Raw genomic sequence first — 108,691 nt, 5'->3', positions numbered from 1 at the left:
CCGCATCGTGCGCGACCGGATGGAGCGCGCCGGCGGCGAAGGGGCGGAGGACCGCTTTCTCGTCGCCCCCTTCGAGATCGCCATGAAGCGGCCGGACGGGCGCTGGTCGGTGGTGCGCCCGGAGCCCGGCTTCGGCCTCAACGTCTGGCAGCAGAGGGTGCTGCTCTGGTTCCTTCTCTCCTCGCTGGTCATGGCGCCCATCGCCTATCTGTTCGCCAAACGCCTGTCGCAGCCCTTCCGCCTGTTCGCCGAGGCGGCCGAACGGCTCGGCCGCGATCCTGACGCTCCGCCCCTGGCCATCCGCGGCTCGGCGGAGATCTCCGTGGCGGTGAAGGCGTTCAACGGCATGCAGGAGCGGCTGCGCCGCTATGTTCAGGACCGCACGGCCATGGTGGGGGCCATCGCCCACGATCTGCGGACTCCCCTCACCCGCCTGCGCTTCCGGATCGAGAGCGCGCCGGAGGACCAGCGCGCCAAGATGGCCGCCGACATCGACCAGATGGAGGCCATGGTCGCCGCCACCCTCGGCTTCGTCCGCGACGCCACGCGGCCCGGCAAACGGACACGCCTCGAACTCGCCTCCCTGGTGGAGAGCGTCTGCGACGAGATGGCCGAGACGGGCGCGGCGATCGAGGTGCAGGACGCCCAGAAGGTGGTGGTGTTCGGCGACCCGGTCGCCCTGCGGCGGCTGGTCACCAATCTGGCGGAGAACGCCATCAAGTTCGGCGGCTCGGCGCGGGCGCGGGTGTTCACCGAGGACCGGTCGGCCATCGTCGAGATCGCCGACGAGGGGCCCGGCATCCCCGAGGCCGAGATCGAACGCGTCTTCGAACCCTTCTATCGCCGAGAACCCTCGCGCAGCCGGGAGACCGGCGGCATCGGCCTTGGCCTGGCCGTCGTCCGCTCCATCGCCCGCGCTCACGGGGGGGACGTGGTCATGGCCAACCGCCTGGGCGGCGGCCTTACCGCGCGGGTCATCCTGCCGATCTGACGGAGCGTCCCTGAGCGGTCCGGCGGCCCGCGCCGGCGCCCCGCTTTGGGCAGCGGCGCAGTGGCGGGGCGGAGCCGCCGGCCGTATCCTTCGGGCGACCGTCCGCCGGCCCGGATTAGGCCGGAGACACCGGTGATCCACCTGAAAAAATTCTGAGATTCGACAACGCAACCTCAGATGCGCCTCGCGGGTTTGCTTGAGCGGAGCCTTGGCAGGACTCCTCCGGCGCCGGAGGAACGAACGCCGGGGCTCCCGCCGCCTGACAAGGAGTGACCCATGAGCATTGCCGATCCCAACCAGCCCCGCGCGCGCCGCGGCTTCGCCGCCATGAACCCCGAACGGCGCCGCGAAATCGCGCGCAAAGGCGGCGCGAGCGTTCCGGGCGAGAAGCGCAGCTTCGCCAAAGACCGCGACCTGGCCGCCTCGGCCGGCCGCAAGGGCGGAGAAGCCTCTCGCGGCGGCGGCCGGACCCGCGAAGACGAAGCCTAGGCCGCCAGCAGAAACAGCCCGAAGGCTGGCGCGGCGCTGATCCAGCGCCGCTCCAGCCGCCAGCCCCCTTTTCGCGCCAGAGCCTCGAAGGCCTCGGGCGCGAACTTGTGCGAGTTCTCCGTGTGGACCGTCTCGCCCGGGGCGAAGCGGAAGGCCCGTCCGGCGACGCGGACCGTCTGGTCGCGCAGACTCTCCAGATGCATCTCCACGCGGGAGGCCTCCAAATTCCACCGCGCCCGGTGAGCGAAGCCATCGGGGTCGAAGTCGCCGTCCAGCTCCCGGTTGATGCGGGTCAGCAGGTTCAGGTTGAAGGCCGCCGTCACGCCCTGGGCGTCGTCATAGGCGGCGATCAGCACATCTTCCGGTTTCACAAGATCGACGCCGACGAGGAAGCGTGATCCCTCGCCGAGCAGCCGCCTGGCGTTGGCCAGGAACTCGACCGCCTCGCGGGGGTCGAGATTGCCGATGGTCGAGCCCGGGAAGAAGCCGACATGGGGCCGTCCCTGGGTGGCCGCCGGCAGGGTCAAGGCCGTCGTGAAGTCGTCTTCCAGGGGCGCGACCGCCAGGGCCGGATAGTCGGCCTGGAGCCTCTCCGTGGCTTCGGCGAGGGCGCTCCCGCTGATGTCGATGGGCGTGTAGAGGCCGATCTGCGGGGCCTGATCGAGCAGGGCGCGGGTCTTCACGCTGGCGCCGCTGCCGAACTCCACGAGGGCCGCCCCGTCGGGAATGTAGGCGGCGATTTCGCCCGCGGCGTCCTTGAGCAGCGCGATCTCCGTCCGTGTCGGATAGTACTCCGGGAGCTTGCAGATCTCCTCGAACAGCCGCGAGCCCTCGGCGTCGTAGAAGTACTTGGGGGGCACGGCCTTCTGGGGCTTCGCCAGCCCGCTCAGCACGTCGCGCTCGAACTCGCTGGCGGGACGGACCGCGTCATCGCCCTTGCCGTCCTTGGCCAGGCGGACCCCGGAGAACATCCAGCGCTGATGGGGGTGGAAGAAGTTGCGATAGGTGGCCCGGACATGGCCGGGCGGCGTGACGCAGGCGCCGCCGCGCAGCACCATCTGTCCGCTCATGAACTTGCCGTTGTACTCGCCCACGGCGCCGCCGGCCGGGGCGAAGCCGGGATAGGGGCCATAGGCGCTGCGCGTCCATTCCCAGAGATCGCCGAACATCTGGCGCAGGCCCCCGCCCTCGGCGCTTCGCACCTGCGGCGTGGCCCGGCCGATGAAGTTGCCCTCGGGCGCGCGCCCCTGGACCGCCGCCTCCCACTCCGCCTCGGTCGGAAGGCGCGCCCCGGCCCAGGCGGCGTAGGCGTCGGCCTCGTAGTAGCTGACATGGGCGACCGGCGCGTGCGGATCGAGGGGATGAAGCCCGTGCAGGCTCATCTCGCGCCAGGCGCCGTCCGGGCCCGGCTCCCAGTAGGCGGGCGCGCGCCAGCCTTCGGCCTGGACCAGGGCCCAACCGTCGGAAAGCCAGAATTCGGGCCGCCCATAGCCGCCCTCCGCCATGAAGCTCAGCCACTCTGCGTTGGTGACCAGCCGGTCGGCCAGGCGGTACGGCTCCAGATAGACCTTGTGGCGCGGCCCCTCGTTGTCGAAGGCGAAGTCCGCTCCCTCATGGCCGATCTCCACCAGCCCGCCGTCGAAGCCGACGAAACCCATCGCCCCGGGATCGGCGGCCGGCGCCGGCGAGCCATGGCCATAGGCCGGTTTCAGCGGCGACTGGGCGAACAGGTGGAGGATGTCCATCAGGATCAGTTCCTGATGCTGCTCCTCATGCGCCAGCCCCAGATCGACCAGAGGATCGAGCCCGGCGACCTCGCTCAGCAGCAGGCGCGTCATGGCCTCGTCCACATGCGCCCGGTAGGCCATCACCCGCTCGTGCCGCGGGCGCGTCAGCAGGCCCCTTTGCGGCCGGGGCTGACGCGGGCCGAGCGCCTCGTAGTAGGAATTGAAGACATAGCCGAACCGCTCGTCGAACGGGCGATAGCCCGGCAGGTGCGGCTTGAGCAGGAAGGTCTCGAAGAACCAGGTGACGTGGCCGAGGTGCCACTTGGTCGGGCTCGCATCGGGCATCGACTGCGCGCACTGGTCTTCGGGCGTCAGCTCGCGCGCCAGCCACTCGGTCCGCGCGCGGGTCTCCAGGAACCGGGCCAGTCGTGCATCGACCGCCCTCGACGGCCTGTCGATGGCCGGTGCGTCATCCGATGGCGCCAAGGCTCCCCTCCCCGTGGTCGATGGAGCGGCGCGTGCGCAGGACCGCAGACGCCTCCCCAGGATGGTGACGAACGCACAGAGGCGAACGGCGTTCCCCAAAAATGGGCCCTGGCGTCGCGCTTGCAACCCGGAACGGAAGGTCGGCCGCCACGTTGCAGCTTATCCGGGGCGACCTTCGTGACGGGGCGAGCCAGTATGTATTCGAGGGTTCGATGACCACGCGCAGCGAGTGGCGAGACGATGTGGTCGCCATGATTCCGGCGCTTCGGGCGTTCGCCTGGTCCTTGTGCCACAACGGCTCGGACGCCGACGACCTGGTGCAGGACACGCTGATCAAGGCCTGGGCCAACAAGGATAAGTTCGAGCCCGGCTCGAACCTGCGCGCCTGGCTCTTCACCATCCTGCGCAACACCTACTACACGAATGTCGTGCGCCGCCGCCGCGAGGTGCGCGACGAGGACGGCGACTACGCGCGCATGCTGAAGTCGCCGCCCACCCAGGACTGGAGCGTGGCGCTGCACGCGCTGCAGATCGGCCTGGCGCAATTGCCCGACGAGCATCGCGAGGCGCTGATCCTGGTCGGCGCCGCGGGTCTTTCCTATGAGGAGGCGGCCGAAATCTGCGGCTGCGCTCTCGGGACCATCAAGAGCCGCGTGAACCGCGCCCGCGCCCGGCTCCTGAAAATCATGGACGCCGGCGACGCCACCGACGTGATGGCCGACGGCGCGCCGGCCTCCGACGCGGTCAATTCAGCCTAGAACGCAGGGGGGGCCCGTCCGAAGCGGCCTGAGGCTCCCCGCCCTCGAGCTGATCGACGACAGAGGCGATCCGGTCCGGCATGGGGCGGGCGCTGAGATCGCGGAACATGGCCTGGAGGTTCTCGCCCAGCGCCTGCACGCGCCGCTTACGGTCTTTTCTGTTAGCCATGATGTCCTCGCGAACCGCGTGCGGTTTACCAGGAATATGGTCAAGGCGAAGGGTTAATGTCGTCTGGCGCACGGAACGACAGAAGGTCGCAAGCCATTTCCCTCAGACCACCGACTTCAGCCGAAAGCGAGGCGCTTCCATGGCCGACACCCCGCCCCCGAAGGCCGACCCCCAGGACCCGAACATCGAGGCCGGCTACCGTGGCCAGGAGTACGGGATCGACGCCGACGAGCCGCATCCCCAGCCGTCCGAGCTGGTCAAGGAACACGAGGCCTATGTGAAGAAGCTGGGCCACAGGACCGCGCCGGAGACGGACCTGGGCGAGCCCGCCGAGGAAACGCCGGACCCGCCCGAACGCGTCTGAGACCGGCGACCTAGTCCTCGTCGGGATAGATGACCGGCAGCACGAGAGCCGACGGGTGGGCCGCGTCGTGGAAGACGCTGTTCACCGCCACCCGCGGCTTCATCGTCTGGCGGCCCGGCGCCTCACCGGTGTTGGGGTTCACCTCGAACCGCGGACTGTTGGACGAGGTGACATGCAGGGCGATGCGATGGCCCTTTTCGAAGGTCAGGGCGGTCGACCAGAGGTCGATCTCCAGACGTTCCGGCGCGCCCGGCGTCATCATCCGCACCTCGTCCGGCATGCGGCCGCCGCGATAGCGGGCGCGGATCGGCGCATCGAGGACGATGGCCTCGTAGCCGTCGGGATAGACGTCGACCAGCTTGGCGACGAAGTCCGTGTCCAGCCCGTCGGTGGCGCCGTAGAGCTCCACCTTGATGGGGCCGGCGATCACCACATCCCCGTCCAGAACCGGCGTCTGGAACCGAAGATAGTCCTGCCGCTGCGGGATGGCCCGCTGGTCCATGGGACCACGCTCGAAGGTCAGGTTGGCCCCGCCCACCGTGGGAACCGGATTGGCCGGATCGAAGCGGTAGCTGGTCTTCGAGGCCTGGGCCGTCGGCTCGTCCCGCGTCAGCCCCCTGTCCGGCGTCAGATAATAGCGGACCTCTCGATAAGCGGGCGGCCAGTTGGCGGCGCGCACCATGCGGTTCTTGTCCGACAGAGCCCCCTTCCGCGCGCTGGCCATCATGAAATAGCTGACCGGCGGCTCCTCCATGATCCCGTTGGCTTCACCCTTCAGCCAGTGGTCGAACCAGCGGATCTCCTCCTCCCCGCCCAGGTTCAGGCGGTCGAAGCCCGGATATTCCAGGTCGCCGGAGAGGTCTCCGTGGCCGAACGGGCCCATCAGCAGCTTCTGATTGCCCCGGGCGCCCTTCGCCCCCTCGTTCTGCAACCAGGTGAAGTTGTCGAGATTGCCGTTGGCGAAGATGTCGTACCAGCCGCCGACATTGTACATCGGGATCTGGATGTACTTGCGGTTCGTGCTCATGGCCGCACGGTTCCAGAAGACGTCGTCGGTGACGCGGGCCCGGGTCATGTCGATGACCTCGTCGGCGACGCCCTGGCGCTGCAGCCAGCCCACCGTGTCCTTCTCCTTCAGAACCCCGCCCATGTAGGAATTGCGGTTCCGGTCGGTGGGGGCGACCACGACATAGGCCGCCGCCAGGTGCGGCGGAGCGGCCATGGCCGCGGCGTTGGCCGTGATGCCGAGCGCCGAGCCGCCCGTGATGCCGATCCTGCCGTTGCTCCAGGGCTGGCGGGCCGCCCATTCGACAGTGTCGTAGCCGTCCTCGATGTCGTCCTCGAAGGCGGCGTAGAAGCCTTCGGAACGCCCCTTGCCGCGGACGTCCTGCAGCACGAAGACATAGCCGGCGTCGGTGTAGCGCCTGGCCTGGGCGGCGAGCCGCTCGGCGGTGTTGTCGCCGCGCGGATCCTTGATGTAGGGCGTGCGCGACAGGATGACCGGCCAAGGCCCCTGGCCCGCGGGCTTGTAGACATTGGCCGCCAGCTTCACGCCGTCCCGCATCTCGGCGAATTCCTCGACGGCGCCGGGCGGGACCTGATGGGCCGCCACAGCCGCCGCTTCCTGAGCGCGGGCCACGCCGCCGGAGGCGGTCGTCGCAAGCAGAACCGCGGCCAGGGCCGCCAAAGCCTGTTGTCTCATCCCTATCGTTTCCCCGTGCGGCGGGTCGTTGCGCCCGCCTTTCAATCCGTTCAAAGAACCGCCCGCCCCTGCCGCGGGCCGAGGCCATCCTAGGCGGCTTCGCCACCGGGCGGGAAGGGAACCTCAACCGTTGGAGGGGCTTTCAGTCGGATGCTTCAAAACGCCGAGCCGGCCAGCGCCGCCGAGAGCGGAATCGGCGCCTGGATCGCCGCCCATCCGGAGCAGGCCGGACTCGCCGTCGGCGTGCTCGTCTTCGCCGAGAGCCTGGCCTTCGTCGGCTTCTTCGTACCGTCCACGGCCATGCTGCTGGCCATCGGCGCGCTGCTCGGATCGGGCGTCCTGTCCCCCGGGCCCCTGCTCTTCTGGGCGATCCTGGGCGCCATCCTGGGCGACGCCGTCTCCTACGAGCTTGGACGCTGGATGGGCCCCTCGGCCCTGCGCCACCGCTGGCTTCGCAGCCGGCGTCGCTCGGTCGCCCGCGCACGGCTGTTCATTCGTCGCGCCGGCGTGCTGACCATGATCGTGGGACGCTTCACCGGCCCGATCCGCTCGCTCGTGCCGCTGGCCGCCGGCATGCTGACCATGCGCCGCCTGCCCTTCCAGGCCGCCAATGTCGCCGGCGCCGTGCTCTGGATCCCGGTCATGCTCGCGCCGGGCTATCTGGCGGGCCGGGGCCTGAGCCTGCTGCCGCCGGGCGCGCTCGAACCGGCCCTGGCCGGCCTCGCCCTCATGGTGATCGCCGTTCTGGTCTGGCGCTGGCGGCGCAGCGACTAGCACCGCCTTGCGGACCGGGCGGGGCCTGTCGCCTCGGGGGCTTCCCCGACGATTCTCAGCCGATGTCCGTGTCGGAAGCGCGCGATCTGGGGAAGGCGATCTGGGGAAGGTGGCGGTGACGGAGGGATTCGAACCCTCGATACCCTTTCAGGTATGACGATTTAGCAAACCGTTGCCTTCAGCCACTCGGCCACGTCACCAGCTCGATTTTTCAACGGGTTGGCTCCCGCCCTTCGGCGGCCGCGCGAGCGTGGGAATCCCCTGCCGACCGAAGGAGGGTCTCCATAGCCGAAACAACGGGCCGGGGGCAACGCCCCTCGACCGCGTGGGCGAGAAAGTCCCCCGCCGCCGGGCCGCGGCGCCGGATCCGCGGCGCCGAATCGGCGGGAAGCGGCGGCGGTTAACCTGTCGATCAGGGGCTGCGCTCATATTGGGCGGCGAAACCCAGCTCCTGCGCGCAGAATGTCCAACCTCGTCCGCCTCAACACCGGCTCCGCCGGCTCGCATCGACCCGGCGCCTCCGCCGGCCGCGGGCCTGCGCCGGAGTCGGAGGCGCCGCTGGCGGACTTCGCCTTCGAGGATGCGGACGGCCTGCCCCCGCCGGAGGCGCCGCCCCCGTCGGACCGCCGCGGCCCCATGCGGCCGGCCCAGCTCAGCCCCACCCGCCGGCGTCTGCAGGGCGAGGTCTATGCGCGCACCTTTCAGGCTCTGGACGGCCTGTTCCTCGCAGCCGTCAGTCTCACGGCCTTCCTGAGCCTCGGCGGCCAGGCGGGAGTCCACGTCGCCCCCGCCCTGGCGGTGATGATCGCGCTCAGCCTGTCCGGTCGCTACGCTTTCGGCAGCCGCGAGGGACTGGCCTACCACCTCGCAGCGACCGGCCTCGCCGTCCTCGCCGGCGTCGCCGCCGCCGCCGCCATCCTGGCGAGCTTCCTGCCGCCCGCCGCCGTCTTCGCCGCCCTGGGCGCCTGGACCCTGGCCGCATTCCTGGGCCTCTACGCCCTGCACACCACCTGGTGGCTGCTCGTGCGGCGCTGGCGCGGCGACGGGCGGCTGACGCCCAATGTCGTCGTCGTCGGGGCCACGCCCGCCGCCGAACGCCTGATCGCCCACGCCATGCGCTCGCGGGAGCTCAATGTGCTCGGCGTGTTCGACGATCGGCTGGCGCGCGCGCCGCAGGCCATGCGGGGGGTCCCCGTGCTCGGCGACACCCGGGCCCTGCTCGAGCATCGCATCATGCCCTACGTGGATCGGGTGATCGTGGCCGTGCCGGCCGGCGCCCGCCACCGGGTGCGCGAGGTGATCCAGGCGCTTCGGCCGCTGCCGAACGAGATCGCCCTTCTGCTGGAGGACGAGGACCTGGAGACGACGGGGCGCGAGGCGCGCCGCTCCAGCCGGGTGCGCGACATTCCGCTGGCCCGCATCGCCGGGCCGCCCCGCCATCTCGGCCGGGCCGTCGTCAAACGCACGCTCGATCTGACGGCCGGCGGCCTGGCCCTGATCCTCGCCCTGCCTCTGATGGCCCTGCTGGCCCTGGCCATCCGGCTGGACAGCCCCGGTCCGATCTTCTTCCGCCAGCGGCGGCAGGGGTTCAACAATGAAGAGATCGTGGTCTGGAAGTTCCGCTCCATGCGCCACGAGGCCGCCGACGCCCACGCCACCCGCCAGGTGCAGGCCGACGACGACCGCGTCACCCGGGTGGGCCGCTTCATCCGCGCCACCAGCCTGGACGAGCTGCCGCAACTGCTGAACGTCCTGAAGGGCGAGATGTCCCTGGTGGGGCCGCGCCCCCACGCCATCGGCATGATGACCGGCGATGTGGAATCGGCTCGCCTCGTGGCCGAGTACGCCCACCGCCACCGCATGAAGCCGGGCATGACCGGCTGGGCCGCCATCAACGGCTCGCGCGGTCCCGTCGACACGCCCGAAGAGGTCCGCCGCCGCGTCGAGCTGGACGTGGAGTACATCGAGCGCCAGTCCCTCTGGCTCGACCTCTACATCATGGCCATGACCCTCCCCTGCCTGCTGGGCGACCGGCAGGCGGTGCGTTAGGGGCTGCGGCGATGTTCTGGCGCGGCGTCCTCGGCTACCTGCCGGTCAACATCGTCCAGGGCCTGGTGGGCCTGGCGACGATCGTCACCTTCACGCGCCTGCTGCAGCCGTCGCAGTTCGGGGACTACGCCCTCGGCTTCTCGGTGATGAGCCTGCTCCACACGGCGGTCTTCACCTGGAACGAGGCGGCCATGGCCCGCTTCTGGGTGGGCGAGGCCGACCGGGGCAAGGGCGGCGACCACGCCGCCACCGTCTATCGCACCTGGATGGCGATGCTCGTCGTGCTGCCGCTCGCGCTCGCCGCGGCCCTGCTGGTTCCGATGACGCCGAGCCTGAAGCTCGCCGTGGTCTGCGGCGTGCTCGCCGTCCTGCCGCGCACCTTCGCCAAGCTGGCCCAGGAGCGCCGCCGGGCCGCCGGCGAGGTGGCCGGCGCGGCCATGATCGACATCGTCCAGACCCTGGGCGCCTTCCTGGTGGGCGCGGTCCTGGCCTTTGCCGGCCTCGGCGGCGCCGCCCCGCTGATCGGTTTCGGCGTGGCCGCCGCCATCTGCATGACCTGGACCTTCGGCTCCGAAATCAGGCTGTCGCGCACCGGACGTTTCGAGGCGCCGCGCGCGCGGTCCTATGTGGGCTACGGCCTGCCGGTCGCCCTGTCGCTGATCCTCGCCCTGGCGCTTTCGACCACCGACCGGTTCCTGCTGGCGGCCTTCCTGGACGAGGCGGCGGTCGGCCTCTATCACGCCGGCTACAGCCTGGCGAACCGCACCCTCGATGTGCTCTTCATCTGGCTGGGCGCGGCCGGCGGACCGGCCCTGATCGCAGCCCTGGAGCGTGGCGGCGAGCGGGACCTGATCCCCGCGGCGCGCGAACAGGCCAGCGTCATGCTCCTGCTCTGCGTGCCCGCCGCGGCAGGCCTCGCCCTGGTGGCGCAGCCGCTGTCGGCGGTGATGGTCGGCCCCGAACTCGCCGCCGGCGCGGCCCACGTGACGCCCTGGATCGCCGCCAGCGGCCTGTTGGCGGGTCTGACCACCTACTATTTCCATCAGGCCTTCACCCTGGGCCAGCGGACGCGGATGCTGCTGGCGGCCATGGCCATTCCGGCGGTCGCCAACCTCGCCCTGAACCTCGTGCTCATTCCGCGCTTCGGCCTGGATGGCGCGCTGTGGGCCACCCTGGCCAGCTACGCCCTGGGGCTCGCCGCCTCCATGGGCCTGGGCGCCCGCACCCTGAAGCTGCCGGTTCCATGGCGCGCCCTGGCCGAGACGGTCGCCGCCACGGCCCTGATGGCGCTCGCCGTCGTCCAGGTTCCGGCCTTCGGCGGCTGGCTGGAGCTGTTCGCCAAGGCCGCTCTGGGGGCGGCGGTGTTCGGGGCCGTCGCCTTCGGCCTGGATGCGGGCGGCCTGCGCAGCCGCGGCCTCGACGCCTTGCGGACCCTGCGGGCGAGGGCGGCATGAGCGAGACCCTGTTCGACAACGGCGCCTGGGCCGGCGCCGCCCCGCGCCTGTCGGTGCTGGTCCCCTTCAAGGGGGACGACCCCTGCCTGCTCCTCGACCTTCTGGCGCGTGAGCCGATGGCGGCCGAGGTCGTCGTGCTCGACGACGGCACCGCCGATCCGGACCTCACCGCCCGCGTCCGCTCGGCCCTCGACCGTTCGCCCCTGCCCGCCCGCCTCGTCACCCTGGCGAAGAACGAGGGCCGCGCGCGCGGGCGCAACCGTCTGGTCTCCCATGCCCGCGCCGGCCACTTCCTGTTCCTCGACAGCGACATGGCGCCGGACAGTTCAAGCTTCCTCTCAACCTGGCTTGCCCTGATCGACCAGGAGAATCCGGCCGTCGCCTTCGGCGGCTTCTCCCTCGACCAGGCGCCGCCGCGCCGCGATCACGCCCTGCACCGCGCCATGGCCGGCCACAGCGACTGCCTGCCGGCCGAGGTCCGCGCGCTGAACCCCGAGAAGCACGTCTTCACCTCCAACCTTCTCGTGCGGCGCGACGTCTTCGCCGCCGAAGCCTTCGACGAGGGCTTCGCCGGCTGGGGCTGGGAGGATGTGGAGTGGGGCATGCGCGTCGCCCGCCGCTGGCCGATCCGGCATATCGACAACACCGCCACCCACCTTGGCCTCGATCCCGCTCCGGTGATCGCGGCCAAGTACGAGCAGTCGGCGGCCAACTTCGCCCGGGTGGTGGCGGCCCATCGCGAGGTGGTCAGCGCCTATCCCAGCTATCGCGCCGCCAAGCTCCTGAAGCGCGCGCCCCTGCGCCGCCTGTGGCGGCCGCTCATCAAGGCCTATGCGCTCGCCGAGCTGGCGCCGGTGCGGAGCCGCGCCTTCGCCATGCGCCTCTATCGCGCCGCCCTCTATGCGGAGGCCGTCTGATGGACCAGCCCTACCAGCCCGACCGCAGCCTCAAGGGGAAGGTGCGCCGCCGCGCCGTGCGGCTCATGCACCGGCGCCCGCTGGCCGTGGCGCCGGACCGGCCGATGGTCACCTTCAGCTTCGACGACGCGCCCCGCAGCGCGGCGGAGACCGGCGCCCGCCTGCTCGAGGCCTGCGGCGCGCGCGGCGTCTTCTACGTCTCGGCGGGCCTGGCGGGCGACGAGGGTCATATGGGTCCGTTCGCCGAGGCGGCCGACTACCGGCGGCTGGCCGAAGCCGGACACGAGATCGCCTGCCACACCTATTCCCACCTCGACTGCGGACGGGCGGACGGGCGGACCGCCAGCCTCGACGCGGCGCGCAATGTCGAGACGCTTTCCAGTTGGCGCGCCGGCCCCATCCGCAACTTCGCCTATCCCTACGGCGACGTCGCGCCCGCCCCCAAGGCGGCCCTGGGCGGCCGCTACGCCACCCTGCGCGCCCTGCACCACGGCGTGATCACGGCGGGAACGGACCTGAACCAGACCCCGGCCGTCGGCATAGAGGGGCCGGACGGCCAGGCCGTGGCCGAGCGCTGGCTGGCCGAGGCCCTGGCGCGCAAGGCCTGGCTCATCCTCTACACCCACGACGTGCGGCCCGAGCCGTCGCCCTATGGCTGCACGCCGGAGGTGCTGGCCCGCCTGATCGACCGCGCCCAGGCGGACGGCTTCGATATCGTCACCGCCGCCGAGGCCTCGCGACGGCTGCAGATCGCGCCGGCGGCCTAGTCCTCGTCCTCCGCGCGCTTGCGCCGCCGGTTCGCCTTGGCGCGGCTGGCCCAAAGCTTGCGGTGCGCGATCGCCGCCATCGGGTCGTCCTTGCGCTCGAAATAGGCGCTCTCCCGCTCCAGCTTGCGGTAGCTCTCCAGTCGCTCGGGCGTGAGGTCGCCGGCCGCGATGGCCGCCTGGACCGCACAGCCCGGTTCGCCGGCATGGGCGCAGTTGCGGAAGCGGCACTGCAGCGCCAGCGCCTCGATGTCCTCGAAGGTCTGGCTCGCGGCCTCCTCGCCCGGATCCCACAGGCCGAGTTCCCGCATGCCCGGCGTATCGAGGATCAGGCCTCCGCCCGGCAGGAGGATGAGTTCGCGATGGGTCGTGGTGTGGCGGCCGCGGCCGTCGGCGGCCCGCACCTCGCCCACCGTCTGACGCGCCTCGCCGGCCAGGGCGTTGACCAGGGTGGACTTGCCGACGCCGGACATGCCCAGCAGGACCGCGGTGCGGCCGGGCGCGAGATAGCCCGCCACCGCCTCCACCCCCTCGCCCGTCAGCGACGACAGGGCGTGGACCGGCGCGCCGGCGGCGATCTTCTCGACCTCGGCGACCTGTTCCGACGGATCGTCGACGAGATCGGCCTTGGTCAGCACGACCACCGGCTGGGCGCCGGTGCGCCAGGCTGCGGTGAGATAGCGCTCGATGCGGCGCAGGTTGAAGTCGGCGTCCAGGCCGGTGGTCAGGAAGACGACGTCGAAATTGGCCGCCACAACCTGCGGCTTGTCCTGCGTCCCGGCGGCCCGGCGGACGAACTGGCTGCGGCGGGGCAGGACGGCCTGGACGATGGCGACCCCGTCGCCCTGCGGCGGCGTGACGGCCACCCAGTCGCCGACCACCGGCAGGTCTGTGGCGCTGGCGTTGTGCAGGAAGCGGCCCGACGCCTCGGCGGAGAATTCCCCGGCCGCCCCGATCAGGACGTAGCGGGCGCGATGCTGGACGGCGACGCGGGCGGGGATCAGCCCCTGGTCGGCATAGGGGGCGAAATCGTGCTGGAGCTCATCGGTCCAGCCATAGGAGGACAGCAAATCGAAAGTCCTTCGAACGGATTGGCCAGGCGGCGCCGCCGAAGGTCTCAGCCCTGCTGGCGCGCGCGACGAAGGGGGGCGGCGTGAAGCACAGTCATGAACGCACCCTCCTTTCCGTCGCGGGCCGATGTTCGAGAGGCGGAGGTTCGCCCCGCCCGCGGCCGCCGTCAAGCGCGACGGCGCTCGACCTCGTGATCGGGCCAGGCCAGCTTGACCGCGATGGTCACGAACAGCACCCAGCGGAAGTCGTTGTAGGTGACCGCCACGCTCTCGGTGATACTCATCAGGCTGTAGACGATGAGGAAGGGGACGGCGAGATAGGCGCCCCTGTCGCGGAAGAGGGCCAGCAGGGCGAGGAACAGCGTCTGCGCATAGAACAGGGCGAAGGCGGCCAGGCCCAGCAGGCCCATTCCGATCCACTGCTCCACCCAGGCGTTGTGGGCGTGCTGGGGCGTGAAGCCGGCCTCCTTGACCATGCTGGCGAGCGGCGCCCAGGGACCGAGATCGTCCCACACCACGCCGTAGCCGTAGCCGGTCCAGGGCCGCTGCTCGATCTGGGTCATGGCCGCAGCCCAGATCTTGGTCCGGCCGGTGAGCGTGGCGTCCTTGCCCAGCACCTCGAAGAACAGATCGGCGGCCAGCAGCATCACGCCGGCCACCATCCCCACCCCGAGCACGGCCAGCCAGACGACGGCGATCCGGGTGGCCGGTCCCCGGCGCATGATGGCCACGAGGACGAGGCCGCCCAGGCCCATGACCAGGGCGACGAGGGATGTCTTAGAGGTGGAAAGGAGCGTGAGCAGCAGGGCCAGCGCCATGAATCCCCACCAGAGGAGGCGTCGGCGGGGGTTGAGCGCGGCCGCCGCCCCCATGGCGGCGAAGCCCAGCGCCATGTTGCCGCCAAGGGCGTTCTTCTCCGGCCAGACCCCGCGCCAGGCGCCGGGGAAGATCTCCTGCATGATCCCGATCGACGGCATGACGATGGGCACGACGAAGGCGATGACGGCGAGCGCTGCGAAACTGCCGGCGATCACCTCGGCCAGCTCCGGCCACCGGAAGCGCGAGGCGAGCACGACCCCGCCAAGGGCCGAGCAATAGGCGGCGAAGACGCGGCGCAGGGTCTGGTCGGGCGCGATGGACCACAGGGTCGAGGCCGCGACGATCAACATCAGGGCGATCAGGAAGGGCTGCCGCAGCAGGGCCTGCAGGGTCGCGCCCGGGGCGGCGGCGAAGAGCAGGAAGGCGGCGGCGTAGGCCGGCAGATAGAGGACGCGGATCAGGCCGCCCTCGGCCGCGCTCGCCTGCTCGCCCATCAGGGGGAAGACCCAGGCCTGGCTGAAGACCAGCAGCAGAAAGACCGCCGCGCCGACGAGGAGCAGGCGCCAGGCGGTCAGGGGCGCGGGGGGAGAACCATACGCGTAGCCGGCCGGGGTCACGGCATCAGGCCGCGCACGATGGGCGGCGGCTCCACCGTGGCGCGGTTGAAGAACAGGCCCGCCACGTCCGCGCCAGCTCCGACCAGGGAATCGCGCAGGAGGGCCGGCGCACGGACGTCGGGCTCGTCGGCGGCGACGACCAGCACGGTCTGGTCCATGAAGGGCGCCACGGTCATCGCCGCCTGCGAGCGGTCGGCGGACGGGCAGTCGACGATGATCAGGTCGGCGAACCGGCGCAGGCCGTTCCAGTAGTCGCCCTCGCCGACGATATGGACCGCCTGGCGGCCGCGCAGGGCCTCGCGGCGGAACCGCGTCACCCACCAGCGCGCCGCGCCGACCCGATGGGCGGCCAGGAACCGGGCGTCGGGCCAGGGCTTGCCGTCGGGCCCCTTGGCCGGCGGATTGACGGCGAAGAAGATCGAGCCATCGGGGCTGGCGGCCGCCGGCTGGCCCAGCAGGCCGTAGCGCTCGCTCTCCTCGGCGATGGCGGCGTGCTGGGGCGAGGACAGTAGATCCAGATCGACCAGCCAGACCGATCGTCCGGCGCGCCGGGCGGCGAAGAAGGCGAGTTCGCGCGCGACCGTCGAGGTCCCCTCCCCGCGCCGGGCCGAGACGAACTGGATGACGCGCGCGCGGCCGGCCGCCGGCGCTCCCAGGGACGCCCACAGCTCGGCCATTTCGGCGTTGAGGTTCACCATTGCTCGAATCGCCGCGCACTCACCTGGGCGACGTTAGCCCAAACCGAGGTTGTAGCGACGGCCCACAGAGTCAGGCGGCCTTCAGGCGCGCCGAACCGAGCACCGGCAGGTCAAGCGTGCGCGAGGCCGACTGCGGCGTCGGCAGGCCCGGACGCAGGAACATGCGCAGCAGTCCCGCGCAGAGGGCCGTGAAGCCGGCGAAGAGGAAGGCCAGGACGAACACCGGCTTCTTCAGGCTCTTGCCCTTGGTCGGCGGCACCGCGCGCTGGACGATGCGGATATTGTCGTTCGAGGCCGCGGCGATCTCGCGGGCGGCGCGGTTCTGCTCTTCCTTGACGGCGAAGTCGCGCACATTGGCCTGCAGCACGTCGCGGTCGAGGCTGAGCGCCTGGAAGCGGGGCTCCAGTTCGGCCAGCCTGAGCCGGCGATCGAGAAGCTGGCGAAGCTGATCGGCCAGGGCCTCCTGGCTCTGGCGCAGGGCGGCCACCTCGGCCTGCAGCTGGATCTTCTCGGTCTGCAGGGTCTGCCAGACCGGATTGATGCCGATACGCTTGGCGCCGTCGCCGGCGGCGCGGCCCTCAGCGATCCCCTGTTCCAGCCGGGCGATCTGGTTGTCGAGCTCTCGCACGGGCTGGGCGTCGGACCGGTAGCGCGAGAGCAGGTCCTCGCGCTGCAGCTTCAGCTGCATGAGCTTGTCGTTGGCGGCGTTGTTGACGTCGCGATAGAGGCCGACCTCCTGCGAGACCTGCCCCATCTGGTTCTCCAGCACGGTCAGCCGCCCGATGCGGTCCTGCAGCTGGGCTTCCGTCTGGTACTTCTGCTGCTCGATCTGGGCCTGCAGTTGGGCGAGCGCGGCCTTCTCGGCCACGAAATCCCCGATGCGGTTGCTGGTCAGGAAGTCCTCATAGGCCTGATCGGCCTGGGCCAGGCGCGTCTCGAAAGCCTCGCGCTGCTCCTCCAGCGCCGGCGTGGTCGACCCCACCAGGACGTTGCGCCGGAAGACCAGGTACTCCTCCAGCAGCGTATTCAGCACCAGGGCCGCGGTCTGCGGATCCTCGTGCTCGAAGCTCAGGCGCACGATCGGCGTGTCCGGCGCCGTGCCGATCTTCAGGCCCGCCTCCATGGCCCGGATCGCCTGGCTCAGGATCACCCGCTTCTCGGCGGCGTCGGCCACCACGTACTTCTTGGCGAGCTTCGGATAGATGCGCGTCAGGCCCAGCCGGTCGATGACGCGCTGCTTGAGCTCCGCCGAGCCGAGGATCTCGGTCTCGGCCTGAATGACCTGATCGGAGTCGGGCACGGCGCCGCGCCCCGCGTCGCCCGCCCGCGGCTCGTAGACGTATTCCTGGCCGAGGCGGACGAGAATGCTCGACTGGGCCGGATAGCTGGTCTTGAGCGAGAAGGCCGCCGCCGCGCCGAGCACGAAGAGCACCAGGAAGACGGCCAGCATCAGGAACCGCTCGCGCCACAGCAGGGTCACGAAGTCCGAGGGCGCATAGCGCGGTCGCGCCGCCCAATCGCCGCTGTGCGGGGCTGGATCGTGCGGTCTCTGTGTCCAGGCGCCCGGCGTGGCCATCACGAATCCAACTGCCCCCAACGTGCTCAGCCGGACCCTTGCGGGCGTGCGCTTAAGACTTCGTTACCCATTCCTGTTAACCCTGGCGACATGCTGATGCGCCGCCGCTCGACCGCCGTCTACAGCCTCGTCCTGGCCCTTTGCGTCGCCGGTTGCGGGGCGCCTCGCGCCCTGCCCGGGGCGAGCCTCGTCGGCCTGGGCGAACCTCCGCCCCGCGGCCCGGGTTTCGCCGACATTCCCTACGCGCAATGGACGGACTTCGAGCCGCCCTACCGCTTCTATCCGGGCGACGAACTCGAGGTGACGGTGCCCTCGGCGCCGGAGCTGAACAAGACCGTGACGGTTCAGCCGGACGGGCGCATCACGGTTCCGCTGATTCCGCCGATCATGGCCGCCGACCGGACGACCCTGGAGCTCGAGGCGGCCCTGTCGCAGGCCTATGGCGCACACCTGCTGCGGCCGGACGCCTTCGTCACCCCCAAGGCCGCGCCGCTCAAGGTGTTCGTGGGCGGGGAAGTCGGCCAGCCCGGAATCTACGACATGGCCGGCGACGCCGACGCCCTGCGCGCCGTGATCCAGGCGGGGGGCTTCCGCACGACGGCCGACCGCAGCAAGGTGATCATCCTGCGGCGAGGCGCCGAAGGCCGCGGCATGATGCGCTCGGTGGACCTGTTGCGGGGATTGCGCGATCCGACGACGGACCTGGTGCCCCTGCGCCGATTCGACATCGTCTATGTGCCACGCAGCGGCGTGGCCAACGCCGGGCTGTTCGTCCAGCAGTACTTCCGCGACCTCTCGCCGATCCAGTTCGGCTTCAGCTATGCGCTGAACGAACAGCAGGCGAACTGAGACGCCAAGGCGCGCCCGCAGCCCCCGGGCCGCAGGCGGGAAGCGCCGTCGTCAGGCCCGGGGGCTCAGCCCTGGGCGAGCCACTCGCGGGCCGCGCGCTGAGCTTCGGCCACTTCTTCGGAAGCCATCTCCTGCGAGAGCTCCTTGCGGTAGATCTTGGCCTCCACCGAACCGCGCATGGCGGCCAGGTTGAACAGCATGTGCGCCGAAACATAGTCCAGCGGCGCGCCGCCCTGACCGGTGGAGTACAGCATGCCCAGGCGGAACAGCTCGTCGCCGCTCGCGTCCGGACCAGGCAGAGGAAGGCCTTCCGCGCTTCCGATCGCCAGATTGCCAATCATGACTCTTCGTCCCCTTCGCCAGCGGCTCCCCCTTCTGGGGCTCGCGCCGCTATCCATGAGGCAAGAAAAGTCGTGATCAACTGAACATATGGTTAAACCGCAAAACAACCGCAGTTCATGCGACATCCTGGCAGTCGTCGCGCTTGTTACTGGCGCGAAACCTTTGTGTTGGTTCCGTTAATCGCGCCCGCACTTCCGGGGCGCGGCCTTCGGCGCCGTCGGCGGAGCCGCACGGGCCATCGGGCGTTATCCAGGCCGAGGGACAAGGTCGAGGAGCCGACAAATGAAGACCGCTGTCATGACCGCTGCGCTCGCCGTCGCCATCGCCGCGCCGGGCGCCGCCCTGGCCAAGCCGCACCATCACGACCACGACGGCTGGCGCGGAAAGGGCCACCCGCACGGCATGCCCCCGGGCCAGGCCAAGAAGCACTGGAGCCGCGGCGAATACATGCCGCGCGGCTATGTCGTGGAGCGCACCTACTACATCGCCGAACCGGCCCGCTACCGCCTGCGCACTCCGCCGCCGGGCTATCGCTGGGTCCGTGTGGGGAACGACGTCTACCTGGCCCAGACGGAGACGGGGCTGATCGCCGAGGTGATCCGCAGCCTGATCGACTGATCCGTCGATCCTGACTTGACCGTTCAGCCGGGGTTCAGGGCGGGTCTCTCATCCTTGCCGTGATCGGGGGACGAGGAGGCCCGCCCGCCGGGCCGTGGAATAGGAGACGTGAAATGAAACGTCTGATGCTCTGCCTGGCGGCGGCCGCCGCCGTCGCGGGGCCGATCGCTGCCTCGGCGACAGCCGCGCAGGCGCAGTCCTGGGACCGCCGGGACAACAACTGGGACCGTCGCGACGACCGCTGGGATCGCCGGGATGATCGGCGTGACGACCGCTGGGACCGGCGCGACCACCGCTGGGACGATCGCCACGATCGCTGGGACAACCGTCACGACCGCTGGGACAATCGGTGGGATAGCCGCCGCTACAACGGCTATTACTACCAGAACCGCTGGTACTACGGTCCCCCACCGTCGAGCTATTACAACAACCGCTACTATCGCCCGGGCTACGCCGCCTGGCGCCGCGGGGCGGTGCTGCCGCCCTACTACCGCAGCTACGTGGTCAACGACTACTACCGCTACCGCCTGCGTCCGCCTCCGCGCGGATACGCCTGGTACCGCGTGGGCGACGACTATCTGATGGCGGCGATCGCGACGGGCATCATCTTCGAGATCATCAACAACTGATCCCGAGACCGCCCGGGAAAGGCTCCGGACCCGCGTCCGGGGCCTTTTTCATGCCTGGTAGGCGACCTCTCCGGCGAGGGCGATCTTGCGGCCGTGAGCTTCCCGGAATCGGTAGCGGTCCGGCGGCGCGCCCGGACCGGCATGGGTGAAGAAGCGGTCGTGCTGATGCACCTGCACGCCCTCGGGCGCACAGTGGACCACGACGCTCCAGCGGGTGCGGGTCGGATCCTGCGCCGGCGATCCGCCGTGAGGCAGTTGGGGATGCCAGATGGCCACGTCGCCGCGGCGGATCGGGGCCACCACCAGCTCGCCGTGATCTGGCGCCTGCTGGATGATCAGCCCGTTCCAGCGGTCGAGCGCCAGGTTGAGCTGATCCTCGCGGGTCCAGTCGGGGTGTTCGGCCTGGACGGCCTCGAACACCGGCCGCGGTTCGACCGGAAAGCGGTGTCCGCCGCGGACATACATCAGCGGCCCGGCCTCCGGCGGCGTGTCCTCCAGGGCGGTCCAGACGCCGAAGAACCGGCTGCCGGGCCAGGTGGCGAAGTGCGGCGTGTCGCGATGGATCGGCTGCTGGGTGCCGTACTTGAAGGTGAGCGAGGTGTAGACGCAGGCGCGTTCGCCGAACAGGAAGTCGAGCACCGACATCACGCCGGCGTCGGTGGCGATGGCCTCCTCGGCCTTGGACCAGTGGTGGAAGTTCACCAGCCGCTTCTCGCGCGCCAGCTCGTCTAGATTGGCGGCCACATAGTCGGCGTTCTCCGCGCCGTAGCGGGCGTAGTCGTCGATCACCTGCTGGCAGAGTTCGCCGGGGATGGCGCCGCGCAGCACGGTGAAACCGTCGACGATCAGGTCGCGGGCCGCCTGTTTCGCGGCCTCGGAGACGGGCGCACGCTCCACGCGCGCAAGCGCGTCCGGCTCGTCCAGCCAGAGGGCTTCGGGGCGAGCCGGCGGCCGGCGGAGCAGAGACTTCAGTCCGAACACGCGCCTCTCCCCGACTGCGCGGCTACTCGACCCCGAGCTTGGACTTCAGCAGCTGGTTGACCGCGCCGGGATTGGCCTTGCCGCCGGTGGCCTTCATCACCTGACCGACGAACCAGCCGATGGCCTGCGGCTTTTCCTTCACCTGCTCGGCCTGGCCCGGGTTCTTGGCGATCAGGTCGTCGATGATGGCTTCCAGAGCCCCGGTGTCGGAGACCTGCTTCAGCCCCTGCTTCTCGACGATCTCGCGCGGCGCGCCCTCGCCGGCCCACATGCGCTCGAAGACGTCCTTGGCGATCTTGGAGGAGATGACGCCCTCCTCGATCAGGGCCACCAGCTCGGCGATCTCGCCGGCCTTGATCGGGCTCTCCTCGATGTCGAGCCCCGCGGCCGTCAGCTTGGCGGCCAGATCGTTGGTCACCCAGTTGGCGATGAGCTTGGCGTCGCGGCCCTGGGCGGCGGCCTCGAAGTAGTCGGCGCGCGCGGCCTCGCTGACCAGCACGCCGGCGTCATAGGCCGACAGGCCATACTGCGCCTGCAGACGCGCCTTCTTGGCGTCCGGCAATTCCGGCAGCGACTCTTCGATCGCCTTCACCCAGGCCGCGTCCAGCACGAGCGGCAGGAGGTCGGGGTCGGGGAAGTAGCGGTAGTCGTGCGCCTCTTCCTTCGAGCGCATGGAGCGCGTCTCGCCCTTGTTCGGGTCGAACAGGCGCGTCTCCTGGTCGATGGAGCCGCCGTCCTCGAGAATCTCGATCTGGCGGCGCGCCTCGTACTCGATGGCCTGCTGGATGAAGCGGTACGAGTTGACGTTCTTGATCTCGCAGCGCGTGCCCAGCGGCCCGCCAGGCTTGCGCACGGAGACGTTCACGTCGGCGCGCAGGTTGCCCTTTTCCATGTCGCCGTCGCAGGTGCCCAGATAGACGAGGATGGTGCGCAGCTTCTTCACATAGGCCGCGGCCTCGGCCGAGGAGCGCATGTCCGGGCGCGAGACGATCTCCATCAGCGCCGTGCCGGCCCGGTTGAGGTCGACATAGGTGAAGTTCGGGTCCTGGTCGTGCAGCGACTTGCCGGCGTCCTGCTCCAGGTGCAGGCGCTCGATGCCGACGGTGATGGTCGAACCGTCGTCCAGCTCGACGAGCACCTCGCCCTCGCCGACGACGGGCTCCTTGTACTGGCTGATCTGATAGCCCTGCGGCAGGTCCGGATAGAAGTAGTTCTTCCGGTCGAAGGTGGACTTCAGATTGATCTTCGCCTTCAGGCCCAGGCCGGTGCGCACCGCCTGCTCCACGCAGCGGCGGTTGATGACCGGCAGCATGCCAGGCATGGCCGCATCCACCAGGCTGACCTGGGCGTTGGGGCCCGCGCCGAAGCCGACGGCGGCGCCGGAAAAGAGCTTGGCGTTCGAGGCCACCTGGGCGTGGACCTCCAGCCCCAGGACCACTTCCCACGGGCCGGTGCGGCCCTGGATCAGCTTGGAATTCTCAGTCATGCGCCCTTCCTAGAGCCAGCCGCTTTCCGGCGGAAGCGGCCTTGTGAATCTGCTTGCGCGAAGCGGCCCCTTCACGCTCACTTCGGCCCGCCATTCCAGCCGTTCCGGGGAGGAACAACCCATGCGCAAGACCTATCTGACGGGCGGCCTCGCCCTCACCCTCTCGCTCGCCGCCGCCAGCGCCGTGGTGGCCCAGGGCCCCCTCAGCGTCGAATCGAGTTCGGTCGCCGAGCTGATGGCGAACGCCAAGGCCAAGGCCGTGCTGGAGAAGCACCTGCCGGGCATCAGCGAGCACCCGTCCTACAACATGTTCAAGGGCATGACGCTGGTTCAGCTCAAGCCCATGTCCGGCGGTCAGATCACCGACGACACCCTGAAGGCCATCAAGGCGGAGCTCTCCGCCCTCTGACCCGGACGCCTCAGCCTGGGATCGCCCGGGCTGAGGCTTTCGGCCTCACCACCAGGGCTGCGGCTTGGCCTTGAAGTCGGCCGCCTTCTCAAGGGCGCCGCCGAGCGAGAACAGCGTGCCCTCGTCCAGCGCCTTGCCGATCAGCTGCAGCCCGAGCGGCAGACCGTTGGCGTCGACCCCCGCCGGGATGCTCATCCCCGGCAGGCCCGCCAGGTTCACCGTCACGGTGAAGATGTCGTTCAGGTACATGGCCACCGGGTCGTCGGACTTCTCGCCGAGCGCGAAGGCCGCCGAGGGCGCGGTCGGCGTCAGCAGGGCGTCCACCTTCTCGAAGGCCTGATCGAAGTCGTCGGCGATGCGCCGGCGGACCTTCTGGGCCTTGAGGTAGTAGGCGTCGTAATAGCCCGCCGACAGCACGTAGGTGCCGATCAGGATGCGGCGCTTGACCTCGTCCCCGAAGCCCTCGGCGCGGGTCTGCTCATAGGTCTCGGTCAGGTTGGCGCCGTCGACCCTCAGGCCGTAGCGCATGCCGTCATAGCGGGCGAGGTTGGACGAGGCCTCCGCCGGGGCGACGATGTAATAGGCCGGCAGGGCGTACTTGGTGTGCGGCAGGGAGACCTCGACGATCTCGCAGCCGGCCTCCTTCAGCCAGGCGATCCCCTGCTCCCAGAGCTTCTCGATCTCCGGGGGCATGTTGTCGACGCGGTACTCCTTGGGCACGCCGATGCGCAGACCCTTGACCGACTTGCCGACGAAGCTCGGGAAGTCCGGCACCTCGACGTCCAGGCTGGTGGAGTCCTTCACGTCGTGGCCCGACATGGACTTCAGGAGGATGGCCGCGTCCTCGACCGTGCGGGCGATGGGACCGGCCTGGTCCAGGGACGAGGCGAAGGCCACGATCCCCCAGCGCGAGCAGCGCCCGTAGGTCGGCTTGATGCCCACCGTGCCCGTGAAGGCCGCCGGCTGGCGGATGGAGCCGCCGGTGTCGGTGGCCGTCGCCCCCAGGCAGAGCTCGGCCGCGACCGCCGCAGCCGAGCCGCCCGACGAGCCGCCGGGCGTGAGCTTCGCATTGCCGCCGTTGGCGCGCCACGGATTGACCACCGGTCCGAAGGCGCTGGTCTCGTTGGACGAGCCCATGGCGAACTCGTCCAGGTTCAGCTTGCCCAGCATCACCGCGCCGTCGCGCCAGAGGTTGGCGGTGACGGTGGATTCGTAGGTCGGCTGGAAGTTCCCGAGGATCTTCGAACAGGCCGTGGAGCGCACGCCTTCGGTGCAGAACAGGTCCTTGATACCCAGGGGCGCGCCGTCCAGCGGCCCGGCCTCGCCCCGCGCACGGCGGGCGTCGGAGGCTTTCGCCATGTCGAGCGCCTTCTCCGGCGTCTCCAGGATGAAGGCGTTCAGCGGCCGCGCCGCCTCCACCGCGGCCATGTGGGCCTGGGTCAGCTCGGCGGCGGAAAAGCTCTTGGCCGCAAGGCCTTCGAGCGCGGCCTTGAGGGTCAGCTTGGTCAGCTCGGACATCTATTCCACCACCTTCGGCACAACGAAGAAGCCGCCGGCCGACTTCGGGGCGTTGGACAGCACCTTGTCCGGGTCGCCGCCGTCGGTGACCACGTCCTCGCGCATCGGCAGGCCCTGGTGGACCACCGAGGTCATGGGCTCCACCCCGTCGGTGTCGACCTCGTTCAGCTGTTCGATCCAGTTGAGGATGCCGCTCAGCTCCCGGGCGAGCGGCTCCAGGCGGTCTTCCGGTTCGGCGATGCGCGCCAGCTTGGCGACCTTGCGCACGGTCGCCGCGTCGATGGCCATGGGGGCCTCCTTGCAATCTGCCCGTGGGTTAGCCGTGCAAGGCGGCCTTTTGCAAGCGGCGGGCGGAGAAAGGAGGCCCCAAGGGCTCAGGCGGGCGCCAGTTCGGCCGCCGCGCCCTGTCCTTCCGCCAGCCAGCGGGCGCAGTCGGGGCCGAGCTCGGCCAGCGCACGCTGCTCGTAGGCGGCGATGTCCTCAGGCGTCAGCATGTCCTTCCAGCGGCCGTTGACGCCCTTGTTGATGAAGGTGGTCGCGCCGCCCTCGAAGATGGCGCCGCCGAGGGGCGACATGTTCTCCGCATGGGCCTTCATCCAGTCGAAGGTGCAGTGCTCCAGGATCTGCGACCAGCGGTCCTCGGGGATGTCGCAGTCGAGGAAGGCGGCGATCTTGCGCATCTCGCCCTCCAGGTCCCGCTTCAGATCGTTGAAGTGGACGAGCATGACGTTGGGCAGGTCGCGGATCGCCCACCAGGTGGCGATGTTCTCCCAGTAGGGCCAGAAGGGCGCGCCATCCTGGTCGAGCCAGGTGCGGAAATAGCGGCGGATGTCCGGGTCCGCCCGCTCGATCGGCGGACCGACGCGGCCGGGCGTGTCATTGATGGCGTCGTACCAGAGCTGGTTGGCGTTGGCGTGGTGGTTGTAGAGGCTCCACAGCACGTCCCGCCCGTCCCGGCCGATATAGATGTACTTGGCCTTGGGCGAGAAGTTCAGCGCATCCACCGGCAGGTGGGTCTTCAGGATGCGCCGGTGCTGCTGCGCCTCCAGGATGTCGAGCAGGTCCGGCGGCATGATGCGCAGGTCCACCCAGGGCGAGATTTCGGCGATCTTCACGTCGGGATCGCCGGCGAAGACCAGCTGTCCGACGATGTGCTGGGTCCAGGTCGTGCCGGACTTGGCGTAGGTCGCCACGACCACGTCGTCGTCGCGGAAGGCGAAGCGGTCCCAGACGGTGGAATCCATGTGGTGATTGTGGATGTCGCGCGTCTTGCGCGGCCAGGCGGCGGTTGTCTGCGCCATCGGAATGCCCCCAGGGTTGTCTTGGCGGCGCTCTTAACCGCAACACGCCGAGTCACCAATATCGCCGTTCGATGAAGCCGCGACCCAGGCGCCCGAAATCGTGCGGCCGATGCAGGCGCCGTGGTAATGAGCAGCCATGCCCGTGATGGACCTCATCGAACTGCCCTCCGCCCTGCCCCGCCTGGCCGCCGTCGTGGGCCTCGACCTGGGCGAGAAGACCATCGGGGTGGCGGTCTCCGACGTCAGTCGCACGGTGGCCTCGCCGCTGGCCCTGATCCGCAAGGCCAAGTTCACCCAGGACGCCGAACAGCTCTTCAAGCTGATGGCCGAACGCGAGGCCAAGGCGATCGTCATCGGATTGCCGGTCAATATGGACGGGACCGAGGGACCGCGCTGCCAGTCCAGCCGCGCCTTCGCCCGTAACCTGCTGCGCTTGCGCGATGACCTGCCCATCGCCTTCTGGGACGAGCGGATGTCGTCCATGGCCGTCAACCGCATGCTGGTGGACGAGATGGACATGACCCGCGCCCGCCGGGGCGAGGTGGTGGACAAGGCCGCCGCCGCCTGGATCCTGCAGGGCGCGCTGGACCGGCTGCGCAACCTGCCTGATGCCTGACGGGCGCCCGAACATGTGGACGGCGGACGCCCCCGGCTTGGCGACTCCGTCCCGCCCCCTTAAGAGGGCCCTTTAATGAGCGCGCCCGCACCCGGTCTGAACGAGGTCCTCGGCCGGACCTTCCCGTTTCCCAAACGCCATTTCCTGTCGGTGATGGACCTGAACCCGGTGGAGGTGGGCGATCTGCTCGACCTGGCCGACGGCTTCGTGGCCCTCAACCGCCAGACCTCGAAGAAGCTCGACCTGCTCAAAGGTCGGACGCTGATGAACCTGTTCTTCGAGAACTCGACCCGCACCCAGAGCTCCTTCGAGCTGGCCGGCAAGCGGCTGGGCGCCGACGTGGTCAATATGAGCCCGCGCTCCTCGTCCATCTCCAAGGGCGAGACGCTGATCGACACCGCCGTGACGCTGAACGCCATGCAGCCGGATCTGCTGGTGGTGCGGCACGCCTCCTCCGGCGCGGCCTCCCTGCTGGCGCAGAAGGTGTCGTGCTCGGTGATCAACGCCGGCGACGGCCAGCACGAGCACCCGACCCAGGCCCTGCTGGACGCTCTGTCCATGCGCCGCGCCTTCGGCCGCATCGCGGGCCTGCGCGTGGCTATCTGCGGCGACGTGCTGCACAGCCGCGTGGCGCGCTCCAACGTCGCCCTGCTGCAGATGCTGGGCGCCGAGGTCCGCCTCGTCGGCCCGCCGACCCTGATGCCGGCCGAGGCCGACCGCTGGGGCTCGGCGGTCTTCCACGACCTGCGAAAGGGAATCGAAGGCTGCGACGTGGTCATGATGCTGCGCCTGCAGCTGGAGCGCATGGACGGCGTGCTGGCGCCGTCGCAGCGCGAGTACTTCCGTTTCTTCGGCCTGGACCGCGAGAAGCTCGCCTGCGCCGCGCCGCACGTGAAGGTCATGCATCCGGGCCCGATGAACCGCGGCGTGGAGATCGACTCCGACGTGGCCGACGACCTGTCGGTCAGCCTGATCCAGGACCAGGTGGAGATGGGCGTCGCCGCCCGTATGGCCGTGCTCGCCGCCCTGTCGGCCCGCCTGGACAACGACTGATGACCGCCCGCCCCACCGCCTTCGTGAACGCCCGCCTCGTCGACCCCGCCTCCGGCTGGGACGGCCCCGGCGCCCTGCTGGTGAAGAACGGCAAGATCGCCGACGTCGTCCAGGGCGCCGCGCCGGAGGGCCTCTCCGACGACGTCGAGACGATCGACGCCGCCGGGGCCATGCTGGCCCCCGGCCTGATCGACCTGCGGGTCAAGACGGGCGAGCCGGGCGCCGAGCCCAAGGAGACGCTGAAGTCCGCCGCCCTGGCCGCCGCGGCCGGCGGCGTCACCTCCATCGTCGTCCAACCCGACACCGATCCGGCCGTCGATGATCCCGCCACGGTCGACTTCATCCTGCGCCGGGCCCGCGACATCGAGCTCGTCCATGTCTATCCCGCCGGCGCCGCCACCAAGGGGCTGAAGGGCGAACGGATGGCTGAGATCGGCCTGATGCGGGACGCCGGCTGCCTCTATGTGACCGACGCCGACCGGCCGATCGTCAATTCCAAGGTCTTCCGGCGGCTGCTCTCCTACGCCAAGGGCTTCGGCGTGCTGGTGGCCCACCGCCCGGCCGACCCGTGGCTGTCCGCCGGCGCCGCGGCCACGGAGGGGGAGTTCGCCGGCCGCATGGGCCTGGCGAGCGTCCCGCCGGCGGCCGAGAAGATCATGCTGGAGCGCGACCTGGCGCTCGCCGAGCTGACCGGCGCGCGGCTGCTGGTGGACCAGGTGACGACGGCCTGCGCCCTGGAGAGCCTGGAGCGCGGCAAGGCCCGCGGCGTGGCCGCGACCGCCACCACCTCGATCAACCACCTGTCCTTCAACGAGGTGGACATCGGCGACTACCGGACCTTCCTGAAGTTCGACCCGCCGGTGCGCGGCGAGGACGACCGCCAGGCCACCATCGAGGCTCTGGCGACGGGCCTGATCGACATCGTCGTCTCGGCCCATGCGCCGGCCCCGGCCGAAGACAAGCGCCTGCCCTATGACGAGGCGGCCCCCGGCGCGGTGGGGCTGCAGACCCTGCTGCCCGCCCTTCTGGCCTTCCACCACGAGGGCCGCATCCCGCTCATCGACCTGATGCGCACCGTCACCAGCCGCCCGGCGGAGCTTCTCGGCCTGTCGGCCGGGCGCCTGGCCAAGGGCGCCCCGGCCGACCTCGTGCTCTGCGACCTCGCCGCGCCGATGGTCGTCGATCTCGCGGACCTGAAGTCGAAGTCTAAGAACTCGCCCTTCGACGGGCGGCGCCTGCAAGGCGTCGTGCGGCTGACCCTGGTGGACGGCCGGGTCGTCTATCGCGCCGACTGAGCCCTCCGCCGCGAGGCTCTTGAACAAGGGGCCGACCGGCGCTAGGAACAAACAACGAACATCGCAACGGGCGATGACGGGGCGCGCCAGCGCGGCTAGGAGTCGGAAAACCCCGGGGGGAATCCATGCCGACCGACACCTTGAGCCCGCTCCTCATCGCCGCCGCGCTCATGGGCGGCTATCTGCTGGGATCCATTCCGTTCGGCGTCATCGCCACGCGCCTGGGCGGCGCCGGCGACGTGCGCAGCATTGGCTCCGGCAACATCGGGGCGACCAACGTCCTGCGCACGGGCCGCAAGGACCTGGCCCTGATCACCCTGCTGGGCGACGGCGGCAAGGGCGCCCTGGCCGTGCTGATCGCCTGGCTGATGACCCGCGACGGGCCGCAGGAGGTTCAGGCGACCGTGATCGCCCTGGCGGCCGGCGCCGCCTTCATCGGCCATCTCTTCCCCGTCTGGCTCGGCTTCAAGGGCGGCAAGGGGGTGGCCACCTTCTTCGGCACCCTGCTCGCGGCCGCCTGGCCCGTGGGCCTGCTGGCCGGCGCGACCTGGATCCTGATGGCGCTGGTCTTCCGGATCTCCTCGCTGGCGGCCCTGACCGCCGCGGCGCTGGCGCCTGTCTACGTCTTCGTGACAGACCGGCCCTATCCCTATGCCGTCCTGGCCCTGGTGATGGCGGTGCTGATCTACGTCCGGCACAGGGCGAACATCGGCCGCCTGATCAAGGGCGAGGAGCCGAAGATCGGCGGCGGCAAGACGCCTCCGTCCCCTGAGGCCGAGGCGTGATCCGAGGCCTGACGGACGCCGCCCGGCGCGACTGGCTGCGCCTGGCCCGGACCGAATCCGTCGGGCCCGTCACCTTCGACGAACTGATCCGCCGGTTCGGCGAACCGTCCCTGGCGCTCGCCGCCCTGCCCGATCTGGCCCGCCGGGGCGGCCGAGCGCAGGCGCCGCGCATCCCCACGGAACGGGAAGCCCTGAGCGAACTCGCCGCCGGCGAGGCCCTGGGCGCCCGGCTCATCTGCGCCTGCGAGCCCGATTTCCCCCAGGCGCTCGCCGCCCTCGACCCGCCGCCGCCGCTGCTTTGGGCGCGGGGCCGTATCGAGCTGCTCGACCGCCCGGCCGTGGCTCTGGTCGGCGCCCGCGTCGCCTCGGCGGCCGGCCAGCGTTTCGCCCGCGGACTGGCCGCCGAACTGGGCGCAGCCGGCCTCGTCGTGGTGTCCGGCATGGCCCGCGGCATCGACGGCGCCGCGCACCAGGGAGCCCTGCCCACCGGAACGGTGGCGGTCCTCGGGGGCGGCGTGGACGACGTCTATCCGCCCGAACATGGCGGACTGTACGCACAGATCGCCGATCAAGGCTGCGTCGTGGCCGAGCACCCGCCAGGCCGCCAGGCCCAGGCCCGCGACTTTCCCCGCCGAAACCGCATCATCTCGGGCCTCTCCCAGGCGGTCGTCGTGGTCGAGGCGGAGCTCCGCTCCGGCTCCCTGATCACGGCGAGGCTTGCGGGCGAACAGGGGCGCGAGGTGCTGGCCGTCCCCGGCTCGCCCCTGGATCCGCGGGCCCGCGGCGCCAACGACCTGATTCGGCAGGGCGCAGCCATCTGCGAGGGCGTGGACGACGTCCTGCGCGCCCTGGAGGGGTTCCGCGGCTTCGGCGAACCGGCCTCCGGCTATGCGCCCCCGCCTTCGGCGACGCAGTCGGACCCTCGGCTTGTGGAGGCGCTCGCCCGGCAGCTCTCCCCCACCCCGATCGGACGGGACGAGCTTGTGCGCGCCACCGGCGCCTCGGCCGGCGAGGTCGCCGCTGCGCTGATCGAGCTGGCGCTGGCGGGCCGCGCGGAACTGATGCCGGGCGGGCTGGTGGCGAGCGGATGAGAGGCCTGGACGCCAGAGCCTGGACGTCAGAAGGTGTCGGCCCTGGGGGGCGGCGGGTCGGGCTCCCCGGCCGCAGCCCTTGCGGCGTCGAGCGCGGCGACCAGCAGGGTGGCGGAGAGACCCCGATACCCCTTCACCGCGGCCAGTTCCGACAAGTCCCGCAGCATCGCCTCGATGAAGGCGGCGACGTGCTGAGGTGATGCGTCCGGCGGCAGCGGTTGGATCATGAGATCGAGTATCGATGGTATGCCAATGGGCTAGCTCTACCGTGAGACGTTATCAACAAACTATAGGTTGAGTCGGTTCCCGTCCCAGGGGTCAGGTTGACATCGCCCCGGACGCGAGCCCACCTTTCGCGCCTTTGGTTTTCGGGACCTCCCCCCGCAGACCGCCCAGTCGAAGTCCCAAGAAAAATGAACGTCGTCGTCGTCGAGAGCCCGGCCAAGGCCAAGACCATCAACAAGTATCTGGGCGGCGACTATGTCGTCCTCGCCTCCTACGGCCATGTGCGGGATCTGCCCCCCAAGGACGGATCGGTGCGTCCGGACGAAGACTTCGCCATGAGCTGGGACGTCGACGCGAAGTCGTCCAAGCGGCTGTCCGACATCGCCGAGGCGGTGAAGAAGGCCGACCGCCTGATCCTCGCCACCGACCCCGACCGCGAGGGCGAAGCCATCTCCTGGCACGTGCTGGAGGTGCTGCAGAAGAAGCGTGTCCTGAAGGACGCCCAGGTCCAGCGCGTCGTCTTCAACGCCATCACCAAGTCGGCTGTCACCGAGGCGATGAAGTCGCCGCGCGACCTCGACATGGAACTGGTCGAGGCCTACCTGGCCCGCCGCGCGCTCGACTATCTGGTGGGCTTCACGCTCTCACCGGTGCTTTGGCGCAAGCTGCCCGGCTCGCGATCGGCCGGCCGGGTGCAGTCGGTGGCCCTGCGCCTGATCGTCGACCGGGAACTGGAGATCGAGCGGTTCCAGACCCAGGAGTACTGGACGGTCGAGGCGGACATGGCCTCCGGCGGCGAAAGCTTCGTCGCGCGCATGGTCAAGCATCAGGGCAAGCGCCTGACCAAGTTCGACCTGGCGGACGAAACCTCGGCCATGGCCGCCAAGGCCGCCGTCGAGGGGGCGAGCTTCAAGGTCGCCTCGGTCGAGAAGAAGCCCGGCAAGCGCGCCCCCGCCCCGCCCTTCACCACCTCGACCCTGCAGCAGGAGGCCGCCCGCAAGCTCGGCTTCTCCGCCCAACGCACCATGCAGGCCGCCCAGAAGCTCTATGAGGGCGTGGACATCGGCGGGGAGACGGTGGGTCTGATCACCTATATGCGGACCGACGGCGTTCAGGCCGCCCCGGAAGCCATCGACGAGGCCCGCCAGGTGATCGGCGGCATCTATGGCCGCGAGTATGTGCCCGAACAGGCCCGCCTGTACCGGACCAAGGCCAAGAACGCGCAGGAGGCCCACGAGGCGATCCGCCCCACCAGCCTGGCCCGCAACCCCGGCTCCCTTCGCCTGGACGGCGATCTGGGCCGCCTCTACGAGCTGATCTGGAAGCGGATGATCGCCTCCCAGATGGAGAGCGCCCGCATCGAGCGGACCACCATCGAGCTGGAGAGCGCCGACGGCCAGACCGGCCTGCGCGCCACCGGTCAGGTGATCCTCTTCGACGGCTATCTGGCGGTCTACGAGGAAGGCCGCGACGACCCGGACGACGAGGAGTCCGGCCGCCTGCCGCTGGTCAAGGAGGGCGCCGAGGCCCGCGTGGCCGCCGCCCGCGCCGCCCAGCACTTCACCGAACCGCCGCCGCGCTATTCCGAAGCCAGCCTCGTGAAGAAGATGGAGGAGCTGGGCATCGGCCGCCCCTCCACCTACGCCTCGATCCTGACCGTGCTGCGCGACCGCGCCTATGTGCGGATGGAGAAGAACCGCTTCATCCCCGAGGACAAGGGCCGGCTGGTCACCGCCTTCCTGGAGCAGTTCTTCCGCCGCTATGTGGAGTACGACTTCACCGCCGCGCTGGAGGAGAAGCTCGACCAGGTCTCGGCCGGCGACCTCGACTGGAAGGTGCTGCTGCGCGACTTCTGGCAGGACTTCCAGGCCGCGGTCGGCGAGATTTCCGAGCTGCGCGTCACCAATGTGCTCGACGCCCTGAACGACGCCCTTGGGCCCCACATCTTCCCCGAACGGGCCGACGGGACCGATCCCCGCGCCTGCCCCACCTGCGGGACCGGCCGGCTGTCGCTGAAGACCGGCAAGTTCGGCGCCTTCATCGGCTGCTCCAACTATCCGGAGTGCCGCTATACCCGCCCGATCGCCCAGCCCGACGGCGAAGAGGCCGATGCGGCGAACGGCGACCGGGAGCTGGGAACCGATCCCGAGACCGGCCTCGTCGTCTTCCTGAAGAGCGGCCGCTTCGGCCCCTATGTGCAGCTCGGCGAGGGCGACAAGCCCAAGCGCTCCAGCCTGCCCAAGACCTGGTCGCCCGCGGCCATGGACCTGGAGAAGGGCCTGCGTCTGCTGCGTCTGCCGCGCGAGGTCGGCGACCATCCCGAGGACGGCAAGCCGATCCTGGCCGGCATCGGCCGCTACGGGCCCTTCGTCCAGCACGACGGGACCTATGCGAACCTCGAGAACGTCGACGAGGTCTTCGAGGTCGGCCTGAACCGGGCCGTGGCCCTGCTGGCCGAGAAGAAGGCCGGCGGCAAGGGCCGGCGCGGCGAGGCCGCGGCGCTGAAGGAACTGGGCGCCCACCCGGCCGACGGCGCGCCGGTGCGGGTGCTGTCGGGCCGCTACGGCCCCTACATCAAGCACGGCTCGACCAACGCCAACATCCCGCGCGGCGGCGACCCGCAGGCGATCACCCTGGAACAGGCCGTCGCCCTGCTGGCCGAGCGCGAGGCCAAGGGCGGGGGCAAGAAGCCGGCGAAGAAGGCCGCCAAGCCGAAGGCCGAGAAGCCCGCCAAGGCCGCGGCGGAGAAGAAGGCGCCCGCCAAGAAGGCCGCGGCCAAGAAGCCGGCGGCGAAGAAGCCGGCCGCCAAGAAGGCGGCGGCCAGCTAGCCCGCCATGGACCTGCCCGTCCGCGACTTCTCCGCCTCGGGCTACCGGTCGCTGCAGCGGATCACCTATCCGATGTCGCGGCTCGACGTCTTCGTCGGCGCCAACGGCGTCGGCAAGTCGAACCTCTATCGGGGGCTGGAGCTGCTCCAGGCCGCCGCCCAGAACCGGCTGGGCGAACGCCTCGCCGAGGAGGGCCTGTCGCAGGCCATGTGGGCCGGGCCCCGCCGGGCGCGGGAGCCGGCGCGCATCGCCCTTTCCGTCACCCTGGCCGCGCCGGGCCAGCGCAGCGGCGCCTATCGCTACGAAGTGGAGGTCGGCTTCCCGCAGCTCGTCACCGCGGCGGCCTTCGGGCTGGAGCCGCAGATCAAGCTGGAAGCCCTGACCTACGAGACCGGCTCCCGCCGCGTGAAGCTGGTGGAGCGGCGCAACAACGCCGTCATGGCCCGCGACGCCGAGGGGCGGCCCGCCGAGATCGACCTCGACCTGCTGGCCTCGGAGACCCTGCTGGGGCGGCTGGAGGATCCGTCGCGGTATCCGGAGCTCGATCAGGTGCGCCGCACGCTGCTGGAGTGGCGCTTCTATCATCAGATGCGCACGGACGCGGACTCGCCCCTGCGCCGGCCCTGCACGGCGGTGGCCACGCCGACGCTCGCCTCCGACGGCGCCAACCTGGCCGCGGTGTTCGCGACCCTGGCCCACATCCGCGGCGACGCCGCCGATCTGGCCGCCGCCGTCGCCGAAGCCTTTCCGGGCGCGCGGCTGTCGATCCCCATGCCCGAGCGCCAGGCGAGCTTCGGCCTCAGCCTGCCGGAGTTCCCCCAGCGCGTGTTCGAACCCGCCGAGCTGTCGGACGGCACCCTGCGCTTCCTGGCGCTGGCCGGCGCGCTGCTGGCCTACCGCCTGCCGCCCTTCATCGCGCTCAACGAGCCGGAGGCCAGCCTGCATCCGGACCTGACCGCGCCGCTGGCCGGCCTGATCGGCAAGGCGGCCGAGCGCTCGCAGGTCTGGCTCGTCACCCACTCCGAGCGCCTGGCCCAGGCGCTGGAGGCCCACGGCTCGGTGCGCACGGTGCGCAAGGTCGACGGCGCCACCCAGATCGCGGGCCTGACCCTGTTCGGCGCCTTCCGGGACGAGGACGACTGAAGCGCCCGGGCGATTCCCGCGTTACAAGGCGCAATGGCCAAGACCCGCACGCCGAAATCCCAGCGCTTCCAGGCCCCGAAGGCCCAAGGATTGCCCGACCGCGAAACCCTGCTGCGTCACATCCGCGAGACGGGCGAGACCGACCGCGGCGAACTGGCCCGCACCTTCGGCCTGAAGGGCGCCGACCGCCGGGCGCTTCGCCAGATGCTGCAGGAAATGCAGGACGAGGGCACCCTCGCCAAGCGCGGGCGCAAGGGCGTGGCCCAGCCGGGCGCCCTGCCCCCGGTCGGCGTGGTCGACGTGGTGGAGCGCGATCCCGACGGCGAACTGCTGGTGCGCCTGACCAAGGGGGCGGAGGACACCCCGCTCGTCCGGCTGGCGCCGGAGCGCGGCGAGGCGGTGACGGGCGCGCCGGGCCTGGGCGACCGCCTGCTGGTCCGCTTCGTCGAACTGGAGAACGGCGAGACCGAGGCCCGCCTGATCAAGCGCCTGGGCCAGAGCGCCCACCGGGTGCTGGGCGTGGTGCGCAAGGCGCGCCGCGAGACCCGCATCGAGCCGGTGGACCGCAAGTCCAAGGAGAGCCTGATCGTCTTCGACGACGGCCAGCTGAAGGACGGCGACCTGGTGCTGGCCCAGGTCGGCACGGCCGAGCGGCGGCACGGCCCCAAGCGCGGCAAGGTGCTGGAGGTGGTCGGCCGCGAGGACCAGCCCCGCGCCGCCAGCCTCATCGCCATCCACACCCACGGCATCCCCACCGGCTTCTCCGACGAGGCGGAAGCCGAGGCCGAAGCGGCCAAGGCGCCGGAGCTGGCCGGCCGCGAAGACCTGCGCGACGTGCCGCTCATCACCATCGACCCGGCCGACGCCCGCGACCACGACGACGCCGTCTACGCCCACCCCGACGATGATCCGAAGAATCCCGGCGGCCACGTGGTCTGGGTCGCCATCGCCGATGTCGCCGCCTACGTCCGCCCCAACAGCGCGCTGGACCGCGAGGCGCGCGAGAAGGGCAACAGCGTCTACTTCCCCGACCGGGTCGAGCCCATGCTGCCCGAGCGGCTGTCCAACGGCCTCTGCTCCCTTCGCGAGGGCGAGAACCGCGCCTGCATGGCCGTGCGCATGGTCTTCGACAAGACGGGCAGGAAGCGCAGCCACCGCTTCGTCCGCGGCCTGATGCGCTCGGCCGCCAAGCTCTCCTACGAACAGGCCCAGGCCGCCATCGACGGGCAGCCCGACGACAAGACCGGTCCCCTGCTGGAGCCGATCCTGAAGCCCCTGTGGGCCGCCTATCACACCATGCTCAAGGGCCGGCTCGCCCGCTCGCCGCTCGCCATCGAGAGCCTGGAGCGCAAGATCGTCATCGATGAGAAGGGCGAGGTCGCCTCCATCACGCCGCGGGCCTCGCTGGAGGCCCACCGGCTGATCGAGGAGATGATGATCCAGGCCAATGTCTCGGCGGCCGAGAGCCTGGAGGCCAAGCGCACGCCGCTGGTCTACCGCGTCCACGATGCGCCGAGCCCGGAGAAGCTGGACAGCCTGGCCGAATTCCTGGGCTCCATCGGCGTCAGCTGGTCCAAGGGCGAGGCCGTCCGCACCGACCGCTTCAACCGCCTGCTGGAGCTGACCCGCGAGGGGCCGCACGCCGAGATCGTCAACGAGGTGGTCCTGCGCACCCAGATGCAGGCCCACTACAACACCGACAATATCGGCCACTTCGGCCTGAACCTGGACCGCTACGCCCACTTCACCTCGCCGATCCGGCGCTATGCCGACCTGATCGTCCACCGCGCCCTGATCACGGCGCTGGGCCTCAACCTGCCCGGCGCGCCGGACGGCCTGTCGGACTGGGACATCTCGCACATGAAGGCGACGGCCGAGGAGATCACCGCCGCCGAGCGCCGCGCCATGGCCGCCGAGCGCGACGCCACCGACCGCTACATCGCCGCCTTCCTGTCCGACCGGGTCGGCGCGACCTTCGAGGGACGGATCACCGGCGTCACCCGCTTCGGCCTCTTCGTGCGCCTGGCCGAGACCGGCGCCGACGGCCTCGTCCCCGTCTCCAGCCTGGGCGGGGAATTCTTCGTCCACGACGAGCGCATGCACGCCCTGGTGGGCGAGCGCACCGGCGAGCGCTGGCCGCTCGGCATGAGCGTCGAGGTCCGCCTGCGCGAAGCCACCCCCATCACCGGCGGCCTCCTCTTCGAAATGCTCAGCGACGCCGCCCCGCCCGACCCCACGACCCCGCGGCCGAGGCTGGGCGTGCGCCGCAAGGTGGGCAGGCCCCCGCCGGCGGGGCGGAGTGGCAGGGGGAAGCGGCGGTAGGGGGCTGTGTCAAGGCCGCGCAGGTTCCGCTGAGCGCCAGTTGCGGAACTTGGCTTCGAACCGTCAACCGGACATTGGACCGGTAACGCGAGCCCCATTCGTGCTGCCGAACTGACGGAAGCATGCAACAACTGTCCAACTTCAAATGGCCGAGGGCGGGCAATGGCCGAGTTTGTCTTCTCAAGAGGGTATTCGGAGGCGTTGGCGCGGCAGAACCCGCCACCACGGCTCTACAAATATCGAAGCCTTGAGGGTACCGCTGGGGACTACACTAAGGCCATTATCCTCCGGTCAGAGGTGTATTTTGCCAAACCGGACGAACTGAACGACCCTTACGATTGCCGGCCGCACAACACTATTGAGTCTTCCGCGGCCGAACGTAGGGCATTCTGGACCTGGGTGACCAAGGGACGCGAACCCAACTTGTCCCGCGCGGCGCGTCGAGCCCGCGTTGCGGCGATCAGCATTGAGATGAGGAAGCGGATCCAGCAGGAGGGCTTCGATGGCGTGGCCCAAGCCGCGTACGACCACAACTTGCGGGACACGGGCGTGTTGTCTCTCAGCGCCGAGCCCGCTTCCAACCTGATGTGGTCTCACTACGGCGATGCCCACCGCGGCGTCTGCATAGAGTTCGATTTTGAAGCCTTGAAGCCGCTGTGTCCCTTGCCGGTCGTCTATTCGCCTGAACGAGCGAGCTACAACATGGTGAGGGACGTCACTGCCCTTGAGGAACTGGCTTTTCTGAGAAAGTCCTCGGAATGGGACTATGAGCAGGAGTGGCGGGCAGTGGGAATGTGGTGGTCCGGCCCGTTTCGCTTACCTGCGGAGGCCGTTCGCGGTGTAATCCTCGGAGCGCGAGTATCGGCAGACGATCGACAACGCGTCCAAGAGTGGGTGGCGGCGTCAGGTCGACCACTTGAGATGAGGCTGGCGCGGTTCCAGTCCAAGAGCTACGCTGTGACCTTCGAGGCAGTCTAAGCCGGCCCAGCGGCGGCCCGCGCCGCACGATCGCCGCCCCCTTCGCTGCCAACCTAACCGCCGGCGCGGGGCTCTTCGACCGCAGCCATCGCCTCGGCGAGCTTCTCAATGGAGTCGCGATACTCAGCCGCCATTTCAGTGAGGAAATTAGACTTTTCTGGGTCACCCTCGGCCCAGGCCATGCGCTTGGCGCGCCACTCGGCCATAGGAATCATGTCGAAACCAGAATCCGCGAGCCGGCTCCGATGGAACCCCCTCAGCTGCGTTTCGAAGTAAGCGCTGTTGCGCGACGCCTGCAGCCGGGTCTGCCCCCCCTGGCGCAGGACATGGCGGATGTGCCGCTTGCCCGCAGCACTCATCTCCAAGATCGTTAGGCCTGCAAAGTGATCGAAGTCAGTGTAGACCTTTGGGCCGTCGGGACTCCAGGACGTGGACGGCTGTGGGTAGAAGAGCCCGTCAGGCATCTCAAAGAACACAATCGGCTTGATGAAGAAATAATCGGGTGACGAGCGAATCTCCACTTCGAAGTAGATCACGTGTGAATCGATCCAGGAGACGGTCAGAGCCTGCACCTGAGTATCATCGATGATGATGCCATTGGGGCCTTTGATCGCATCCAGAATGGCTTTGGCGTAGTTGTCGACGTCGGCTGTATCAGAGCTCTCGAGGACCGTCTGCACGTCGAGGTACAGGGTGATTGTGACCCGCACCTCCCCCCAGAAGGCGAACTTGTTGGTCAACTCGGCGCGGATCGCGTCCTGGAACGAGCGACGAATGGCGCCACCGGTTCCCCGATGGGGTACGGGCGCGAAATCGAACCTTTGGCTCCACCCGCCGAACATCGGATTGATGCCCGCCTTGGCTCCGGCCGCTTCGATCTCGAACGCCTCATCTCCATGGAATTCCCGCTGACTGATCAACGTGTTCATATCCTTGCGCAGGGCGAACCAAAGACTATTAGTCTGCCCGAAAGCTGACGTCCCGAAAGTTCCTACGGGCGGGAAGCGGATATTCCCGACGCCACCATCCCCCCTTCCCCAACGTCACGCTTCCTCTCCGTCGCGGCGGTCTCATACAATTGTTTCATGAGCGAACCAGAAGCGACTCCCCGCCGGCCCGAAGGGGGCCGGATGCGTGCGCCGGGGACACGGGCCGTCAAGCCGCGCGATGCGGCCACGATCATCCTCGTGCGGCGTGACGCCAAGAAGCCCCAGGTCCTGATGGGCCGGCGCAACAGCGGCCACGACTTCATGCCCAACCTGTGGGTCTTTCCCGGCGGGCGCATCGACCGGGCCGACTTCCGCGCGCCCTACGCCACCGACCTGCGGCCCGAGGTGGAGGCCAAGTTCGACCGCCACCTGAAGCCCGGCCGCGGGCGGGCCCTGGCGCTGGCCGCCATCCGCGAGACCTGGGAGGAGGCCGGCCTGCTGCTGGCCAAGGCCGCGCCCGCGCGGCCCGGCGTCGGCCCCTGGCGGGAGTTCCTGGCCCAGGGCGCCCTGCCCGACCTGGACGCCGTGGAGATCATCGCCCGCGCCGTCACCCCGCCCATGCTGGCCAAGCGGTTCGACACCTGGTTCCTGATGGCCGACGCCGAGCGGCTGATCAGCCTGGACCGCCAGCCCGACTGCGGCGAGCTGGAGGAGATCGCCTGGGTCGATTTCGACGAGGCGCTGGGCCTGCAGCTGCCCATGGTGACGCGCACCATGATCGAGGAGGCGGTCCGGCGGCTGGAAGATCCGGAACGCCCCTCCCCCTTCATGCGCTTCGGCGTGAAGGGCCATAAGATGGCGCATCTCTAGCCGCCCTCAGCCCACCGGAGCCGCCATGTCAGAACGCCCCAAGGTCGCCGTCATCGTCGGCAGCCTGCGCAAGGACTCCGCCAATCGCAGGCTGGCCCAGGCCATCGCCCTGATGGCCGCCCCGCGGCTCGACCTGCAGATCGTCGGCATCGAGGCCGTGCCGCTCTACAACCAGGACCTGGAGGCGGATTTCCCGCAGGGCGTCGCCGACTTCAAGGCGGCGGTGGCGGGCGCCGATGCGGTGCTGTTCGTCACGCCGGAGTACAATCGCGGCGTGCCCGGCGTGCTGAAGAACGCCATCGACTGGGGCACGCGGCCGGCCGGCCAGTCGGTCTGGCGCGGCAAGCCCGCGGCCGTCGTCGGCGCCAGCCCCGGCCCGCTGGGCACGGCGGCGGCCCAGGTGGAGCTGCGCAATGTGCTGCTCTCCATCGACATGGCCGTCATGGGGGCGCCGCAACTCTATTTCATCCATCGGGACGAGCACTTCTCGCCGGAGGGCGAGGTCGCCGACCCGAAGTTCCGCCAGATCATCGGCGCGTGGGTGGAGAAGTTCGCCGCCTGGATCGCCCGCATCAACGCCTGAGGTCGCCCATGGCCCTGTCCGTCGACCGCATCGAAGCCGCCGGTCCCCGCCAGATGGTCGGGCCGCGCCACCAGAACCGGCTGGTGATCGCGCCGCGCGAGCACGCGCCCTACTGCCCCTTCCTGTTCCTGGCCGAGGACTGGTTCGCCCCGCCGGCCGGCTTCCCCACCCATCCGCACCGCGGCATGGAGACGGTGACCTTCGTACTCGAAGGCCAGATGATCCACGAGGACCACACCGGCGCCCACGGCGAGCTGGAGGCCGGCGACATCCAGTTCATGACCGCCGGCGGCGGGGTGCTGCATTCGGAGATGCCGGGGCCGCAGGGCGTCCACTCCCTTCAGCTGTGGCTCAACCTGCCGGCGGCCAAGAAGATGAGCCCGGCCCGCTACAGCGACCAGCGGGCGGCCGATGCGGCGCTCGTCTCCGGCGAGGGTTTCGAGGTCCGCCTCTATGCCGGCCGCTTCGGCGCGGCCGAGCGGGCGCACGGCAGCCTCTGGCCGCTGGCCCTGATGGATCTGCGCCTGGAGGCCGGCGCGCGGCTGGAGTTGCCGCTCGCCAACGGCTGGCGCGGCTTCCTGCTGGTGCTGGAGGGCGAGGCCGAGGTCGGCGCGGGCGGCGCCGTCGTCAAGGCCGACCAGCACGCCTGGGCGCACGCGCAAGACGCCGACGACGTGCTGCCGCTCACCGCCCGCGCCCCCTTGCGCGCCCTCTTCTACGCCGCGCCGGTGATCGACGAGCCCGTGGTCGCCCACGGCCCCTTCGTGATGAACACGGTCGACGAGATCCGCCAGGCGTTTTCGGACTACCAGACGGGCCGGCTGACGCAGGCGCGCTAAGTCCCGGCCCTGCATTGACTTTGGTCTGCGGATTCGTATTGTCCGCGGCTCTTTACGAACGACCGCCGGCGCAAGCGCGCTTGCCCGGCCCCGCGAGGACCGACTATGGCGAAGCCCGCTTCCATCAAGATCCGCCTGAACTCCTCGGCGGACACCGGCTTTTTCTACGTGACGAAGAAGAACGCCCGCACCAAGACCGAAAAGCTGGTCATGAAGAAGTACGACCCGATCGTGCGCAAGCACGTCGAGTTCCGCGAAGGCAAGATCAAGTAGGATCGCCTCGCACACGCGAGATTTAAAAAGGCCCGGCTGGATCAGCCGGGCCTTTTGCGTTGGCTTACGGCCCCCGACGGGACCGACCGAGCAGGGTCAGGACGAGCCCGACGGCGGTCACGGCGAACATGACGCCGATGATGAAGGTCAGTCTCTGCTCACGCGCGGAAGCCTCCACGGCTTCGCGGAGGCCGCTGAGATGGCCGAAGAAGGACATCCAGAACATGGCGCAGGCGAAGGCCCATCCGGCGGCGAGAACGCGCTCGCCACGCCGGCGTAACGCGAGCGCCCCGCCCACAATCAATAGGCCTGCGGCGACATAGTCTACGACCCAGAATGGCCACCATTGCCAGTCCGGCCAGTTTCGGAGCACCTCGAGCACCGCGCCCAACACCCCGAATCCGATCGCCAGCCATGCCGAGATCAGGATCATCATCGCCGCCTCCCCAGGTAGTTTCCTTAGGGGGACGCTACCTGGTGAAGCATAGCTTGGCTATGCGCCTCAGGCCGCCCGGGCGATGACCTTGTTGCGGCCGGACTGCTTGGCCTCATAGAGCCCCTCGTCGGCGCGCTTGAGGAGGGCGTCGGGCGTGTCCTCCGGCCCCTGGGTCGCCGCGACGCCGACGGAGATGGTGGCCGTCAGCAGTTCGCTCCCCTGGGCCACGCGGAAGGGCGAGCCGGCCACGTGGAGACGGATGCGCTCGGCGATCCGCTCGGCGTCCTCCAGCCTGGTGCCCGGCATGACCACGACGAACTCCTCCCCGCCATAGCGGCAAGGCAGGTCCACCGCCCGGACGTTGGAGGCCAGGCGCACCGCAAACTCGCGCAGCACCTCGTCGCCGACGTCGTGGCCGTAGCCGTCATTGATCTTCTTGAAGTGATCGATGTCGATCAGCAGGGCCGCGACCGGATCACCGCCATGGGCGGCGCGCTTCACCAGCGCTTCGAGCTGGCCGGTCATGTAGCGGCGGTTGTGCAGGCCGGTCAGCTGGTCGGTGACGGCCAGCTCCAGCGAATGATCCAGATTGTCCCGCAGATAGTCGGTGTAGCGCTTGCGGCGGATCTGGGTCCGGGCGCGGGCCGACAGCTCCTGCGGATCGATCGGCTTGGCCAGCAGGTCGTTGACCCCGATCTCCAGCGCCTTCATCAGGCGCGGCCGCTCGTCGAAATCCACGATGGCCAGGATCGGCAGGTGGCGGGTGGCCTCGTCGGAGCGGAGCTGGGCCGAGAAGCGCAGGCCGTCGAAGCTCCGCGCCGTGGCGTTGACGATGACCAGGTCCACCGGGCCGCGGGCGGTCAGCAGGGCCTTGTCCGGTTCGGTTTCGATGACCGGGCGGTGCTCGATGGACAGCTCCGAGGCGATCCGCTGGGCCTGGCGCTCGTGATCGTCGACGATCAGAACACGCCCGCCCGTGCCGCCCAGGCGCGAACTGGCGCCGGCGATGACGCCGATCCGCCGGCCCGAGGCCTCGCGCACGCGCAGTTCGTCGATGACGGCCTTCAGGCGGGTCAGGCTGCGCACCCGGGCGAACAGCATGACGTCGTCGATGGGCTTGGTCAGAAATTCGTCGGCGCCGGCTTCCAGCCCCGCGATGCGGTCGGACCGGCCGTCGAGCGCGGTGACCAGCACCACCGGCACATGGCGCGTTTCCGGATCGTCCTTCAGCCGGCGACAGACCTGGAAGCCGTCCATGCCCGGCATCATGACGTCCAGCAAGACGATGTCCGGCTTCTCGGAGGCCGCAATGGCGAGCGCCGTGGGCCCGTCCGACGCGGTCAGCACCTCGTAGTACTCGGCCGTCAGCTTCGCCTCGAGAAGGCGGACATTGGCCTCGATGTCGTCCACCACCAGGATGCGTGCGGACATGGCGCTACCCCAGGAGCCGTCGGATGGTGTCGAGGAAGTGCGACACCGAGATGGGCTTGGAAATATAGGCCTCGCAGCCGCCCTCGCGAATACGCTCCTCGTCGCCCTTCATGGCGAAGGCCGTGACGGCGACGACGGGGATGCCCGCCAGTTCGTCGTCCTCCTTCAGCCACTTGGTGACTTCCAGGCCGGAGATCTCGGGCAGCTGGATATCCATCAGAATGAGGTCGGGACGGTGCTCGCGGGCGAGAGACAGGGCTTGCAGACCCTCGCGGGTCTGCAGGGTCTCGTACCCTTGCGCGTCGAGCAGATCATGAAAAAGCTTCATGTTCAGCTCGTTATCCTCGACGATGAGGACCTTCTTGGCCATGCCCGTCTCGACGATGCTCTTATTCGGAACGGCGATTCCCCCGCCGGCCCCACCTTCGATACAAGTGATCCCACGGATATCCTTAAACTGGCGTTAGCCGCACGAGAGAGCCAGTGGTCGCCACGCCGCAGCCAGAACAGATGAAGACCGACACCGTCGCCGCCGTCCGCCGCGAGCCGGCCGAGCCCGTGCGCGCACCCGACCTGGAAGCGCTGGGCCTGGCCCTGGACCGGCCGCTGGTGATCGTGGACGTGGACGAGGTGCTCGGCCTCTTCATGGAGGGCTTCGGACGCTTCCTGGAGGGGCGCGGGCTCGAGCTGCGGGTCGACCGCTTCGCCCTTTTCCAGAACATCTTCCGTCCCGGCGAGGACGAGCACCTCGCCCTGGAGGAAGGCCGCGCTCACTATGAGGACTTCTTCCGCTACGGCTGCGGCGAGATGGCCGTGACCGAGGGGGCGGTCGAAGCGCTCCGTCAGATCGCCCAGGACGCCGGCGTGGTGATCCTGACCAATGCGCCGGGTCAGGCGCGGCTGGCCCGCGCCCGCTGGCTCGGCCGTCACGGCCTCGACTATCCGCTTATCCTGAACACCGGGCCGAAGGGTCCGCTGGCCGGGGCCATGGCCGCCCAGGTGCGCGGTCCGGCCGCCTTCGTGGACGACCTGCTGCCGAACCTCGACTCCGTCGCCGAGACGGCGCCGCACGTGGCGCGCTTCCAGCACGTGGCCGACCCCCGGCTTCGTCCGCTGGCCCCCGCCGCGCCCGAACGGCACACCCGCATCGACGACTGGGACGCCCTGCGCGTGGCCATCGCCGACGCCATCGCCTGAACCGCCGCCGCATGATGCGCATCGGCGTCGACTATGGCGGCACCAAGATCGAGGCCGCGGCCCTGGACGCCGAGGGGCGCTTCCTGGCGCGCGTGCGGGCGCCCAATCCTCGCGGCTATGAGAGCTCGATCGAATCCATCGCCCGCCTGGTGGCGCAGGCCGAGGCCGAGGCGGGCGGCCGGGCCCCGCGGGTGGGGATCGGGATTCCGGGCTCGGTCTCGCCCCGCACGGGGCTGATCCGCAACGCCAACTCCACCTGGCTGAACGGAAAGACGTTCGGCGCGGACCTGGAGGCGCGGCTCGGCCGGCCGGTGCGCCTGGCCAACGACGCCAACTGCCTGGCCGTGTCGGAGGCGACCGACGGCGCCGGCGCGGGCGAAGCGGTCGTCTTCGCCGCCATCCTGGGCACGGGCTGCGGCGCCGGCCTGGCGGTCGACGGGCGGCCCGTGGCGGGACGGAACGGCGTGGCCGGCGAGTGGGGGCACATGCCCCTCCCCTGGGCCTCTGCGCAGGAGCACCCCGGTCCCGCCTGCTGGTGCGGCCGCCGCGGCTGTCTGGAGCAGTGGGTGTCCGGCCCCGCCTTCGAGCGCGATCATGGGGAAGGCCTTTCGGCGGCGGCGATCGTCGATCGCGCCCGCGCGGGAGACGCCGCCGCGACGGCCGCCCTGGACCGCTATGTCGACCGTCTGGCCCGCGCCCTCGCCGTGGTGGTGGACATCATCGATCCGGACATCATCGTCCTGGGCGGCGGCATGTCGAACGTAAGCGAGCTCTACGCCCGGCTGCCCGCGGCCATTTCGCCCCATGTCTTCGGCGACGGGATCGACACGCCGGTGCGGCCGGCGCGGCACGGAGATTCCTCCGGCGTCCGCGGCGCGGCCTGGCTGTGGCCGTCCGAACAGCCATGAACGCCCTCTGCCGCGACTGCCTCTGGAGCGGGCCGGCGCCCGCCGCCCGGCGCTGCCCGGCCTGCGGCTCGCCGCGGATGGTCGCGCACGCCGAACTCTTCGACCTGGCCATGGCGCACATGGACTGCGACGCCTTCTACGCCTCGGTGGAGAAGCGCGACCGGCCCGAACTGCGCGACCGGCCGGTCATCGTCGGCGGCGGCAAGCGCGGCGTCGTCACCACCTGCTGCTACATGGCCCGCGTCTACGGCGTGCGCTCGGCCATGCCGATGTTCAAGGCGCTGAAGGCCTGTCCGCAGGCCGTGGTCATCAAGCCGGACTTCACCAAGTATCGGGCCGAGAGCCGGCGGATCATGGCCATGATGGCCGACCTGACCCCGCTCGTTCAGCCCCTGTCGCTGGACGAGGCCTGGATGGACCTCTCCGGGACCCAGCGTCTGCACGGCGCGCCGCCGGCCCTGACGCTCGCCCGCCTGCAGGCGCGGATCGAGTCGGAGACGGGCCTGACCGTCTCCATCGGCCTCGCGCCCAACAAGTTCCTGGCCAAGATCGCCTCGGACCTGGACAAGCCCCGCGGCTTTTCGGTGATCGGCGCGGCCGAAGCGCAGGCCTTTCTCGCGCCCCGGCCGGTCGGCATCCTGCCGGGCGTGGGGCCGGCCATGGTCCGCAGCCTCGACGACGCGGGTTTCCGGCTGGTCGGCGATCTGGCGCGGGCCGAGCCGAAGGACCTCGCGCGCCGCTTCGGGGCCCATGGGCTTCGCCTGCACGACCTGGCCCATGGCCGCGACAGCCGCGCGGTCGATCCCGATCAGGCGCGCAAGGGAATCAGCGCCGAAACGACCTTCGACGACGACTATTCCGACTATGGCGTGCTGGAGGACCGTCTGGCGCCCCTGTGCGAGAAGGTCGCACGCCAGGCCCGTGCGGGCGGCGTGGCCGGCCGCGTGGTGACGCTGAAGCTGAAGACCGCCGACTTCAGGATTCTCACCCGCCGCCGCGCCCTGCCGGCCGCGACCCAGACGGCTCGGACCCTCTTTTCGGTGGGCCGCGAACTCCTGAAGAAGGAGACCGACGGCCGGCGCTACCGACTGATCGGCATCGGCCTGGCCGAGCTTTCGCCCCTGGAATCGCTGGAGGCGGACTTCTTCGGCAATGACGAGAGCCGCGCCCTGGCCGAGGAGAAGACGGCCGATTCGATCCGCGCCCGCTTCGGTCCGCAGGCGATCACCTCAGCCCGCGCCCTGCGCAGCCGGCGGCCCGTTCAAGATTGAGTGAAGACGGAAAGCCCTGTAGGGCGGGCGACAAAAAGATGGGCGACCTTCGCGTGGGGACCTCGCGCGACGATTTCAACCCTTCCAAACGCGACCACTTTCCATATCTAATCCCCCAGAGGCGGGTCACCACGCCCGCCAGGAGACGTTTTCGATGGCCGAGCGCAAGCAAGGTGATGTGTCGACGGGCGTCAAATCGGCGGTCATCACCCAGACCAAGCCGAAGACGCAGAAGCCGTCCATGTACCGGGTCCTGCTGCTGAACGACGACTACACGCCGATGGAGTTCGTCGTCTACGTTCTGGAGCAGTTCTTCAACAAGTCGCGCGAAGACGCGACACGCATCATGCTGCACGTTCACCAGCACGGCGTGGGGGTGTGCGGCGTGTTCACCTACGAGGTGGCGGAAACGAAAGTCGCGCAGGTCGTTGATACCGCCAGGCGGCATCAACACCCGCTTCAATGCACCATGGAAAAGGATTGAGAGGCCAAGATTGCCCTCGTTTTCGCGCCAACTCGAAGAATCCCTGCATCGCGCCGTCGCTTACGCCAATGAGCGAAAGCACGAGTATGCGACGCTGGAACACCTCCTATTGGCGCTGGTTGACGACGAGGAAGCCGCCGCGGTGATGCGCGCGTGCGACGTGGACCTGGGCGCCCTTCGGGCGACCCTCACGAGTTATGTGGACAACGAGCTCCGCTCGCTGGTGGTCGACGACGGCGAGGACGCCAAGCCCACCGCGGGCTTCCAACGCGTGATCCAGCGCGCGGTCATCCACGTCCAGTCTTCCGGACGTGAGGATGTCACCGGAGCCAACGTGCTCGTGGCCATCTTCTCCGAACGGGAGAGCCACGCCGCCTACTTCCTGCAAGAGCAGGACATGACCCGCTACGACGCGGTCAACTACATCGCCCATGGCATCGCCAAGAAGGCCGGCGCCAGCGTGGAAGGCAAGCCGGTGAAGGGCGCCGAGGACGAGGAGAAGGCGGCGGTGAAGACCGGCGGCGAAGCCCTCGAGGCCTACTGCGTCAACCTCAACGAGAAGGCCAAGGAAGGTAAGGTCGATCCCCTGATCGGCCGTGCGCTCGAAGTCGAACGCGCCATCCAGATCCTGTGCCGCCGGACCAAGAACAACCCGCTGCTGGTGGGCGACCCCGGCGTGGGCAAGACGGCCATCGCCGAAGGCCTGGCGCGCAAGATCGTCAACAAGCAGGTCCCCGACGTTCTCGCCGGGGCGACCATCTTCTCGCTCGACATGGGCGCGCTGCTGGCCGGCACCCGCTATCGCGGCGACTTCGAGGAACGCGTCAAGCAGGTGGTCAAGGAGCTGGAGAACCACCCCGACGCCATCCTGTTCATCGACGAGATCCACACGGTGATCGGCGCCGGCGCCACCAGCGGCGGGGCCATGGACGCCTCCAACCTGCTGAAGCCCGCCCTGGCCTCGGGCGCCCTGCGCTGCATGGGCTCGACGACCTACAAGGAGTTCCGCCAGCACTTCGAGAAGGACCGGGCGCTCGTCCGGCGCTTCCAGAAGATCGATGTGAACGAGCCGACGATCGACGACACGATCAAGATCCTCAAGGGCCTCAAGACCTACTACGAGGAGTTCCACAAGCTCCGCTACACCAACGACGCGCTCAAATCGGCGGTGGAGCTGTCGGCCAAGTACATCACCGACCGCAAGCTGCCCGACAAGGCCATCGACATCATCGACGAGGCCGGGGCCAGCCAGATGCTGCTGCCGGAGAGCAAACGGAAGAAGACCATCGGCGTGAAGGAGATCGAGGCCGTCGTGGCCAAGATCGCCCGCATCCCGCCGAAGTCGGTCTCCAAGTCCGACACCGAGGCGCTGAAGCAGCTGGAGGCCGACCTGAAGCGGGCGGTCTATGGCCAGGACGAGGCGATCGAGCAGCTCTCGGCGGCCATGAAGATGGCCCGGGCCGGTCTGCGCGATCCGAACAAGCCGATCGGCTGCTACCTCTTCTCGGGGCCCACCGGCACCGGCAAGACCGAGACCGCGCGTCAGCTCGCCTCGACGCTCGGCATCGAACTCCTGCGCTTCGACATGTCGGAGTACATGGAGCGGCACACGGTCAGCCGCCTGATCGGGGCGCCTCCCGGCTATGTCGGCTTCGACCAGGGCGGTCTGCTGACCGATGCGGTCGACCAGCATCCGCACGCGGTCGTCCTGCTCGACGAGATCGAGAAGGCGCACCCGGACGTCTACAACATCCTGCTCCAGGTCATGGACCACGGCGTCCTGACCGACGCCAACGGCAAGAAGATCGACTTCCGCAACGTGGTCCTGATCATGACCACCAACGCCGGCGCCTCCGACGCCCAGCGGAACTCGATCGGCTTCGGCCGCGGCAAGGCGGAGGATGAGGTGGACGAGGCGCTGAAGCGGCTGTTCACGCCGGAATTCCGCAACCGTCTGGACGCCACCGTCCAGTTCCGTCCGCTGACCGCCGACATCATCCGGCAGGTGGTGCAGAAGTTCGTCATGCAGCTGGAAGCCCAGCTGGCGGACCGTCACGTCACCATCGAGACCTCGGACGAGGCGGCGGGCTGGCTCGCCGACAACGGCTTCGACGAACTCTATGGCGCCCGGCCGCTGGCCCGGGTCATCCAGGAGAACATCAAGAAGCCGCTGGCCGACGAGATCCTGTTCGGACGCCTCACCAAGGGCGGCCACGTCCGCGTGGTGCTCAAGGACGGCAAGCTGGACTTCGAGATCGAGGGCGAAGGGCGCGAGCCCGGCGCGCCGCGGATCGAGGACCCGTCCAAGGACGCCGCCGCCGAACTGGCCGACTAGAGCCGGCCGTCACGTCAACGAAGGAGCCCCGGACCGTCGGTCCGGGGCTTTTTTCGTGGACCGGCGTCTCAGGCGATCTTGGCCGAAATCTTCCCGGCCAGGTCCTTCAGCTCGTTCAGGTCGGCCATGCCGCCCGCGGCGTGCCGGCCCACCGCCACGCCCTCCCACCGCGGCAGGATGTGGAAGTGCGGGTGGAAGACCGTCTGACCGGCGACGGCGCCGTTGAACTGGGTGATCACGACGCCGTCCGGCTCGAGCGCCGCGCGCACCGCGCGGGCGACCCGCTGCACGCCCAGGATCAGGGGCGACAGAATCTGCGGATCCTCCTCCAGCAGGTTGCGGGCCGTGGAGTGCTTGGGGATCACCAGGGTGTGACCCTTGGTCTGCGGGAAGACGTCCATGAAGGACAGCACATGGTCGTCCTCGAACACCCGGGCGCAGGGCGCCTCGCCCCGCAGGATCTTGGCGAAGATGTTGTCGGGGTCGTAGGTCCCATCCAGGCTCATGGCGCGCTCCCTCTTGGCTTACGGCCTGATTAGCAAGCGACGGAGGCCAGGCGAAGGCCCCTACCCGCCCCCGTCGTGCCGGAAGGGCGAGTATTCCTCGGCCAGCCACTCCATTTCGCCGTCCACGGCCTGGCGTTCGCGTTCGACGAAGTCCTCCACCGGGCCCCTCAGGGCGGGGTCGGCGATGTAGTGGGCGGAGAAGACCGGGCTCGGCAGATAGCCGCGGGCGATCTTGTGCTGGCCTTGCGCGCCCGCCTCCACCCGCGCGAGCCCGCGGCCGATCGCCCACTCGATGGCCTGGTAGTAGCAGAGCTCGAAGTGCAGGAAGGGCACGTCCTCGATGCAGCCCCAGTTGCGGCCATAGAGGGCGTCGCCGCCGATCAGGTTCAGCGCGCCGGCGATCCAGCGGCCGTTCCGGCGCGCCATGACCAGCAGCACGCGGTCGGCCATCCGCTCGCCCAGCAGGGAGAAGAAGAGGCGGTTCAGATAGGGCCGGCCCCACTTGCGCGAGCCGGTGTCCATGTAGAAGGCGAAGAAGGCGTCCCAGGCGTCTTCGGTCAGATCGGCGCCGGTCAGGCAGACGATCTCCAGCCCCGCCTGCGCGTCGCGCCGTTCCCGACGGATGGTCTTGCGCCGGCCCGACGACAGGTCGGCCAGGAAGTCGTCGAAGGTCGCATAGCCCTTGTTGGCCCAGTGGTACTGCTGGCCCTGGCGCTGGGCGAGGCCCTGGTCGCCCATCCACTCCCACTCGGCGCGGGTGGGGAAGTTCACGTGCAGGGATGAGACGCCCATGCGTTCGCACAGCGTCAGGCCGCCGCCGAGCAGCAGGCGACGCCCCTCGTCCGCGTCGATGTCCGGCCGCACCAGCAACCGCGGCCCGGTGGCCGGCGTGAAGGGCGCCGCCGACAGGAGCTTGGGATAGTACTGGCCGCCGGCCCGCTCATAGGCGTCGGCCCAGGCGTGGTCGAAGATGTATTCGCCCTGGCTGTGGGACTTCAGATAGAGCGGCATGACCGCGCCGACGCCGCCGGTCTCGTCTTCGACGCTCAGATGCTGCGGGCCCCAGCCGGTGCGTTCGGCGACGCAGCCGGACTCTTCCAGCACATTGAGGAAATCGTAGCTGACGAAGGGATTGCCGCGGTGTTCCGGGGCGGTCGCGCACGCCTCCCAAGCCTCGCGGCCGATCTCTGCGATGCGGCGGCTGATCCGGACCGCCGGCTTGAGGCTCACGCGGCGAACCCCTCGAAGATCAGGTTGTCGCAATGGTCCTTGACCGCCTCCCACTGGGCGGGCTCGCGCACCGTCCAGGCGACGACCGGCATACCCTGGGCGCGATAGGCGTCAGCCTCGGCGCTGGGCAGCATGTCGAGGCCGAGCGCCAGGAAATGCGGCCGGGCGATGGAGACGTGCTCCAGCCGGGCGAAGGCCTGGCGCTGTTCTTCGCCCAGATGCGGGGCCTTGCGGTAGCTGTAGGAGTCCAGGCCGCGCAGCACGCCCGGATAGTGGTCGGCGTACCAGGCGTGGCTGTAGGGATTGAAACCGATCACGCAGAGCGGCCCGGCATGATCTGCGATGATCTCGTGCACCCGCCGCTCCAGCGGCCCCACCTCGCCCCATGGCGTCTTCAGCTCCACATGGACCATGGCCTTGTGGCCGATGAGGGCCAGGGTCTCGGTCAGGGTGGGGATGGTCTCGTCGGTGTCCTTCAGCCGGAGCTGCTGCAGGTCGGCGGCGGTGCGGTCGCGCAGGCGTCCCGTCTGCCCCGTCATGCGTTCGAGGCTGTCGTCGTGGAAGACCATGGCCTCGCCGTCGGCCGAGATCTGGACGTCCAGCTCGATGCCGTAGCCGGCCGCGCAGGCGGCGTGGAAGGCCCCCAGCGAATTCTCCGGCGGGCCGTCCGGCCGCCACAGGCCGCGGTGGGCCACCGGCGGATGGAAGAGAAGGTCCCAGGCCTCGCCGAAGCGGTCCCTCACGAGACCTCCACCACCGCGTCCACCTCGACGGCGAAGTTCATCGGCAGGCGATAGACGCCGACCGCCGAGCGGGCGTGACGGCCGATGTCGCCGAAGGCGTCGACCATCAGGTCCGAGGCGCCGTTCACCACCTGGGGGATATCGAAGAAGTCGGGTCCGGCCTGGACGAAGCCGCCGAGCTTCACCACCCGCACCACCCGGCCGAGGTCGCCGTTACAGGCGGCCTTCATCTGGGCGATCAGATTGATGGCGCAGAGGCGGGCGGCGTAGCGCCCGGTCTCCAGATCGACATCCTGGCCCAGCGTTCCCTTCACCCCGCCGGAGGCGTCGACGGACACCTGGCCCGAGATGTGGAGCAGCGCGCCGGCCCGCACGAAGGGCACATAGTTGGCGACGGGGGCGACGGGTTCGGGCAGCCGGACGCCGACGGCGGCCAGACGTTCTTCGACGGTGGACATGGTCCCAGTCTGTACCGCCGGCTTTCGAAACAGAAAAGGCCCGGTCCGCGATGGACCGGGCCTTCGGCATTCTGCGTGCTTCGGCGCTTGCGCGCCGGGCGCCTCAGCGGGCGGCCTGGAAGCGCTCGACCGCGGCGGTCACGCGTTCGTTGAGCGGCTTCATGGAGTCCTTCATCGAGGCGGTCACGATCTCGGACATCTTGCTCATCTCGGCCATGTAGGTCTCGAGCGCGCTCTTGGTGTAGGCGGTCTGCAGCTCCATGGCTTCCTGCAGGCTCTTGGCCGAGGAGAGCGACTTGGCCGCAGCCATCTGGTCTTCGATGTTCTTCTTCGAGAAGGCCATGGCCTGGGCGCCCAGCGCCTCGGCGCCCTTGGCGGCGGCGGTGGCCGAGGCGACCATCGCTTCCAGGTTCTTCTTCGAATAGGTGTTGGTCTCGGCCAGGGCGGCGAGCGACTTCTCGATCGCGTCCTTGAAGGCCTGGTTGCCGGCCAGAGTGAACTGTTCGGCGGCGTTCTTGGCGGTTTCAGCGGCGGCGGCCATGGCTGAACTCCTTCGTACGGCGGGGCGCGGGCGGCGCGGGATGTGGGGGCGGTAAGCTTTACGCAGGCGCAACATCTCATGTTGCACCGCAACAGTCAACGCTCGATTGTGCAGCGCACAATGCCCTGTCATTCGCCTCTCACGCGCTCGATGCGACAATTTCGTTCCTCAACAGGTGTTTACCGTCACGCAACGGCCGGCATGGCATGCTAGGTTTTCCTCATCGGCGGCCTCGGGGGGTCGTCGGCAACCCAAGACATGACGGACGAAGCGATGTTCCAACGCGCCCGCCGCCAGATTCTCGCCGGCTTCTTCGCCATCGCGGCGACCCTCGGCCTCGCCGCGGCACCCGCCGCCCAGGCCCAGATCCCCTACCTCCAGCTGCCTGCGCAGCAGCCGAAGTACGCCTCCATCGTGGTGGACGCGGAATCGGGCGAGGTGCTCTACGCCAAGCGCGCCGACAGTCCGCGCTACCCGGCCTCCATCACCAAGGTGATGACCCTCTATCTGCTGTTCGAGGAACTGGCCGCCGGCCGGATGGACCTCGACGACCGCATCCCCTTCTCCACCCGGGCGGCCGCCGCCTCTCCGACCAAGCTCTATGTGAAGGCCGGCGACTCCATCACGGTGGAAGAGGCCATGAACGCGCTGGCCATCAAGTCGGCCAACGACGTGGCCGTGGCCGTGGCCGAGCGTCTGGGCGGCAGCGAGGCGCGCTTCGCCGCGCTCATGACCCTGCGGGCCCGCGAGCTCGGCATGGATTCGACGACCTTCGTGAACGCCTCGGGCCTGCCCGACAGCCGCCAGGTCTCCTCGGCGCGCGATCTGGCCGTGCTGTCGCGGGCGATCATGCGCGACTTCCCGCAGTACTACAGCCTGTTCGCCCGCACCCAGTTCAGCTTCCGCGGCACGACCATCCGTGGGCACAACAATCTGCTGGGCCGCGTGGCCGGCGTCGACGGGCTGAAGACCGGCTACACCAATGCGTCCGGCTACAACATCGCCATCTCCGGCGTGCGCGACAACCGCCGCCTGATCGTGGTGGTCCTGGGCGGCGCCTCGACGGCGGCGCGGGACAACCACGCCGAAGACCTGCTGCTGACCGGCTTCAACGTCGCCGGCCGCCGCGCCCGCGGCGAACGGATCACCGTCGCCCAGAACCTGTTCGAGCCCGCCCCCGACGGCGAGATCCTGCGCCCCTCGCGCGAGCAGGGCGACGCCGACCAGGACGGACTGAAGATCGTTCTGGCCTCGGCCCCGCCGCCGCCCGCCGCCACGGCCCCGGCCCGCAAGGCCGAGCCGGGCGGCAAGTGGCAGGTGCAGGTCGGCGCCTTCAAGTCCAAGGGCCTGGCCCAGGACCAGCTGAAGCTGACCCGCCGCCGCTTCGGCGACGCCTTCGCCGGCGCCGAGACCATGATCACCGATCCCAGCAGCGGCTTCTACCGGGCCCGTTTCACCGGCATGAGCGAGGACAAGGCCCGCGCCGCCTGCGAGGTCCTGAAGGCCAAGCGCCAGGCCTGCATGGTGATCGATCCGGCCTGAGGCCGCTCAGTCCTTGAGCAGGCGGTCGCGCGCGGCGTTGAGCTGGGCGGCCAGTCCCGCCGAACCGCCCGCATCGGGGTGGGTTCGGCGCATCAGGCGCGTATAGGCCGCCTGGATCTCGTCGGGCCCGGCCTCGGCCCCCACCCCCAGTATGGCGCGCGCGTCGTCCAGGCTCATGCCGCTTCTCGGCGGCGCCGGGCTTGCGCCGCCGCGCCCCTGCCCGCGCGTGCTCATGGCGAGCCACAGGCCGATGACGATCAGGACGGGCGCGAAGGCCCAGCCGCCACGCACGGCCAGGAAGGCCGCCGCCGCGAAGGCGGCGATCGCTCCGACGCCAGCGGCCACGCGCCACTCCCGGCGTCCGAAGAGCCGCCTGCCGCGCCCCAGCCAGACGAAGAAGGCCAGGGCCGCGGCGCCCAGGGCCAGATAGAGCATGGGCCTATTCGGCCGCCATCAGGGTCTGGCCGGTCACCTCGGACAGGCCCAGAGCGCCGATCAGGGCGCGCAGTTCCTGGCGGGCAGCCACGTGCTGCAGCGAGATGGCCACGGGCCGGATCGCCGGCGACAGGTCGGCGATGGTCAGACCGAAGGGGAAGAGTTCGCGATAGATGACGCGGTCGCGCAGGCCCGGTCCGACGCGGAAGCCGACGCGGCGCGACAGGGCCTTCACGCGCTCGTCCAGGCGGCGGCGGTTGCGCGCCTCGGTGGGCGCCAGGCGGTTGCGCAGCACCACCCAGTCGATGGACCGGCCGTCGGCCGCGGCGCGCGCCTTGCGGCTGTCCCACACCGTCACCGAGTAGAGGCCCGGCCGCTTCAGGTCGAGGCTGACGGGATCGACCACGCCCAGCATGTCGAAGTCGACGAAGCTGTCGTTCATCGGCGTCACGATCAGGTCGGCCAGGCCGTGGGCGGCGCGCGAGATCGCCGTGTCGCCGCCGGGCGTGTCGATCAGGACGAAGTCGGCGGCCTCCCGCGCAGCCTCGAAGGCCGCGTTGAAGGCGGCCAGCGCCTCGCCGTCCGTCGCCGTGGCCAGCTCGACGCCCAGCGGGAACTCCAGCGGCGTCGGCGCCTCGGCCTCGTTGGCGGCCAGCCAGGCGCGGCGGTTGGCGAAGAAGTGGCCCATCGACTGCTGGCGCAGGTCAAGATCGAGCACCGCCACCTTGGCGCCGCCATACATGAGGGCCACCGCCAGATGCAGGGCGATGGTCGATTTGCCGGCGCCGCCCTTTTCGTTTCCGACGACGATCACGCGGGGTTGGGACATGTGTCCGTGCTCCATCGATTCGGCCGGAGCCGATTCCTTTAGGTTAACGAGACGCTTACGAAGCCGCCGCGTCAACGCGCTAGCTCCGGAGGCTTGTGGACGGATGGACGCACCCGGCCCGCTCGGCCATAAGCGCGCCCTGTTCCTCCGGATGGGATTTCGCCGTCATGACCGCCCCGCCCCTGCCGATCGTGCGCACCGTGGCCGACCTGCGCGCCCAGGTCCGCGCCTGGAAGGCCGAAGGACTGCGGGTGGCGATGGCGCCCACCATGGGCGCTCTGCACGAGGGGCACCTGTCGCTGGTTCGGCTCGGCAAGGCGAAGGCCGACAAGGTCCTGGCCAGCGTCTTCGTCAATCCGACCCAGTTCGGCCCCAATGAGGACTTCGACCGCTATCCCCGCGACGAGGCGGGCGACGCCGCCCTGCTGGCCTCGGCCGGCTGCGACCTCCTCTACGCTCCGACGGTGTCGGAGATGTACCCGCAGGGTTTCGCCACGCGGGTGACCGTTTCGGGCGTGTCCGAACCCCTGGACGGCGCGGCGCGTCCCGGCCACTTCGAGGGCGTCGCCACGGTCGTCTCCAAGCTCCTCAACCAGGCTCAGCCCGACGTCGCCGTCTTCGGCGAGAAGGACTACCAGCAGCTCCAGGTCATCCGCCGCCTGGCCCTCGACCTCGACCTGCCCGTGGAGATCGTCGGCGCGCCGACGGCGCGGGCGCAGGATGGCCTCGCGCTGTCCTCCCGCAACGCCTATCTGACGCCCGAGCAGCGGCAGATCGCCGGCCGGCTGAACGTCGCCCTGAAGGATGCGGGCGAGCGCCTGCGCGGCGGCGCGACGGTGGAGCAGGTGGAGGCCACGGGCCGCGCGGCCCTGGAGCGCTACGGCTTCGAAAAGATCGACTATTTCGAGGTGCGCCACGCCGAGGACCTGTCGCATCCGGGCCCCGGACCGTTCGCCGGCCCGGCCCGCATCCTGGCGGCGGCCTTCCTGGGCAAGACCCGCCTGATCGACAACATGGCGGCCTGAACCGGGCCTACCAGACGCCCGCCTCTCGAAGCTGGCGCGCCAGTTCCGGCGGCACGGAGTCGGCGACCTCGCCCTCGAGATCCGGCGGCGCATCCTTCGCCTCCAGATAGCGCCAGCCCTGGAAGGCGCGCCTCGGCGTCGGCGCCACACGGACCAGGGTCTCGTCCAGCCGCATCTCGCAGCGGGCGTTCTGCCCCTCGCCCACCGTCGTCACGTCCAGGATCAGCTGTCGCGACAGGATCACGCCCTTATAGACGCGGTAGAGGGAGCCGCCCTCCAGCACCTCGGGCGCGCGCTTGGGCGTCTGGCGCGTGCGCAGGATCCAGGGGTGTCCGGCCGCCGCCTGGGGGCTTCTCCAGTCGAGCAGTTCCTCGACCGTGTCGCAGCCGACGCAAAGCTTGATGATGTGCAGGGGCATGGCGCCTATCTAGGCCGCCGGCGCGAGCCGCACCATCACGAGCCCCTCCGACACCTGGTCGCCGGCCGCCACCGACAGCGTCTCCACCACGCCGTCGAAGGGGGCCGCCAGCGCATGCTCCATCTTCATGGCCTCCAGCGTCACCAGGGTCTGGCCGCGGCTGACGCTCTGGCCCGCCTCGACGCTGACGGCCACGACCTTGCCCGGCATGGGCGAAGTGATCGCGCCGTCGCCGGACGCGCCCTCCCCGCCCAACGCCTGCGGCGCGACCGCCTCGAAGGCGTAGGCCTCGCCGGCCTCGAAGACGACGATCTGTCCGTCCTGGGCCAGCAGGACATCGGCGCCGAGGCCGTCCTGCGGGATCGGCGCCTCGACCGCCTCGCCGTCGCGATAAAGCCGCACGGTCTGCGCCGGCGCGGCGTTCAGGCGGAAGCCGGTCAGGGCCCGCCAGGGCGAGTTCGGGTCGGAAGGACTCGGCTCCTCGCCGGCCAGCCGTCCCAGCGCCGCGGCGGCCAGGGCCGTCTGGCTGGGCGCCGGCGGCGTCGCCAGCGCCTCCAGACGCTCGCCGATGAAGCTGGTGTCCACCTCGCCGGCCAGAAAGTCCGGTTCGGCCAGGCAGCGGGCCAGGAAACCGGCATTGGTCCGCACGGGCCAGACCTCCACCTGGGCGCAGGCCGCGGCGAGCGCCGCGGCGGCGGCCTCGCGGCTCTCGCCGCGAGCGATCAGCTTGGCGATCATGGGGTCGTAGTGCGGGCTGACGACGCCGCCCGCCTCGACGCCGGAATCGATCCGCACGCCGCCCGGCAGGACGAAGTGCTCCAGCTCGCCGGTGGAGGGCAGGAAGCCGGTGGCCGGGTTCTCGGCATAGAGGCGCGCCTCCATGGCCCAGCCGGACAGGGTGATCTCGTCCTGGGTGAGCGGCAGGGGCTCGCCGGCGGCGACGCGAAGCTGCCATTCCACCAGGTCCTGGCCCGTGACGGCCTCGGTCACCGGATGCTCCACCTGAAGACGGGTGTTCATCTCCATGAACCAGATGCGGTCGGCGCGCAGGCCTTCGCTGGCGTCGGCGATGAACTCCACCGTGCCGGCGCCGACATAGTCCACAGCCTGGGCGGCGCGGACCGCGGCGGCGCACACGGCCTGGCGGACCGCTTCGGTCATGCCCGGCGCGGGGGCCTCCTCGATCACCTTCTGATGGCGGCGCTGAAGCGAACAGTCCCGCTCGAACAGATGGACCACCTGGCCGTGGGAATCGCCGAAGACCTGCACCTCGATATGGCGCGGGCGGGTGACATAGGTCTCCAGCAGCACCCGGTCGTCGCCGAAGGCGGCCTTGGCCTCGCGCTGGGCGGCGCCGAGCGCCTCGGCGAAGTCGGCCGCGCGGTCGACCTTGCGCATGCCCTTGCCGCCGCCGCCGGCCACGGCCTTGATCAGGACCGGGAAGCCGATGCGCTCGGCCTCGGCGGCCAGGCGCGCGGCGCTCTGGTCCTCGCCCAGATAGCCGGGCGTGACGGGGACGCCCGCCTCGGCCATCAGGGCCTTGGCCGCGTCCTTCAGGCCCATGGCTCGGATGGCGGCCGGCGGGGGCCCGACCCAGACGAGCCCGGCCGCCGTCACCGCCTCGGCGAAGGCGGCGTTCTCCGACAGGAAGCCATAGCCGGGATGGATCGCCTCGGCGCCGGCCTCGCGCGCGGCGGCCAGCACAGCCTCCATGTTCAGGTAGCTTTCCGCGGCCGCGGCCGGTCCGACGCGGACCGCCCGGTCGGCCTCGCGCGCATGCGGCGCCTGGGCGTCGGCGTCGGAATAGATGGCGATCGTCGAGACGCCCATCCGCCGCGCGGTTCGGAAGATGCGGCGGGCGATCTCGCCCCGGTTGGCGACCAGCAGGCTGCGGATCATTCGGCCCAACGCGGCTCACGCTTTTCAAGGAAGGCGCGGACGCCCTCCTGGCCTTCCTCGCTCACCCGCACGCGGGCGATGGTGCGGGCGGTCTCTTCCATCACGCCGCGGTCGATCCGCTCGTGCGTCACGCGGTCGACGATGCGCTTGGATTCGGCCACGGCCACCGGCCCGCAGGCCAGCATGCCGTCGATCAGCTGCTCCATGGCCGCCTCCAGCGCCGCCTCGTCGGCGACGACCTCGGTGACCAGGCCGATCTTCTCGGCATGGGCGGCGTCGAACACCCGACCCGTGGCGAACAGCCCCCGCGCCGTCCGCGGACCGACGGCGGCGACCACATAGGGGCTGATGGTGGCGGCCACGATGCCGAGCTTCACCTCCGAGAAGGCGAACTTCGCATCGGCCTTGGCGATGGCCATGTCGCAGGCCGCCACGAGACCCGCCCCGCCGCCGAAGGCCCCGCCTTCCACGAGGGCGACGGTCAGGGCCGGCACGTCCCAGAGATTCTTCAGCATCTGGGCCATGGCCATGGCGTCGTCGCGGTTATCGCTCTCGCTGTAGTCGATGGCGTCGCGCATCCAGGCGAGATCCGCCCCGGCGCTGAAGGTCCCGCCGGCCCCGCGGACGAAGACCACGCGCACGTGCTCGGCGCCCTGCAGGGTCTCGAAGGTCTCCGAGAGGGCCCGGATGAGGGCCGCGTCGAAGGCGTTCTTCTTGTCCGGGCGATTGATGGTCACCACGGCCACGCCCTCACCCGAAGCCTCCAGGCGGACCAGCTTGGAGGCGGCGTCGGTGTCGACGCCCTCGACCAGCGGATCGACGATCGGATTGGTCATCAGCCTTGCTCCATCACATGCGGAAGACGCCGAACCGCGTCTCCGGTACGGGCGCGTTCAGCGCCGCAGAAATCGATAGTCCCAGCACGTCGCGCGTCTGGGCCGGGTCGATGATACCGTCATCCCACAGGCGTGCGGTGGCGAAATAGGGGTCGCCCTCCTCTTCGTAGCGGGCCCGCACCGGGGCCTTGAAGGCCGCCTCGTCCTGCGCCGACCACGCCTCGCCGCGCGCCTCCAGCCCGTCGCGGCGAATGGTGGCGAGCACGCTGGCCGCCTGCTCGCCGCCCATGACGCTGATCCGGCTGTTCGGCCAGGTCCACAGGAATCGGGGGGAATAGGCCCGCCCGCACATGCCGTAGTTGCCGGCGCCGAAGGAGCCGCCGATCAGCACGGTGAACTTCGGGACCTCGGCGCAGGCCACCGCCGTCACCAGCTTGGCGCCGTCCTTGGCGATGCCCCCGGCCTCGTACTTTCCGCCCACCATGAAGCCTGAGATGTTCTGCAGGAAGACGAGCGGAATCCGCCGCTTGCAGGCCAGTTCTATGAAGTGGGCGCCCTTGAGCGCGCTCTCGGAGAAGAGCACGCCGTTATTGGCCAGGATGGCCACCGGATAGCCCCAGATGCGCGCGAAGCCGCAGACCAGCGTCGCGCCGTAGAGGGCCTTAAACTCGTCGAATTCCGAGCCGTCGACGATGCGGGCGATCACTTCGCGGACGTCATAGGGCGCCCGCACGTCCGACGGGATCAGGCCGTAGAGCTCCTCGGGGTCGAAGGCCGGCGGCCTGGGCTCGGCGAGCGCGATGTCCACCGCCTTGGTCGTGTTCAGGTTGGCGACGATCGAGCGGACGATGGAGAGCGCATGCTCGTCGTTCTCCGCCACATGGTCGACGACGCCGGACCGGCGGCCGTGGGTGTCGGCGCCGCCCAGTTCCTCGGCGCTGATCACCTCGCCGGTGGCCGCCTTCACCAGCGGCGGACCGCCCAGGAAGATGGTGCCCTGGTTGCGGACGATGACCGTCTCGTCGGACATGGCCGGCACATAGGCCCCGCCGGCCGTGCAGGAGCCCATGACGCAGGCGATCTGGGCGATGCCCGCCGCGCTCATCTGGGCCTGGTTGAAGAAGATGCGGCCGAAGTGCTCGCGGTCGGGAAAGACCTCGGCCTGATGCGGCAGGTTGGCGCCGCCGGAGTCCACCAGATAGACGCAGGGCAGACGGTTCTGCAGGGCGATCTCCTGGGCCCGCAGGTGCTTCTTCACCGTCATCGGAAAGTAGGCGCCGCCCTTCACCGTGGCGTCGTTGGCCACGATCATGACTTCGCGGCCGGAGACGCGGCCGACGCCGGCGATCACGCCCGCGCCCGGCGCCTCGTCGTCATAGAGGCCGAAGGCGGCCAGGGCGCCGATCTCCAGGAAGGGCGCACCGGGATCGAGCAGGCGCATGACGCGATCGCGCGGCAAAAGCTTGCCCCGCGACTCATGCCGCTGACGCGAGGCCTCCGGGCCGCCGAGCGCGGCTTGCGCCGTTCGCCTTCGAAGCTGCTCGACCAGGTCGCGATTTTGCGCCGCCTGGGTCTGAAATGCCTCGGATCGCCGGTCGATGGAGGAAGAAAGCCTCGTCATGGTCCTGGCATAGCGGTCCCTGCGCCCCCGCGCTAGGCTCCGTCGCCGTGGCCAGCCTGCCTGACATTCCGATCGACTCCGCGCTCGCCAAGCTGTTCACCCACGAACAGCTGGAGGGCGACGCCGCATGGTTCTCCCTGCCCGGCGGCAGCGTCCTGTTCGAACCGGGCGACCCGGCCGACCAGCTCTTCTTCCTTCGGGCGGGCCGCCTGGGCGTCTTTCGCCGGGAAGAGGGCCACGAGCCGGAGTTCCTGGGCGTCATCCGGCCCGGCGAGCCGGCCGGAGAGATGTCGCTGCTTTCGGGCGGTCCGCACACGGCTCGCGTGGTCGCCCTGCGCGACTCGGAGATCTTCGGCCTCCCCCGCGACCTCTTCCTCGACGCCGCCGAGGACGACCCGGCCGTCATGCTGGAGATCGCCCAGCTGATCATCCAGCGCACGCGGCGCACGCCCCTGCGCACCTCGGGCGCGGAGCCCTCGGTCTACGGCTTCGTCACGGTCGGCGAGCCCGTGGCCGTGCGGCCGGTGGTCGAGCGGATCGCCCGCCACATCATGCGCCAGGGCTATACGGTCACGGTCGTCGGCGCCGAGGCGGCCATGGCGCCGACCGAATGGTATTCAGAGGTCGAGCGGGCCCATGACTTCGTCCTCTACGCCGCCGAGGGCGAAGACCACGGCTGGCGGGCGGTGGTGGCGCGCCAGGTGGACCGGCTGTTCCGCATCGGCAAGGTCTCGGCGCCGCCGCCCGACAACATCGTGCTGCACCCGGCCCAGCCGTTGCAGGCCCACCAGCTCGTCGACCTGATCCTGATGCACCCGCGGCAGAGCGTGGCGCCGCGCAACTCCGAAGCCTGGGTCGCCTCGGCCCAACCGGCGCGGCTCTTCCACATGCGCCGCGACGACGAGGAGGACGCCGCCCGGCTGGCGCGCGTGCTGACGGGGCGTTCCGTCGGCCTGGTCCTCTCGGGCGGCGGCGCGCGCGCCTACGCCCATGTGGGCGCCATTCGCGCCCTGAGGGAGCGGGGCGTGCCGATCGACTTCGTGGGCGGGTCGTCCATGGGGGCGATCGTGGCCGCCGGCCTGGGCATGGGCTGGTCCGACACGGAGGCCGACCGGCGCATCCGCGAGGCCTTCGTCGCCTCCAGCCCCCTGGACGACATCGCCTTCCCCCTGCTGGCCATGACGCGCGGGGAGAAGGTCCGCGAACGCCTCTACGAGCACTTCGGCGACACGCGCATCTCCGATCTCTGGCTCCCCTTCTTCGCCGTCTCGTCGAACCTCACCACCGGCGCCTATCAGGTCCACCGCAGCGGCCGGCTGGTGGACGCCCTGCGCGCCACCATCGCCCTGCCCGGCGTGATGCCGCCGGCGACGCAGGGCGAGGAGGTGCTGGTCGACGGAGCGGTGCTGAACAACTTCCCCGCCGATGTGATGAGCGCCCTGCACCTGGGGCCGGTCGTGGGCGTCGACGTCACCCGCGGGCGGAGCATCACCGCACGGGACGTGGCGCGGCCCGAATCGGTCTGGCGGTGGATCTTCTCCGGGGCGTGGCGCCAGGGGCCGCCGATCGTCTCCCTGCTGATGCGCGCGGCCACGGTGCCGACGGGGCGGGACCTGCAGGCGGCGCGCGAGTCGGTCGATCTGCTGGTGACGCCCGACGTGACCGGGGTCGAGATCCGCGACTGGGAAGCCTACGACCCCGCCGTGGCGGCGGGTTATGCGGCGATGATCGCCGCGCTCGACCGTCTGAGCGAACCCGTCACCGAGCTGCGCCGCCGCCCGACCCAGGCGGAGAAGTCGGCCCGTCGTCTGCGCTGAGCCGGCGCCTGGCGGATGGGCAGGACGCCGCAGGCGCCATGGCGACGTTTGCACGCCGCGGATTCCCGACCCATATTGGCTCTGTCGTTCAACAACTGAAAGGAGGTGATCCAGTGTCTCATTGTCATTCGTCGCAGTCGGTGACCGTGGCCTGGGCCTCCCTCGAGGCTCGCGCTTAAGCGCTCGAAAGGTTGCGGGCCGCCGCGCTGCGGTCCGACAATGGAGGGGCCGGTCCCGCGAGGGACCGGCCCCTTTTCGTTGTCGCGTCCGGAAGGCGGGCGCGCAGGCCCGCCTCGGCCTTAGCGCGGCGTGGTCGCCGCGCCGGCGACGCCGCCGATGGCCGCGCCGGCCAGGGCGCCTTCGGCGTCGCCGCTGACGGCGCCGCCGACGGCCGCGCCGCCGAGCGCGCCCGTGGCCGCACGTTGGGTGGTGGTGGTGCCGCAGGCCGCCAGGGCCAGGGCGGTCACGGCGAGCGGAATGACGATCAGCGTCTTATGCATGGGGGAGGTCTCCTCTGGGGTCACCCAAAGGAAACCGCCCGCCCGAAGTCGGGTTCCCGACGATGGGCGGGTCAGAAGGCCATGCAGACGGGGGTTGTAAGCTGCAGGACCGCCTCCTGCGAGAACCGCCGCCGGTAGGCGTCCCGCACCTCGCCGAGCGCGCGGCGGTCCAGGGCGCCGTCCGAGGCCAGCACGACGAGGAAGGACGGCTCGCGCCGAACCTGGCCGTCGCCTCCGCGCCAGCGCCCGGCGGCCGGGACCTGGGTCAGGCCCTCGGGAAACCGCGGCGTCACCTCGGCGTCCAGGAAGGCCTCGAAGTCCGCCTCGCTGACGCCGACCTCATCGCCGATGTTGCGCCCGAAGAAGAGCTGGGCGACCTCGCCGCTCGTCTCCCCGGGCGCGCAGGCGACGGGCGGCGCCCCGGCGCAGCCGGCCAGCACGAGGGCGATCGCGGCGGCCGCGGCCCTCACGCCCCGATCAGCTCCCGGCCGATCAGGAAGCGGCGGATCTCGTTCGTCCCGGCGCCGATGTCGTAGAGCTTGGCGTCGCGCAGAAGCCGCTCCACGGGATAGTCGCGGGTATAGCCCGCCCCGCCCAGGGCCTGGATCGCCTCGAGGGCGCACTTCACGGCGTTCTCCGACGCCATCAGGATGGCGCCGGCGGCGTCGAAGCGGGTCGTCATGCCCGCATCGCAGGCCTTGGCCACCGCATAGACATAGGCGCGCGCGGAGTTCAGCGCGACGTACATGTCCGCCACCTTGGCCTGCATCAGCTGGAAGGAGCCGATCGGGGCGCCGAACTGCTTGCGCTCGCGCACATAGGGCAGGACCACGTCCAGGCAGGCCTGCATGATGCCCAGCGGCCCGCCGGAGAGGACGGCGCGTTCATAGTCCAGGCCGCTCATCAGCACGCCGACCCCGCCATTGGCCGGGCCGAGCACGTTCTCCTCCGGCACCTCGCAGTCCTCGAAGACGAGTTCGCCCGTGTCGGAGCCGCGCATGCCCATCTTGTCGAGCTTCTGGGCGCAGCGGAAACCCTTGAAGTCCTTCTCGATCAGGAAGGCGCTGATGCCGCGGCTGGCGGCTTCCGGCTCGGTCTTGGCGTAGACCACCAGCACATCGGCGTGGGGGCCGTTGGTGATCCAGAACTTGGTCCCGTTGAGCACATAGCGGTCGCCGCGCCGCTCGGCGCGCAGCCGCATGGAGACGACGTCCGAGCCGGACCCCGCCTCGCTCATGGCCAGCGCGCCCACGTGCTCGCCGCTGATCAGGCGCGGCAGGTAGCGGCGCTTCTGCTCGTCGGAGCCCCAGCGGCGGATCTGGTTTACGCAGAGGTTGGAGTGGGCGCCGTAGGACAGGCCGATGGAGGCCGAGGCGCGGCTCACCTCCTCCATGGCGACCACGTGCTCCAGATAGCCCAGGCCGAGCCCGCCGAACTCTTCCTCGACGGTCAGGCCGTGGAGGCCGAGCGCGCCCATGGCCGGCCAGAGTTCGCGCGGGAAGCTGTTCGACTCGTCGATCTCGGCGGCCCGGGGGGCGATCTCGTCGGCGGCGAACCGGGCGGTGGTTTCGCGGATGGCGTCGGCGGTTTCGCCGAGCCCGAATTCGAGGGTGGGACCATGGTTCGGGATCATTCCCGGCAAATAGCATGCACGCAAAAGGGCAGCGAGGGCGGAATCCACCCTCGCCGCCCTGGCTCTGGCGAAGTCCTGCCCCGCGCGTCGCGGCGGCAGGTTCGCTGTCTTCAGTTGTAGCCCTCGTCCTCATCGCCGGGCTCGCCGCTCAGCCGCTGCAGGACGAGGTAGGCGGCCAGGCCGAACAGGGCGACGCCCAGAATGCCGGCGACCCAGCCGACCGTCAGCGGGCTGACGAGGCCGTCCTCGGTCACACGGGCGTTGAACGCCCAGAAGAGGCCGCCGGCGAACAGGGCCAGGCCGAGGCCCGCCAGGGTCAGCAGGCTGGCGAGCCCCGCCTTCTGATCGGAGGGCGGCAGCGGTTCGAAGGTCATGATCGAGGCGTGCCGCTCGTCCTCCTGCACCAGGCGGACGATGTCGGCCTCGCTCGCGCCGCCGCCGATCGCGGGCGGTTCGGGCGTGTCGAGGGCGTCGTTGGCCGGTTGCGGGCGGTCGAACAGGCTCGGGCCGGAGGGATTCTCGGCCGAAGCGTCGGTCGCCTGGCGGGCCGGCGCGGGCGCAGGCTCGATTTCGGGCGCCTCCTCGGGCGGCGTCAGGACGAAGGCGCGGCCGCCGGCGCCCATGGCCATCGGCGCGGGCGCAGGCGGCGGCGGCGCGCTCAGATCCTCCTGCGGGCGCGCCTCCAGGTCCGGGGCCGTCTGCGCCTCCGGCCCGGCGGGCGCGTGATCCTGGGCCTCGGCGGGAGCCTCGACCATGGCCTCGACGGCGGCCACCTCGGCCGGGACCTCGACATCCGCGACGGTGGGCTCCTCCCTCGGGGTCGCCGCGGCTTCGGCCTCGACGGCGGCCGGCGGATCCTCGCGGAAGATGGCCTGCAGGCGATAGCTGATGGCCGCGGCCGCGGCCTGGGCCGGACTCGGCTCGGCCTCCTCCTCGTCGGGCGGAGACGGCAGCGGCGGCGTCGCCTGGGGATCGCGCACGGCGATGGCCTCGACGCCTTCCATGGCCGCGCGAACCGCCACCGGCGTCTGGCGCGGCACGACGCCGGCGATGTCGGCGTCGACATTGGGCCGCAGCACCGGCGAGGGCGCCGGCACCCAGCCGTCCATCGGCGTCAGGAAGAGGGTCTTCTCGGCCGCGCGGCGGCGCACGAGGGCGTCGATCACGATCCGCTCGCCCTCGAAGTCCGCCTTGCGCCAGAGCTCCATGCCGCAGGCGGCCTGCAGGAGCTGGCCCTCGTTGAGGCGACGCAGCACGGCCGAGCGGCGGAAATTGTCCAGCCCGATGTTGAAGGCGAAGCAGCAGAGCGCGTCGAACTGATTCTGATTGAGCGGCGTGTAGGTCAGGTCGTTGACCGTATGGGCCACCGAAATCAGGTCGTAGAGCAGCAGGGCCTCGGCGTCCTTTTCCGAGACTTCGGCGCCCTCGCGGGCGGTCAGCGTGTGGCCGTAGCCGATCGTCCAGCGGCCGTCCGGCAGCCGGGCGGCCTTGGCGCGGTAGCCCTCGAACCGCTTGATCAGGTCGATCGCGGCGCGGGAGATCTGGTGACGCGGTTTCATGGCCGTCCTGATCCAAGTTGGGACACGAACGCAAGGTCCGCCCTCCCAATCGCAAGATAGGGGCCGGCTACAACAGGATGAGCGCCGCCAGGCCCAGGAAGGCGAAAAACCCCGTGAAGTCGGTCACGAAGGTGACGAAGACGGCGGAGGAAACGGCGGGGTCCCGTCCCATGCGGTCCAGGGCCAGGGGGACCAGGGCGCCGGCCACCGAAGCCATGAACATGTTGATGACCAGGGCCGCGGCGAAGGCGACGCACAGTCCCACGTCCCGGAAGAGGGCATAGACCGCCGCCCCCGTCACCACGGCGAGGATCGAGCCGTTGAGCAGCCCCACCAGCATCTCGCGGCCCACCGTGCGCAGGGCGTTGAAGGCCGACAGCTCGCGGCTGGCCAGGGCGCGGACGGCGACGGTGAGGGTCTGGGTGGCGCCATTGCCCCCCAGGGAGGCGACGATCGGCATCAGGACCGCCAGCGTGACGATCTGGGCGATCTCGTCCTCGAAGGCCTGGATGACGCTGACCGCGAGCGCGGCGGTCAGGGTGTTGAGCAGCAGCCAGGGCAGGCGCGAGCGGACGATGTCCATCACGTCGGCGTTCCGGCCCGCATCGGACACGCCGGCCAGGGCGAGAATGTCCTCCTGGCTCTCCTCGTGGATGACGCCGACGATGTCGTCGACGGTGATCTGGCCGACCAGCCGCCCGCCGGGTTCGACCACCGGCGCGGAGATCAGGTGGTACTTGTCGAAGATGTAGGCCACCTCCTCCTGGTCCATGTCGACCGGGATGTCCGACACGGACTCCATGATCTGGGCCAGGGGCGTGTCGCGCTTGGAGCGCAGCAGGGTGCTGATCGGCACGGCGCCGACCGGGTGGTAGGACGGGTCGACCACATAGACGTCGAAGAACAGCTCCGGCAGATCGTCGGCCTCACGCCGGAAATGGTCGATGGCCTGACCGACGCTCCAGAACTGGGGGGCGGCGACGACCTCGCGCTGCATCAGGCGCCCGGCCGTCTCCTCGCCGTAGGACAGGGCGCTCTCGATGGCGGCGCGCTCGGTCTCGGGCATGGCGGCCAGGACCTGGGCGCGCTTGTCGGCCTCCAGGTCGTCGACCACATCGGCGGCGTCGTCGGAGTCGAGTTCGCCCAGGGCCCGGGCCAGGGTCTCCGGCGCCACGGCCTCGAGGACCTCTTCGCGGATCTCGTGATCCATTTCGGAGAGGATTTCGGCCAGCGCCTCGGGATCGAGGTGCGGCAGCACCTCTTCGCGATAGTCGGCCGAAAGGAAGCCCATCAGGTCGGCGACATCGGCCGGATGCAGCGCGCTCAGCAGGTCGCGCAGGCGCTCCGAATCGCCCCGGTCGGCGGCGTCGACGACCATGGAGACGAACTGCGGATTGAGCGCATAGTCCTCGCCGAGCGCGAGGTCTTCCAGGTCTTCTTCAGACTCGGTGTCGATGTCGAGTTCGTCTTCGGGGTCGGCCAAGTCGCGGCTCATGCTGACCTCCTATTCGGACTTCGACGATCTACCGTTGCTGATGATCCTGATTCACTGGTGCGGTCGAGAAGACTCGAACTTCCACGGGTTGCCCCACAGCGACCTCAACGCTGCGCGTCTACCAATTCCGCCACGACCGCTCGTGGTGAGGCGCGGGGGGTAGCAAACCGCCGCGCGTTTGTGAAGCGGTGTTTCGCCTCAGGCGCCGCCGGCCATGAAGTCGAAGACATTGGCCTCGCGCGTGACGGCGATGGCGATCTTCTCGTCGCTGATCTGAATCTCGCCCCGGGCCACCGGATGGTTGTTGGCCAGGATCCAGACCTCTTCGTTCACGGTGGCGTCGAGCGGAATCACCGCCCCACGACCCATGCGCAGCAGCTGCTGCATCGGCAGCGACGCCCGGCCGAGCACAACGGAGATCTCGACATTGACCGAGTGGACCTGACTGGACACACCAACACCCCTGGACACACCACCGCCGCGCCGGCTTTGCGCCGGGCGGCCTGGGTTCCCACATTGAGGCATCATGCTTGACCGCTCGTTAAACGCCGCGCCCCCCGCACCGCTCTTTGGGCGTGAAGACGGCGCGCCGGCCGGCTGGGCGGTCTCGTCGGGTCAGGTCGGCTACGAAGCGGCGGTGACGGCCATGGAAGCCCGCGCCGCCGCCATCGCCGAAGGCCGCGCGGGAGAGCTCGTCTGGCTCCTGGAGCATCCGCCGCTCTATACCGCCGGCGTTTCGGCCCGCCCGGGCGACCTGCTGGAGCCCGAGCGGTTTCCCGTCTTCCAGAGCGGCCGCGGCGGCCAGTTCACCTATCACGGCCCGGGTCAGCGGGTGGCCTATGTCATGCTCGACCTGACGCGCCGCCGCCGGGACGTGCGGGCATTCGTCGCAGCGCTGGAGGCCTGGGTGATCGGGGCGCTCGCCCGCTTCAACGTGGAGGGACAGATCCGCGAAGGCCGGGTGGGCGTCTGGGTCGAGCGGCGCTCGCCGGGCGTCCCGCCGCAGGAGGACAAGATCGCCGCCATCGGCGTGAAGCTGCGGCGGTGGGTGTCCTTCCACGGCGTCTCGCTCAACGTCGAGCCGGACCTCTCCCACTTCGGCGGCATCGTGCCCTGCGGGGTCACCGAACATGGCGTCACGAGCCTGGTCGACCTCGGCCTGCCGGTCACCATGGACGAGGCCGACGCGGCCCTGCGCGGCAGCTTCGAGGACGTGTTCGGCCCGGTCGCCCAGGCCGAACCGCCTGCATCCTAGATCGAGGCGCCGTAGTAGCCGCTGACCTCTTCGCGCCAGCCATAGTCCGGCTCGTTCAGCCGGGCCTCGTCATAGCCGGGGGCGTTCTTCAGGGTTTCCTTGTCCAGGTCGACCACGAAGCCGTCCTGGGCGGTGTCGTAGGTCAGGACCGACCAGGGCAGCGGATAGTGCTTCTCGCCCATGCCGAGCATGCCGCCGAAGGCGAGCGTGGCGAACTCGGCCTGACCCGAGATCTTGTCGATGAAGATGTTCTCGACGGCGCCGAGCTTTTCCCCCTCGGGGTTGTAGACGCTGACGCCCTCCACCTTGTCGGCGGCGATCAGGCGCATGTCGGTGCGGTCGGCGGGATCCTTGGCCATCGGGGTCTCTCCAGATTGTTGTCGCGCCCTGGAGAACCGGGCCGAAGGACTTCCGTTCCCAAGGCCAAGGCGTCCCGCCGCCGCCTGCCCCGCCTCAGGCGAACTCCACCAGGACCTCGTCGGCGGCGACGGAGTCGCCCTCCTTGGGCCCCACGGACTTCACCACCCCGTCCCGCTCGGCGCGGATGATGTTCTGCATCTTCATGGCCTCGATGACGGCGACGGTCTCGCCGCTCTTGACCTCCTGCCCTTCGACGACGGACAGGCTCACCACCAGGCCCGGCATGGGGGAGAGGACGAGCTTGGCCGTGTCGGCCGCCTTCTTCGGCGGCAGGCGCTTGTGCAGGGCGGCCGAGACGGGCGTGAGGACCAGCACGCGGGCCTCCGCGGCCCGGTGGCGGATGACGAAGCCTTCCGCGGCCGGACGCACCTGGGCGGTGAAGGGCCGGCCCTCCAGGACGGCCGAGAAGGTCGGCCGCCCCGGCTTCCAGTCCACGTCCGACAGCGTCAGGGCGCGGCCCTCATCGGTCAGTTCCAGCGCCCAGGAACGGCCGTCGCCGCTGAGCCGGACGGGATGGTCCGCGCCGCCCAGATTGACGATCCAGTCGCCCCGGCCCCGGCCCGGCCAGGCCCGGTCGCTCAGCGTCTGGTGCATGGCGCAGGCTGCGGCGATGAAGAGGTCCGTCTGGAAGGAATCCGGCTCAACGCCCCGGAAACCCTCCGGATACTGGTCCTTGATGTAGCTGGTGGCGAGCTTGCCCGAGCGGAAGCGGGGTTCGTCCATGACGGCCGACAGGAAGGGCACGTTGTGGCCCAGACCCTCGATATGGAAGCGCTCCAGCGCCTCTCCCATGGCGTCGATGGCGGCCTCCCGCGTCCGCCCCCAGGTGGACAGCTTGGAGATCATCGGGTCGTAGAACATCGAGATCTCGTCGCCCTCGCGCACGCCCGCGTCGTTGCGCACCACCGCGCCTTCGACCCGGCCTTCCGGCGGCGGGCTGTACCGGACGAGGCGGCCGATCGAGGGCAGGAAGCCGCGATAGGGGTCCTCGGCATAGATGCGGCTCTCGACAGCCCAGCCGTCGATCTTCAGGTCGGCTTGCGCGAACGGCAGCGGCTCGCCGGCGGCGACGCGGATCATCTGCTCCACCAGGTCGACCCCGGTGATCAGTTCGGTGACCGGGTGCTCGACCTGCAGGCGCGTGTTCATTTCCAGGAAGAAGAAGCTGCGGTCCTGGCCGGCGACGAACTCCACGGTGCCGGCGGAATCGTAGCCGACCGCCTTGGCCAGCGCGACGGCCTGATCGCCCATGGCCTTGCGCGTGGCCTCGTCCAGGAGCGGGCTCGGGGCCTCCTCGATGACCTTCTGGTTGCGCCGCTGGATCGAGCATTCGCGCTCGAACAGGTGGACCACATGACCGTGCTTGTCGCCCAGCACCTGGATCTCGATGTGGCGGGGGCTCTCGATGAACTTCTCGATGAAGATGCGGTCGTCGCCGAAGCTCGCCTTGGCCTCGGCGCGGACGGCGGGAAAGCCCTCCTCCACGTCCTTGCGGTTCCAGGCGACCCGGATGCCCTTGCCGCCGCCGCCGGCGGAGGCCTTGATCATCACCGGGTAGCCGATCTCTTCGGAGATCGTCACGGCGTGGGCGGTGTCCTCGATCTCGCCCACATGGCCAGGCACGGTCGAGACGCCGGCCCTGGCCGCGAACTTCTTGCTCTCGATCTTGTCGCCCATGGCGGCGATGGCGTCGGGGTTCGGGCCGATGAAGACGATGCCTTCCTGGGCGAGACGCCGCGCAAAGCCGGCGTTCTCCGACAGGAATCCGAAGCCGGGATGGACCGCCTGGGCGCCCGTCTCGCGGCAGGCGGCGACGATCTTGTCGGCCACGAGGTAGCTCTCGGCCGCCGGGGCCGGGCCGATGAAGACCGCCTCGTCGGCCATCTCCACGGCCAGGGAGTCGGCGTCGGCCTCCGAATAGACGACCACCGTGGCGATCCCCAGGCGGCGGCAGGTCTTGATGATGCGGACGGCGATCTCGCCGCGGTTGGCGATCAGAATCTTGGAAAACATGGACACCTGGCTCAACGCAGCTTCACCGCCGTGCCGGAGGCGCTGACCATCAGCATCCCGTTCTCCACGCCCAGGGTCTCGTAGTCGAGGTCGACGCCGATCACGGCGTCGGCGCCGAGGCTGCGGGCCTCGTCCGCCATCTCCTTCAGCGCGATGTCGCGGGCCTCGCGCAGCGCCTTCTCATAGCCGCCGGCCCGGCCGCCGATGATGTTGGTGATGCCGGCGAAGAAGTCGCGGAAGATATGGGCCCCGATGATGGCTTCGCCGGTGACGACGCCCAGCGTGCGCTCGACCTCGCGCTCGGCGAGCGTGGGGGTGGTGGCGGTGATCATTTCCTGGCTCTCCCGACTTGGCCCCGCTTGCGGGGGTCCTTCCGAACGGTCGGGGCGAACCTTAGATTGGAGGACATGACCAAGCCAGCCGACTCCCCGACCACCTTCGATCTCACCCCGCCCGACCCTGCGGAACGCAAGGCCCTGGAAGCGGATCTGACGCCCGAGGAGGCCGAGGTCCTGCTGCGCCATGGCACGGAGGCGCCGTTCTGCGGCGGCCTGCTCGATAACAAGGAGGACGGGGTCTATTGCTGCCGCCTCTGCGGCCTGCCCCTCTTCCAGGCCCACACCAAGTTCGAGAGCGGCACGGGCTGGCCGTCCTTCTTCGCGCCGTACAACGAGGCCCACGTGGTCGGCGTGCGGGACGTGAGCTACGGCATGATCCGCATCGAGACCCGCTGCGCCCGCTGCGACAGCCATCAGGGCCACGTCTTCCCCGACGGTCCGCGGCCGACGGGCCTGCGCTACTGCATCAATTCGGTGTCGCTGGAGTTCGTGGCGCACGGCGAGCCCCTGCGCGATCCCCTGCACCGCGGGGACAACACTCACCTGGCCGAAACGGCCTAGAGCATCGGCTCGACGATCCGCAGGACGGCCCAGGATCGCTCGGCCTCCTCGCCGTCCGCCTCGTCCCATGCCGCCGACAGCCCGGCGTGGGCGTAGATCCACTCGAGCAGACGCTCGCGGCGGAGACCGGCGAGGCTCGACACCTGATCGAGGCGGGCGGCCGTCCGTTCCGGCGTCAGGCTGGCCGCGTCCGGATTGCGGAAGAGGTTGGCGTAGTCGTAGGCGCGTTCGCCCACATAGCCCCACGGATCGATGGCCCGCCAGCCGAGGGAGCCGAAGTCCAGCACGTTGTCGTGGTGGAGATCGCCGTGGAGCACGACCAGGTCACGCTGGTCCGCCAGGAGTCGCGCCGCGGTCCGCCGCGGCCCGGCCAGCCGGGGATCGACGGACTCCTCCAGGGCCCGGAAGAGGCGGCTGAGCGGCGGCAGCGCCGGAGGCGGCGCCTGCCGCGGCCCATGCAGCCTGTCGATCGCTTCGCAGAGGATGCCCATGGCGGCCGCGTCGCCGCCGCTTTTCACCAGATCGACGAGCGATCCTTTCCCTTCCGCCCGCGCCATCAGCAGCGCCTCCTCGGCATGGGCGAGGACCGGTGCGGCGCCCTCCCCGGCCCACCAGGCCATGACCTCGGCCCCGCGGCGCTCGTCGGCGGAAGCGGCGAGCTTCAGCATGGCCGGCCGGCCGCCGGCGGAGACCGGCAGGAGGCGCGAGCCGGTGAGCGGCATCGACACGACTTCGCCCTCCGGAACCAGGTCCCAGAGGGCGAGCCAGGGTGCGAAGGGCGCCAGATCCAGCCTCATCGGCCGAGCCTAGGCCCCTTCAGGCGCGCCGTCATCGGCGCGTCGGCGCGGACTACTCCTTGCCGTCGGTGGTCTTGGCCAGGGTGGAGTTGGTGGCCATCCGGCCCTGCTGGCCGGTGATCGCCGAGGACTCGTTCACCCGTTCCTGGACGCGGAGATTGTTCTGCACGTGCTTCACGCCCAGGACGTCCTCGACGCAGTGCTCGGCGCGGTGCTTGGCGCGGCGGTCGTCGACGCGGCCCGTCAGGGTGACTTCCCCATCCTTCACCTCGACATCGATGTCGCTGGCGTCGAGCCAGGCGTCCTCGGTCAGGCGGTGGTGGACTTCATCGCTGATCCGCTCGTCCGACCGCTGGTACCCCTTGGGCCCACGGCCGCGATGGCTGCGCGTCTCGTCGTAGCGGCGACGGCGCTCGGCGTCGCGATCGCCGAACCAGGAGGCGACCTCGTCGCTGGCGCGATCCCAGAAGCCGCGATCCTCGTCGTAGCGGCCGCGCCGCTCCCCGCTGCGCTCACCGCCATAGGCGCGGCGATAGGCCTCGTCCGGCGACGAACCCCGCCACGTCGGGCTGTCATAGCCCTCGTAGCCGCGGCCGCCGAAACCCCCACGCTGCATGGCGTAGCCTTCCTGGCCGAAATAGCCCTCGCCATAGAGGCGGTCGCGGTCTTCGCCGCCGGCCGAATAGCCGCTCGAGGCGTTGCCGAAATCGCCGTACTCCCGATAGTCGCGGTAATCGCCGCGCTGGCGGCCGTACTCGCCCTGGTCGCCGGAATAGCCGCCGCCGTAGCTGCCGGCCCCATAGGCTTCGCCGCCATAGGCGCCGCGGCCGAGATCCTGGCCGCCGCGGCCGCTGCGGCCATAGTCCCTGCGACCCTGGTCGCGGCCGGAGCCCCTGCCGGCGCTCTCGGTGGTGGCGGCGGGATGGCGATAGCTCGACCCGGTTTCGCTCTCGCCGAACACCGGACCCGGCTCGAACCGGGCCCCGCTATCCTGATTGTAGCGCGCGCCGGCCTCCGTGTAGTCGCCATAGCGTTCGGACTGGTAGCCGCCGCTGGGCGAGAAGCTGCGGTCTTCCCACGTCTGGAAACCGCGTCCGCCGCCGCCGCCGCGCCGGCCGTAGCGCTCGGAGCGCCCCCAGTCGCGGTCCCGCATGCGGCGATCCTGTTCGTCGGTCCACCTGTCGGCCATAGCTCGTTCTCCCGTTCGGTTTCGTGGTCGCGGGCTTGCGTACCCTTGAGTTGAGAAACCGGAGACCGGGTCGGCGGTTCCGAGCTGAAGCGGACCTTAAGGCGACGATTTCAAAGCGGAATGTTGTCGTGCTTCTTCCACGGGTTCTGCAGGCTCTTGCCCTGCAGGCTCCTCAGACCGCGCACCAGACGACGGCGGGTGCCATGCGGCATGATCACGTCGTCGATGTAGCCGCGGCTGGCGGCGACGAAGGGGTTGGCGAAGCGCTCCTTGTACTCCGCCTCCCGGGCGACCAGTTCGTCGGCCGTCTGGTTGCGGAAGATGATCTCGACGGCCCCCTTCGACCCCATCACGGCGATCTCGGCCGTGGGCCAGGCGTAGTTGAGGTCGCCGCGGATGTGCTTGGAGCTCATCACGTCATAGGCGCCGCCATAGGCCTTGCGGGTGATCACCGTCAGCTTCGGCACCGTGGCTTCCGCATAGGCGAAGAGCAGCTTCGCCCCGTGGCGGATCAGGCCGCCCTGCTCCTGCCGGGTTCCGGGCATGAAGCCCGGGACGTCGACGAAGGTGATGAGCGGGATGGAAAAGGCGTCGCAGAAGCGCACGAAACGCGCGGCCTTGCGGCTGGCGTCGATGTCGAGCACGCCGGCCAGCACCTGGGGCTGATTGGCCACCACGCCGACGGTGCGGCCCTCCATGCGCGCAAAGCCGCAGACGATGTTCTTGGCGAAGTCCGGCGAGATCTCGAAGAAGTCGGCTTCGTCGACGACCTTCGAGATCAGCTCCTTCATGTCGTAGGGCTTGTTCGGATTGGCCGGCACCAGGGTGTCGAGGCTCGGCTCCTCCCGCTCGGGCTCGTCGAAGCTCTCGCGCTCGGGCGGCTTTTCGCGGTTGGAGAGCGGCAGGAAGTCGATCAGACGGCGCACCTGGGTCAGGGCCTCGAGATCGTTCTCGAAGGCGCCGTCGGCGACGCCGGACTTGAGCGCATGGACGCGGTAGCCGCCCAGGTCCTCGTGGCTGACGTCCTCGTGGGTGACCGTCTTCACCACGTCCGGGCCGGTCACATACATGTAGCTCGTGTCCTTCACCATGAAGATGAAGTCCATGATGGCCGGGGAATAGACGTCGCCGCCGGCGCAGGGGCCCATGATGACGGCGATCTGCGGGATGACGCCCGAGGCCAGGGTGTTCTCGAGGAAGATGTCGGCATAGCCGGCGAGCGAGTCGACGCCTTCCTGGATGCGAGCGCCGCCGGCGTCGAAGAGGCCGATGATCGGCGCGCCCATCTTCAGGGCCTGGCGCTGCACCTTCAGGATCTTCTGCGCATGCGCGCTCGAAAGAGATCCGCCGAAGACCGTGAAATCCTTGGAGAAGACAAAGACGGTGCGGCCGTTGATCGTGCCCCAGCCGGTGACCACGCCGTCGCCCGGCACCTTCTGATCGGCCATGCCGAAGTCGGTGGCGCGATGCTCGACGAACATGTCGAACTCCTCGAAGGAGCCCTCGTCGAGCAAGAGGTCGATCCGCTCGCGCGCCGTCAGCTTGCCCTTGGCGTGCTGGGCGTCGATGCGCTTTTGGCCGCCGCCGGCGCGCGCCGTCTGACGCTTCGCCTCAAGCTGCTCCAGGATCTCTTTCAAAGGCGCGTCTCCCTCTGTCTGTTCTTGGTCGCCGACCGTTCAGCCGTAATGGGGCGCGCGAGGGGTGGCAAGTTCACGCCGGGGCAGGCGCCGCAAGGGCCTCAGCGCCGGTCCAGCGCCTTGAACCACCGTTCCAGCATCTGCGCCTCGACCAGCAGTCTGGCGGTTCGCTCGGCGGCCTCGGCGTCGATCCCCCACTTCTCTTCCTGGTAGGCCTCGTCGAGCCTGGAGAGCTCCAGCGCCTGGCGCCCGTCGATCCAGCCCCGCTGGAGCGCGAGGGCGAGAATGGCCGAACCGAACAGGGCCGATCCATAGGCCAGGCCGGTCAGGCGGAAATCGTCAAGCTCGAGCGCCAGGGCCTTGATCTTCTCCAGCGTCTCCTCCGGCTGAGACCGGTGGACGATGCCGGCGGCGCGGGCGAAGACCAGGGCGATCTCCCGCTCGGCGCGGTCGATCATCGGCCCCCAGTGGGCGTTCTGGCGCTCCACCAGGGCCTGAGGCTCCTCGGCGAAATAGCAGAGCAGGTCGGAGCCGGCATAGTCGGCCACGGACCGGGCTGTCGCCTCGCGCGCCTTGGGAACCGACTCGATGGCGGTGTTGGCCAGGCGCGTGGCGTGCATCTCCGCCACTTCCAGCGTCTCGCCCTGGTCGGCCCACTCCTGCGCGACCATGTCGGCCAGGGCCCGCGTCGGCAGCACGAGCTGGCGCCCGCCCGGCGCCCGCACCTGGCGCTGGTCGAGCAGGACGGCGAAGCCGGACTCAGCCTCCGTCACGCTCACCGTCTTGTAAAACCGCCGCGGCTTCTCCACGGGCTCTTGAAATCCGCGTCTCAAAATCGACTCCTTTTCCAGCGACGGAATCCATCGCGGAGGTCTGTGGAATGGGGGTTCCGGCTCTCACGCGCAAGGAGGCGCCCGATGGCCCTGCCCGACCGTGATCTCCAGGCCGCCATCGCGGCCACGCGTTTCGGCCTCGGCGCCCGCCCCGGCGAAATCGCCGCCGCCCGCAGTGATCCCCAGGGTTTTCTGGCCGACCAGATCTCAACCTCGGCTTCCGATCGGCCGCAGACCTTTGCGCTGCCCGAACGCCGGCTCGAGGCCATTCGCGCCTTCGGCGCCGCCCGCAAGGACGCCCTCGAAGCCAGCCGCGCGCGGGCCAACGAGGCCGAGGAGCTTCGGCTAATCACGAACGAGCGGCGCCGCAAGTTGCAGGACGACGTGACGAACGACGTTCTGGTGCGGACCGCGAATGCGGCGAACACGCCACAGGCTTTCGCCGAGCGATGGGTCCTCTTCTGGTCAAATCATTTCACCGTCGGCCAAGGAAACATCATCAGCGCGGCCACGATCGGCCCCTATGAGGACCTCGCCCTGAGGCCCTACGTCTTCGGCGCCTTCCGGGACCTCCTGCTGTCGGCCGAGACCCACCCGGCCATGCTGATCTATCTGAACCAGGACCGCTCGGTGGGGCCCAATAGCCTCTTCGCACAACGGCGCGCCAAAGCCCCGAACGGACGCCTGCCCGGCCTGAATGAGAACCTCGCCCGAGAGATCCTGGAGCTGCACACAGTGGGCGTGAACGGCGGATACAGCCAGGCCGACGTCACGGAGTTCGCGCGGGCGCTGACGGGGATCAGCTTCGAGCGTCTGACGGCCTCCGAATCGGCGGGTCAGCCGCGCTTTCGCCCGGCCGCCCACGAACCTGGCGAGCGAGAGGTCATGGGCGTGCGCTACGCGCAGTCGGGCGAGAACCAGGCCGTCGCCATCCTGAGCGACCTGGCGTCAAAGCCCCAGACGGCGCGGTTCGTCTCGTGGAGAATCGCTCGCCACTTCGTCGCCGACGATCCGCCGGAGGCCCTCGTCCGTCGCCTGGAGCGGACGTGGATGGACACCGACGGCGCCCTTGATCAGGTGGCGCGCGCCCTGGTCGGGGCGCCCGAGGCGTGGGACCCGACGCCCCGGAAGTTCAAGACGCCCTACGAATTCATGGTCTCTTCCTGGCGCGCAGCCGGGGCCGCGCCGAGGGACATCAAGCAACTCGCCCTTCTGACCGCCATGGGTCAGAAGCCCTTCTCCGCTCCCTCACCCGAGGGCTGGCCCGAGGAGGAAGCCGCCTGGGCCACGCCCGACGGCATGATCAAGCGCCTGGTCTGGACCGAGGCCTTCGCCCCACGGGCCGTCGGCGACCGCGATCCGAGCCTTCTGGCCCTAGAGGCGCTCGGAGCGCGCCTCTCCGGCTCGACGGCCACCGCCATCCGCCGCGCCGAATCTCGCGGCGAAGCCTTCGCCCTTCTGCTGATGAGCCCGGAGTTCCAACGGCGATGAGATCAGGTCCCACAGCCGCGCCCGCGCCCTCTCGCCGCACCGTCCTCGCCGCAGCCGGCCTGGGCCTTGGCCTGCAGTTCATCGGCGCCAACGCCTTCGCCGCCGGCACGCGGAACAGGTTCGTTCTCATCATCTGCCGCGGGGCGGCCGACGGGCTCTCCGTCACCCCGCCGATCGGTGATGCGAACTACGTGCCCCTGCGGGGCGACCTCGCGATCACCGGCGACGCCCTACGGCTCGACGGGGATTTCGGCCTCCATCCCCAGCTGAGCGCCATCCACCGGATGGCTCAGACGGGACAGGCCCGCATCGCGCCGGCGGTGGCCATGCCCGACCGGATACGGTCGCACTTCGAAGCGCAGGACAAGCTGGAGAACGGCGCCGGTCACGACGCCGCGGTCGGCTGGATGAACCGCGCCCTGGCGAGTCTGGCTAAGGGTGACAAGGCCGAGGGCCTGTCTGTGGGGCCCGTGGCGCCGCTCGTGCTCCGGGGCCCGGTCCCCACCGCCTCCTGGTCGCCCGGCCGCGTGGTCGAGACCGAGGCGCGGCTGCCGACCCTGATCCAGGACCTCTACAAGGACGACCCTGTGCTCAGCGTGGCCTTTGGAACGGGCCTGCAGACTGAGGCCGCCGTCCAGGCTGCCATGAGCCGGCTCGCCTCGCCCGATCCGGAGATGCAGACAGCGGCCGACGCCTCGGCCGTGGAATCCGCCATGGCGCGCGGCGTTTCGGCGCGGGACTCCGCGCGTCTGGCGCGCTCGATGAGCGGCAGCGACCGCAAGGCCGCCCGTACGCTGGGACAGACGATCGCGGGTCTCATGCTCCAGGACGCAGGCGCCGACATGGTCGCCATTTCGCTGGACGGCTTCGACACCCACGCCAACCAGGCGGGACAGCTCGCGACCCGGCTCACCTATCTGGACGCCCTTGTGGACGGCCTTCACTCGGGGCTGGGGCAGACGTGGGCCGATACGGCGGTTCTGGTGGTCACCGAGTTCGGCCGCACGGCCCGGACCAATGGCACCGCGGGCACCGATCACGGCACCGCCTCGACCGCCCTTCTGCTGGGCGGCGGGCTGAAGCGCGGCGGGATCATCGGCGACTGGCCGACCCTGCAGGAGAACAAGCTCTACGAGAACCGCGATCTCGCGCCGACCCTGGACCTGCGCAGCCTGTTCAAGGGCGTGCTGGCCGACCACATGGGCGTCGACCGCCGCGCATTGGACACCACCGTCTTTCCCGACAGCGCGAACGCGCCCCCTCTTCAGAACCTCGTCTAGCGGCGCTTGCGGCCGAAGGGCTCGGGGTCGGCCTCGTGCTCGTCGAAGCCGAAGCGGGCGAAGCCGGCCTTCATCTCCGGGCTGAGCGGCGCCTCCAGGATCAGCATGCCGCTGGAGGGATGCGGCAGGGCCAGCCGCCGGGCGTGCAACTGCAGCTTCAGGTCGCCGGAGAGCTCGGCCGAGGCCTCGGTGCGGTACTTGGGGTCGCCCAGGATCGGATGGCCCATGGCCAGCATGTGGGCCCGCAGCTGGTGGGTCCGGCCCGTATGGGGCCGCAGGGCCATCCAGGCCGCCCGCGGTCCGGCGCGCGAGATGGTGACGAACTCCGTCTCCGCCGGATCGGCCCTGGGATCGCCCTTCTCGGCCGGCACAACCATCTCGCGGTCGCCGACTCCCTTCTTCACCAGCGGCAGCTCCAGCACGCCTTCTGTGGGCCTGGGATTGCCGGCGACGAGGGCCCAGTACGTCTTCTGCGCCTTGCGTCGGGCGAAGGCGCCGGAGAGGCGTGCGGCCGCCTGAGGCGTCTTGCCCAGCACCAGGACGCCGGAGGTGTCGCGGTCCAGGCGGTGGACGAGGCGCGGTCGCTCCATCCCCTCGCCCCAGGCCCCGAGCAGGCGGTCGATGTGGTTCTTGGTCTTGGTGCCGCCCTGGACGGCGAGCCCGGAAGGCTTGTTCAGCGCCAACACCTCCTCGTCCTCGTAGATGACGAGGCCGCGGACGAAGGCGGCGTCCCGGGGGTGCAGGCCGGGCTTGCGGCCCTCCCCCTTCTCCGGCGCATCCGGCAGGGGCGGCACGCGGACGGTCTCGCCGCCGTCGAGGCGCGTATCGGGCTTGGCGCGGGCGCCGTCCACGCGCACCTGGCCCGAACGGATGAGCTTGTGCAGCTGGCCCTGGGTCAGGTGCGGCCAGCGGCGGCGGAACCAGCGGTCCAGGCGCACCCCGCCCTCGCCGGGATCGACGACGATGTTGCGGACCTCGCGCATCAGGCGAACCTCCGGGCCAGATAGAGGCCGGCGAACAGGGCGCCGACCGACAGGACCACCGAGAGCGCGGCATAGACGCCGGCCGCCGCCAGCGCCCGGCGCTCGATCATCAGCGCGGTCTCCAGCGAGAAGGCCGAGAAGGTGGTGAAGCCGCCCAGCAGGCCGACGCCGAGCAGCAGGCGCAGCCGCTCCTGCTCCAGCCCGCCGCGCAGGGCGAGCCAGCCGGCCAGCAACCCCATCAGCAGCCCGCCGAGGATGTTGACGGCGAAGGTTCCATAGGGCCAGGCCGGGCCGAACTGGCGCAGGGTGACGACGCCCAGGCCGTAGCGAGCCGCCGCGCCCAGGCCGCCGCCCAGGGCGACGAGGAGAAGCTTTTCCATGGCCCCTTATGCCGCCGACCGGGACGCCCGCCTAGAGGCGGCCGGTCAGGTGCGCGGCCGCAGGGATTCGTGGACGGCGCGGGCGTCGTAGGCGTTCGGATCGCGCGGCCGCTCGCCGCGCCCCATGACGACCTCGATGCTCTGGACCACCGCCGGGCCTCCGCCGAGCGAGAAGGTCGTCCCGACCCCGATGCCCACGGCGGTCCGCCCGCCATAGGAGCCGCCGCCGGTGCCGAGCGACAGCCGCGGTCCGCGGTCGGGCCGGCCGTCCGTGGCGCGGTCGGTGATGCGGAACCAGTCGTAACCCTGTTCCAGGGTCAGGTCGGCGGCGCGAAGCAGCGCGTAGTCGGCCACCTGTTGCGGCGGCGCGCCGGGGCCGCCCTGATAGATCACGCGATAGCGCCCCGGCTCGATGCGGTACTCGGAGTAGCCGGCGCTGCGTGGTCCGTAGGCGGGACCGTAGGCGCTCGGCGCGGTGGCGCAGGCCGAGAGGGCCAGGACGAGGACGATCGGGGCGAGAAGCCGGCGCATGGGCTTCAAACGCCGGCTTGCGCCCCCTGTTCCCCCCAGCCGGCGGCAGGCGCGAGAGCCAGGGCCTCGGCCAGGCCCTGAAAGTCCGCCGGAGGCGGCGCGCGCAAGGTCATTCGGCCGCCACCCGGATGGGGAAAGGTCAGCGCCGTCGCGTGCAGCATCAGGCGCGACACCGCCTGCCCCCCCAGCATCAGGGCGCCGCCATAGCGGACGTCGCCGGCGATCGGGCGCGCGAGGCTGGCCATGTGGACCCGCAGCTGATGCATGCGGCCCGTCTCCGGCCGCAGCTCGACGAGCGCCGCCGTCTCGTTCGCCGACAGGGTGCGATAACGGCTGAGCGCCGCCTCTGCATCCGGATGATCGGCCTCGCAGACGCGCATATAGGCCTCCCGGCCGGCCTCCTCGCGGCGCAGGGGAAGCTCGATCTTCCCCTCCTTCGGGTTCGGCGCGCCGGGCGCGACGAGGGCGAGATAGGTCTTGGCGACCTTCCGCCCCATCATCGCCTTGCCGAGCGCGCTGGCCGCCGGCTGCGTCTTGGCGGTGAGGATCACGCCCGAGGTGTCGCGGTCGAGGCGGTGGATCAGCCGCGGCCGCGCCTTGCCGGGCTTGGCGAAGGCGTAGAGCAGCTCGTCCAGCGTGTGCACCTGTCCCCGGCCGCCCTGGCTCGACAGGCCCGCGGGCTTGTTGAGCGCCAGGATATGCGCATCCTCGAAGAGGACGAGATCGCGGACGAAGGCGATCTCCTCGGGCGAAAGCTGGATGGTGCGCTGCGGCTTCACGGCGAAGCGTCTAGCGCAGAACCCCCGCGCGGGACATGGCCCAGGCATACCAGATGAAGAAGAGGCAGCCGCCGGCGATCACCAGCGACATGACGGGGCTTATGACCGCCGCCCCGCCCGGGGTGGCGAGCGCGTAGGCCGAGCTGGCGAGGAAGCCGACGAGGGACAGCACGAAGGCCGAGAGCGCCCAGCGGGAGCGCAGAAGCAGGAGCACGCTGCCGGCGACGGCGGACCAGACGCCGACGGCCCACACGGCGTCCATCCAGACGGGATAGCCCGCCATGAAGGCGATCTGAGCCTCTGTCATGCCAAGTCGCCTGTAGTAGGCCGCCCCCTGAAGCTGGCTCATCACATAGTCGTAGCCGCCATAACCGTTCCAGAGGATGGCGATGGCCGCCACCAGCCAGAGATGCCAGGGCGCGCCGCGCGCCAGGGGCGCAGTTTCGGTAGACATGGACGTTCCTCCCCAACGACCTTGGGGACAGGCTACGCTCGCCACCTTGAAAGAACAATGGTTTGTCAGTTCAGCCGCGCTGCTCGCGCGCCGCACGCCAGCGTTCCAGGCGCGCCTTGATCTCCCGTTCCGCCCCGTCGCCCTTGGGGGCGTAGAAGGTCCGGCGCTCCATCTCGTCGGGGAAGTAATTCTGGCCTGAGAAGCCGCCCTCGACGTCGTGGTCGTAGGCATAGCCCTTGCCGTAGCCGAGGTCCTTCATGAGCTTGGTGGGCGCATTGCGGATATGGGCCGGGGGCATGAGGGAGCCGGTCTCCCGCGCCGCGCGCTGGGCCGCCTTGAAGGCCATATAGACGGCGTTGGACTTGGGCGCGGTGGCCAGATGGACCACGAGCTGGGCGAGCGCGATCTCGCCCTCGGGACTGCCCAGGAAGTCGTAGGTGTCCTTGGCGGCGTTGGCGAGAACCAGCGCCATGGGATCGGCCGCCCCGATATCCTCGGCCGCCGCCCGGACCAGGCGCCGGGCGATGTAGAGCGGGTCCTCGCCGCCGCCGAGCATGCGCGCCAGCCAGTAGAGGGCTGCGTCCGGATCGGAGCCTCGGATCGACTTATGGAGGGCCGAGATGAGGTTGTAGTGCTCTTCCCGGTCCTTGTCGTAGGCCGGGCTGCGCTTCTGCAGGACCTGGCCAAGTTCCTGGGTCGACAAAGGCTTGGCCGCGCCGATGTTGAACAGGGTCTCGGCGAGCGTCAGCAGGTATCGGCCATCGCCGTCCGCCAGGGCCACGAGCGCGGCGCGCGCCTCGGCTTCCAGCGGCAGCTCCCGTCCCTCGTGCGCCTCGGCCTTGGCCAGCAGGCTCGTCAGCGCCTCGTCGTCCAGGCGCTTGAGCACGAAGACCTGGCAGCGCGACAGCAGCGCCCCGTTGAGCTCGAAGGACGGGTTCTCGGTGGTGGCGCCCACCAGGGTGACGATCCCCTCCTCCACAAAGGGCAGGAAGCCGTCCTGCTGGGCGCGGTTGAAGCGGTGGATCTCGTCAACGAACAACAGGGTCGACTGGCCGGCCAGCCGCCGCGCGCGGGCCTGCTCGAAAGCCTTCTTCAGGTCGGCCACGCCGGAGAAGACCGCCGAGAGCTGCTGGAACTCGTAGCCGGCCGCCTTGGCCAGAAGGCGGGCGATGGTCGTCTTCCCCGTGCCCGGCGGCCCCCAGAGGATCATGGAGGCCAGACGGTGGGCCTGGGCCATGCGGCCGATCGGACCCTCGGGCCCCAGCAGGTGATCCTGCCCGACCACCTCCGAAAGGCTCTGCGGCCGCAGCCGGTCGGCGAGCGGCGCAGGCGCGTGCGGGGTCAGCCCGGCGGCTTCGAAGAGATCGGCCATGGGCGACTCATAGCAAATCCGGCCGCCGGCCGCGCGCCGTCAGAGCCGGAAGTTGGCCGTGATCTGCTGCCCGTTGCGCTGGATCGTCACCTGCCAGGCGCCGGCGCCGGCGTCCAGCACGGCGGCCAGGTCGCGGACGCTGTCGATCTGCCGCCCATTGACCGAACGCACCATGTCGCCCGGGCGCAGGCCGGCGTTCATGGCGAAACCGCGGCCCACACGGACGACCATCACGCCGGGACCCTGGAAGGGATCGACGCCCAGCTCGTCGGCCACGGCGGGCGAGAGGTTGACCACGGTCGCGCCGCTGAACGGGTTGCGGCCGGTGATGGTGCGCTCGTCGCGGGCGGGCGTGGCCGGCGGCGGTTCGGCGCGCAGGGTGAGGGTCGCCTCGCCGCCGCTCTCGCGCCGGACGCCCAGGCGCAGGCTCTCGCCCGGCCGGCGGGCGCCAACGGCGAAATTCAGACCGCCGACGTCGGTGATCGCCTGGCCATCGACCGTCAGGATCACATCCCCCTGGCGCAGACCGGCCCGCGCCGCCGGGCCGTTCGGCCAGACATCGGCGACGAGCACGCCCCGCGGCGCGGACATGCCGATGCTGCGGGCGATGTCGGCCGTCACCGCCTGGGTCCGCGCGCCCAGCCAGGGGCGCACCACGCGCTGGCCGCCGCCGACGGCGGTCTCCACAACGCGGCGCACCATGGCCGCCGGCATGGCGAAGCCCACCCCCGAGGAGGTGCCCGAGCGCGAGACGATGAAGCTGTTGATGCCGATCAGATCGCCGTCCATGTCCACCAGGGCGCCGCCGGAATTGCCCGGATTGATGGCCGCATCGGTCTGGATGTAGCTGGAAGCCGCATCCCCGCTGGGATCGGCCGTGCGGTTCAGGGCCGAGATGATGCCGTTGGTCACCGTCTGCCCCACGCCGAAGGGGTTGCCGATGGCCAGCACCAGGTCGCCGACCTCGGCGTCGGAGGTGTCGTCGATGGCCAGCACCGGCAGGCGCTCCTCGCCCGTGTCGATCTGAAGCACGGCGAGGTCGGTGCGCTCGTCCGACAGCAGCAGCTTGGCCGGGAACTCCCGGCGGTCGGCCAGCGCGACGATGATCTCCTGGCCGCCGGCGACCACGTGATTGTTGGTCACGATGACGCCGTCGGAGCGGACGATGACGCCCGACCCCAGGGAGCCCTCCACCCGGTCGCGGGGCGCGCCCAGGCCGAACATCTCCCAGAAGGGGTCGACCTGCTGCCGCACCACCCGTCGGGAGGAGATGTTCACCACCGCCGGCGCGGCCTTCTTCACCACCGGCGCGAAGGAGGTCTTCATGTCCGCCGCCGTCTCGGGCGGGGAGCGGGTCGGCTGGGCGAGCGCCGGCTGGGCCTCGCTGCGGCTGGCCGGGTCGGAACAGGCCGCCAGCAGGACGAGGGTCGGGATCAGCAGGCGAACGGCGCGCATGAAGCCTCCATCGAATGTTCGACGCCCGTTTGGCGAAGGTTTCGGGCGCAAAGATGACGGCGGCCTAAAGCACCCCCGCCGGCCGTCAAGCCTGGACGGGAACAGGCGCGCGGGCCACGCGGCTCCCCAGGACGAAGGCCGCGGCCAGCAGGGCCGAGGCGAGATAGATGGCCAGGCCGGGCGCCTGCAGGCTCGCCGCATGCCGGATCGACCAGGCGAAGGTGAGGCCGAACAGGGCCGGTCCGGCCATGGAGGCGATGCCCTGCAGGCTCTGGTTGGCGCCCTGCAGCTGACCCTGTTCGTGCGGGGCCACGCGCCGGGTCATCAGTCCCTGGAGCCCCGGCATCAGGAAGCCGACCAGGGCGAAGATCGGCACGCCGACCAGATAGAGGGTTCCGGTCGGGGCGAAGCCGTACCAGGCGAAGCCCGCCGCGCCCCCGGCGGCGCCGAGCAGCAGCGCGCCCCGTTCGCCGATCCGCGCCACGACCGGCCCGACCAGGAACATCTGCACCACCACCCCGGCCACGCCCGTGGCCATCATGGTCAGCCCCATGGTCGAGGGGCTCCAGCCATAGCGATAGCCCGTATAGAGGACGAAGATGGCGGGCAGGACCGTGTGGGCGAGCTGGAACAACAGGCCGATCGTGGCGAGTCCCAGCAGATCCGGGTGGGACCGCAGCAGGCGCAGGGAGCCGAGCGGGTTGGCCCGAGCCAGGTCGAAGCGGGTCGTCCGCTTCTCCGGCGGCAGGGACTCCGGCAGGACGAACAGGCCGTAGAAGCCGTTCACCAGGGAGAGGCCGGCGGCGACATAGAAGGGCAGGCGCAGGTCGATGTCGCCCAGCGCTCCGCCGATGGCGGGGCCCACCATGAAGCCGAAGGAGAAGGCCGAGCCCATCAGGCCGAACGCCTTGGCGCGGCCCTCCGGCGGGGTGACGTCGGCCACATAGGCGTTGGCGGTGGAGAAGCTGGCCGCCGTCATGCCGTTCAGGACCCGCCCGACGAGCAGCCAGATGAGGTTCGGCGCCACGGCGATGATCAGGAAGTCCAGCGCCAGACCGAAAACCGACAGCAGCAGCACCGGCCGCCGTCCCACCCGGTCGGACAGGAGCCCGAGCAGCGGACCGCAGACGAACTGCATCGCCCCCCAGGTGACGGCGAAGATCACGTTCCACTCGGCCGCCTGGGCCGTGTCGCCCCCGGTGAACTGCTTGATGAGGTTGGGCAGGACCGGGATGATGAGTCCGAAGGAGACGGCGTTCATCAGGGCGGTGGCGAAGATGAAGCCGAACGCCGCGCGGCGGCCGCTTTGGCCTGAAGTCTGTCCGATCATTGCGCGCCTCCCCCGCCGCCCGGCTGCGCCGCTCTGCGACGCCTCCCTCCGGCCGGCCTCTCCCGCCGGCGAGGATGGCCCAGGCCGGCGGTCCGGACAATCGACCTCAAGTCCGCCGCTCCATGGCGGTCAGGAGTTCGCGCCACCACTCCGCCAGACGCATCAGCAGGACCTGGTCGGGGAAGCCGTGGCGCGCCGCGTTCCCGGCGGGGACGCGGTCGAAGCCGCGGTGCTCGACGCTGACCCGCGTCTCGCCGCCCTTGTCCTCGAAGCGGACCTCGACCTCGGTGGTGAGCTCCGGCGGGAAGCTCGCCTGCCGCCAGGCGAAGACCAGCCGCTCCGGCGGCTCCCAGGCCAGGATGCGGCCGATCTCGAACACCTTGCCGTTCTCCAGGGTCTCTGTCAGGCGGCCGCCCTCCCCGCCCTCGAATGCGAGCCGCCCCGGCGCCCGCGGCGTGGTCTGGAACAGCATGCTGGGCTTCCACCAGGCGCCGATCTCCTCGGTGAAGACCTGGAAGGCGCGTTCCGGAGAGGCCGCCACGCGAAGGGCGACATAGACGCGGGAGGTCATTCCTCGCGCTCCAGATGCGTCTTGAAGGCCAGGAGCTGCTCGCTCCACATCCTCTCGGTCTCTTCCAGCCAGGCGATCAGATCGGCCATGGGTTCACGCTTCAGAGCGTAGACGCGCAGGCGGGCGTCGAACGGCGGATGGCTCTCCTCCACGAGGCCGGACTCGCGCAGGGTCTTCAGGTGGCGGCTCATGGCCGGCGCCGAGAGGCCGACCTCGCGGGCCAGTTCGCCGGCGGGACGCGGCCGCTCGCGCAGCAGCTCGATGGTCCGGCGGCGATGCGGATCGGCCAGGGCCGAGAGGGTGCGATCGAGGGCGGCGCTCATCGGGTCGCGGCGGGGCGGCGCAGGGTCACAGTCCCAAGCTCGGCGTCCCACTGCGCCACGCCCATGGGCTTCACCGTCTGGCCGAAGGACCAGACATGGCCTTCGAGGTCGAGCGCCAGATAGGTGCGGTCGCCATAGGCCTGGGTCTCCAGCGGCCGGACGATCTCGGCGCCGGCGGCGACGGCGCGGGCATGGTGGTCGTCGATGCCGTCGTCCAGTTGCAGATGGATGGTCTGGGTGTTGCGGCCGGCCACGTCGCCCGGGGCGGCATGGCGTTCGGACCAGGCCTTGGAAACCCCCACGGTCTGGCCGCGGAACGTCATCTCGGCGTGCGCCAGTCCGCCGGCGGCGTCGGTCACATAGATGTGGGGCTCGAGCCCGAACGCCGCCTCCAGCCAGCCATAGGCGGCGGCCGGATCGGCGTAGCAGACATAGGGCGTGACGGGCGAGCGCGCCTCGGGCGCCGGGGCGGCCGTCTCCACGGCGTAGGTCAGACCCGTGGCGGCCTCGATCTCCTGCGCCGCCACATCGCGCGTATGGCGGCGGAAGTTCCAGACATGGCCGTCCGGATCGAGGGCGCGGTAGGTGCGTGCGCCGTAGAACTGCTCCTCGGGCGCCTGGGTGATGCGGGCGCCGGCGGCGCGGGCCCGCTCGCAATGGGCGTCGATGTCGAACCCCTCGGGCAGGTCGATCCAGCAGAACTGCGTCCCCTGCCCGTCCAGACTGGCCGGACTCTTCATGACGGCCGGGCCCAGCATGTCGCCAAACCACTCACCCGCAACGCCGATCCTCGCCCCGTGGAAGCCCATCTCCGCGTGGGCGACCTGCCCTTCGGCGTCCGTAAGCAGGGTCGTGACCTCGAAGCCGAAGGCGCGTTCGAGCCAGTCGAGCGACGCCTTGGGGTCACGGCAGACGACGGTGGATGTGAGGCGGGCGGCGGGGGTCATGGATAGGTCCTTTCGGATATCTCCAATATTTAACTCATTCTGCAATCATATCGTCAAGCCTCCCCGCCCGTGAACTTTCGGCCGGAGCGGCTCAGGAGCCCAGGGCGGGGGCAAGCGCCTGCAGGTCGCCCTCGTTCGCCTCAGGCGCCACGCCCAGCAGCCGCGCCAGCAGCGGGTAGACGTCCACATTTTCGAACACCGGCAGGACGACGCCGCTGCGGAAGCTGGGACCCGCCGCCAGGAACAGGGCGGCCATGGCGGGATCGGCGGGGTCGTAGCCGTGGGCGCCGCCGGCCATCGGGCGTCGCCCCGCCGTCGCCCGGGGCAGGATCTCCCAGCCGATCTCCGCCAGGCAGAAGATCTCCGGCACACGCCGGTGCTGGCCATAGGCGAAGCGGGCGGGCAGCTCGTCCTTGCGCCAGCAGTCCATGTGGTCGTGCTCGCGCAGCAGGGCCGCCTCGGCCTGGGCGCGGCGATCCGGCGCCGGCGCGAAGGCGAGATAGGGGCCGGTCACGAGGGCGCGGCCGTCGGCCGCCTCCACCAGGTCCTCCAGCACGATCGTCCGCGCGCGCGAAGTCGCGGCCATGCCATGGTCGGCGACCACGACGAGCTCGGTCTGGGCCAGCAGCCCCCTCGCCTCCAGTCCGTCCACCAGCCGCCCGACGGCCGCGTCGGTGCGCGCCAGCGCCGCGTTCACCTCCTCGGAGTCCGGCCCGTTCCAGTGGCCGTAGCTGTCGACCTCGTCGAAATAGAGGGTGAGGAAGGCGGGACGTTCCGGCTGGTCCAGCCAGGCCAAGACCTGATCGACCCGGGCCTGGGCGCTCATCGACTGATCGAACTTCATCCAGTAGGTCGGATGGACGCCGCCGATCCCCGCCTCCGATCCCGGCCAGAACATGGTCGCCGTCGGCAGACCGGCGCGTTCGGCCGTCACCCAGATGGGGGTGGCCTCGTTCCACCAGGCCGCATCGGTCACCTCCGCCGCGTTCCCCAGGCTGAAGGTGCGGCCAGGCATCTGCGGGTCGGCCATGGTGTTGTCGACGATCCCGTGGCGGTCGGGCCGCAGGCCGGTCACCAGGGTGTAGTGGTTGGGAAAGGTCTTCGATGGGAACGCCGGGCGCATCGCGCCACGGACGCCCCGCTCGGCGAGCGCGGCCAGATGGGGCGTCAGACCCCGGTCCAGATAGTCTGGCCGAAAGCCGTCGATGGAGATCAGTATGACCGGCTGCGGCCGGCGCTCCGCCGCCATTTGCGGAGCCGGACTGGCGCAGGCGGCGAAGCACAGGCTGATGAGCAGAAGCGCGAGGCGGGACAATGGGCTCATGGCGGCATGCCTAGCCCAGCTGCGTGACACTTGCCTGCGCAAAACGGAAAAGGCCCCGGACGTCGCCGTCCGGGGCCTTGAACCTTTGCGTCGCTGTCGCGAGCCTTACGCCTCCGCGAAGACTTCCGGCTTCGGACCGGAATCCTTGCCCTTTTCCGACGGGTCGCGGTCGACGAACTCGATCACGGCCATCGGGGCGTTGTCGCCGTAGCGATAGCCGGCCTTGAGCACGCGGATATAGCCGCCGTTGCGGTTCGCGTAGCGCGGGCCGAGCACGGCGAAGAGCTTGCCCACCTGCTCGATGTCGCGGACCTGGCTGATCGCCTGGCGGCGGGCGTGCAGGTCGCCGCGCTTGGCGAGCGTCACCAGCTTCTCGACGAACGGGCGCAGTTCCTTGGCCTTCGGCAGGGTCGTGACGATCTGCTCATGCTTGATCAGGCTGGCCGACATGTTGGCGAACATGGCGGTGCGGTGGGCGGTGGTGCGACCCAGTTTACGGTGGGCTTTTCCGTGACGCATATCTCTGTCTCCTGGGCTCGTCCGCCCGCCTGGCGCCCCCCTTCTGCTGGGCGACGCCTCGTCTGATCAATCCCAGCCTGCTCCCGCCTGGGTCATTACGAAGCGCCGGGACCCTCCACCGCTGGCGCGGCTTCCTCAGGCCCTGGCCGCCGAAGCGGCCCGAAGTCAGCGCGGAACCGAATTACATCTGGTCTTCGAACTTCTTGGCGAGGTCTTCGATGTTCTCGGGCGGCCAGTTGGGCACGTCCATGCCCAGGTGCAGGCCCATGCCGGCGAGGACTTCCTTGATCTCGTTCAGCGACTTGCGGCCGAAGTTCGGGGTGCGGAGCATCTCCGCCTCCGTCTTCTGGATCAGGTCGCCGATATAGACGATGTTGTCGTTCTTCAGGCAGTTGGCCGAACGGACCGACAGCTCCAGCTCGTCGACCTTCTTCAGCAGCGCCGGGTTGAACGGCAGCTCCGGCTTGGCCTCGCCCTCGACCTTCTTCTTCGGCTCTTCGAAGGTGATGAAGATCTGCAGCTGGTCCTGGAGGATGCGCGCGGCGTAGGCCACGGCGTCAACGGGCGAAACCGCGCCGTTGGTCTCCACTTCCATGATCAGCTTGTCGTAGTCGAGGCTCTGGCCCTGACGGGTGGGCTCGACGCGATAGGCGACGCGCTTGACCGGCGAATAGAGGGCGTCGACGGCGATGAGGCCGATCGGCGCATCTTCCGGCCGGTTCATCTCGGCGGGGACGTAGCCCTTGCCGGTCTGGACCGTGAACTCCATGCGCACATTGGCGCCGTCATCCAGCGTGCAGAGCACGTGGTCGGGGTTCAGGATCTCGATGTCCGAAGGCGTCTCGATCTGGCCGGCGGTGACCACGCCGGGGCCCGTGGCGCGCAGGGTCATGCGCTTGGGCCCCTCGGAGTGCATGCGCACGGCGAGCTGCTTGATGTTGAGCACGATGTCGACGACGTCCTCGCGGACGCCTTCGAGGGACGAGAACTCGTGCACCACGCCGTCGATCTGCACCGCGGTCACGGCCGCGCCTTGCAGAGAGGACAGGAGCACGCGACGCAGGCTGTTGCCCAGGGTCACGCCGAAGCCGCGCTCGAGAGGTTCGGCGACGATGCGGGCCTTGCGGCTGGCGTCAGAACCGGTCTCGATCAGCGGCTTTTCGGGACGGATGAGCTCGTTCCAGTTTCTTTCGATCACGGATGGGTGTCCCTAGAAACGCAGGATCGCCGGCCGCGAAACGCGGGCCGGCGCAGGAAGTGCGAAAGCCAGTCCTTTAGACGCGCCGGCGCTTGGGCGGACGGCAGCCGTTGTGCGGAATGGGGGTCACATCGCGGATGGTGGTGATCGTCATGCCGACCGCCTGCAGCGCACGCAGGGCCGACTCACGACCAGAACCGGGGCCCGAGACGTTCACTTCCAGGGTCTTCACGCCGTGCTCGGCGGCCTTGCGGCCCGCGTCCTCGGCGGCCATCTGGGCGGCGTAGGGGGTCGACTTCCGCGACCCCTTGAAACCCATCATCCCGGCCGACGACCAGGAGATGGTGTTCCCCTGCGCATCGGTGATCGTGATCATGGTGTTGTTGAACGAGGCGTTCACGTGCGCCACGCCGGAGGTGATGTTCTTGCGCTCACGCCGTTTGACGCGCGCCGGTTCCTTGGCCATCGGCTAAGCTCTCTTACTTATTTCTTCTTGCCGGCGATCGGCTTGGCGGGACCCTTGCGGGTGCGCGCATTGGTGTGCGTACGCTGACCACGGACCGGCAGACCCTTGCGGTGACGCAGGCCGCGGTAGCAGGCCAGGTCCATCAGCCGCTTGATGTTGACGGCCGTCTCGCGGCGCAGGTCGCCCTCGACGAGATAGTCGCGGTCGATGGTCTCGCGGATTTGCAGCACCTCAGCGTCGGTCAGCTCGTTGACGCGACGGGCGGGCTCGATGCCCACCTTCTGGACAATCTCGGCGGCCTTCGCCTGACCGATGCCATGGATGTACTGCAGCGCGATCACGACGCGCTTGTTGGTCGGAATGTTGACGCCTGCGATGCGGGCCACTGGGATATTCTCCTGGTCACGCAAAGATGCGCGAACGGCGCCCGGCCCATATGAAAACGGAGCCGCGCGTCCTTCGCGCCCTTTCGCGGAAGCGCACCGTTATATGGATCGTTGCGTTTCCGTCAATGGGCGAGGCGGAAGATTTCTCGACCGCCCCGAAGCGAAGTCGAGGGCCGCGGACGATCCGCCACCCTCTTTTGTAAGGCTGATGAGGCCCGCGCCTTAGGCGCGCGAGGCCGCCAGAGCCTGGTCGATGGCCTGGGCCACCTGTTCGACCGTGCCCATGCCGTCCACCTCGACGAGCTTCTCATGGCTCTCGTAGTAGGGCAGCAGGGGCGCCGTCTGTTCGTTGTAGGCCGCCAGGCGGACCTTGAAGCTCTCCGGATTGTCATCCGGACGGCCCGACTCGGCGAATCGCCCGGCGATCCGCTCCATCAGGGCCGCGTCATCCACCTTGAGTCGGATGACCAGGTCCACCCGCGACCCCCGCTTCTCGAGCATCTCGTCCAGGGCCTTGGCCTGGGCGATCGTGCGGGGGAAGCCGTCGAAGATGGCGCCGCCGGCCCTCTCGGCCTCCGGCAGCCGGTCCTCGATGAGGGCGATGACGATCTCGTCGGAGACGAGGTCGCCGCGCTGCAGGATCCCTTCGACCCGCTTGCCGAGCTCGGAGCCCGAGGCGATGGCGGCGCGCAGCATGTCGCCGGTGGAGAGCTGGACCATGCCCTTCTCGCTCACCAGCCGCTTGGCCTGGGTGCCCTTCCCCGCCGCCGGCGGACCGAAAAGAATCAAATTCATCGCGTTAAATCCCTCCCCCGCCGGCCTTCAATGATCGGTCGGCGACTTTACCGTGCGGCCGTCAAGCGCGGCTGCGACCGCCCCTCAGCTTCGACTTCTTGATGAGGCCTTCGTACTGGTGGGCGAGCAGATGAGATTGAATCTGGGTCACGGTGTCCATGGTGACGGTGACCACGATGAGGATCGACGTGCCGCCCAGATAGAAGGGCGCGTTGTAGAAGCCGATCAGGGCCTCCGGCAGCAGACAGACCGCGGTGATATAGGCCGCGCCGATCACCGTCAGGCGCGTCAGCACATAGTCCAGATACTCCGCCGTCCGCTTGCCCGGCCGGATGCCGGGCAGGAAGCCGCCGTACTTGCGCAGGTTTTCGGCCGTCTCGTCGGGATTGAACACGATCGAGGTGTAGAAGAAGCAGAAGAAGATGATCAGGGCGCCGTAGAGCACCATGAACAGCGGCTGGCCGTGCTGCAGCGCGCCCACCATGCCGGGCAGCCACTGGGCCCATTCCGGCAGGTTGGCGTTGGCCAGGAAGCCCATCACCGTCGTCGGCAGCAGCAGCAGGCTGGAGGCGAAGATCGGCGGAATGACGCCGGCGGTGTTGATCTTCAGCGGCAGGAAGGAGGTGTCCCCGCCGACCATGCGGTTGCCCTGCTGGCGCTTGGGATACTGGACCAGCAGGCGGCGCTGCGAGCGCTCCATGAAGACGATGGCGACCACCACGGCGATGGCGATGGCCATGATCAGCAGCATGCCGACGCCGGACAGCGATCCCGTCCGCGTCATGGAGAACATCTGCCAGATGCCGCGCGGCAGAACCGCGACGATACCGGCGAAGATGATCAGCGAGATGCCGTTGCCCACCCCGCGGCTGGTGATCTGTTCGCCCAGCCACATCAGGAAGAGCGTGCCGCCGGTCAGGGTGACGACGGTGGAGACGACGAAGAACGGCCCCGGGTTCTGGACCAGCCCCTGGCTGGCGCTCAGACCCATGGCGATGCCGAAGGACTGGAAGACGGCCAGCACGACGGTGAGGTAGCGGGTGTACTGGTTGAGCGTCTTGCGCCCGGCCTCGCCGCCTTCCTTCCGCAGCTTCTCCCAGGGCGGATAGACCGCCCCCAGAAGCTGAACGATGATCGAGGCCGAGATGTAGGGCATCACGTTCAGGGCGAAGATGGCCATCCGCTCGACGGCGCCGCCCGAGAACATGTTGAACATGCCGAGAATGCCGCTCGCCTGGCCCTGGAAGGCCTGGGAGAAGGCGACCGGATCGATGCCCGGAATCGGGATGTAGGTCCCCAGGCGATAGACGATCATCGCCAGGAGGGTGAAACCGATCCGCTTGTGCAGCTCCGTCGCCTTCTGGAAGGCGCCGAAGTTCAGATTGGCTGCGAGTTGTTCGGCGGCCGAAGCCATTTAGATCCCCGCGTCTAAGAACCGGTCACACATAGGGGAGCCCCGCGCCCATGTCACCCGGCCGGACCCGGCCTTGCGACGAGAGAGGCCGGGACAGCGCGCCAGCGCCGCCCCGGCCCCGTTGAAAGGGCGTCAGGCCAACGGGATCAGGCCTCGGCTTCAGCCTCGACCCGGGTCGTCGTCACCTTGCCGCCGGCCTTCTCGACAGCTTCCCGCGCCGAGGCCGAGGCGTGGTAGACGGTGATGTCGATCTTGGACTTCAGTTCGCCCTTGCCGAGCAGCTTCACGCCGTCCTTCTCACGGCGCAGGACGCCGGCGGCCACCAGGGCCTTGCCGTCGATCGCCGACTTGGCGTCCAGCTTGCCGGCCGCGATGGCCTGCTCGATGCGCCACAGGTTGACCTCGGCCAGGTCCTTGGCGCCGTGGGCGTTGAAGCCGCGCTTGGGCATGCGCATGTGCAGCGGCATCTGGCCGCCTTCGAAGCCGTTGATCGAGACGCCGGTCCGGGACTTCTGGCCCTTCACGCCGCGACCGCCGGTCTTGCCCTTGCCCGAGCCCGGGCCGCGGCCGACGCGCATGCGGCCCTTGGTCGAGCCTTCACGCGGAGCGAGTTCGTTGAGCTTGGTCATGTTCGCCTCTCCTTGACGAGATCTGTCGCCGGGGCCCTGCCCCGACTCGGCTGAAAAAAGTGCGCCCCCGTTTCCGGGGGCGAAGGCCTGCGACGGCGGAAGGCTCTAGCCCTCCACCACCTCGACCATGTGCTGAACCTTGCGGATCATCCCGCGCACCGCCGGGGTGTCCTCGAGGGTGGCGACGCGGCCCACGCGGTTCAGGCCCAGGCCCACCAGGGTGGCGCGCTGGTCCTTGGCGCGGCGGATCGGGCTCGCCTTCTGGCGGACGGTGATCTTGGCCATCTCGCTTATCCTTCGGCTTCGGCGGCGACGGCCTCGGACGAGGCGCCGTCGGCGCGGCGGCCGATCACGTCGCTGACCTTCTTGCCGCGCTTGGCGGCGACCTGACGCGGCGACGCCTGGGCCTTGAGGGCCTCGAAGGTGGCGCGCACCATGTTGTAGGGGTTCGACGAACCGATCGACTTGCCCACGACGTCCTGGACGCCGAGGGTTTCGAGGACCGCGCGCATCGGACCGCCGGCGATCACGCCGGTGCCGGGAGGCGCCGCGCGGACCATCACCTTGCCCGCGCCCCAACGGCCGGCGCCGTCGTGGTGCAGGGTGCGGCTTTCGCGCAGCGGCACGCGGATCATCGACTTCTTGGCTTCTTCGGTCGCCTTGCGGATGGCTTCCGGCACTTCACGCGCCTTGCCGTGACCGAAGCCCACGCGGCCCTTCTGGTCGCCCACCACCATCAGGGCGGCGAACGAGAAGCGGCGGCCACCCTTCACGGTGGCGGCGACGCGGTTGATGTGCACCAGCTTTTCGACGATGTCGCTGTCGGCGCGCTCTTCGGCGGGATTTCCGCGATTGCGGTCCCGGCGATCGCCGCCGCCGCGCTGTTCGTTTCCACGAGCCATTCGCTTGATCCCTAGAAGTTCAGGCCGGCTTCACGCGCGGCCTCAGCCAGCGCCTTGATCCGGCCGTGATAAATGTAGCCGCCACGGTCGAAGACCACGTCCTTGACGCCCTTCTCGATGGCGCGCTGCGCCACCAGGGCGCCGACGCGAGCGGCGGCTTCCTTGTTCGAACCCTTGGCCGGCTTGTCGCCTTCCAGCGAAGAGGCCGCGGCCAGGGTCACGCCACGCTCGTCATCGATGACCTGAGCGTAGATGTTCTTGTCCGAACGGAAGACCGACAGGCGCGGGCGGCCGTTGGAGAGCGCACGGAGGCGCCGGCGATTACGCTCGGCGCGGCGCTTGGAGGTGTCACGAGGAGAGAGCGCCATGGCTTACTTCTTCTTGCCTTCCTTGCGGCGAACCTTTTCGCCGGCATAGCGCACGCCCTTGCCCTTGTAGGGCTCCGGCGGACGGATACGGCGGATACGGGCGGCGACCTCGCCGACCAGCTGCTTGTCGATGCCGCTGATCTTGATCTCGGTCTGCTTCGGGGTCGCGAACGTGACGCCTTCCGGCGGCGGAATGTCCACGTCGTGGCTGAAGCCGAGCTGCATGGAGAGCGCCTGGCCCTTCATGGCGGCCCGGTAGCCCACGCCGACCAGCTCGAGCGTACGCTCGTAGCCCTCGGTGACGCCGACGACCATGTTGTTCACCAGAGTGCGCGACAGACCCCACATCGCCTGGGCGCGGGTGGTGTCGACCTTCTTGGCGATGGTCAGTTCGGCGCCTTCCTGGCGGACTTCGATTTCTTCGGGCAGCGTCCAGGAGAGCTGGCCCTTGGGCCCCTTCACCGAGACGTCCTGACCGGAGATGGTCACCTGCACGCCGTTCGGGACGGGAACCGTCTTCTTGCCGATACGAGACATATCAGTAGACCCGGCAGAGCACTTCACCACCCACATTGGCGTCGCGGGCGGCGGTGTCGGACATGACGCCCTTGGGCGTCGACAGGATCGAGATCCCGAGGCCGTTCTTCACGGGCTTCAGGTCCTTGATCGACGAATAGACGCGGCGGCCCGGCTTGGAGACGCGGCTGATCTCGACGATCACGGGCTGACCGTCGAAGTACTTCAGCTCGATCTCGAACTCCGGGAACGCGCCCGGCTTCTGAACCAGCTGGTAGCCGCGGATGTAGCCTTCGTCGGCCAGCACGTCGAGGACGCGCGCGCGCATCTTCGAGGCGGGCGTGGCGACCTTGCTGCGGCCGCGCTGGGCGGCGTTCTTGATGCGGGCGATCATATCGCCGATGGGGTCGTTCACCATGGGGCCCCTCCTACCAGCTCGACTTCACGAGGCCGGGGATCTGACCCAGCGACCCCAGTTCGCGCAGCGCAACCCGGCTCATGCGCAGCTTGCGGTAATAGGCGCGCGGACGACCCGTCACGTCGCAGCGGTTGCGGATGCGAACCTTGGACGAGTTGCGGGGCAGCTCGGCGAGCTTCAGCCGGGCTTCGAAACGCTCTTCGAGCGGCAGGCTTTCGTCATTGGCGATCGCCTTCAGCGCTTCGCGCTTCTCGGCATATTGCTTGACGAGGGCCTTGACCTTCTCGTTGCGGTTGACAGCGCTTTTCTTGGCCATGTCTTGTTCCTCTCCCGTCCGTTTACGCGTTGAACGGGAACTGGAATTCCCGAAGAAGCTGGCGGGCTTCGTCGTCGGTCTTCGCAGTCGTGCAGACGATGATGTCCATGCCCCAGATCTGGTCGATCTGGTCGTAGTTGATCTCCGGGAACACCAGGTGCTCCTTCAGACCCATGGCGTAGTTGCCGCGGCCGTCGAAGGAAGTGGGCTTCAGCCCCCGGAAGTCCTTCACCCGCGGCAGGGCGATGGTGATGAGCCGGTCAAGGAACTCGTACATGCGGTCCTTGCGCAGGGTCACCTTGGCGCCGATCACCATGTTCTCGCGCAGCTTGAAGCCGGCGATCGACTGGCGGGCGCGGGTCGGCACCGGCTTCTGGCCGGCGATGGCCGCCAGGTCGGTGATCGCCGACTGGACCTTCTTGGAGTCGGCCACGGCCTCGCCGATCCCCATGTTCAGCACGATCTTGTCGAGCTTGGGGATCTGCATCTCGTTCGTGTAGCCGAACTGCTCCTTCATCGTCGCGCGGATGCGCTGACGATATTCGGTCTTCAGCCGGGGTTCGTAAGCCTGATCAGCCATTGATCACCTCGCCGGTCGTCTTGGCGACGCGCACCTTCTTGTCGCCTTCCACGCGGAAGCCGACGCGGGTCGGCTTGCCGTTGGAGTCGACGATGGCCACGTTCGAGACGTGAAGCGGCGCTTCCTTGTGCTTGATCCCGCCCTGGGGATCCATCTGCGTCGGACGCGTGTGGCGCTGAACCATGTTCAGGCCTTCGACGACGACGCGCTCTTCCTTCGGCATGACCTGAAGGACCTTGCCTTCGCGGCCCTTGTCCTTGCCGGTCAGGACGACGACGCGGTCGCCCTTCTTGATCTTCGCGGCCATCACAGCACCTCAGGCGCGAGCGAAATGATCTTCATGTGGTTCTTGGCGCGCAGTTCACGGGGAACCGGGCCGAAGATCCGCGTACCGATCGGCTCGCTTTGCTTGTTGACGATCACCGCCGCGTTCTTGTCGAAGCGGATGACCGAGCCGTCCTTGCGCTTGATGGCCGAGGACGTGCGGACCACGATGGCCTGCAGCACGTCGCCCTTCTTCACGCGGCCGCGCGGAATGGCTTCCTTCACGGAGACGACGATCTTGTCGCCCACGCCGGCGTAACGCCGCCCGGCGCCGCCCAGGACCTTGATGCACATCACACGACGCGCGCCGGAATTGTCGGCGACTTCGAGGTTAGTCTGCATCTGGATCATCGGATGAGATCCTCTCTCACGTCGTTTGCTGGTCGGCCTGCTTGGGCAGGACCTCCCAGGTTTTCAGCTTGGACTTCGGGGCGCACTCGATGATCCGGGCGCGCTCGCCGACCTTGTAGGCGTTGGATTCGTCGTGCGCGTGGTAGCGCTTGGAACGACGCACGGTCTTCTTCAGCACCGGGTGCAGAATGGTCCGCTCGACATTCACGACGATGGTCTTGTCGCCCTTGTCGGAGACGACCACGCCTTCGAGAATACGTTTCGGCATAAGCGGTCTCCTTAGGCCTGCGCCTGCTTGGAACGCAGGATGGTCTTCAGCCGCGCGATATCCTTGCGGATCTCGTTCACGCGGTGGGTCTTCTCGACCTGGCCCGTCGCCGCCTGGAAGCGCAGGTTGAACTGCTCCTTCTTCAGGTTCAGCAGAGCCTCGGCGATCTGATCGGGGGTCATGCCCCGGACTTCAGCGGCTTTCATCAGGCATGCTCCGCGACAGCAGCGTCGATGCGGGTGACGATACGGGTCTTCACCGGCAGCTTGGCCGCGCCGAGACGCAGGGCCTCACGCGCGATATCGTCCGGCACCCCGTCGATCTCGAACATGATCCGGCCGGGATGGACGCGGGCGGCCCAGTACTCGACCGAACCCTTACCCTTACCCATCCGGACCTCGGCCGGCTTGTCGGTGACCGGCAGGTCCGGGAAGATCCGGATCCACACGCGGCCCTGACGCTTCATCTGGCGGGTGATCGCCCGACGCGCGGCTTCGATCTGGCGCGCGGTGATGCGTTCCGGCTCGAGCGACTTCAGGCCGTAGGAGCCGAAGTTCAGCGTGAAGCCGCCCTTGGCCGTCCCGTGGATGCGGCCTTTGAACTGCTTCCGGTACTTGGTCTTCTTAGGAGACAGCATGACTCGTAATCCTTAAGCGCCGGCCTGCTCGCGCCGATCGCGGCGCGGGCCACGGTCCCCACGGTCGCCACGGCCGCCGCCCTCGCCGGCCGGGCCGGACTCGGTGGCCAGGCGCTTGTCCTGGGCCATGGGATCGTGCTCGAGGACTTCGCCTTTGAAGATCCAGACCTTCACGCCGATGATGCCGTAGGTGGTCTTGGCTTCGGTGAAACCGTAGTCGATGTCGGCGCGCAGGGTGTGCAGCGGCACGCGGCCTTCGCGATACCATTCCATCCGCGCGATTTCGGCGCCGCCGAGGCGGCCCGAGACGTTGATGCGGACGCCCTTGGCGCCCAGGCGCATGGCCGACTGCATCGAACGCTTCATGGCGCGACGGAAGGCGATCCGGCGCTCGAGCTGCTGGGCGATGTTCTCGGCCACCAGCTGGGCGTCGGTCTCGGGCTTGCGGACCTCGACGATGTTCAGGTGAACGTCGCCTTCGGTCAGGGCCGACAGGTCCTTGCGGAGCTTGTCGATGTCGGCGCCCTTCTTGCCGATGATCACGCCGGGACGCGCCGCATAGATGGTGATGCGGCACTTCTTGTGCGGACGCTCGATGATGATGCGCGAGACGCCGGCCTGGGCGAGGCGCTTCTTCAGCTCCCGGCGAACCTTGAGGTCCTCGTGGAGCAGGCGGCCATAGTCACGGCCGTCGGCGAACCAGCGGCTGTCCCAGGTGCGGTTGATGCCGAGGCGGAGCCCGACCGGATTGATTTTCTGACCCATCAGGCAGCCTCACCAAGTTCCCGGACCACGATGGTGATCTCGGAGAAGGGCTTCTCGACCCGCGAAGCGCGACCCCGCGCACGGGCGTGGAAGCGCTTCATGACCAGGTTCTTGCCCACGAAGGCCTCGGCGACGACCAGGGAGTCGATGTCGAGGTTGTGGTTGTTCTCGGCGTTCGAGATGGCCGAGTAGAGCGCCTTGCGGACATCGCGGGCGATGCGCTTGCGGCTGAACTCGAGCTCGTTGAGCGCCTGCTGGACCTTGAGGCCGCGGATCGACTGGGCCACCAGGTTCAGCTTCTGCGGACTGATGCGCAGGGTCCGGACCTTGGCCATGGCCTCGGCGGACTCGACACGGCGGCCCTTGGTTTGCTTGGCCATGACTACTTCCTCTTGGCCTTCTTGTCGGCCGCGTGGCCCGGGAAGTACCGGGTGGGCGCGAATTCGCCGAACTTCATGCCGACCATCTCCTCGGAGACCAGCACCGGCACATGCTTGTGACCGTTGTGGACGCCGAAGGTCAGGCCGACGAACTGCGGCATGATGGTGGAGCGGCGCGACCAGGTCTTGATCACGTCCTTGCGGCCGGAGCTTTGCGCAGCCTCGGCCTTCTTGAGCAGGTATCCGTCGACGAACGGACCTTTCCAGACGGAGCGGGTCATGACTTAGCGAGCCTTCCGAGCGTGACGCGAGCGGATGATGAACTTGTCCGTCGCCTTGTTGGTGCGGGTCTTGCGGCCCTTGGTCGGCTTGCCCCACGGCGTCACCGGGTGACGACCGCCGGAGGTCCGGCCTTCACCACCGCCGTGCGGGTGGTCGATCGGGTTCATGGCGACGCCGCGGACGTGCGGGCGACGGCCCTTGTGGCGCGTGCGGCCGGCCTTGCCCAGGACCTCGTTCATGTGGTCCGGGTTCGAGACGGCGCCGACCGTGGCCATGCAGCTGTCCTGCACCATGCGCAGTTCGCCCGAGTTCAGGCGGATCTGGGCGTAGCCGGCGTCGCGGCCGACCAGCTGGGCGTAGGCGCCGGCGGAGCGGGCCACCTGCCCGCCCTTCAGCGGCTTGAGCTCGATGTTGTGGATGATGGTACCGATCGGCATGGCGCGCAGGGGCATGGCGTTGCCCGGCTTCACGTCCGCCTTCTCGGAGGCCACCACTTCGTCGCCGGCCTTCAGGCGCTGCGGCGCCAGGATGTAGGCCTTCTCACCGTCCGCATACTTCACCAGAGCGATGAAGGCGGTGCGGTTCGGGTCGTACTCCAGGCGCTCGACCGTGCCGACCACGTCGAACTTGCGACGCTTGAAGTCGATCTTGCGGTACAGGCGCTTGGCGCCGCCGCCACGGAAGCGCACGGCCACCCGGCCGCCGCCGCCCCGGCCGCCCGACTTGGTCAGGCCTTCGACGAGCGACTTCTCGGGCCGGCCCTTGTGGAGCTCGGACTTGTCGACCAGCACCAGGCCGCGGCGGCCAGGCGAAGTCGGGTTGAATTGCTTCAAGGCCATCGGATCAGAGCCCCGTGGTGATGTCGATCGACTGGCCCTCGGCCAGGGTCACGACAGCTTTCTTGACGTCGGAACGACGACCGGTGATGCCGCGGAAGCGCTTGGTCTTGCCCTTCACGTTCAGGGTGTTGACCTTGGTCACATTGACCTTGAACAGCGCCTCGACGGCGGCGGCGATCTCATCCTTGGTGGCGTCGCCGGCGACGCGGAACACGACCTTGTTCTGCTCCGAAAGCAGGGTCGCCTTCTCGGTGATCACCGGGGCCAGGATGGTGTCGTAGTGGCGGGCGGTCGGCTCGGCCATCACGCAGCTTCCTTCTCAGCGAACCGCGCATTGATCGCTTCCACCGCGTCCTTGGTGAGGACGAGGGTCTGGCGACGCAGCACGTCGTAGACGTTCAGGCCGGCGTTCGGCAGCACGTCCACATTGGGGATGTTGCGCGCGGCGAGGCGGAAGTTGCCGTCCACCTCGGGGCCGGCGATGACCAGGGCGTTGGTCAGGCCGAGCTTGGCGAAGTTGGCGCGCAGGGCGGCCGTCTTCGGCGCGTCCAGAGTGGCGGAGTCGAGCACCACCAGGGCGCCGGCCTTGGCCTTGGACGACAGCGCATGCTTCAGGGCGAGCGCCCGGACCTTCTTGGGAAGGTCGAAGGCGTGGCTGCGGACCACGGGGCCGTGGGCCTTGGCGCCGCCGACGAACTGAGCCGCACGGCGCGAACCGTGACGGGCGCCGCCGGTGCCCTTCTGCTTGTACATCTTCTTGCCGGTGCGCGAGACTTCGTTGCGCACCTGGATCTTGTGCGTGCCGGCGCGGCGCTTGGCCAGCTGCCAGGTCACGCAGCGCTGCAGGATGTCGCCGCGGATCTCTTCGATGCCGAAGATGGCGTCGGACAGTTCGATCGAACCGCCCTTCCCGCCGTCGAGCTTGATGACGTCGAGCTTCATTATTCTTGACCCTCGGCAGCCGGCGCTTCGGCCGGAGCTTCTTCCGCAGCCGCGGCCGGAGCCGGAGCGGCGCCGGCGGCCTTGAAGGCGCCCGGCTTCGGCGCGTCGGCCGGCAGGGCGGACTTCACCGCGTCGCGGATCTTCACGAACGAGCCCTCGGAGCCGGGAACGGCGCCCTTGACCAGTATCAGGTTGCGCTCGGGATCGACGCGCCAGACGGTCAGGTTGAGGGTGGTGACGGTCTCGACCCCGTAGTGGCCGGCCATCTTCTTGTTCTTGAAGGTCTTGCCGGGGTCCTGACGGTTACCCGTCGAACCGTGGGCCCGGTGGGACACCGACACGCCGTGGGTGGCGCGCATCCCGCCGAAGTTCCAGCGCTTCATGGCGCCGGCGAAGCCCTTACCGATGGTGGTTCCGGTGACATCGACCTTCTGGCCGGCGACGAAATGGTCGGCCGTCAGTTCGGCGCCCACCTCGATCAGGTTGTCCTCGGAAACCCGGAATTCGCCCAGGGTCCGCTTCGGCTCGACCTCGCCCTTGGCGAAGTGACCGCGCAGGGCCTTGGTCGTGTTCTTGGCCTTCTTCGCGCCCGCGCCGAGCTGGAGGGCCACGTAGCCGTCCTTCTCCTTGGTGCGCTGGGCCACCACCTGGCAGCCTTCCAGGCTGAGGATGGTGACGGGCACGTGGACGCCGCTTTCATCGAAGAAGCGCGCCATGCCCAGCTTCTTGGCGATCACGCCGGTACGCATCGGCTTGGTCCCCTTAGAGCTTGATCTCGACGTCCACGCCGGCGGACAGGTCGAGCTTCATCAGCGCGTCCACGGTCTGCGGGGTGGGGTCGACGATGTCGAGCACGCGCTTGTGCGTGCGGATTTCGAACTGCTCGCGCGACTTCTTGTCGACGTGCGGCGAGCGGTTGACGGTGAATTTCTCAATACGGGTCGGCAGGGGAATGGGTCCCCTGACGGTGGCGCCGGTGCGCTTGGCCGTGTTGACGATCTCGCGAGTGGAATGGTCCAGCACGCGGTGATCGAAGGCCTTGAGCCGGATGCGGATGTTCTGACGATCCATATCGCTCTTTGTTTTCCCTACAGACGGCGGTCCGCCCGCGTGACTTTGACCATTTCAAAGACCAACTCCGGAACCTCGAGAGGTCCCGTACGCGTAGCCCGCAAAAACGAATTCGGCCCGCGCGAACCCGCGAGGGCCACCCCAAGTAAGCCGTGTTGAACTCGACTCAGGTCGTTCCGCGGACCGCGTCTGCGGCGCGAACGCCGCACAGCCGGTCCAACAGGAGGCGCGTAAATACATAGGCGACTCGCCGGCGTCAAGGGCCGTGAGCCGCCCGGAGGCGACTAGCTGGCCTCGCCGACGCTCACCGAGCCCGAGCCGATGACCGACTTCTCGACCGATCCGCGCACGCGCTGGGCGTGAACGTCGCCCGAGCCGGCGATACGGGCGCGCAGTTCGCCGGCCTCGCCCTCGAACCGGACGTCGCCGGACCCGGCGATGTCGGCTTCGAACCGATCGACCTTGCCGCCCTGGACGCGGATGTCGCCGGAGCCGGCGATTCGGGCCTTGAGGCGCTCGCCCTCGACGGAGGCGACGCTGACGTCCCCGGAGCCGGCCAGGTCGACGTCGAGCTCGCCGCGCACGTCCCGGACAGCGACGTCGCCGGAGCCGGCGATCTGGATCTTGGCCGACTGGGACGACCCGGCGCGCAGGTCGCCGGAGCCGGCCTGGGCGAGATCCATCGGACCGGACACGTTGGCGATCACCCAATCGCCGCACCCGGCGTTGGAGAAGTCGAGGCTGTCGGAACGGCCGATCGAGCCGAAGACGGCGCCGCTCACCTCGACCTCGGCGGCCATGGGCGTGCGCACGACCACCTGGGGCATGTCCGCATAGGCCACGTCGCCGACCCCGGAGACGCTGACGGTGGGGTTCCCGCCCCGCGTCCGGCAGGCGCGGATGTCGCGGTCCAGATCGCCGTCGACGAAGACCTTCGCCCCGCGGGTCATGACGCGCAGCGGAAGGCTTGGGTTGGTGGAGACGAACTCCACCTTCACGTCCGTCCGCGCCTCGGGGATCACCACCACCCGGGCGACGGCGTCGCGCACCTCGACCTCGGCGGCCTGGGCGGCGCCGGTCAGGGCGGCCGCGGCGGCCGCCAGTGCCAGGATCATCTTTGAACGGCGCATGGCCTGCTCCCTCTCAACCTCTTGACGAGGACGCTAGCGGGGCCGACGCCGAGACACAGCTTAAATCGCGGTCATGACATCGCCGTCATCGACGGCCGCCGTGCTCCGCCTCGAAGGCCGCGAGCAGGGCCTCGTGCCGCCACTGCTCGCGGGCCTTGTCGCTGGCGGCCACCAGATCGGCGCAGGCGCCGGGCCGCGGCTCGGCGCGTCCGACCTGGCCGCGGCAGGCGGCGTGGGGCCGGCGATAGGTCCCCGGATCGGCCCACAGCCCCTCGCCGGCCAGGAAGCTGAAGGCCAGGGCGTTGCGCGCCGAGCGCTTGAGATCCTCATAGGTCGCCCCATAGGCCTCCGCCCGCTCGTACTCATGCGACAGGTCGATGCGCAGCAGGCCGGCGTCGTCCGTCGACAGGCTGACGGGGACGCCGCGCTGGCGCAGCCAGGCATAGGGATGTTCGTCCGGGGCGAGGTCGAGGATGACCGCGTTGGAGGTGAGGTTCACCTCCACCAGGACGCCACGTTCGGCCATGTCGGCGGCCAGGGCCTCGGCCCCGATCTCGTGGGGCAGATCGACGCCATGACCGATGCGCCGGGCGCCCGCCACGCGCAGCGCCTGTGCGATGTGGTCTCGCAGATGCTCCGGCGGCGCGTAGTCGAAGGTGAGCTCGCCCGCATGCAGGGCGGCCGGGGCGAGCTGTCCGCGGCCCGTCAGAAAGCCCACCATCTCCATGTGGAGCGGATAGTTGGCCAGGGCTGCGGGATGGTCCTCCGGCGCCACCATCTGCAGTCCCACCCAGCGCCGATCGGCCTGGACGAGCGCCACGCCCAGCTGGAGCTGCGCGAAGGTCGCCTCGGGCGGCAGGGTCCGGATGGTCTGGACGAGATAGCGCACGGTCACCTGGCAGCCCGGACGGGCCTGGGGCGTGCCGCAGGCCAGGACCTGCCGGGCCCGGGCCTCCATGGCGTCGGTTCCGGCGATGGCGGCCGAGACCAGGGCCCCGAGGCCCGCCTGATCCACGGCCGCCTTCATCTCGGCGAGGTCCTCGCGCAGGCCGACCTTGATCCCCAGGGCCGCAGCGGCCTGGCCCTGGGGCGTCACCATGGCCTCCAGATAGAAGGTGTTCTGATGGGCCAGGTCGTCCATCACCAGGGCCAGCATGTCCCCGGACCGCTGCGGTCCGATGGCCCCGATGCGGCCGAAGACGCCGAAGAACTGGTCGTGGCCCGAGCGGTCGCGGAAACCTTCGTGGCGGGTGCTGAAGCTGTCCAGCAGACCGGAGTAGAGCCCCTCGTCCGCGAAGGCCTCCGCAGCGGGCCTCAGACCCTCGCCCGCGCAGGGCGGCGGCGCGAGCGCGAGCTCGGCCACGTCCACGCAAAGCCCGTCCTCCGCCGCCCAGGCGAGCAGCGTCTCGGGGAAGATGGCGCCGGCGATATGGTTGTGCAGTTCGCCGCCCTTGGGCATGGCCTTGGTGAAGGCGATGCGCTCGCCCTTGGTCATGCCAGCGAGGTCCGGCGCGGCCATGGCCGGGCCGGCCAGGACCGCCGCAACCCCGACGGCTCCCAGCAGTCTTGCGCAAGCCGCGAACATGCGAGTCATCGCCCCCTCCCCGTTTCGGCTCAAGGCGGCCCGAGAGGCGCGGCCAGGTCAAGGTTCGGGGCAAGAAAAAGGCCCGCCGGATGACCGGCGGGCCTTTGGAAGCTTGTGGGCGGGGTTTGGGGTCCCGCCCGGTCCGCTGTGGTGTGCGGTTACTCGATGATCTTGGCCACGACGCCGGCGCCGACCGTCCGGCCGCCTTCGCGGATGGCGAAGCGCAGGCCCTGGTCCATGGCGATCGGCGTGATCAGCTCGACGTCCAGCTCGGCGTTGTCGCCGGGCATGATCATCTCGACGCCTTCCTTCAGCTTGATGATGCCGGTCACATCCGTCGTCCGGAAGTAGAACTGCGGACGGTAGTTGGTGAAGAACGGCGTGTGACGGCCGCCCTCTTCCTTCGTCAGGATGTAGGCCTCGGCCACGAACTTGGTGTGCGGCGTGATCGAGCCCGGCTTGCACAGCACCTGGCCGCGCTCCACGTCCTCGCGCTTGGTGCCGCGCAGCAGCACGCCCACGTTGTCGCCCGCCTCGCCCTGGTCCAGCAGCTTGCGGAACATCTCCACACCCGTGCAGGTCGTCTTCTGCACCGGACGGATGCCCACGATCTCCACTTCGTCGCCGACCTTCACCAGACCCTTCTCGATCCGGCCCGTCACCACCGTGCCGCGGCCCGAGATCGAGAACACGTCTTCCACCGGCATCAGGAACGGCAGGTCCACCGGACGCTCCGGCTGCGGGATGTACTCGTCCACCGTCCGCATCAGCTCCAGGATCGCCTGTTCGCCGATCTCCGGATCACGCCCTT

The 108,691-nt window shown here is 69.6% G+C and carries 120 protein-coding genes, 2 tRNA genes and 1 pseudogene (1 of these 123 cut by a window edge); 38 read left to right on the top strand and 85 right to left on the bottom strand.

Annotated elements, in window-relative coordinates:
- Together H2041_RS02350 and H2041_RS02345 are read left to right on the top strand one after the other, a co-directional pair.
- Positions 1-991, top strand: the 3' portion of a protein-coding gene (locus H2041_RS02350; RefSeq protein WP_293409020.1) for an ATP-binding protein. The gene continues 362 nt to the left of window position 1, outside the view; only the last 991 of its 1,353 coding nucleotides appear in the window; the start codon falls outside the window, past its left edge; its stop codon occupies positions 989-991.
- 276 nt (positions 992-1,267) lie between these two features.
- Positions 1,268-1,480, top strand: coding sequence for a general stress protein (locus tag H2041_RS02345; RefSeq protein WP_293409018.1), 213 nt, complete (start codon positions 1,268-1,270; stop codon positions 1,478-1,480).
- Here H2041_RS02345 and egtB read toward each other — a convergent pair.
- The gene (gene egtB / locus H2041_RS02340; protein WP_293409016.1) at positions 1,477-3,693 is read right to left on the bottom strand and encodes an ergothioneine biosynthesis protein EgtB; all 2,217 of its coding nucleotides are present in this window, start codon (positions 3,691-3,693) and stop codon (positions 1,477-1,479) included. The genes H2041_RS02345 and egtB overlap by 4 nt on opposite strands.
- A 212-nt stretch (positions 3,694-3,905) precedes the next feature.
- Here egtB and H2041_RS02335 point away from each other — a divergent pair, with 212 nt between their 5' ends.
- Complete coding sequence (locus H2041_RS02335; RefSeq protein ID WP_293409014.1) at positions 3,906-4,451, top strand: sigma-70 family RNA polymerase sigma factor; 546 nt, start codon at positions 3,906-3,908, stop codon at positions 4,449-4,451.
- Positions 4,452-4,759: 308 nt separating this feature from the next.
- Positions 4,760-4,984 carry a hypothetical protein gene (locus tag H2041_RS02330; RefSeq protein WP_293409012.1) on the top strand — a complete coding sequence of 75 codons (225 nt, stop codon included), beginning with the start codon at positions 4,760-4,762 and terminating at the stop codon, positions 4,982-4,984.
- A 10-nt stretch (positions 4,985-4,994) separates the two neighbouring features.
- On the opposite strand, the gene H2041_RS02325 is transcribed toward H2041_RS02330, so the two are convergent.
- On the bottom strand, positions 4,995-6,686 hold the full coding sequence (locus tag H2041_RS02325) for a CocE/NonD family hydrolase (protein ID WP_293409010.1): 1,692 nt from the start codon (positions 6,684-6,686) through the stop codon (positions 4,995-4,997).
- Positions 6,687-6,836: 150 nt separating this feature from the next.
- Here H2041_RS02325 and H2041_RS02320 point away from each other — a divergent pair, with 150 nt between their 5' ends.
- Entirely contained in the window at positions 6,837-7,460 is a 624-nt protein-coding gene (locus tag H2041_RS02320) for a DedA family protein (RefSeq protein WP_293409008.1), read from the top strand.
- Positions 7,461-7,570: 110 nt separating this feature from the next.
- Here the strand turns inward: H2041_RS02320 and H2041_RS02315 are convergent.
- A tRNA-Ser gene (locus tag H2041_RS02315) sits at positions 7,571-7,660 on the bottom strand.
- 262 nt (positions 7,661-7,922) lie between these two features.
- On the opposite strand from H2041_RS02315, the gene H2041_RS02310 reads away from it, so the two are divergent.
- Genes H2041_RS02310 through H2041_RS02295 form a run of 4 tightly spaced genes read left to right on the top strand, consistent with a single transcriptional unit; the run spans position 7,923 to position 12,647 of the window.
- Complete coding sequence (locus tag H2041_RS02310) at positions 7,923-9,509, top strand: exopolysaccharide biosynthesis polyprenyl glycosylphosphotransferase (RefSeq protein WP_293409006.1); 1,587 nt, start codon at positions 7,923-7,925, stop codon at positions 9,507-9,509.
- Between the two features lie 11 nt (positions 9,510-9,520).
- A complete protein-coding gene (locus H2041_RS02305; RefSeq protein WP_293409005.1) occupies positions 9,521-10,963 on the top strand; it encodes a lipopolysaccharide biosynthesis protein in 1,443 nt (480 codons plus the stop codon).
- A complete protein-coding gene (locus H2041_RS02300) occupies positions 10,960-11,880 on the top strand; it encodes a glycosyltransferase (protein WP_293409004.1) in 921 nt (306 codons plus the stop codon). The genes H2041_RS02305 and H2041_RS02300 overlap by 4 nt, the downstream gene beginning before the upstream one ends.
- Positions 11,880-12,647, top strand: a complete 768-nt coding sequence (locus tag H2041_RS02295; RefSeq protein WP_293409003.1) for a polysaccharide deacetylase family protein — start codon at positions 11,880-11,882, stop codon at positions 12,645-12,647. The genes H2041_RS02300 and H2041_RS02295 overlap by 1 nt, the downstream gene beginning before the upstream one ends.
- On the opposite strand, the gene rsgA is transcribed toward H2041_RS02295, so the two are convergent.
- From rsgA to H2041_RS02275, 4 genes are all read right to left on the bottom strand, one after another.
- Positions 12,644-13,714 (bottom strand): ribosome small subunit-dependent GTPase A, encoded by a 1,071-nt coding sequence (rsgA, locus tag H2041_RS02290; RefSeq protein WP_293409002.1) that lies wholly within the window; start codon positions 13,712-13,714, stop codon positions 12,644-12,646. The genes H2041_RS02295 and rsgA overlap by 4 nt on opposite strands.
- A 167-nt stretch (positions 13,715-13,881) precedes the next feature.
- Positions 13,882-15,150: an O-antigen ligase gene (locus tag H2041_RS02285; protein WP_293409000.1), complete on the bottom strand. Its 1,269-nt coding sequence runs from the start codon at positions 15,148-15,150 to the stop codon at positions 13,882-13,884.
- On the bottom strand, positions 15,147-15,848 hold the full coding sequence (locus H2041_RS02280) for a sugar kinase (protein ID WP_293408999.1): 702 nt from the start codon (positions 15,846-15,848) through the stop codon (positions 15,147-15,149). The genes H2041_RS02285 and H2041_RS02280 overlap by 4 nt, the downstream gene beginning before the upstream one ends.
- 70 nt (positions 15,849-15,918) lie before the next feature.
- Positions 15,919-17,424 (bottom strand): GumC family protein, encoded by a 1,506-nt coding sequence (locus tag H2041_RS02275; RefSeq protein WP_293408998.1) that lies wholly within the window; start codon positions 17,422-17,424, stop codon positions 15,919-15,921.
- A 96-nt stretch (positions 17,425-17,520) separates the two neighbouring features.
- Between H2041_RS02275 and H2041_RS02270 the strand changes: the two genes are divergently transcribed.
- The gene (locus H2041_RS02270) at positions 17,521-18,273 is read left to right on the top strand and encodes a polysaccharide biosynthesis/export family protein (protein ID WP_293408997.1); all 753 of its coding nucleotides are present in this window, start codon (positions 17,521-17,523) and stop codon (positions 18,271-18,273) included.
- A 65-nt stretch (positions 18,274-18,338) separates the two neighbouring features.
- On the opposite strand, the gene H2041_RS02265 is transcribed toward H2041_RS02270, so the two are convergent.
- Entirely contained in the window at positions 18,339-18,614 is a 276-nt protein-coding gene (locus tag H2041_RS02265) for a sel1 repeat family protein (RefSeq protein WP_293408995.1), read from the bottom strand.
- A 283-nt stretch (positions 18,615-18,897) separates the two neighbouring features.
- On the opposite strand from H2041_RS02265, the gene H2041_RS02260 reads away from it, so the two are divergent.
- Both H2041_RS02260 and H2041_RS02255 read left to right on the top strand, forming a co-directional pair.
- The gene (locus H2041_RS02260; RefSeq protein ID WP_293408993.1) at positions 18,898-19,233 is read left to right on the top strand and encodes an RcnB family protein; all 336 of its coding nucleotides are present in this window, start codon (positions 18,898-18,900) and stop codon (positions 19,231-19,233) included.
- A gap of 113 nt (positions 19,234-19,346) precedes the next feature.
- The gene (locus H2041_RS02255) at positions 19,347-19,862 is read left to right on the top strand and encodes an RcnB family protein (protein ID WP_293408991.1); all 516 of its coding nucleotides are present in this window, start codon (positions 19,347-19,349) and stop codon (positions 19,860-19,862) included.
- Between the two features lie 48 nt (positions 19,863-19,910).
- Here the strand turns inward: H2041_RS02255 and H2041_RS02250 are convergent, their stop codons facing one another.
- Entirely contained in the window at positions 19,911-20,843 is a 933-nt protein-coding gene (locus tag H2041_RS02250; RefSeq protein WP_293408989.1) for a phytanoyl-CoA dioxygenase family protein, read from the bottom strand.
- A 22-nt stretch (positions 20,844-20,865) separates the two neighbouring features.
- Complete coding sequence (gene gatB / locus H2041_RS02245; protein WP_293408987.1) at positions 20,866-22,329, bottom strand: Asp-tRNA(Asn)/Glu-tRNA(Gln) amidotransferase subunit GatB; 1,464 nt, start codon at positions 22,327-22,329, stop codon at positions 20,866-20,868.
- A gap of 121 nt (positions 22,330-22,450) precedes the next feature.
- Between gatB and H2041_RS02240 the strand changes: the two genes are divergently transcribed.
- Positions 22,451-22,738 (top strand): hypothetical protein, encoded by a 288-nt coding sequence (locus tag H2041_RS02240; protein WP_293408985.1) that lies wholly within the window; start codon positions 22,451-22,453, stop codon positions 22,736-22,738.
- Positions 22,739-22,783: 45 nt separating this feature from the next.
- Here the strand turns inward: H2041_RS02240 and gatA are convergent, their stop codons facing one another.
- The 3 genes from gatA to H2041_RS02225 all read right to left on the bottom strand — a co-directional run bounded on the left by gatA (position 22,784) and on the right by H2041_RS02225 (position 25,557).
- Positions 22,784-24,256 carry an Asp-tRNA(Asn)/Glu-tRNA(Gln) amidotransferase subunit GatA gene (gatA, locus tag H2041_RS02235; protein WP_293408983.1) on the bottom strand — a complete coding sequence of 491 codons (1,473 nt, stop codon included), beginning with the start codon at positions 24,254-24,256 and terminating at the stop codon, positions 22,784-22,786.
- The gene (gene gatC, locus H2041_RS02230; protein WP_293408981.1) at positions 24,257-24,544 is read right to left on the bottom strand and encodes an Asp-tRNA(Asn)/Glu-tRNA(Gln) amidotransferase subunit GatC; all 288 of its coding nucleotides are present in this window, start codon (positions 24,542-24,544) and stop codon (positions 24,257-24,259) included. It lies immediately after the preceding gene.
- An 86-nt stretch (positions 24,545-24,630) separates the two neighbouring features.
- Entirely contained in the window at positions 24,631-25,557 is a 927-nt protein-coding gene (locus H2041_RS02225; RefSeq protein ID WP_293408979.1) for a sulfotransferase domain-containing protein, read from the bottom strand.
- Between the two features lie 136 nt (positions 25,558-25,693).
- On the opposite strand from H2041_RS02225, the gene ruvX reads away from it, so the two are divergent.
- The 5 genes from ruvX to dprA all read left to right on the top strand — a co-directional run bounded on the left by ruvX (position 25,694) and on the right by dprA (position 30,397).
- On the top strand, positions 25,694-26,173 hold the full coding sequence (gene ruvX / locus H2041_RS02220) for a Holliday junction resolvase RuvX (protein ID WP_293408977.1): 480 nt from the start codon (positions 25,694-25,696) through the stop codon (positions 26,171-26,173).
- Between the two features lie 75 nt (positions 26,174-26,248).
- On the top strand, positions 26,249-27,226 hold the full coding sequence (locus tag H2041_RS02215; RefSeq protein WP_293408975.1) for an aspartate carbamoyltransferase catalytic subunit: 978 nt from the start codon (positions 26,249-26,251) through the stop codon (positions 27,224-27,226).
- Positions 27,226-28,521, top strand: a complete 1,296-nt coding sequence (gene pyrC / locus H2041_RS02210) for a dihydroorotase (protein ID WP_367132509.1) — start codon at positions 27,226-27,228, stop codon at positions 28,519-28,521. The genes H2041_RS02215 and pyrC overlap by 1 nt, the downstream gene beginning before the upstream one ends.
- A 125-nt stretch (positions 28,522-28,646) precedes the next feature.
- Complete coding sequence (gene plsY, locus H2041_RS02205) at positions 28,647-29,306, top strand: glycerol-3-phosphate 1-O-acyltransferase PlsY (protein ID WP_293408973.1); 660 nt, start codon at positions 28,647-28,649, stop codon at positions 29,304-29,306.
- Positions 29,303-30,397 carry a DNA-processing protein DprA gene (gene dprA / locus H2041_RS02200; RefSeq protein WP_293408970.1) on the top strand — a complete coding sequence of 365 codons (1,095 nt, stop codon included), beginning with the start codon at positions 29,303-29,305 and terminating at the stop codon, positions 30,395-30,397. The genes plsY and dprA overlap by 4 nt, the downstream gene beginning before the upstream one ends.
- A gap of 26 nt (positions 30,398-30,423) precedes the next feature.
- On the opposite strand, the gene H2041_RS02195 is transcribed toward dprA, so the two are convergent.
- On the bottom strand, positions 30,424-30,624 hold the full coding sequence (locus H2041_RS02195; protein WP_293408968.1) for a hypothetical protein: 201 nt from the start codon (positions 30,622-30,624) through the stop codon (positions 30,424-30,426).
- A 186-nt stretch (positions 30,625-30,810) separates the two neighbouring features.
- Here H2041_RS02195 and topA point away from each other — a divergent pair, with 186 nt between their 5' ends.
- From topA to H2041_RS02175, 4 genes are all read left to right on the top strand, one after another.
- Complete coding sequence (gene topA, locus H2041_RS02190; protein WP_293408966.1) at positions 30,811-33,450, top strand: type I DNA topoisomerase; 2,640 nt, start codon at positions 30,811-30,813, stop codon at positions 33,448-33,450.
- A 6-nt stretch (positions 33,451-33,456) separates the two neighbouring features.
- Positions 33,457-34,593, top strand: coding sequence for an AAA family ATPase (locus tag H2041_RS02185; RefSeq protein WP_293408964.1), 1,137 nt, complete (start codon positions 33,457-33,459; stop codon positions 34,591-34,593).
- A gap of 33 nt (positions 34,594-34,626) precedes the next feature.
- The gene (rnr, locus tag H2041_RS02180) at positions 34,627-36,915 is read left to right on the top strand and encodes a ribonuclease R (RefSeq protein ID WP_293408961.1); all 2,289 of its coding nucleotides are present in this window, start codon (positions 34,627-34,629) and stop codon (positions 36,913-36,915) included.
- Between the two features lie 162 nt (positions 36,916-37,077).
- The gene (locus H2041_RS02175; RefSeq protein ID WP_293408958.1) at positions 37,078-37,893 is read left to right on the top strand and encodes a DUF2971 domain-containing protein; all 816 of its coding nucleotides are present in this window, start codon (positions 37,078-37,080) and stop codon (positions 37,891-37,893) included.
- Between the two features lie 53 nt (positions 37,894-37,946).
- On the opposite strand, the gene H2041_RS02170 is transcribed toward H2041_RS02175, so the two are convergent.
- Positions 37,947-38,822, bottom strand: a complete 876-nt coding sequence (locus H2041_RS02170; protein WP_293408956.1) for a RusA family crossover junction endodeoxyribonuclease — start codon at positions 38,820-38,822, stop codon at positions 37,947-37,949.
- Between the two features lie 156 nt (positions 38,823-38,978).
- Here H2041_RS02170 and H2041_RS02165 point away from each other — a divergent pair, with 156 nt between their 5' ends.
- From H2041_RS02165 to rpmG, 4 genes are all read left to right on the top strand, one after another.
- Positions 38,979-39,692, top strand: coding sequence for an NUDIX domain-containing protein (locus tag H2041_RS02165; RefSeq protein ID WP_293408954.1), 714 nt, complete (start codon positions 38,979-38,981; stop codon positions 39,690-39,692).
- Between the two features lie 25 nt (positions 39,693-39,717).
- A complete protein-coding gene (locus H2041_RS02160; protein WP_293408952.1) occupies positions 39,718-40,275 on the top strand; it encodes an NADPH-dependent FMN reductase in 558 nt (185 codons plus the stop codon).
- Positions 40,276-40,283: 8 nt separating this feature from the next.
- A complete protein-coding gene (locus tag H2041_RS02155; protein WP_293408950.1) occupies positions 40,284-41,114 on the top strand; it encodes a pirin family protein in 831 nt (276 codons plus the stop codon).
- Positions 41,115-41,219: 105 nt separating this feature from the next.
- Positions 41,220-41,387 carry a 50S ribosomal protein L33 gene (gene rpmG, locus H2041_RS02150; RefSeq protein WP_293408948.1) on the top strand — a complete coding sequence of 56 codons (168 nt, stop codon included), beginning with the start codon at positions 41,220-41,222 and terminating at the stop codon, positions 41,385-41,387.
- A 64-nt stretch (positions 41,388-41,451) separates the two neighbouring features.
- Here rpmG and H2041_RS02145 read toward each other — a convergent pair whose 3' ends face one another.
- From H2041_RS02145 to H2041_RS02135, 3 genes are all read right to left on the bottom strand, one after another.
- Positions 41,452-41,823, bottom strand: a complete 372-nt coding sequence (locus H2041_RS02145; RefSeq protein ID WP_293408946.1) for a hypothetical protein — start codon at positions 41,821-41,823, stop codon at positions 41,452-41,454.
- Between the two features lie 66 nt (positions 41,824-41,889).
- Positions 41,890-43,254, bottom strand: a complete 1,365-nt coding sequence (locus H2041_RS02140; RefSeq protein ID WP_293408944.1) for a PleD family two-component system response regulator — start codon at positions 43,252-43,254, stop codon at positions 41,890-41,892.
- A 4-nt stretch (positions 43,255-43,258) separates the two neighbouring features.
- A complete protein-coding gene (locus tag H2041_RS02135) occupies positions 43,259-43,624 on the bottom strand; it encodes a response regulator (protein ID WP_293408942.1) in 366 nt (121 codons plus the stop codon).
- 140 nt (positions 43,625-43,764) lie between these two features.
- Between H2041_RS02135 and H2041_RS02130 the strand changes: the two genes are divergently transcribed.
- From H2041_RS02130 to clpA, 5 genes are all read left to right on the top strand, one after another.
- Positions 43,765-44,451: a hypothetical protein gene (locus H2041_RS02130; protein WP_293408940.1), complete on the top strand. Its 687-nt coding sequence runs from the start codon at positions 43,765-43,767 to the stop codon at positions 44,449-44,451.
- Positions 44,452-44,462: 11 nt separating this feature from the next.
- Complete coding sequence (locus H2041_RS02125; RefSeq protein ID WP_293408938.1) at positions 44,463-45,359, top strand: ROK family protein; 897 nt, start codon at positions 44,463-44,465, stop codon at positions 45,357-45,359.
- The gene (locus H2041_RS02120) at positions 45,356-46,630 is read left to right on the top strand and encodes a DNA polymerase IV (protein WP_293408936.1); all 1,275 of its coding nucleotides are present in this window, start codon (positions 45,356-45,358) and stop codon (positions 46,628-46,630) included. The genes H2041_RS02125 and H2041_RS02120 overlap by 4 nt, the downstream gene beginning before the upstream one ends.
- Before the next feature lie 154 nt (positions 46,631-46,784).
- On the top strand, positions 46,785-47,114 hold the full coding sequence (gene clpS, locus H2041_RS02115) for an ATP-dependent Clp protease adapter ClpS (protein ID WP_293408934.1): 330 nt from the start codon (positions 46,785-46,787) through the stop codon (positions 47,112-47,114).
- A gap of 10 nt (positions 47,115-47,124) precedes the next feature.
- Positions 47,125-49,449, top strand: a complete 2,325-nt coding sequence (clpA, locus tag H2041_RS02110) for an ATP-dependent Clp protease ATP-binding subunit ClpA (RefSeq protein ID WP_293408932.1) — start codon at positions 47,125-47,127, stop codon at positions 49,447-49,449.
- A gap of 68 nt (positions 49,450-49,517) precedes the next feature.
- On the opposite strand, the gene H2041_RS02105 is transcribed toward clpA, so the two are convergent.
- The 5 genes from H2041_RS02105 to H2041_RS02085 all read right to left on the bottom strand — a co-directional run bounded on the left by H2041_RS02105 (position 49,518) and on the right by H2041_RS02085 (position 52,927).
- Positions 49,518-49,955, bottom strand: coding sequence for an HIT family protein (locus H2041_RS02105; RefSeq protein WP_293408930.1), 438 nt, complete (start codon positions 49,953-49,955; stop codon positions 49,518-49,520).
- Positions 49,956-50,015: 60 nt separating this feature from the next.
- Positions 50,016-51,185 carry a GNAT family N-acetyltransferase gene (locus H2041_RS02100; protein WP_293408928.1) on the bottom strand — a complete coding sequence of 390 codons (1,170 nt, stop codon included), beginning with the start codon at positions 51,183-51,185 and terminating at the stop codon, positions 50,016-50,018.
- Complete coding sequence (locus tag H2041_RS02095) at positions 51,182-51,928, bottom strand: glycerophosphodiester phosphodiesterase (protein WP_293408926.1); 747 nt, start codon at positions 51,926-51,928, stop codon at positions 51,182-51,184. The genes H2041_RS02100 and H2041_RS02095 overlap by 4 nt, the downstream gene beginning before the upstream one ends.
- Positions 51,925-52,386, bottom strand: a complete 462-nt coding sequence (locus H2041_RS02090; protein ID WP_293408925.1) for a RidA family protein — start codon at positions 52,384-52,386, stop codon at positions 51,925-51,927. Before H2041_RS02090 ends, H2041_RS02095 begins: the two co-directional genes overlap by 4 nt.
- A gap of 103 nt (positions 52,387-52,489) precedes the next feature.
- The gene (locus tag H2041_RS02085; protein WP_293408924.1) at positions 52,490-52,927 is read right to left on the bottom strand and encodes a phasin family protein; all 438 of its coding nucleotides are present in this window, start codon (positions 52,925-52,927) and stop codon (positions 52,490-52,492) included.
- A gap of 273 nt (positions 52,928-53,200) precedes the next feature.
- Between H2041_RS02085 and H2041_RS02080 the strand changes: the two genes are divergently transcribed.
- Positions 53,201-54,469 (top strand): D-alanyl-D-alanine carboxypeptidase, encoded by a 1,269-nt coding sequence (locus H2041_RS02080; RefSeq protein ID WP_293408923.1) that lies wholly within the window; start codon positions 53,201-53,203, stop codon positions 54,467-54,469.
- A gap of 6 nt (positions 54,470-54,475) precedes the next feature.
- Here the strand turns inward: H2041_RS02080 and H2041_RS02075 are convergent, their stop codons facing one another.
- Together H2041_RS02075 and H2041_RS02070 are read right to left on the bottom strand one after the other, a co-directional pair.
- Complete coding sequence (locus H2041_RS02075; protein ID WP_293408922.1) at positions 54,476-54,904, bottom strand: molecular chaperone DnaJ; 429 nt, start codon at positions 54,902-54,904, stop codon at positions 54,476-54,478.
- Between the two features lie 4 nt (positions 54,905-54,908).
- Entirely contained in the window at positions 54,909-55,733 is an 825-nt protein-coding gene (locus tag H2041_RS02070; protein ID WP_293408921.1) for a division plane positioning ATPase MipZ, read from the bottom strand.
- A 167-nt stretch (positions 55,734-55,900) separates the two neighbouring features.
- Here H2041_RS02070 and panC point away from each other — a divergent pair, with 167 nt between their 5' ends.
- Entirely contained in the window at positions 55,901-56,758 is an 858-nt protein-coding gene (panC, locus tag H2041_RS02065; RefSeq protein WP_293408920.1) for a pantoate--beta-alanine ligase, read from the top strand.
- A 7-nt stretch (positions 56,759-56,765) separates the two neighbouring features.
- Here the strand turns inward: panC and H2041_RS02060 are convergent, their stop codons facing one another.
- The 4 genes from H2041_RS02060 to H2041_RS02045 are packed head-to-tail and all read right to left on the bottom strand — an operon-like array spanning position 56,766 to position 61,532.
- Entirely contained in the window at positions 56,766-57,176 is a 411-nt protein-coding gene (locus H2041_RS02060) for a DUF1489 domain-containing protein (protein ID WP_293408918.1), read from the bottom strand.
- Positions 57,177-57,185: 9 nt separating this feature from the next.
- Complete coding sequence (locus tag H2041_RS02055; protein WP_293408916.1) at positions 57,186-59,075, bottom strand: biotin carboxylase N-terminal domain-containing protein; 1,890 nt, start codon at positions 59,073-59,075, stop codon at positions 57,186-57,188.
- On the bottom strand, positions 59,072-59,911 hold the full coding sequence (locus H2041_RS02050; RefSeq protein WP_293408915.1) for an enoyl-CoA hydratase-related protein: 840 nt from the start codon (positions 59,909-59,911) through the stop codon (positions 59,072-59,074). The genes H2041_RS02055 and H2041_RS02050 overlap by 4 nt, the downstream gene beginning before the upstream one ends.
- A gap of 13 nt (positions 59,912-59,924) precedes the next feature.
- The gene (locus tag H2041_RS02045) at positions 59,925-61,532 is read right to left on the bottom strand and encodes a carboxyl transferase domain-containing protein (protein ID WP_293408914.1); all 1,608 of its coding nucleotides are present in this window, start codon (positions 61,530-61,532) and stop codon (positions 59,925-59,927) included.
- Positions 61,533-61,579: 47 nt separating this feature from the next.
- Between H2041_RS02045 and H2041_RS02040 the strand changes: the two genes are divergently transcribed.
- Entirely contained in the window at positions 61,580-63,349 is a 1,770-nt protein-coding gene (locus H2041_RS02040) for a patatin-like phospholipase family protein (protein ID WP_293408913.1), read from the top strand.
- Between the two features lie 299 nt (positions 63,350-63,648).
- Here H2041_RS02040 and H2041_RS02035 read toward each other — a convergent pair whose 3' ends face one another.
- The 7 genes and pseudogenes from H2041_RS02035 to H2041_RS02005 all read right to left on the bottom strand — a co-directional run bounded on the left by H2041_RS02035 (position 63,649) and on the right by H2041_RS02005 (position 69,053).
- Complete coding sequence (locus H2041_RS02035; RefSeq protein ID WP_293408911.1) at positions 63,649-63,849, bottom strand: hypothetical protein; 201 nt, start codon at positions 63,847-63,849, stop codon at positions 63,649-63,651.
- Between the two features lie 71 nt (positions 63,850-63,920).
- Positions 63,921-64,319 (bottom strand): DUF3574 domain-containing protein, encoded by a 399-nt coding sequence (locus H2041_RS02030; RefSeq protein ID WP_293408910.1) that lies wholly within the window; start codon positions 64,317-64,319, stop codon positions 63,921-63,923.
- Positions 64,316-65,482, bottom strand: a complete 1,167-nt coding sequence (locus tag H2041_RS02025) for an isovaleryl-CoA dehydrogenase (protein WP_293408908.1) — start codon at positions 65,480-65,482, stop codon at positions 64,316-64,318. The genes H2041_RS02030 and H2041_RS02025 overlap by 4 nt, the downstream gene beginning before the upstream one ends.
- 110 nt (positions 65,483-65,592) lie before the next feature.
- Positions 65,593-67,041, bottom strand: coding sequence for a glycoside hydrolase family protein (locus H2041_RS02020; protein WP_293408904.1), 1,449 nt, complete (start codon positions 67,039-67,041; stop codon positions 65,593-65,595).
- A gap of 67 nt (positions 67,042-67,108) precedes the next feature.
- Positions 67,109-68,536, bottom strand: a complete 1,428-nt coding sequence (gene mgtE / locus H2041_RS02015) for a magnesium transporter (protein WP_293408902.1) — start codon at positions 68,534-68,536, stop codon at positions 67,109-67,111.
- A 55-nt stretch (positions 68,537-68,591) separates the two neighbouring features.
- Positions 68,592-68,676 (bottom strand) — tRNA-Leu (locus tag H2041_RS02010).
- A 58-nt stretch (positions 68,677-68,734) separates the two neighbouring features.
- Positions 68,735-69,053: pseudogene (locus H2041_RS02005) on the bottom strand (FliM/FliN family flagellar motor switch protein).
- A 9-nt stretch (positions 69,054-69,062) separates the two neighbouring features.
- Between H2041_RS02005 and lipB the strand changes: the two are divergent.
- Positions 69,063-69,791, top strand: coding sequence for a lipoyl(octanoyl) transferase LipB (gene lipB / locus H2041_RS02000; protein ID WP_293408899.1), 729 nt, complete (start codon positions 69,063-69,065; stop codon positions 69,789-69,791).
- Here lipB and H2041_RS01995 read toward each other — a convergent pair.
- The 3 genes from H2041_RS01995 to H2041_RS01985 form a co-directional block, all read right to left on the bottom strand.
- The gene (locus H2041_RS01995; RefSeq protein WP_293408898.1) at positions 69,788-70,150 is read right to left on the bottom strand and encodes a PRC-barrel domain-containing protein; all 363 of its coding nucleotides are present in this window, start codon (positions 70,148-70,150) and stop codon (positions 69,788-69,790) included. The two genes, lipB and H2041_RS01995, sit on opposite strands and share 4 nt — an antisense overlap.
- A 94-nt stretch (positions 70,151-70,244) precedes the next feature.
- Positions 70,245-72,224, bottom strand: coding sequence for an acetyl/propionyl/methylcrotonyl-CoA carboxylase subunit alpha (locus H2041_RS01990; protein WP_293408897.1), 1,980 nt, complete (start codon positions 72,222-72,224; stop codon positions 70,245-70,247).
- A gap of 11 nt (positions 72,225-72,235) precedes the next feature.
- Positions 72,236-72,556, bottom strand: coding sequence for a heavy metal-binding domain-containing protein (locus tag H2041_RS01985; RefSeq protein ID WP_293408896.1), 321 nt, complete (start codon positions 72,554-72,556; stop codon positions 72,236-72,238).
- Between the two features lie 75 nt (positions 72,557-72,631).
- On the opposite strand from H2041_RS01985, the gene msrB reads away from it, so the two are divergent.
- Positions 72,632-73,123 carry a peptide-methionine (R)-S-oxide reductase MsrB gene (gene msrB / locus H2041_RS01980; protein WP_293408895.1) on the top strand — a complete coding sequence of 164 codons (492 nt, stop codon included), beginning with the start codon at positions 72,632-72,634 and terminating at the stop codon, positions 73,121-73,123.
- On the opposite strand, the gene H2041_RS01975 is transcribed toward msrB, so the two are convergent.
- The 4 genes from H2041_RS01975 to H2041_RS01960 all read right to left on the bottom strand — a co-directional run bounded on the left by H2041_RS01975 (position 73,120) and on the right by H2041_RS01960 (position 77,579).
- Complete coding sequence (locus H2041_RS01975; protein WP_293408893.1) at positions 73,120-73,920, bottom strand: aminoglycoside phosphotransferase family protein; 801 nt, start codon at positions 73,918-73,920, stop codon at positions 73,120-73,122. The two genes, msrB and H2041_RS01975, sit on opposite strands and share 4 nt — an antisense overlap.
- Before the next feature lie 52 nt (positions 73,921-73,972).
- Complete coding sequence (locus tag H2041_RS01970) at positions 73,973-75,109, bottom strand: BON domain-containing protein (protein ID WP_293408890.1); 1,137 nt, start codon at positions 75,107-75,109, stop codon at positions 73,973-73,975.
- Between the two features lie 110 nt (positions 75,110-75,219).
- Positions 75,220-76,746 (bottom strand): acyl-CoA carboxylase subunit beta, encoded by a 1,527-nt coding sequence (locus tag H2041_RS01965; RefSeq protein ID WP_293408888.1) that lies wholly within the window; start codon positions 76,744-76,746, stop codon positions 75,220-75,222.
- Between the two features lie 101 nt (positions 76,747-76,847).
- Entirely contained in the window at positions 76,848-77,579 is a 732-nt protein-coding gene (locus H2041_RS01960; RefSeq protein WP_293408885.1) for an ATP12 family chaperone protein, read from the bottom strand.
- 84 nt (positions 77,580-77,663) lie between these two features.
- Between H2041_RS01960 and H2041_RS01955 the strand changes: the two genes are divergently transcribed.
- A complete protein-coding gene (locus tag H2041_RS01955; RefSeq protein WP_293408882.1) occupies positions 77,664-79,070 on the top strand; it encodes a DUF1800 domain-containing protein in 1,407 nt (468 codons plus the stop codon).
- The gene (locus H2041_RS01950; protein ID WP_293408880.1) at positions 79,067-80,350 is read left to right on the top strand and encodes a DUF1501 domain-containing protein; all 1,284 of its coding nucleotides are present in this window, start codon (positions 79,067-79,069) and stop codon (positions 80,348-80,350) included. Before H2041_RS01955 ends, H2041_RS01950 begins: the two co-directional genes overlap by 4 nt.
- Here the strand turns inward: H2041_RS01950 and H2041_RS01945 are convergent.
- The 42 genes from H2041_RS01945 to H2041_RS01740 form a co-directional block, all read right to left on the bottom strand.
- Complete coding sequence (locus H2041_RS01945) at positions 80,347-81,333, bottom strand: RluA family pseudouridine synthase (protein ID WP_293408877.1); 987 nt, start codon at positions 81,331-81,333, stop codon at positions 80,347-80,349. The two genes, H2041_RS01950 and H2041_RS01945, sit on opposite strands and share 4 nt — an antisense overlap.
- Entirely contained in the window at positions 81,333-81,713 is a 381-nt protein-coding gene (crcB, locus tag H2041_RS01940; protein ID WP_293408875.1) for a fluoride efflux transporter CrcB, read from the bottom strand. Before crcB ends, H2041_RS01945 begins: the two co-directional genes overlap by 1 nt.
- Positions 81,714-81,758: 45 nt before the next feature.
- A complete protein-coding gene (locus H2041_RS01935) occupies positions 81,759-82,244 on the bottom strand; it encodes a hypothetical protein (protein WP_293408873.1) in 486 nt (161 codons plus the stop codon).
- Positions 82,245-82,249: 5 nt separating this feature from the next.
- The gene (locus tag H2041_RS01930; RefSeq protein ID WP_293408871.1) at positions 82,250-83,023 is read right to left on the bottom strand and encodes an RluA family pseudouridine synthase; all 774 of its coding nucleotides are present in this window, start codon (positions 83,021-83,023) and stop codon (positions 82,250-82,252) included.
- Between the two features lie 10 nt (positions 83,024-83,033).
- Positions 83,034-83,477: a hypothetical protein gene (locus H2041_RS01925; protein WP_293408868.1), complete on the bottom strand. Its 444-nt coding sequence runs from the start codon at positions 83,475-83,477 to the stop codon at positions 83,034-83,036.
- A 70-nt stretch (positions 83,478-83,547) separates the two neighbouring features.
- A complete protein-coding gene (locus H2041_RS01920; protein WP_293408866.1) occupies positions 83,548-84,849 on the bottom strand; it encodes a replication-associated recombination protein A in 1,302 nt (433 codons plus the stop codon).
- Positions 84,850-84,888: 39 nt separating this feature from the next.
- Positions 84,889-86,304 (bottom strand): Do family serine endopeptidase, encoded by a 1,416-nt coding sequence (locus H2041_RS01915; RefSeq protein ID WP_293408863.1) that lies wholly within the window; start codon positions 86,302-86,304, stop codon positions 84,889-84,891.
- A gap of 85 nt (positions 86,305-86,389) precedes the next feature.
- A complete protein-coding gene (locus H2041_RS01910; RefSeq protein WP_293408861.1) occupies positions 86,390-87,634 on the bottom strand; it encodes a TCR/Tet family MFS transporter in 1,245 nt (414 codons plus the stop codon).
- A gap of 106 nt (positions 87,635-87,740) precedes the next feature.
- A complete protein-coding gene (locus H2041_RS01905; protein WP_293408860.1) occupies positions 87,741-88,205 on the bottom strand; it encodes an SRPBCC family protein in 465 nt (154 codons plus the stop codon).
- The gene (locus H2041_RS01900) at positions 88,202-88,528 is read right to left on the bottom strand and encodes a helix-turn-helix transcriptional regulator (RefSeq protein ID WP_293408858.1); all 327 of its coding nucleotides are present in this window, start codon (positions 88,526-88,528) and stop codon (positions 88,202-88,204) included. The genes H2041_RS01905 and H2041_RS01900 overlap by 4 nt, the downstream gene beginning before the upstream one ends.
- On the bottom strand, positions 88,525-89,475 hold the full coding sequence (locus H2041_RS01895) for a VOC family protein (RefSeq protein WP_293408857.1): 951 nt from the start codon (positions 89,473-89,475) through the stop codon (positions 88,525-88,527). The genes H2041_RS01900 and H2041_RS01895 overlap by 4 nt, the downstream gene beginning before the upstream one ends.
- Before the next feature lie 91 nt (positions 89,476-89,566).
- Positions 89,567-90,799 carry an ectonucleotide pyrophosphatase/phosphodiesterase gene (locus H2041_RS01890; protein WP_293408855.1) on the bottom strand — a complete coding sequence of 411 codons (1,233 nt, stop codon included), beginning with the start codon at positions 90,797-90,799 and terminating at the stop codon, positions 89,567-89,569.
- Between the two features lie 105 nt (positions 90,800-90,904).
- The gene (rplQ, locus tag H2041_RS01885) at positions 90,905-91,318 is read right to left on the bottom strand and encodes a 50S ribosomal protein L17 (RefSeq protein ID WP_293408853.1); all 414 of its coding nucleotides are present in this window, start codon (positions 91,316-91,318) and stop codon (positions 90,905-90,907) included.
- A 181-nt stretch (positions 91,319-91,499) separates the two neighbouring features.
- A complete protein-coding gene (locus H2041_RS01880; RefSeq protein ID WP_293408851.1) occupies positions 91,500-92,516 on the bottom strand; it encodes a DNA-directed RNA polymerase subunit alpha in 1,017 nt (338 codons plus the stop codon).
- A gap of 76 nt (positions 92,517-92,592) precedes the next feature.
- Positions 92,593-92,982 carry a 30S ribosomal protein S11 gene (gene rpsK, locus H2041_RS01875; protein WP_056018114.1) on the bottom strand — a complete coding sequence of 130 codons (390 nt, stop codon included), beginning with the start codon at positions 92,980-92,982 and terminating at the stop codon, positions 92,593-92,595.
- Between the two features lie 17 nt (positions 92,983-92,999).
- Positions 93,000-93,368 (bottom strand): 30S ribosomal protein S13, encoded by a 369-nt coding sequence (rpsM, locus tag H2041_RS01870; protein WP_293408849.1) that lies wholly within the window; start codon positions 93,366-93,368, stop codon positions 93,000-93,002.
- A 222-nt stretch (positions 93,369-93,590) separates the two neighbouring features.
- Positions 93,591-94,163 carry an adenylate kinase gene (locus H2041_RS01865; protein WP_293408847.1) on the bottom strand — a complete coding sequence of 191 codons (573 nt, stop codon included), beginning with the start codon at positions 94,161-94,163 and terminating at the stop codon, positions 93,591-93,593.
- A 61-nt stretch (positions 94,164-94,224) separates the two neighbouring features.
- Positions 94,225-95,577, bottom strand: a complete 1,353-nt coding sequence (secY, locus tag H2041_RS01860) for a preprotein translocase subunit SecY (protein WP_293408845.1) — start codon at positions 95,575-95,577, stop codon at positions 94,225-94,227.
- 146 nt (positions 95,578-95,723) lie between these two features.
- Entirely contained in the window at positions 95,724-96,206 is a 483-nt protein-coding gene (rplO, locus tag H2041_RS01855) for a 50S ribosomal protein L15 (protein WP_293408843.1), read from the bottom strand.
- 105 nt (positions 96,207-96,311) lie between these two features.
- Positions 96,312-96,491, bottom strand: a complete 180-nt coding sequence (gene rpmD, locus H2041_RS01850) for a 50S ribosomal protein L30 (protein WP_293408840.1) — start codon at positions 96,489-96,491, stop codon at positions 96,312-96,314.
- 5 nt (positions 96,492-96,496) lie between these two features.
- Positions 96,497-97,108, bottom strand: a complete 612-nt coding sequence (gene rpsE / locus H2041_RS01845; RefSeq protein ID WP_293408838.1) for a 30S ribosomal protein S5 — start codon at positions 97,106-97,108, stop codon at positions 96,497-96,499.
- Between the two features lie 11 nt (positions 97,109-97,119).
- Positions 97,120-97,476 (bottom strand): 50S ribosomal protein L18, encoded by a 357-nt coding sequence (gene rplR / locus H2041_RS01840; protein WP_293408836.1) that lies wholly within the window; start codon positions 97,474-97,476, stop codon positions 97,120-97,122.
- Between the two features lie 3 nt (positions 97,477-97,479).
- Positions 97,480-98,013, bottom strand: a complete 534-nt coding sequence (gene rplF / locus H2041_RS01835) for a 50S ribosomal protein L6 (RefSeq protein WP_293408835.1) — start codon at positions 98,011-98,013, stop codon at positions 97,480-97,482.
- Position 98,014: 1 nt separating this feature from the next.
- On the bottom strand, positions 98,015-98,410 hold the full coding sequence (gene rpsH, locus H2041_RS01830; protein WP_293408833.1) for a 30S ribosomal protein S8: 396 nt from the start codon (positions 98,408-98,410) through the stop codon (positions 98,015-98,017).
- Between the two features lie 10 nt (positions 98,411-98,420).
- The gene (rpsN, locus tag H2041_RS01825; RefSeq protein WP_293408831.1) at positions 98,421-98,726 is read right to left on the bottom strand and encodes a 30S ribosomal protein S14; all 306 of its coding nucleotides are present in this window, start codon (positions 98,724-98,726) and stop codon (positions 98,421-98,423) included.
- Between the two features lie 22 nt (positions 98,727-98,748).
- Entirely contained in the window at positions 98,749-99,306 is a 558-nt protein-coding gene (gene rplE, locus H2041_RS01820) for a 50S ribosomal protein L5 (protein ID WP_293408829.1), read from the bottom strand.
- Positions 99,299-99,613 carry a 50S ribosomal protein L24 gene (rplX, locus tag H2041_RS01815; RefSeq protein WP_293408826.1) on the bottom strand — a complete coding sequence of 105 codons (315 nt, stop codon included), beginning with the start codon at positions 99,611-99,613 and terminating at the stop codon, positions 99,299-99,301. The genes rplE and rplX overlap by 8 nt, the downstream gene beginning before the upstream one ends.
- Positions 99,613-99,981: a 50S ribosomal protein L14 gene (gene rplN / locus H2041_RS01810; RefSeq protein WP_056018090.1), complete on the bottom strand. Its 369-nt coding sequence runs from the start codon at positions 99,979-99,981 to the stop codon at positions 99,613-99,615. The genes rplX and rplN overlap by 1 nt, the downstream gene beginning before the upstream one ends.
- 16 nt (positions 99,982-99,997) lie before the next feature.
- Positions 99,998-100,249 (bottom strand): 30S ribosomal protein S17, encoded by a 252-nt coding sequence (rpsQ, locus tag H2041_RS01805; protein WP_293408824.1) that lies wholly within the window; start codon positions 100,247-100,249, stop codon positions 99,998-100,000.
- Positions 100,250-100,260: 11 nt separating this feature from the next.
- Positions 100,261-100,455 carry a 50S ribosomal protein L29 gene (gene rpmC, locus H2041_RS01800; RefSeq protein WP_293408822.1) on the bottom strand — a complete coding sequence of 65 codons (195 nt, stop codon included), beginning with the start codon at positions 100,453-100,455 and terminating at the stop codon, positions 100,261-100,263.
- Positions 100,455-100,886 carry a 50S ribosomal protein L16 gene (gene rplP, locus H2041_RS01795; RefSeq protein ID WP_293408820.1) on the bottom strand — a complete coding sequence of 144 codons (432 nt, stop codon included), beginning with the start codon at positions 100,884-100,886 and terminating at the stop codon, positions 100,455-100,457. The genes rpmC and rplP overlap by 1 nt, the downstream gene beginning before the upstream one ends.
- Before the next feature lie 12 nt (positions 100,887-100,898).
- Entirely contained in the window at positions 100,899-101,651 is a 753-nt protein-coding gene (rpsC, locus tag H2041_RS01790; RefSeq protein WP_293408818.1) for a 30S ribosomal protein S3, read from the bottom strand.
- Positions 101,651-102,031, bottom strand: a complete 381-nt coding sequence (rplV, locus tag H2041_RS01785; protein ID WP_293408816.1) for a 50S ribosomal protein L22 — start codon at positions 102,029-102,031, stop codon at positions 101,651-101,653. Before rplV ends, rpsC begins: the two co-directional genes overlap by 1 nt.
- A gap of 2 nt (positions 102,032-102,033) precedes the next feature.
- Entirely contained in the window at positions 102,034-102,312 is a 279-nt protein-coding gene (gene rpsS, locus H2041_RS01780) for a 30S ribosomal protein S19 (protein WP_290491851.1), read from the bottom strand.
- A 3-nt stretch (positions 102,313-102,315) separates the two neighbouring features.
- Positions 102,316-103,152, bottom strand: coding sequence for a 50S ribosomal protein L2 (gene rplB / locus H2041_RS01775; RefSeq protein ID WP_293408814.1), 837 nt, complete (start codon positions 103,150-103,152; stop codon positions 102,316-102,318).
- 4 nt (positions 103,153-103,156) lie between these two features.
- On the bottom strand, positions 103,157-103,456 hold the full coding sequence (locus H2041_RS01770) for a 50S ribosomal protein L23 (RefSeq protein WP_293408811.1): 300 nt from the start codon (positions 103,454-103,456) through the stop codon (positions 103,157-103,159).
- Entirely contained in the window at positions 103,456-104,094 is a 639-nt protein-coding gene (gene rplD, locus H2041_RS01765) for a 50S ribosomal protein L4 (protein WP_293408809.1), read from the bottom strand. Before rplD ends, H2041_RS01770 begins: the two co-directional genes overlap by 1 nt.
- Positions 104,094-104,843, bottom strand: coding sequence for a 50S ribosomal protein L3 (gene rplC, locus H2041_RS01760; RefSeq protein WP_293408807.1), 750 nt, complete (start codon positions 104,841-104,843; stop codon positions 104,094-104,096). Before rplC ends, rplD begins: the two co-directional genes overlap by 1 nt.
- A gap of 13 nt (positions 104,844-104,856) precedes the next feature.
- Entirely contained in the window at positions 104,857-105,165 is a 309-nt protein-coding gene (rpsJ, locus tag H2041_RS01755; protein ID WP_091739014.1) for a 30S ribosomal protein S10, read from the bottom strand.
- A 284-nt stretch (positions 105,166-105,449) separates the two neighbouring features.
- The gene (locus tag H2041_RS01750) at positions 105,450-106,295 is read right to left on the bottom strand and encodes a DUF2807 domain-containing protein (protein ID WP_293408804.1); all 846 of its coding nucleotides are present in this window, start codon (positions 106,293-106,295) and stop codon (positions 105,450-105,452) included.
- 85 nt (positions 106,296-106,380) lie between these two features.
- Positions 106,381-107,889 (bottom strand): adenosine deaminase, encoded by a 1,509-nt coding sequence (locus H2041_RS01745; RefSeq protein WP_293408801.1) that lies wholly within the window; start codon positions 107,887-107,889, stop codon positions 106,381-106,383.
- A gap of 149 nt (positions 107,890-108,038) precedes the next feature.
- The coding region (locus H2041_RS01740; RefSeq protein WP_293408799.1) for an EF-Tu/IF-2/RF-3 family GTPase at positions 108,039-108,691 on the bottom strand (653 nt) is incomplete at its 5' end.

Source organism: Phenylobacterium sp. (assembly GCF_013911965.1).
Taxonomy (GTDB): Bacteria; Pseudomonadota; Alphaproteobacteria; order Caulobacterales; family Caulobacteraceae; genus Phenylobacterium.
The sequence above is the reverse complement of the archived record's forward strand: the minus strand, read 5'-3'. Positions and strand labels throughout refer to the sequence as shown.

Coding starts and splice junctions, on each gene's coding strand:
- H2041_RS02215 (WP_293408975.1), top strand. CDS start 26,249: ATGAGCGCGCCCGCACCCGGTCTGAACGAGGTCCTCGGCCGGACCTTC.
- H2041_RS02330 (WP_293409012.1), top strand. CDS start 4,760: ATGGCCGACACCCCGCCCCCGAAGGCCGACCCCCAGGACCCGAACATC.
- H2041_RS02025 (WP_293408908.1), bottom strand. CDS start 65,482: ATGATCCCGAACCATGGTCCCACCCTCGAATTCGGGCTCGGCGAAACC.
- pyrC (WP_367132509.1), top strand. CDS start 27,226: ATGACCGCCCGCCCCACCGCCTTCGTGAACGCCCGCCTCGTCGACCCC.
- H2041_RS02155 (WP_293408950.1), top strand. CDS start 40,284: ATGGCCCTGTCCGTCGACCGCATCGAAGCCGCCGGTCCCCGCCAGATG.
- rpsK (WP_056018114.1), bottom strand. CDS start 92,982: ATGGCCAAGGAACCGGCGCGCGTCAAACGGCGTGAGCGCAAGAACATC.
- rnr (WP_293408961.1), top strand. CDS start 34,627: ATGGCCAAGACCCGCACGCCGAAATCCCAGCGCTTCCAGGCCCCGAAG.
- clpS (WP_293408934.1), top strand. CDS start 46,785: ATGGCCGAGCGCAAGCAAGGTGATGTGTCGACGGGCGTCAAATCGGCG.
- rpsN (WP_293408831.1), bottom strand. CDS start 98,726: ATGGCCAAGAAAAGCGCTGTCAACCGCAACGAGAAGGTCAAGGCCCTC.
- H2041_RS02325 (WP_293409010.1), bottom strand. CDS start 6,686: ATGAGACAACAGGCTTTGGCGGCCCTGGCCGCGGTTCTGCTTGCGACG.
- H2041_RS02080 (WP_293408923.1), top strand. CDS start 53,201: ATGTTCCAACGCGCCCGCCGCCAGATTCTCGCCGGCTTCTTCGCCATC.
- H2041_RS01745 (WP_293408801.1), bottom strand. CDS start 107,889: ATGACTCGCATGTTCGCGGCTTGCGCAAGACTGCTGGGAGCCGTCGGG.
- H2041_RS01890 (WP_293408855.1), bottom strand. CDS start 90,799: ATGAGCCCATTGTCCCGCCTCGCGCTTCTGCTCATCAGCCTGTGCTTC.
- H2041_RS01895 (WP_293408857.1), bottom strand. CDS start 89,475: ATGACCCCCGCCGCCCGCCTCACATCCACCGTCGTCTGCCGTGACCCC.
- H2041_RS02165 (WP_293408954.1), top strand. CDS start 38,979: ATGAGCGAACCAGAAGCGACTCCCCGCCGGCCCGAAGGGGGCCGGATG.
- H2041_RS01925 (WP_293408868.1), bottom strand. CDS start 83,477: ATGTCTACCGAAACTGCGCCCCTGGCGCGCGGCGCGCCCTGGCATCTC.
- H2041_RS02160 (WP_293408952.1), top strand. CDS start 39,718: ATGTCAGAACGCCCCAAGGTCGCCGTCATCGTCGGCAGCCTGCGCAAG.
- rplC (WP_293408807.1), bottom strand. CDS start 104,843: ATGCGTACCGGCGTGATCGCCAAGAAGCTGGGCATGGCGCGCTTCTTC.
- H2041_RS01920 (WP_293408866.1), bottom strand. CDS start 84,849: ATGGCCGATCTCTTCGAAGCCGCCGGGCTGACCCCGCACGCGCCTGCG.
- H2041_RS02225 (WP_293408979.1), bottom strand. CDS start 25,557: ATGGCGCAGACAACCGCCGCCTGGCCGCGCAAGACGCGCGACATCCAC.
- H2041_RS02145 (WP_293408946.1), bottom strand. CDS start 41,823: ATGATGATCCTGATCTCGGCATGGCTGGCGATCGGATTCGGGGTGTTG.
- H2041_RS02270 (WP_293408997.1), top strand. CDS start 17,521: ATGCGCCGCCGCTCGACCGCCGTCTACAGCCTCGTCCTGGCCCTTTGC.
- H2041_RS02120 (WP_293408936.1), top strand. CDS start 45,356: ATGAACGCCCTCTGCCGCGACTGCCTCTGGAGCGGGCCGGCGCCCGCC.
- H2041_RS02070 (WP_293408921.1), bottom strand. CDS start 55,733: ATGTCCCAACCCCGCGTGATCGTCGTCGGAAACGAAAAGGGCGGCGCC.
- rplO (WP_293408843.1), bottom strand. CDS start 96,206: ATGACCAAGCTCAACGAACTCGCTCCGCGTGAAGGCTCGACCAAGGGC.
- crcB (WP_293408875.1), bottom strand. CDS start 81,713: ATGGAAAAGCTTCTCCTCGTCGCCCTGGGCGGCGGCCTGGGCGCGGCG.
- rpsJ (WP_091739014.1), bottom strand. CDS start 105,165: ATGGATCGTCAGAACATCCGCATCCGGCTCAAGGCCTTCGATCACCGC.
- H2041_RS02055 (WP_293408916.1), bottom strand. CDS start 59,075: ATGATCCGCAGCCTGCTGGTCGCCAACCGGGGCGAGATCGCCCGCCGC.
- H2041_RS02300 (WP_293409004.1), top strand. CDS start 10,960: ATGAGCGAGACCCTGTTCGACAACGGCGCCTGGGCCGGCGCCGCCCCG.
- H2041_RS02280 (WP_293408999.1), bottom strand. CDS start 15,848: ATGGTGAACCTCAACGCCGAAATGGCCGAGCTGTGGGCGTCCCTGGGA.
- H2041_RS02085 (WP_293408924.1), bottom strand. CDS start 52,927: ATGGCCGCCGCCGCTGAAACCGCCAAGAACGCCGCCGAACAGTTCACT.
- rplQ (WP_293408853.1), bottom strand. CDS start 91,318: ATGCGTCACGGAAAAGCCCACCGTAAACTGGGTCGCACCACCGCCCAC.
- gatC (WP_293408981.1), bottom strand. CDS start 24,544: ATGGCCATCGACGCGGCGACCGTGCGCAAGGTCGCCAAGCTGGCGCGC.
- plsY (WP_293408973.1), top strand. CDS start 28,647: ATGCCGACCGACACCTTGAGCCCGCTCCTCATCGCCGCCGCGCTCATG.
- H2041_RS02310 (WP_293409006.1), top strand. CDS start 7,923: ATGTCCAACCTCGTCCGCCTCAACACCGGCTCCGCCGGCTCGCATCGA.
- gatB (WP_293408987.1), bottom strand. CDS start 22,329: ATGACTGAGAATTCCAAGCTGATCCAGGGCCGCACCGGCCCGTGGGAA.
- H2041_RS01900 (WP_293408858.1), bottom strand. CDS start 88,528: ATGAGCGCCGCCCTCGATCGCACCCTCTCGGCCCTGGCCGATCCGCAT.
- rpmC (WP_293408822.1), bottom strand. CDS start 100,455: ATGAAAGCCGCTGAAGTCCGGGGCATGACCCCCGATCAGATCGCCGAG.
- H2041_RS02125 (WP_293408938.1), top strand. CDS start 44,463: ATGATGCGCATCGGCGTCGACTATGGCGGCACCAAGATCGAGGCCGCG.
- H2041_RS02240 (WP_293408985.1), top strand. CDS start 22,451: ATGCGCAAGACCTATCTGACGGGCGGCCTCGCCCTCACCCTCTCGCTC.
- H2041_RS02140 (WP_293408944.1), bottom strand. CDS start 43,254: ATGTCCGCACGCATCCTGGTGGTGGACGACATCGAGGCCAATGTCCGC.
- H2041_RS02045 (WP_293408914.1), bottom strand. CDS start 61,532: ATGACGAGGCTTTCTTCCTCCATCGACCGGCGATCCGAGGCATTTCAG.
- msrB (WP_293408895.1), top strand. CDS start 72,632: ATGACCAAGCCAGCCGACTCCCCGACCACCTTCGATCTCACCCCGCCC.
- H2041_RS02175 (WP_293408958.1), top strand. CDS start 37,078: ATGGCCGAGTTTGTCTTCTCAAGAGGGTATTCGGAGGCGTTGGCGCGG.
- rplD (WP_293408809.1), bottom strand. CDS start 104,094: ATGAAGCTCGACGTCATCAAGCTCGACGGCGGGAAGGGCGGTTCGATC.
- H2041_RS02075 (WP_293408922.1), bottom strand. CDS start 54,904: ATGCTCTATCTGGCCCTGGGCGCCGCGGCCCTGGCCTTCTTCGTCTGG.
- H2041_RS02255 (WP_293408991.1), top strand. CDS start 19,347: ATGAAACGTCTGATGCTCTGCCTGGCGGCGGCCGCCGCCGTCGCGGGG.
- H2041_RS02135 (WP_293408942.1), bottom strand. CDS start 43,624: ATGGCCAAGAAGGTCCTCATCGTCGAGGATAACGAGCTGAACATGAAG.
- H2041_RS02090 (WP_293408925.1), bottom strand. CDS start 52,386: ATGTCCACCGTCGAAGAACGTCTGGCCGCCGTCGGCGTCCGGCTGCCC.
- rplP (WP_293408820.1), bottom strand. CDS start 100,886: ATGCTGTCTCCTAAGAAGACCAAGTACCGGAAGCAGTTCAAAGGCCGC.
- H2041_RS01985 (WP_293408896.1), bottom strand. CDS start 72,556: ATGATCACCGCCACCACCCCCACGCTCGCCGAGCGCGAGGTCGAGCGC.
- rpmG (WP_293408948.1), top strand. CDS start 41,220: ATGGCGAAGCCCGCTTCCATCAAGATCCGCCTGAACTCCTCGGCGGAC.
- H2041_RS02105 (WP_293408930.1), bottom strand. CDS start 49,955: ATGAGCCTGGATGGGACCTACGACCCCGACAACATCTTCGCCAAGATC.
- mgtE (WP_293408902.1), bottom strand. CDS start 68,536: ATGAGCCGCGACTTGGCCGACCCCGAAGACGAACTCGACATCGACACC.
- rplE (WP_293408829.1), bottom strand. CDS start 99,306: ATGGCTGATCAGGCTTACGAACCCCGGCTGAAGACCGAATATCGTCAG.
- H2041_RS02320 (WP_293409008.1), top strand. CDS start 6,837: ATGCTTCAAAACGCCGAGCCGGCCAGCGCCGCCGAGAGCGGAATCGGC.
- rplR (WP_293408836.1), bottom strand. CDS start 97,476: ATGGCGCTCTCTCCTCGTGACACCTCCAAGCGCCGCGCCGAGCGTAAT.
- secY (WP_293408845.1), bottom strand. CDS start 95,577: ATGGCTTCGGCCGCCGAACAACTCGCAGCCAATCTGAACTTCGGCGCC.
- gatA (WP_293408983.1), bottom strand. CDS start 24,256: ATGTCCGAGCTGACCAAGCTGACCCTCAAGGCCGCGCTCGAAGGCCTT.
- H2041_RS01915 (WP_293408863.1), bottom strand. CDS start 86,304: ATGCGCGCCGTTCGCCTGCTGATCCCGACCCTCGTCCTGCTGGCGGCC.
- H2041_RS02050 (WP_293408915.1), bottom strand. CDS start 59,911: ATGACCAATCCGATCGTCGATCCGCTGGTCGAGGGCGTCGACACCGAC.
- H2041_RS02195 (WP_293408968.1), bottom strand. CDS start 30,624: ATGATCCAACCGCTGCCGCCGGACGCATCACCTCAGCACGTCGCCGCC.
- H2041_RS01950 (WP_293408880.1), top strand. CDS start 79,067: ATGAGATCAGGTCCCACAGCCGCGCCCGCGCCCTCTCGCCGCACCGTC.
- ruvX (WP_293408977.1), top strand. CDS start 25,694: ATGCCCGTGATGGACCTCATCGAACTGCCCTCCGCCCTGCCCCGCCTG.
- lipB (WP_293408899.1), top strand. CDS start 69,063: ATGCTTGACCGCTCGTTAAACGCCGCGCCCCCCGCACCGCTCTTTGGG.
- H2041_RS01945 (WP_293408877.1), bottom strand. CDS start 81,333: ATGCGCGAGGTCCGCAACATCGTCGTCGATCCCGGCGAGGGCGGGGTG.
- H2041_RS01935 (WP_293408873.1), bottom strand. CDS start 82,244: ATGCGCCGGCTTCTCGCCCCGATCGTCCTCGTCCTGGCCCTCTCGGCC.
- rpsQ (WP_293408824.1), bottom strand. CDS start 100,249: ATGCCGAAACGTATTCTCGAAGGCGTGGTCGTCTCCGACAAGGGCGAC.
- H2041_RS01990 (WP_293408897.1), bottom strand. CDS start 72,224: ATGTTTTCCAAGATTCTGATCGCCAACCGCGGCGAGATCGCCGTCCGC.
- H2041_RS01865 (WP_293408847.1), bottom strand. CDS start 94,163: ATGAATTTGATTCTTTTCGGTCCGCCGGCGGCGGGGAAGGGCACCCAG.
- H2041_RS02295 (WP_293409003.1), top strand. CDS start 11,880: ATGGACCAGCCCTACCAGCCCGACCGCAGCCTCAAGGGGAAGGTGCGC.
- rpsE (WP_293408838.1), bottom strand. CDS start 97,108: ATGGCTCGTGGAAACGAACAGCGCGGCGGCGGCGATCGCCGGGACCGC.
- H2041_RS01995 (WP_293408898.1), bottom strand. CDS start 70,150: ATGGCCAAGGATCCCGCCGACCGCACCGACATGCGCCTGATCGCCGCC.
- H2041_RS02335 (WP_293409014.1), top strand. CDS start 3,906: ATGACCACGCGCAGCGAGTGGCGAGACGATGTGGTCGCCATGATTCCG.
- H2041_RS01910 (WP_293408861.1), bottom strand. CDS start 87,634: ATGATCGGACAGACTTCAGGCCAAAGCGGCCGCCGCGCGGCGTTCGGC.
- H2041_RS01905 (WP_293408860.1), bottom strand. CDS start 88,205: ATGACCTCCCGCGTCTATGTCGCCCTTCGCGTGGCGGCCTCTCCGGAA.
- H2041_RS02185 (WP_293408964.1), top strand. CDS start 33,457: ATGGACCTGCCCGTCCGCGACTTCTCCGCCTCGGGCTACCGGTCGCTG.
- H2041_RS02260 (WP_293408993.1), top strand. CDS start 18,898: ATGAAGACCGCTGTCATGACCGCTGCGCTCGCCGTCGCCATCGCCGCG.
- H2041_RS02345 (WP_293409018.1), top strand. CDS start 1,268: ATGAGCATTGCCGATCCCAACCAGCCCCGCGCGCGCCGCGGCTTCGCC.
- rpsC (WP_293408818.1), bottom strand. CDS start 101,651: ATGGGTCAGAAAATCAATCCGGTCGGGCTCCGCCTCGGCATCAACCGC.
- rplB (WP_293408814.1), bottom strand. CDS start 103,152: ATGGCCTTGAAGCAATTCAACCCGACTTCGCCTGGCCGCCGCGGCCTG.
- H2041_RS01970 (WP_293408890.1), bottom strand. CDS start 75,109: ATGGCCGACAGGTGGACCGACGAACAGGATCGCCGCATGCGGGACCGC.
- H2041_RS01770 (WP_293408811.1), bottom strand. CDS start 103,456: ATGGCCGAGCCGACCGCCCGCCACTACGACACCATCCTGGCCCCGGTG.
- panC (WP_293408920.1), top strand. CDS start 55,901: ATGACCGCCCCGCCCCTGCCGATCGTGCGCACCGTGGCCGACCTGCGC.
- rpsH (WP_293408833.1), bottom strand. CDS start 98,410: ATGGTGAACGACCCCATCGGCGATATGATCGCCCGCATCAAGAACGCC.
- H2041_RS02020 (WP_293408904.1), bottom strand. CDS start 67,041: ATGAAACCGCGTCACCAGATCTCCCGCGCCGCGATCGACCTGATCAAG.
- rplV (WP_293408816.1), bottom strand. CDS start 102,031: ATGGCCAAGCAAACCAAGGGCCGCCGTGTCGAGTCCGCCGAGGCCATG.
- H2041_RS02305 (WP_293409005.1), top strand. CDS start 9,521: ATGTTCTGGCGCGGCGTCCTCGGCTACCTGCCGGTCAACATCGTCCAG.
- rpmD (WP_293408840.1), bottom strand. CDS start 96,491: ATGGCCAAGATCACCGTCCGCCAGAAGGCGAGCCCGATCCGCCGCGCC.
- H2041_RS01975 (WP_293408893.1), bottom strand. CDS start 73,920: ATGAGGCTGGATCTGGCGCCCTTCGCACCCTGGCTCGCCCTCTGGGAC.
- H2041_RS02060 (WP_293408918.1), bottom strand. CDS start 57,176: ATGCCCCTGCACATCATCAAGCTTTGCGTCGGCTGCGACACGGTCGAG.
- rplN (WP_056018090.1), bottom strand. CDS start 99,981: ATGATCCAGATGCAGACTAACCTCGAAGTCGCCGACAATTCCGGCGCG.
- H2041_RS01955 (WP_293408882.1), top strand. CDS start 77,664: ATGGCCCTGCCCGACCGTGATCTCCAGGCCGCCATCGCGGCCACGCGT.
- topA (WP_293408966.1), top strand. CDS start 30,811: ATGAACGTCGTCGTCGTCGAGAGCCCGGCCAAGGCCAAGACCATCAAC.
- rplX (WP_293408826.1), bottom strand. CDS start 99,613: ATGGCCGCGAAGATCAAGAAGGGCGACCGCGTCGTCGTCCTGACCGGC.
- H2041_RS02130 (WP_293408940.1), top strand. CDS start 43,765: ATGAAGACCGACACCGTCGCCGCCGTCCGCCGCGAGCCGGCCGAGCCC.
- rpsS (WP_290491851.1), bottom strand. CDS start 102,312: ATGACCCGCTCCGTCTGGAAAGGTCCGTTCGTCGACGGATACCTGCTC.
- H2041_RS02035 (WP_293408911.1), bottom strand. CDS start 63,849: ATGCATAAGACGCTGATCGTCATTCCGCTCGCCGTGACCGCCCTGGCC.
- H2041_RS02265 (WP_293408995.1), bottom strand. CDS start 18,614: ATGATTGGCAATCTGGCGATCGGAAGCGCGGAAGGCCTTCCTCTGCCT.
- H2041_RS02170 (WP_293408956.1), bottom strand. CDS start 38,822: ATGAACACGTTGATCAGTCAGCGGGAATTCCATGGAGATGAGGCGTTC.
- rplF (WP_293408835.1), bottom strand. CDS start 98,013: ATGTCTCGTATCGGCAAGAAGACGGTTCCCGTCCCGAACGGCGTGCAG.
- H2041_RS01750 (WP_293408804.1), bottom strand. CDS start 106,295: ATGCGCCGTTCAAAGATGATCCTGGCACTGGCGGCCGCCGCGGCCGCC.
- H2041_RS02275 (WP_293408998.1), bottom strand. CDS start 17,424: ATGGCCACGCCGGGCGCCTGGACACAGAGACCGCACGATCCAGCCCCG.